We start from the raw sequence: 111,993 nt of genomic DNA, 5'->3' as shown, positions 1-111,993 counted from the left end.
GGCTGACCTTGTCGACCACCGCCTCGATCGCCGAATTCAGCAGCTCGGCCGACAGCACCAGCATCGGCGCCAGGATCAGCGCGAACTTCTCCAGCCCGCCGTGGCCCAGCCACAGGCCGAGCGGGATCAGCACCATCGCCAGGCAGGCTTCCAGCCGGAACGAGGCTTCGTGCCGCCAGCCGGCCCGCAGCCCCTTCATCGACCACAGAAACGCGTTCCAGAGCTGTTTCGGACCGCGGAAACCTTCGGCGGCCATCAGCGACGACGCCCGGTCGACCGCAAGCGCTGCGGCGACATCAATGCGATGGACATGGACGGCGAGACTCCCTGGAACAGGCCGGTTCGAACGGCCGATGATGCCACAAGCGCCGACCGTGGACGCCCGGCCCCGGTCCGGGTTCTTGCCGCAGTGCAGCTACACCGCGATGACGGATCGGTTACGCTTCGCCGGTTGTGGCCTGTCCATGGGCCGCATGGCACTGGCGCGTGTCCGCACGTCGCCACGGTTTGGATCCCGCACGGAAAATCTATGGCAACCCAGAACCCGCCCGTCTCCCAGACGCGCTCATTCAGCACCGTCTTCCTGATCGAAATGTGGGAGCGCTTCGGCTTCTACGGCATGCAGGTGCTGATGGTCACCTACATGGTGAAGAAGCTCGGCTTCGTCGACAGCAAGGCCAACCTGATCTGGGGCGCCGCGGCGGCGCTGATCTACGCCACGCCGGCGATCGGCGGCTGGGTCGGCGACAAGCTGATCGGCACCCGCCGCACCATGCTGCTCGGCGCGATGGTGCTGACGCTGGGCTACGTGATGTTGTGGATTCCGACCAACAACGCCTATTTCCTGTACATCGCGCTCGGCGTGATCATCGTCGGCAACGGCTTCTTCAAGCCGAACGCCGGCAACCTGGTGCGCAAGATCTACGAGGGCGACGACACCAAGATCGACAGCGCGTTCACCATCTACTACATGGCGGTGAACATCGGCTCGACCATCTCGATGCTGCTGACCCCGTGGATCCGCGACTACGTGGGCGCGAAGTACGGCGATGCCTGGGGCTGGCATACCGCGTTCGGCGTCTGCGCAGTCGGCCTGGTGTTCGGCCTGGTCAACTACACGCTGATGCATCGCACGCTGGCGCACATCGGCTCGCCGGCCGACGACAAGCCGGTGGACGTCAAGCGCCTCGGTACGGTGCTGCTGGCCGCGATCGGCATGGTGTTCGTCTCCGCCTTCATCCTGCAGGACCAGACCGTCGCCAAGTGGTGCGTGTACGCCGCCGGCGTGGTGATCCTGGGCATCTTCGTGCACCTGATCCGCAGCAGCGAGCAGCACGAGCGGGCCGGCCTGGTTGCCGCGCTGGTGCTGACCGTGCAGACGATCTTCTTCTTCATCTTCTACCAGCAGATGTCGACCTCGCTGAACCTGTTCGCACAGCGCAACGTGGCTCTCTCGTTCGACCTGTTCGGCCTGCACCTGTTCAACTGGATTCCCGAGCAGTTCCAGTCGCTCAATGCGCTCTGGATCGTGCTGCTGAGCCCGGTGCTGGTGTTCATCTACAACACCATGGGCAAGGTGGGCAAAAATCCGTCGGTGGCGGCCAAGTTCGCCTGGGGCTTCGCGGCGGTGGCGATCGGCTTCTTCATCTACGGCGTCGGCGCCCGCTTCGCGGTGAATGGCCAGGTGTCGTCGTGGATCATGCTGTGGGGCTACGGCCTGTACTCGCTGGGTGAGCTGCTGGTGTCGGGCCTGGGCCTGGCGATGATCGCGCGCTACGTGCCGGCGCGGATGGGCGGCTTCATGATGGGCGCCTACTACGTGGCCTCGGGCCTCTCGCAGTACCTCGGCAGCGTGGTGGCGAACTTCGCCAGCATTCCGACCGACATCACCGACCCGCTGGTGTCGCTGCCGGTGTATACTTCGCTGTTCAACAAGCTCGGCTTCGCCGGCGTCGCCTGCACCGTGATCGCGCTGGCGATGCTGCCGCTGATGAAGAAACTGTCGAGCAGCCATTCTGACTCGGTCGCCAACAACCCGCTGCCGCCCGTGCGCAGCGAGGAATTCACCACCCCGTCGTGATCCGCCGGACCTGTCGCGCGCCGCGCGGCGGGTCCGCCGTTTTCAGCAAGCCCGGAAGATCGCCATGCCGCACCGGTCCAACCAACGCATCGGCCCGTTCGCGCTGACGCGTACGCTGGCCTGGCTGCGGATCTGCGCCATCGCCGGCCAGAGTTCCGCCGTGCTGGTGGCCGCCTGGTGGATGCAGCTGGCCATCCCGCTGCTGCCGCTGCTGCTCGGCATCGGCCTGCTCGCGGTGTTCTCGGTGTTCGCCTCGTGGCGGCTGACCCAGCCGTGGCCGCTGCGCGAGTGGGAGGCGGTCGGCCACATCGCCTTCGACACGCTGGTGCTGGGCTACCTGCTGTACTTCACCGGCGGCGCCAGCAACCCGTTCGTCACCCTGCTGCTGGTGCCGATCGCGCTCAGCGCGGCGGCGCTGTCGGGCAGGGCAGTGCTGGTGGTGGCCGCGCTGGCCGGCGTGGCCTATGCGAGCCTGTTCTACAGGTACGTGCCGCTGCCGCTGCCGATGGCCATCGGCTCGCCCAGCCGCTTCACCCTGCACGTGCTCGGCATGGGCGTGAACTTCGTGATCATGGCGCTGCTGCTGAGCTTCTTCATCAGCCGGCTGGCGCATGTGCTGCGCCTGCAGCAGCTCGAAGTCCAACGCGTGCGCGAACGCGCGCTGCGCGACGAAGGCATCCTGGCCATCGCCACCCAGGCCGCCGGCGCCGCGCACGAGCTCAACACGCCACTGTCGACCATGCGCACCCTGCTGCCCGAGCTGCGCCGCGAGCATGCCGACGACGAAACGCTTACGGAGGATCTGGCGCTGCTGGAAGCCCAGGTCGACCGCTGCCGCACGATCCTTCGCGAGATGGTCGCGTTCGGCAAGGCGCAGCTGTCGCGGGAACCGGAACGGCTCACCGTGGCGGCGTTCATCCATGGCTGCGTGGAACGCTTCCAACTGCTGCGGCCGGAAGCCGAACTGACCCTGCCGCCGGACGAGGACGCCGCCCGCATCGTGCTGCGCACCCCACCGGGCTTGCGTCATGCGCTGCTCAACCTGCTCAACAACGCGGTCGATGCCTCAGCCATCAACCACTCGAACGCGGTGGCGCTGCGGGTCTCGCGCGACGGCGACTGGCTGCAGCTGTGCGTGCGCGACCACGGCCCCGGTTTCGATACCGACGGCGAGCTCACCCTGCTTGGCCGCTCGCACAAGCAGACCGGGCTGGGCATCGGCCTGGCGCTGGCCGAAGCTACGGCCGAGCGGCTCAACGGCGAGCTGGTCGCCAGCAATACCGCACACGGCGCCGAGGTCTGCCTGCGCCTGCCGCTGGCGGTGATCGCCGAAAAGTAAGCCGCCGGGCGTGCAAGTCTCGCCGCTTCCGGCAAGAATGCAGGCTCGATCCACACTCAGGAAACTGCCGATGACCGAGTTGCCCCACGCCGCCACGGCACGCCCGCTGCTGCTGGTCGACGACGACACCACCTTCCTGCGCGTGCTGGCGCGCGCGCTCGGTTCGCGCGGCTTCGAGGTCATCACCGCCAGCAATTTCGACGAGGCCCGCTCGCTGACTCGCCGGCACAACCCGCGCTACTGCGTGCTCGACCTCAAGCTGGGCGAGGAGAACGGCCTGCGCCTGATCCCCGAGCTGCACACCCTGGTGCCCGACCTACGCGTACTGCTGCTGACCGGCTACGCCTCGATCGCCACCGCGGTGGAGGCGATCAAGCGCGGCGCCCACGACTACCTGGCCAAGCCGGTCGATGCCGACGCGGTGGTGCGCGCCCTGCTCGACGGCGACAACGACGGCGACAACGACAGCGAGCTGCCGGACGCCCCCGAACAGCCGCTGGCACTGCGCCGGCTGGAATGGGAGCACATCCAGCGCGTGCTCACCGAGTGCGACGGCAACATCTCCGAGACCGCCCGCCGCCTCGGCATGCACCGCCGCACCCTGCAGCGCAAACTGAGCAAGCACCCGGTACGCGAACGCCCCGACCACGAAGAGTGAGCGGGTATCGCCTGTAGGAGCGCACCCCCGGATCGAGTCCGGGGGTGCGCTCCTACACGTATCCGAACCGGGCGCCTTTCGCGGTGCCCGCGCATCCCATCGCTGCAACAACGCGCCATCTGCTGTGCGCACGACCGCGGACTATCCTTGCAAGCCTAGACTTGCATCAAGGGTTTCACCTGGACACCTTAGCGCTCGGCCTTTGCGCAGTCGCACTCACCGTGGCCATCAGCCCGCTGCTGGCCGCCGATGAGCCCGCCCCACCACCACCCTTGCGCCAGTCCCGGTGCACGCCAGCGACACCCTGGTGATGGAGACGCCCAGCGTGCGGGTGCGCATCGCGCTGCGCACGGCGATCGAGGCGCGCCTGCGCAGCATGAAGATGGACGGCTATCCCACGCGCGCCTACGCCGAAGCCTCGCCCGAACGCATCAACTTCCTGCTCGCCCCGGACTGGGGCGGCGAGACGCCGCGCGTGCTGGTGATCCGCGCCGACAACAGCCGCCACGGGGTCAGCGGCGCGCTGCCCCGGCGCAGCAGCAGAAAATTCCATAAGGCGGACATCACACACCGCACAGCCCACCCTGCAGAGCTGCGCAAACTCCTGTAGGAGCCCGCTCGCGGGCGATGCTCTGCTCTGCGAATCCCGAATCCCGAATCCCGAATCCCGAATCCCGAATCCCGAATCCCGAATCCCGGCTTTCAAGGCATCGCCCGCGAGCGGGCTCCTACAAATAGCCGGGGCGCGTCAGGGCTGCGCGGCGCTGTCGGCTGGCGCGGGCAGCTCGGCGGTGCCGTCGTCCTCGTCGCCGTAGAGCGCCACGTGCGGCACGCCGTCGGCGGCGATCCAGCCGCGGTACATGCCGTCGGTGTTGAACGGGATCGAGATGTGCCCTTCCGCATCCAGCGCGATCGCGCCGCCGTTCCCGCCCATCGACGGGATCTCCTGGTTGACCACCTCGGCGGCAGCGCGCTTCAGCGGCACGCGCATCTGGGTCACCTTCATGCAGATCTGGTGCGCGACCACGCTGCGGATGTAGAACTCACCCCAGCCGGTACCCGACACCGCGCAGCCGGAATTGGCGTAGGTGCCGGCGCCGATGATCGGCGAATCGCCGACGCGGCCCCAGCGCTTGTCGGTCATGCCGCCGGTGGAGGTACCGGCGGCCAGGCGGCCTTGCGCATCCAGCGCCACCGCACCGACCGTGCCGAAGTGTTTGGCCGTCTCGACGTCCGCATGCGGCTGCTTCGCGGCATCCTCCTTCAGCGCCTGCTGCAGCTGCTGCCAACGCTGCTCGGTGCGGAAGTACGAGGGGTCGACCAGCGGCATGCCGATGCTCTTCGCGAATGCTTCGGCGCCCTGGCCCGAGAGCATCACGTAGGGCGTCTTCTCCATCACCGCGCGCGCCAGCAGGATCGGGTTCTTGATCCGCGTGACGCCCGCCACCGCGCCGGCACGGTGGGTGTCGCCGTCCATGATCGCCGCGTCCAGCTCGTTGATGCCCTCATGGGTGAACACCGCGCCCTTGCCGGCGTTGAAGTTCGGATCGTCCTCCAGCACGGTGATCGCCGCGGCCACCGCGTCCAGCGCGCTGCCGCCGGCCTTGAGCTTGGCGTAGCCGTCCTGCAGCGCCCGGGTCATCGCCGCGCGCACCGCCTGCTCCTTTGCCGGCGTCATGTCGCGCTTGACCACCCCGGCGCCGCCATGGATCACCAGTACGGGCGAAACGGCGGCATGGCTCACGGCAGCAACCCCAAAGGCGGCGAGGGCGAGGAACAGATGGTGCGGTCTCACGTGGGCGCTCTCCCGGACAACGGGGTGAGTATACCGGGGCCCGTTAGGTCACTTGGCCGCGAAGCGCACCCGCTGGTCGTCCAGCACCGGCTTCACGCCGGCAAGGTCGGCCACCCGCTGCATCGCCGCGCCCGCTGGCATTTCGTTGAACGACAACGCTCGTGGCGCCACGCAGCCGCAGGCGGTAACGCGCCTGCGCGAGAACGGCCTGCAACAAGCTGGCCATGCTGCCCAACAGCCACCGCAGCATGATTCACACAGGCCAGCCGGTCGCATTCGGGCCCGCGGCGTAAATGACCCCGTCAAGCCCGCTCCGACGGACGCACCGTCGGGTCTGCGACCTTGGTACAAGGCCGGACCCGGCCAATCCGTCGTATCCTTGGCAGCTGACTCTCCCCTGAGGAAGGCACAGCGATGGACAAGGTTTATCCGAGCGCGGCGCAAGCCCTTGACGGCCTGCTGGCCGATGGCATGACGATCGCCGCCGGCGGTTTCGGCCTGTGCGGCATCCCCGAGAACCTGATCGGCGCGCTGCTGCAGGCCGGCACCCGGGACCTGACCATCGTGGGCAACAACGCCGGCGTGGACGATTTCGGCATGGGCCCGCTCTTGAAGACCCACCAGGTCAAGCGCGTGTACGCTTCCTACGTGGGCGAGAACAAGGAGTTCGAGCGGCAGACCCTGGCCGGCGAGCTGGAGCTGCACCTGACTCCGCAGGGCACGCTGGCCGAGAAGCTGCGCGCCGGCGGCGCCGGCATCCCCGGTTTCTACACGCGCACCGCGTTCGGCACCAAGCTGGCCGAGGGCAAGGAAACCAAGGTCTTCAACGGCAAGGAATACGTGCTGGAGGAATCCATCACCGCCGACCTGTCGATCGTGAAGGCGTGGAAGGGCGACGCCCACGGCAACCTGGTGTTCCGCGAAACCGCGCGCAACTTCAACCCGATGATCGCCACCTGCGGCAAGATCTGCGTGGCCGAGGTGGAACAGCTGGTGCCGGTCGGCGAGCTGGACCCGAACAACGTCCACGTGCCGGGCATCTACGTCGACCGCATCGTGCAGGGCGCGAAGTACGAGAAGCGCATCGAGTTCCGCACCATTGCCGGCGTCGCCGCGGGCAAGGAAAGCCCGGTCCGCGTGGCGATGGCCAAGCGCGCCGCCAAGGAGCTGCGCGACGGTTTCTACGTGAACCTCGGCATCGGCATCCCGACCATGGTGGCGAACTACATCCCCGACGGGGTCAGCGTCACCCTGCAGTCGGAAAACGGCCTGCTCGGCATCGGCCCGTTCCCCACCGAGGACCAGCTCGACCCCGACCTGATCAACGCCGGCAAGCAGACCATCACCACCCTGCCCGGCTCCAGCTTCTTCTCCAGCGCCGACTCGTTCGCGATGATCCGCGGCGGCCACATCGACCTGTCGATCCTCGGCGGCCTGGAAGTGTCCGCGCACGGCGACCTGGCCAACTGGATGGTGCCGGGCAAGATGGTCAAGGGCCCGGGCGGTGCGATGGACCTGGTCAGCGGCGTCAAGCGCGTGGTGGTGCTGATGGAGCACACCGCGAAGGACGGTTCGCCGAAGATCAAGAACCAGTGCGACCTGCCGCTCACCGGCAAGCAGGTGGTGGACCTGATCATCACCGACCTGTGCGTGTTCGAGGTGGCCAAGGGCAAGGGCCTGACCCTGATCGAACTCAACGAGGGCGTCAGCCTGGACGACGTCAAGGCGAAGACCGGCTGCGCCTTCGCGGTGGCGCTGCCGGCCAGCTGAGAGGTCGTGATTTTTTCAACCTCTCAGGCCGGCCACGGCGAGGGCATGGCGAGGGCATGGATGCCCGAGTTGAGGCAACGCAGGAGCAGTTGCCCGATGCCCGAGTTGAGGCAACGCAGGAGCGGTTGCCCGCTGGCCGGACATGAAACAGTCACGCAAGTGACTGTTTCATGTGAGCGAGTCCGGGCGTGTACCGGACTCGCGACTGAAGAAAACCACAGGAAGTGGTTTTCTTCGCAAGCGCTGAGGCCTACGACTCCATGAAACTCTGCTCCGGCGCATGCGCCGGCAGCGGGTGCGGGAAACGGATGCGCGCGATGTTTTCCTGGCCCTGACCCGTCTGCAGTTCCAGCGGCCACGCAAAGCGGTCGCTGATCCGCTGGGCAATGGCCAGCTCGAAACCGTGCCGGTCGGCACCGCGGGCGCGTACCGGGGAGCCCTTGCCGGGCAGCTGCGAGGTGATCCGGTTGCGCACGCTGATTGCACCGGGCAGTACGCTGACCACCACGCTGCCCTGCTCGGTCTGCTGGCAGGCATTGCGGATCAACTGCCAGCACAGCACCGAGAGCGCCTGCGGCGAGCCCTGCAACGCGAAGCGGGCGGGCTCCTCCAGCAGCAGCTCGATCGGCCGGCCGGCCAACAGCTCGCGGGCGAAGTCCAGTTCCTTGCGCAGCGCATCGTTGACGACGAAATACTGGTCGTCGGCCGCGCTGTCCGTCTCGCGCGCCAGGATCAGCAGCGCATCCACCAGCACTTCCATCTCGCGGGTGGCGCGCTTGATCCGGAGCACCGAGCGCACGCCGAAGTCGCTGAGGCTGTCCTCCTCGGCCAGCATGTCAGCCGACATCTTGATCACGGTGAGCGGGCTGCGCAGCTCGTGGCTGGCATCGCGGGTGAAGTTGCGCTCGCGCTGGTTGTAGCTGGCCAGACGCGTGGCGAAGCCGTGCAGGCCCCGCGCCAGCGAGGCCACGTCGGCGTCGGCATGGGTGGACAACTGCTCCAGGCGCAGCGATGCCGGATCCAGCAGCTCGCCGTCCCAGCGATTCACCAGCCGCGCCAGCACGCGCACCGGCCGCCACTCGTGCCGCAAGGCGAGCCAGGCGAGCGCGGTGGTGAGCACGATCACCGTGATCACCACCGCGGTGTGCGCGACGTTGTAGATGCCCAGCATGCAGACCGCCACCACGATCACGAACTGCAGGGTGAACACCCACGCGACGTGCCGACGGAAGGCGCCCACACGGGACGTGACTGCGTTGACCCTGCTGTCCATTACCTGCGTGCGCCTACCTCTGATGCACGGTGATTGATGTCAGGCCGTCTGGGGCGAAGAAGCCACTTCCGATTCGAGATCCGCCAGGCGGTAGCCCGCGGAGTGGATGGTGTGTAGCAGCGGTCGCGCGAAAGGTTTGTCGATGACCCGGCGCAGGTTGTAAAGGTGCGAGCGCAGGGTATCGGAATCGGGCAGCGTATCACCCCAGATCTCGCGTTCGATGTCGCGCCGGCTGACCACCCGCGGCGACTCGCGCATGAGGATCGCCAGCAGCTTCAGGCCGATCGGCGATACGGTCAGTTCCTGGCCGTCGCGGGTCAGCCGCAGCGTGGCGGTGTCCAGGGTCATGTCGCCGACGCTGAGCACCTCGGTGGACACCTGGCGGCGGTCGCGGCGAATCAGCGCGCGCAGCCGCGCCTCCAGCTCGCGCACCTCGAACGGCTTCACCAGGTAATCGTCGGCGCCAGCCTCGAGCCCGGCCAGCTTGTCCTCCAGCGTGTCGCGGGCGGTCAGCATCAGCACCGGGGTGGCCTTCTTGGCTTCCCGGCGCAGCTTGCGGCAGACCTCCAATCCATCCAGGCCCGGCAGCATCAGGTCCAGCACCAGCACGTCATAGCTGTTGGACACTGCCAGGTGCAACCCGCTCACGCCGTCAGCGGCGTAGTCCACCGAATAGCCACGCCGCTCCAGGAATTCGCCGACCATCTCGGCAATCTGGCGGTTGTCCTCGACCAGCAGGATCAAGCCCGCCTGTTCGTCATGTACGGTCATCGTCCATACCTCCATGGCTTCACATATGTGAAGAGATAACCGGCGCGCAAGTGACGGCTGCGTGAAAGCGTGGCACGGTGGTTCAGACCCGGTTCGGTTTCAGTGCAGCAGCGGCCGCAGCGCCGTCCATACCGTCTGCAGCACCCGCGGCTCGGCGGCAGCCACCGGATGCAGGCCATCGGCCTGCATCAACGCGAGGTCGAGCGCGACGCCTTCGAGCAGGAACGGCACCAGCGCCACCTGCCGGCTGCGCGCCAGTTCCGCATAGACCGCGCGCAACCCGTCGCGGTAGCGCGGGCCGTAGTTCACCGGCAGCTCGATGCCGACCAGCAGCACGCGCACCTTCGCCTGCTGCGCGGTACGGATCATCGCGTCGAGGTTGTCGCGCAGCGCCGGCAGCGGCAGGCCGCGCAGGCCGTCGTTGGCGCCCAGTTCCAGCACCAGCACGGTCGGCCGATACTTCGCCAGCAGTGCGGGCAGGCGGTTGCGCCCACTCAGCGAGGTCTCGCCGCTGATGCTGGCATTGATCGCGCGCCACTTCGGCACCATCTGGCCCAGACGCGTATCCAGCAGTTGCACCCAGCCGGACTCGACCGGAATGTTGTGCGCGGCGGACAACGAATCACCCAGCACCAGCACGGTTTTCGGCGCCGCCGCCTGGGCGCTGCCGATGCCGCACAGAAAAACCAGCCACCACAGGCATCGGCGCATGAGCGATTCTTCCCGGCCTCTTCTTGAAGCTTGCGATGTTAGCAAGTCGGTCAACGGCCCCGAGGGGAGACTGGAGATCCTCAGCCAGGTCAGCCTGCAGGTGCAGCCGGGCGAGAGCTTCGCCATCGTCGGCGCCTCCGGTTCCGGCAAGACCACCCTGCTCGGCTTGCTGGCCGGGCTGGACACGCCCGACAGCGGCCACATCGCGCTGGACGGCCATGCGCTGCAGCAGCTGGACGAGGAGGCCCGCGCCGACCTGCGCCGGCGGCTGGTCGGCTTCGTGTTCCAGTCGTTCCACCTGCTGCCCGCGCTCACCGCCGAGGAGAACGTGATGCTGCCGCTGGAACTGGAAGGCAGCAGCGCGGCGCGATCGCGAGCGCGCGACGCGCTCGACGCGGTGGGGCTGGGCGCGCGGCGGCGGCATTACCCGGCCCAGCTGTCCGGCGGCGAGCAGCAGCGCGTGGCGATCGCCCGCGCGTTCGTGCACGGCCCGCGCGTGCTGTTCGCCGACGAGCCCACCGGCAACCTCGACCAGCGCACTGGTCACCACGTCAGCGACCTGCTGTTCGCGCTGAACCGCGAACACCGCACCACCCTGGTGCTGGTCACCCACGACGCGCCCCTGGCCGCGCGCTGCGACCGCCGGATCGAACTGGAAGAGGGCCGCGTGCTGGCCACGTCCGGGGATCCCGCATGAACACCCCCGCTCCACGCACCGCCCCTGCTCCTTCCCCTGCTTGCCCCAAAGGGACTTCCTTCGGTCGCAGGGGAGGGCTGGGGTGGGATGCTCTTGATCTGCCCGCCAGCCCGAGCTACCCCCTCCCGGCCTCCCCCTGCTGCGCAGGGGGAGGAGCAAAGCGATGAACCTGGTTCGCCTGTCCCTGCGCAGCCTGCGCCGCGAGTGGCACCTGCCGGAACTGCGCACGCTGGCCGCCTCGCTGGTGCTGGCGGTGCTGGCGTTGGGCGTGGTCGCCACGCTGGCGGCGCGGATCGAGCGCGGCATGCTGGCCAGCGCCGCCGAGCTGATCGGCGGCGACGTCGGCGTGTCCTCGCCGCAGCTCCTGCCTGACACGTTCGCCGACCGCGCCCGACGCGACGGCCTGCAACTCGCCCGCGCCGCCAGCTTTCCCAGCGTGGCGTTCGCCCATGAGCAGACCCAGCTGCTCGACGTGCAGGCCGTCGATGCGCACTATCCGCTGCGCGGCAAGCTGGAACTGCGCGATGCCACCGGCGGCCCGCGCAACGGCCGCCCCCCGGCCGCGGGCGAGGTCTACCTCGACCATCGTGCGCTGGTGGCGCTGGACCTGAAGGTCGGCCAGCCGCTGCAACTCGGCGGCCGCGAGCTGACCATCGCCGCCGAGCTGCTGCGCCAGCCCGACGGCGGCGAGCTGCTGGCGCTGGCGCCGCGTGCGCTGATGAGCCTGGCCGATGCCGAACAGGCCGGCCTGCTCGGCACCGGCAGCCGCGCCCGCCACCGCCTATTGCTGGCCGGTGCGCCGGCCGCGGTGCAGGCCTGGCACGACTGGGCGCAGGCGACCACGCTGCCGCAAGGCGCCGAGCTGATCACCCCGGAACAGACCCAGGAACGCATGCGCAGCTCGTTCGACCGCGCCGGTGCGTTCCTGCGCCTCACCGCCCTGCTGTCGGCCCTGCTGGCCGGCATCGCGATCGCGCTGTCCGCACAGCGCTACGCGCGACGCAAGACCACCGAAGTGGCGCTGCTGCGTGCGCTGGGCACGCCGCGCCGGCGCGTGCTCGGCCTGTTGCTGGGCACGCTGGGCGCGCTCGCCGTGCCGGCGACAGCACTCGGCGTACTGCTCGCGCTGGGCCTGTCGCAGCTGGCCTGGCTGCTGGCCAGCCAGCTGTTCGGCAACGTGCCGACGGTGCTGCCGCTGGCGCCGTCGTTCGCCGCTGCCGCGATGGGCATGGCGGTGCTGGTCGGCTTTGCGCTGCCGCCGCTGGCGCGGCTGGCCGAAGTGCCACCGGTGTCGGTGTTCCGCCAGAGTATGCAGCGACGGGTCCGTCGCTTCGATGCGCTGTACCTGGTCCCGGCGCTGGTGGCGCTGGGCCTGATCTGGAGCCAGAGCAGTTCACTCACCCTGGCCGGCATCCTCGCCGCCAGCCTGCTCGGCGTGGCGTTGATTGCGGCGCTGCTGGCCGGCGCACTGCTGTGGCTGGCCAGGCGCATCGCGCCGGGCGCCCACCCCGCGCTGCGGCTGGGCCTCGCCGCGCTGGCGCGGCGGCCGGCGCTGAGCGTGATCCAGGCCACCGCGCTCAGCCTGGGCCTGTGCGCGCTGATGTTGCTGGCGGCGGTGGCGCCGGCATTGCTGCAGGGCTGGCGCCAGGAACTGCCGGCGGACACGCCGAACTGGTTCGCGCTGAACCTGCAGGACGACCAGCGTGACGGCTTCACACAGGCGCTGGCGGCTGTCGGCGGCAACCAACTCAACATGCTGCCGCTGGCAGTGGGCAAGCTCACCGCGATCAACGGCCAGCCGATCGACCGGCTGCATTTCGACGACGAACGCGCGAAGGACTGGGCCGACCGCCAGCTTCGGCTGTCCTGGTCGGACGCGCTGCCGCAGGCGAACGAGGTGGTTGCCGGCCGCTGGCCCGGCGCGCGGCCGACCGCCGCCGAGGTGTCGATCGACACCATGTGGCGCGACACGTTCGCGCTGAAGGTCGGCGACACCATGCGCTTCGATGTCGGCGAAGGCAGCATCGAGGCAAAAGTCGGCAGCATCCGCAAGGTCGACTGGAGCTCGTTCCGGGTCAACTTCTTCCTGCTGCTCGACCCGGCCCACGCCAGCGGCCTGCCGCACACCTGGCTGGCCAGTTTCCACCTGCCGCGCGGTCACACCGCGGAGCTGGCGCAGCTGTCGCGCGACTACGCCAACCTCAGCCTGGTCGACGTCGATTCGCTGCTCGGCCGCGTGCGCGAAATCGTCGACCGCGTGGGCAATGCGGTGCGCTGGATCCTCGGCTTCAGCCTGCTCGCCGGCGCACTGGTGCTGGCCGCCGCACTCGCCGCCAGCGCGGCCGAGCGTCGCCACGAAGCCGCGCTGCTGCGCACGCTGGGCGCACGGCGCGCGCAACTGCGCGTGGCCGCCGCCTGCGAGTTCGCCCTGCTGGGCCTGGTCGCCGGTCTCACCGCCGCACTTGGCGCCGCCGGCGCCGGGCTGTGGCTGGGCCGGGCGGTATTCCACATCGAGCACTTCGTGCCGACGCTGTGGTCGCTGCTCGGTGGCGCCGTCGGCGCCGCACTGGTGGTGATGCTGCTGGGCCTGGCCGGTACCCGCAAGGTCAGCCGCACGCCGCCGATGCGGCTGTTGCGCGAAGGCTAAGCTGTTGCCGGAGATCCGGCTGATAAAGTGCGCGACACCCTCCTCCGGACGTCCCGATGACAGCGAACCGCCTGCGACAGCGCCTCAGGGAGGAATGGCTGCTGTGGCTGTTCGCGGCGTTGGCGCTCGCGCTGGCCCTGCTCGATCCGCAGCCGCTGGCAAACTACCGGCGCTGGCTGCAGTTGCCGACGCTGGCCGGCCTGGCGGGCCTGCTGATCACGATCCAGGGCATCCGCGACAGCGGGCTGGTGCAGCATGCGGCGGCGGCCGTGGCGGCGCGCGCACATTCGCTGCGCAGCCTGGGCTTGTTGCTGGTGGCCGCCACGGCGCTGCTGTCGATGGTGCTGACCAACGACGTGAGCCTGTTCCTGATCGTACCGCTGACCCTGGCGATCGGCGCCATCTCGAACCTGCCGGTGTTGCGCATGGTGGTGCTGGAAGCGCTGGCGGTGAACGCGGGCTCCACCCTGAGCCCGATCGGCAACCCGCAGAACCTGCTGCTGTGGCGGCACTCGCGCTTGCCTTTCCTGCATTTCGCCGCGGCGATGCTGCCGGCGGCCACAGTCATGCTGGTGCTGGTAGCGGCGTTCACGCTGCTGTGGCTGCCGCGCGAGCGGGTGGCCCTGGCGCCGGAGCGGATCGATGGCCGGATAGTGTCCGCACGGCTCGGCGCGTGGTCGATGGCGGCGCTGGTGGGCATGGTGCTGCTGATGGAATACGGTCATGCACCGCTGGGCGCCACGCTGCTGCTGGCATTGTTCGCCCTGTTGGCGCGACCAAGCCTGGCACGCATCGACTGGCTGCTGTTGCTCACCTTCGCCGCAATCTTCCTGGGCCTCGGCCACTTTGCCGAGCTACCGCTAGTGCAGCGGATGCTGGGCCGGCTCGATTTCAGCCAGCCGCTGACCCTGTACGCCGGCGGCATCGTCGCCTCGCAGCTGATCAGCAACGTGCCGGCGACGGTGCTGCTGCTGGAACGCACGCCCGACGCGACCGCGCTGGCGGTGGCGGTGAACGTGGGCGGCTTCGGCGTGGCGATCGGCTCGCTGGCGAACCTGATCGCGCTGCGCCTGGCGAAGCAGCCGCACAGCCTGCGGCGGCTGCACCTGGTGTCGGTCCCATTCCTGCTGGTGTGCGCGCCGCTGGTGTACCTGGCTTGGCGCTGGTGCGGGTAGCGGGGATTCGGGATACGCAAAAGCAGGAGTATCGCCCGCGAGCGGGCTCCTACCGATTCCCGATTCCCGATTCCCGATTCCCGATTCCCGGCCCTCAACCGCCGTCATGCGGCACGCTGACCTTGCCCTTCACGCCCGAGTGGTTGATGTCGCCACTGCCCTTGGCGCCGAGGCTGAGGTCGCCGCCGACGCCGTTCACGCTCAGGTCGCCGGAGCCCAGCGTGTCGGCATGCACGCTGCCGCCGACGTTGCGCAGCGTGACGTCGCCCGAGCCGATGCTGCCGATGCGGGCGTCGCCCTTGATGCCGTCGGCCTTGAAGTCGCCCGAGCCTACCGAACCCAGCTCCAGGCTGCCGACGTCGCTGGCGTCGACGTCGCCCGAGCCGACGCTGCTGGCGAACTTGCCAGCCACCTGGGCTACGTGCAGGTCGCCCGACCCCACGCTCGCCTGCAACTGCTGCACGCCGCTGACGTCGGCATCGCCGGAACCCACCCGCACGGTGACCGGCAGGTTCGCCGGCATCTGCACGGTGGCTTCCAGACTCGCGTAGGAGCTGCCGCCGAACAGGCTGAAGTTGAAGCCGCCGCTGTTGCCGATGTCGATCAGCAGCTGGTCGCCCTCGCGGTGCTGGGCGATCTGCAGCTTGTCCAGCGCCGTCTGTTCGGAGGCGCAGGCGCGGCCGCGAACGCTCAGACCCTTGGCGTCGGCGCTGCCGGTCAGGTGCAGGTCGTGGCTGTGCACGTCGACCTGCACGCTGCGCACGCCGGCCAGGTCGAGCTGCAGGTTGCGCGCCGCCTCGTACTTGCACGGGGTGGCAGCGAAAGCGGCCAGCGGGGACAGCAGCAGGGCGGCGGTGAGAAGACGGCGCATGGGTTTCTCCTTGGATGGACGACCCGACTGGGATGCAGCCGGCGGCAGAAAGGTTGCAAGCCTGGCCGGCCCGGTCAACGTGCCCGGGCCGGCCGCGTTTCCTGATCTACCTACCGAGGAGACACACCATGCACCACAAAACCCTGCTTGCTTCCGCGCTGGCCGTGCTGATCGCCGGATCGGCTTCATTCGTGATGGCCCAGAATGCGCCGCCTCCGCCGTCGGCGACTCCGTCCGCGATGGCCGGCAAGGACATGCGCGCGCATCACGGCGACCGTGACCACGGCATGCGCATGCACGCCTTCGACCACCAGCGCAGCGGCGTGATCGGCGACCTGCAAGAGCTGGAGCGTTTGTATATGCATGCCGGCCGCGGCAAGGAGATGGCGGCGGTCTACAACGACGTGCTGGCCAAGTCGCAGGACCCACACGTGCGCGACTATGCCTACCAGCAGCTAGCCCACCTGCAGGCGCAGCCGGCCAACATCGACCAGGCCATCGCCACGCTGCGCAAGGGGCTGGACGAGAACCTGGCCAACGAGGCGAAGATACGCGCCGAGCACGAGAAGATGCACGCCGCCTGGATGCAGCATGCCGACAAGGCGGCACCGGCGGCAAAGTAACTTCCGCAAACGACCGGCGCGACGGCCCGCTGCCGTCGCGTCGGTGCTAGGGCTGGCGCTCCTGCTGCTTGGCGCGTCGCCACAGCTGCTCCTGCTCGTCCAGCGTGCGCTCGGCGAACGCCGTGCCGTCGGCCGCGGCCAGTTGTTCCATCTGCCGGAAGCGCCGTTCGAACTTGGCATTGGCGTGGCGCAACGCCTGCGAGAAATCCACGCCGGCGTGGCGCGCCAGGTTCACCAGCACGAACAGCACGTCGCCGATCTCGTCCTGCAGGCGGGCCGGGTCGGCGCCGTTGGCGAACTCGGCGCGCACCTCGTCCACCTCTTCGGCCAGCTTGGCCAGCACCGGCGCGGGGCCGGGCCAGGCGAAACCCACGGCGGCCGCACGCTGCTGCAGTTTCTGCGCGCGCTTCCACTCCGGCAGGCCGCTGGAGATGCCGGCCAGCGCGCTAGCATCGACCGGCGCGCCCTTATTCGCGCGCTCGGCGGCCTTGATCGCTTCCCACGCCTGCATCTGCTCGTCGAGGTCGGCGTAGCGCGTGTCGCCGAACACGTGCGGGTGGCGCCGCAGCATCTTGGCGCTGATCGCGTGGGCGACGTCGGCGAAATCGAACAGGCCCTGCTCCGCCGCCATCTGCGCATGGAACGCCACCTGCAGCAGCAGGTCGCCCAGCTCGTCGCGCAGATCGTGCCAGTCGCGACGGTCGATCGCGTCGGCGACCTCGTAGGCTTCCTCGATGGTGTACGCCGCGATCGAGGCGAAATCCTGCTTCACGTCCCACGGGCAGCCGCGCTCGGGATCGCGCAGGCGCGCCATGATGGCGAGCAGGTCGTCGAGGCTGTGGCGGGGCGAGTCGCTCATGGCGTCTGCAAGCGGGTAGCCCAGTCGATCGTGAGGTCGCCGACGGCGATGAACTCGGGGTTCAGCAGCGACTCGCCGCGGTTGTAGCGGAACGGCCGGCCGGCCAGGTCGAGCACCGCCCCGCCGGCCTCCTCCAGGACGCATTGCGCCGCGGCGGTGTCCCACTCACTGGTGAGGCCCAGGCGCAGGTAGAGGTCCGCCGCGCCGCGTGCGATCAGACAGAACTTCAGCGACGAGCCCAGTGGTACCAGCTCATAGTCGCTGCCGATCAGCTGCTGCAGCATGCCGCCCTGCACGCCGCCATGCGACCGGCTGCCGGCCACCAGCGGCGGCTGCCCCAGCGGGCGCGTACGGATGCGTTGCCAGGGGCCGTCGGCCTGCGCCTGCAGCCAGGCGCCGTGGTCGCGGGCGGCCACGTACAGCTCGCCGCTGACTGGCGCCAGCACCACGCCGAGCACGCTGCGGTGGTCGTCGATCAGCGCGATGTTGACGGTGAACTCGCCGTTGCGCTTGATGAACTCGCGAGTACCGTCGAGCGGGTCGACCAGCCAGTAACGCGACCAGTGCCGGCGCTCGGACCACGGCAGCGCCTTGGCCTCTTCCGACAGCACCGGCAGCGGCGGCTCGAGCGCCGTCAGCCCGGCCATGATGACCTGCTGGGCGGCCAGGTCGGCGGCGGTCAAGGGCGAGGCATCGGCCTTGGTCTGCACCGCGAAATCGCCGTGGTAGACGTCGAGGATGGCCGCGCCGGCGGCGCGGGCGATCGCGCCAACCTGTCGGGCCAGCCCGGGCGGAATATTTCCTGACGGCGTGCTCATGTGCGCTGGAAGCGCCCGGCGAGATACTCGCGGGCCATGAACAGCGCGGCGATCGAGCGCCCCTCGGTGACGTCGTCGCGGCCCAGCAAGGCAGGCAGCTCGGCCATCTTCCACGGCACCACCTCGAGTTCCTCCGGTTCGTCGCCAACCAGCTTCTCGGGGTAGAGGTCCTGCGCCAGCACCACATGCGCCATGTGCGTCATGTACGACGGCGACAACGACAGGTTGTGCAGGATCTTCAGCTTGTGTGCGCCGTAGCCGACCTCCTCCTTCAGCTCGCGCTCGGCGCCCTGCTCGGCGGTTTCGTCCTGATCCAGCCGACCCTTCGGCAGGCCCAGCTCGTAGCGACCGAGCCCACCGGCGTATTCGCGCACCAGCAACACGGTGTCGTCGTCCAGCATCGGCACGATGATCACCGCGCCCAGGCCGCTGCCTTTCAATCGTTCGTAGGTGCGGCGCACGCCGTTGGAGAACTCCAGGTCGAGCTGCTCGACGTGCAGGAAGTGGCTGTCGGTGACGTCGCGCGTGGCGTGGATGGTCGGTAGTTTGCGCATCCGCCGATTCTAACCTGCCGCGCGGCGCCGCAGCCGTTGCAGGGCCTGCGCGTGGATGGCCGGCGCGCCGGCCAGCACGCTGGTCGTGCCCAGCGCGAGCGGCGCGCCGTCGAGGTCGGTGAATGCGCCACCGGCCTCGCGCACGATCACCGCCAGCGCGGCGACGTCGAGGATGTTCACGTCCGACTCGATCACCAGGTCCAGGCTGCCGCGCGAGAGCAGGTGGTAGTGGCAGAAATCGCCGTAGCCGCGAATCCGGTTGCTGTCGCGGATCAGCGCGCCCAGTGCTTCCCAGCGCACGTCGGCGGTGAGCGTTTTCACGTTGCCGATGGAGATCGAGGCCTGCGCCATCTGCGCCGTATCCGCCACCCGCACGCGCTCGCCGTCGAGCCACGCGCCGTTGCCGGCGCTGGCCCACATCGTCTCGCCGTAGACCGGCGCGCTGGATACGCCGAGCACCAGTTCATCGCCGTCCATCAGCGCGATCTGGGTGGAGAAGAACGGCGTGCGGCGCACGAAACTCTTGGTGCCGTCGAGCGGGTCGACCAGCCACAGCAGGCCACCGCGTTCGCCGTCCAGGCCGAACTCCTCACCATAGATCGACGCCTGCGGCAGCGCCGCCTGCAGCACCTTCCGGATCGCCTGCTCGGCCTCGCGGTCGGCGATCGTCACCGGCGTGGCATCGGGCTTCAGCTCCACCTCGACGCCACGCCGCCAGTAATACCTGATCACCTCGGCCGCGGCCGCGGCGGCCTCGCGTGCGGCCGCCAGGGCAGTTGCGGCGATATCCGGGTTCATGCTGTCTCGCGTCCTTCAGTTCGTGGGTTGGGCCGGCGCACTGCCACTGCCGGCCAGACCGCCGCGCCGCTCGATGCGCACGCTGCCGTCGGCCGCCGGCGGACCCAGCGTGGCCAGCCAGCGGCGCAGGGCCGGGTCAGTCTGTCGGGCGCGCAGCGTCGCGTCCAGTCGCCAGCCCAGCGGGCTCAGCTGGAGCTTGCCATCGGCGTGCAGCGGGCCGTGCCCATCGTCGTGCAGTTGGGCCTGGATCACTCCGCCCTGCGCGCTCGCCTGCGCCAGCAGCGTGCCCAGCGCCACGTCGCCGTCGCGCGTGCGCATGACCGCCTGCGGCCATCGTGCCTGCGCCGCCAGCTGCAGCGGCCAGCCGCCTTGCAGCAGGGCATGGTCGATGTCCAGTTGCAGTTCGCCGCGCGGCTGTCCCAGTGGCGACGCCGCGTAACGATCCAGTGCGGCCAGCTGCACGCGCACGTTCGCCTGGCGTGCTTCGACCCGGCCATCAGCCAAGCGCCGGACACTGCCTGAAAACACCAGTTGCGGCCCCTCGAATTGCAGCTGCAGCCGCCGCTGCCCGAGCAGCGCGCGCCGAGACAGCTGCCACCGCAGTCGTCCCAAGGCCTTTCCGTCGGCGGTCGTCACCGCGCCAGCCCGGCCATCCCACACGCTGCCCTGCACCTGCTGCAGCTGCAGTCCGTGCAGCCGCGGCGCCAGCCACGGCAGCGCCCAGCGCGCCGGCAGGAACCACAGCAGCGTGGCCGCGGCCAGCACTACGCCGAGGCCGATCAGGTATGTCCGCAGTGACTTCAAGCGTGGTTTCCGCAGTGACGCCGCGCGGACTTGAGTGTCCGCCGCCCAGCGCCGATCATAGCCGGATGAACAACCCCGCAAGCGGCAACGCCGCGCTCGCCGCACGCGACCTGCGACACGTCTGGCATCCCTGCACGCAGATGCACGACCACGAGACGATACCGATGCTGCCGATCGTGCGCGGCGAAGGCGCGTGGCTGGTCGATGCCGACGGCCGGCGCTACCTGGACGGCATCAGTTCGTGGTGGACCAACCTGTTCGGCCACGCCAACCCGCGCCTCGCCGCCGCTCTTGCCGACCAGGCACAGCGGCTGGAGCACGTGATCTTCGCCGGCTTCACCCACACGCCGGCGATCGAACTGGCCGAGGAGCTGGTGCGGATCACCCCAGCGGGACTGGACAAGGTGTTCTACGCCGACAACGGTTCAGCGGCGATCGAGGTGGCGCTGAAGATGAGCTTCCACTACTGGCTCAACCAGGGCCATGGCGAGAAGACCCGCTTCATCGCGCTGACCGGCAGCTACCACGGCGAGACGCTGGGTGCGCTGTCGGTGAGCGACGTGGCGTTGTACCGCAAGACCTATGCGCCGCTGCTGCTGACGCCGTTCCTGGCGCCATCGCCGGATGCGTACGAAGGCGAACCCGGCGAGTCCGCCGAACAGACGGCCAAACGCCGCCTCAACGAGTTGCGCGCGCTGCTGGAACGCCATGCCCACGAGACCTGCGCGGTGATCGTCGAGCCGCTGGTGCAATGCGCTGGCGGCATGCGCATGTACCACCCGACCTACCTCGCCGGCCTGCGCGCGCTGTGCGACGAGTTCGCGGTGCACTTCATCGCCGACGAGATTGCAGTGGGCTTCGGCCGCACCGGCACGCTGTTCGCCTGCGAGCAGGCGTCGGTGTCACCCGACTTCATGTGCCTGTCGAAGGGACTCACCGGCGGTACGCTGCCACTGTCGGCGGTGCTGACCAGCGAACGGATCTACCAGGCGTTCTACGCCGAGTACAACGCCGGCAAGGCGTTCCTGCACTCGCACAGCTACACCGGCAACCCGCTGGCCTGCCGGGTCGCGCTGGAGACGCTGGCGATCTTCCGCGACGAGCCGGTGCTGGCGCGCAACCGCGCACTGGCCGCGCACCTGGCGCGGCGGCTGGCACCGCTGCGCGATCATCCTCATGTGGCCGACGTGCGCCAGACCGGCATGATCGCCGCCGTCGAGCTGGTCGCCGACAAGGCCGACCGGCGGCCATATCCCGCGGCGGAGCGGCGCGGCCTGCGCGTCTACCTGCATGGCCTGCGGCACGGTGCGCTGCTGCGCCCGCTGGGCAACGTGGTGTACTTCATGCCGCCCTACGTGGTCAGTACGACCGACATCGACCTGCTGGTCGACACCGCCATCGCCGGCATCGAACACGCCGTGGCGGACTGAACCCGTTTTGCTCAGTGCCCGCGGACGGTGATGCGCGGGTCGAGTTTCTGCAGCGCCCGGCCCAGCTCGGGCTCGCCTGTGCGCTGCAGCTCCTGCAGGGTGTAGCTGCGCCCGTTCACCGGCAGGCAGCGCCCTTGCCTGGCCGGGATATGGCTGCCGGTTTCACGGATGCAGTTGTACTCGTCGGGCCGGGCGGCGGAGGGCGCCGACGGCTGACTGGACGAGCCGGCCGGCCGCGTCGCAGTGGCGGCATCCTGTGCCAGCAATGCGGCGCTTGTGCCGCAGCCGGCCAGCAACATGGCGGAAATCAGAACGAACCTGGACATGGCACCTCCGGCTCGCGGACAGGATGCGGCGAGCGCGCATGGGGAGTGCAGTCCATGCTGATACGACCCGACAGCAGGGGCAAGCGGCGGCGTCAGGCCGTCTCGCGTGCGTTCATCCGCGGGCGTGGCGGTGGTGCACCGCGCTATGCTGGGCGGCCCTTCCCGCCCAACCCGTTCCGATGCGCACGATCCGTATCCACCTCGACCAGCCGCTCGCCGTCGCCGCCGAACTGAACCTGCCGGCACAGGCCGCCGAACACGTCGCACGCGTGCTGCGCATGAACCCCGGCGACCCGCTCACCGTGTTCAACGGCGACGGCCACGACTACGCCGCGATCATCCTCGCCATGGGCAAGCGCGAGCTGAGTGTGCGGATCGAATCGAAGCAGCTCGTACGCAACGAATCGCCACTGCCGCTGACCCTGGCCCAGGGTGTGGCGCGCGGCGAGAAGATGGACCTGATCGTGCAGAAGGCAACCGAGCTGGGCGTGGCGCGCATCGTGCCGCTGCTGACCGAGCGCTCGGAAGTGAAGCTGGACGCCACCCGCGCGGAAAGGCGGCTGGCGCACTGGCGCGCGGTGGTGGCCAGTGCCTGCGAGCAGAGCGGCCGCGCGCGCCTGCCGGAGGTCGCCCCGGCACTGCCGCTGGCGGCCTGGCTGCACGACCTGGCCGACGACGGCGCGCTGCGTCTGGCGCTGCTGCCGGAAGCGGGCCGGGCGTCGCGCGAATTGCGCTTCACCGCGGCTGGCGGCCTGCTGGTGGTGGGGCCGGAAGGCGGTCTGGGCGAGCGCGATGTGGGGGCACTCGGTGCCGCCGGTTTCGAGGGCCTGCAGCTGGGGCCGCGCGTCCTGCGCACGGAAACCGCCGGCCTGGCCGCGCTGGCGGCACTGCAGGCGCTGCACGGCGACGGCTGAGTCCGCCGCCCACCGCAGCGGTTCAGTCGTGCGGGACCGACGACGCCACCGACTCCGCCGGCTCGGCGGCATCGAGCAGGTCCAGCAAGCTCGCCTCGATCCATTCCAGGTCGGGGATCATCGCCACGTCGTCACGCACCAGCACGTGCGCGCGCACGCCCGGCGGCAGCGGCTTGCCGTCGTGGGTGGGAATGATCAGCTCCGCATTCAGCGTGGTCAGGCGTGGGAAACCCCGGGTCAGCACGGCGATGAACGGCAGTTTCGGGTTGCCGCCGAGTGCCTTCAGTACGGCCACGCGCACGATCAGTTCGGCGTCGCCCTCCTCGGTGCCGGCCAGTTGGGTGAACGACACCAGCGGCACCCGCCAGCCGCGCCAGGCGATCCGGCCGAGCAGCCAGGCGGGCGCACCGGCCAGGGGCTCGGGCGTGCTGTGGGTGACCACCTCGGCGATGGTGGCGTTCGGCAGCAGCAGGCGCAGGTTGCCCACCGGCACCAGGACGCAACGGATTTCACGCGGCAGCGGATCACTCATGGAAACACCTCGATCAGGTGCGCCGCCAGTTCGGGCGGCGTACCGGAGAAACTGACCAGTCGTTCGGCAAGGATGCCGCTGACCATGTCGGCGAAATGCTCGCCGGACGACGACTCCACCCAGACCTGTCCACCGCGATCGTGGATGGCCTGCGCGCCGGCCACGGCATCGTTGCCGCGCCCGGCGAACACGATCGCCAGCGCATCGCGCCCGAACGCATTCGCCGCCATGCTCAGGCTGGCGTCGATCGACGGCTCCGGCGGCGCATCGGCGCCGTTCGCCTGCAGCTCGATGCTGCCGTCGCGGCGCAGGCGCACCTGCTGCCCGGCCGGCACCAGCAATACCTCGCCGGGCCTGGCGCGTCCGCCCTTGGCCAGCCGCACCGGCAACGCGCAGTTGGCGGAAAACTCCGCCACCAGCGACGCATCCGACTGCCGGCCCAAATGCTGGGTGAGCAGGAAGGTCTGCCCGGTCGACGCCGGCAACGCGGCCAGGAAGGCGCACACCGCGTCGATGCCGTCGATGGCGGCACCGAGCAGCACCAGTCGGCTCAGCGCACCGTCGAGATCGTCGAGCACCATCTCATGCTCATGCACGTACGCCTGCGGCGCGATGGCTTCCTCCATCGACACTAGCTCGAGGCTCATGCGCGGCTCGATGTCGGCGGCGACCATTTCGACATCAGGCGCGAGAAAGTCGGCAGCGCTCAGCTTCTGGATCCCGAACACCTGGGCATCCGGGCTTTCGGGGGCTTCCGGCGCGGCCTGCGGCGCCTCGTCGTCGACCAGCATCCAGCCCTCGGGGGCACGCACCGGCGATGCCGGCACGGTGGTGAGCGCGACGTCGGTCAGCGGCGACGATGGCAAGGAATCCAGTTGGAACGCCGAGGGCGTCAGATCGGACAGTACCGGCGCCTCTGCCATCGGCAGCGCCGCCGCCCCCCCCGCCGGCGCACCGAAGTTCCCGTCGTGCAGCGCCGGCGGCTCTTCGTCGTCGACGAAACGCAAGCCCGGACCGGCTGACATGTCGTCATCCGCCGGCAGTTCGCCGGAGGCCAGCAGAGCTTCGAGCTCCGCCGCCAGGCTTTCCGATTCCACCGATGCGATCTGACCATGCCGACCGTCGGCGCCATCGCGCGCCGGGACCCCGGCCACCGGTTCGGCGTCGACCGCCACGGCTGGCTCGGCTACCAGCTGCGCCGCTGGCGCGGCCATCTCCGGAGCGGCCATCGCGACGGCCTCGGCCGCAGGCGCTGGCGGCTGCGCCGCCGCGGCCACCTCGATGCCGGGCGCATCGCCCGGTCGCGGCGGGTCGATGTCGCCCCCGGCCAGCACCTTGACCGCCAGATGGCGCGCCCAGCGGGCGCGGTCCCAGCCGGCCAGCGCGCGGCTGGCCTGGGCGTCGTTGAACACCACCCGCGGACAGTCGTCGTCGATCACCTCGTAGAGGCGGTCGAGTGCGTCGTCGGCGCTGTCGTCCAGGTTGACCACCAGCACGTCGGCGCCGACCTGCTGCAGCAACTCGCGGCTGAAGCTGGCGACGCCGCCTTCGTGCACGATCCGGGCGCCGCGCTCATGCAGCGCCTCACGCAGTTGGCTACCCAGCTCGGTGTCGTCGAACAGCAAGGCGACCGCGGGAGCCGTATCAGTCATGAACCGGCTCCACCGCACGCTGCTCCAGCACTTCGCCGATCTGCACCAGCAACTCGGCTTCCTGGTACGGCTTGCCGAGGTAGCGGTCCACCCCGATGTCGAGCGCGCGCTGGCGGTGTTTGTCGCCGCTGCGCGAGGTGATCATGATGATCGGCACGTCGCGCAGCCGCGGGTCGGCCTTCATGTGGGTGGCCAGCTCGTAGCCGTCCATGCGCGGCATCTCGATGTCCAGCAGCATCAGGTCCGGCACGCGCTCGTGCAGTTTCTCCAGCGCGTCCACGCCATCCTTCGCGGTGCTGACCTCGTACTCGTGGCGCTCCAGCACGCGGCTGGTGACCTTGCGCATGGTGATCGAGTCGTCCACCACCATCACCAGCGGCTTGGTCTGCACTTCCTCGACCACCGGCGCCTGCACCGCGCTGAGGCCCTCGGCCAGGCGCTGTTCGCGCCGGATCATGCCGTGGCGGACCAGCGGTGCCAGGTCGAGAATGATCAGCACCGAACCATCGCCCATGATGGTCGCGCCGAGCAGGCCGGGAACCGAACTGATCTGCGGACCGACCGACTTGACCACGATCTCGCGCGAACCGAGCACCGCGTCGATGCGGATCGCCGCACGCAGGTCGCCAGCGCGGGTCAGCAGCAACGGCTGCTGCTCGTCCTCGGTCGGCAGGCCCGGCGGCAGACCCAGCAGTTCGGCCAGGTCGTGGATGCCGTAATCCTCGAGGCCATACTGGAACGAGGGTTCGGCCTCGGCCATCAGCGCGGTCAGCTCGTCCGGGTTGACCCGCGCCACGCCCTGCACCGAGGTTATCGGGATCGCGAACGTGGCCTCGCCGATGCGCACCAGGATGGCCTGGGTCACCGCCAGGGTGAACGGCAGGCGCAGGATGAAGGTGGTGCCCTTGCCTTCCTCGGACTCGATCGACAACGAGCCGCCGAGCTGCTTGATCTCGTTCGCCACCACGTCCATGCCGACGCCACGGCCGGCCAGCTGGGTGACCTGGCTGGCGGTGGAGAAGCCAGTCTGGGTGATCAGCGAGAGCAGCTGGTTGTCGGTCGGCCGGGTCTCGGGGCGCAGCAGCCCGCGCTCGATGCCGCGCTTGCGGATCGCTTCGCGGTTCAGGCCGCGACCGTCGTCGCTGACCCGGATCACCACTTCGGTGGCCTCGCGCGCGACCGTGATGCTCACCACGCCCTCGACCGGCTTGCCGGCCTTGCGGCGCTCGGCCGGAGTCTCGATGCCGTGCGCGATCGCGTTGCGCAGCATGTGCTCGAACGGCGCCTTGATGCGGTCGAGCAGGTTGCGGTCCATTTCGCCGTGGGCACCGTCCACGTGCAGCTGGGCGTGCTTGTCCTGCTCCTGAGCGGCCTGGCGCAGCGTGCGGCGCAGGTTCGGCACCATCGTGTCGAACGGCAGCATGCGCGTGCGCAGCAGGCCGTCCTGCAGCTCGGTGCTGACCCGCGACTGCTGGATCAGCAGCGTCTCGGCCTGGCGGGTCAGCTCGTCCAGCATGCTCTGGATCGACACCAGATCGGATACCGACTCGGCCAGCGCACGCGAGTACTGCTGCAGCTGCGAGTAGCGGTCGAGCTCGAGCGGATCGAACGCCGCCATGCCCGCCTCGCGATGCTCGCGCTGGAAGCGCGCGATGATCTGCGCCTCGGTCTCGATTTCCAGCATGCGCAACTGGCTGCGCAGACGCGCGACGGTCTGTTCCAGCTCGACCAGGTTGAAACGGTAGCCGGCAACCTGCTGCTCCAGCCGCGAGCGGTAGATCGCCACTTCGCCCGCATGGTTGACCAGGTTGTCGAGCAGGTCGGCGCGAACGCGGATCTGCTCCTGCGGGGAGCGCACTTCCTCCTCTGCTTCCGGCATCAGCTCGGGCAGCCCTGGCTCGCCCGCCGCGGAAACGGCCGGCGACGATGCGGTCGGAACCGACGCCGGCGCCGGCATCGCGGCGGTCGCGTCGTCGGCCAGCACGGTTTCGCCGGCCAGCTCCAGCAGGTGGTCGATCATCGCCCGCGGGTACTCGGTTGCCTGGCCCTGCGCCACCCGCTGCACCAGCGCGTGCAACTGGTCGAAGCTGGCCTCCAGCGCGGCGATCAGCGGCCCGGTCCTGGACACATCGCGGATCGGCTCCTCCAGCAGGGTCTCGATCGCATGGCTGAGGTCGCCCACCGCCGTCAGCCCGGCGATGCGTGCGCCACCCTTGAGCGTGTGCAGGTCGCGCTGCAGTTCCGGCACGTGCACCAGTTCGGCCGGTTCGGCATGCCACTGGGCCAGCACGTCGTCGGCGTGGTCGAGGATCTCGCGCGCCTCGTCGATGAAGACTTCCATCAGGTCGGCGTCGATCTGGCCGGACCCGGCCAGGGCATGCGCAGGCTCCGGCGTCACGGTGCCGGTCGCTTCTTCGCTGGTCCGGCCCGCTGCCGCCTGTTCGGCCGCCTGCTTCTCTGCGGCTGCCTGCGCTGCCGCAGCCTGCTCGATCGCCAGTTTCTCTGCTGCCGCCTGCGCCGCCGCGGCCTGCTCCGCCGCCAGTTTCTCCGCTTCCGCCTGCGCCGCCGCGGCCTGCTCGGCCGCCAGTTTCTCCGCTTCCACCTGCGCTGCCGCGGCCTGCTCCGCCGCCAGCTTCTCCGCTTCCGCCTGCGCTGTCGCAGCCTGTTCGGCTGCCAGTTTCTCTGCTTCCGCCTGCGCTGTCGCAGCCTGTTCGGCTGCCAGTTTCTCTGCTTCCGCCCGCGCCGCCGCGGCCTGCTCGGCCGCCAGCTTTTCGGCAGCCGCCCGCTCGGCATCGGCCCGCTCGGGCTCAAAGGCGCCCAGTGCCGCCACCAGCTCGGCGGTCAGCTCGGCGTGTTGCGCATCTTCCAGATGGACCTGCGGGATCTCGCCGGCATTGGCCGGGGCATCGGCGGGCGCCGTCCCGGCCCGTGCCGCCGCGGCGTCGGCCATGCCGGCCGCCAGCGAGTCGGCGATGATCGCCTGGTAGGCCTCGGCCTCGTCGGCCTCGTCGGCCTCGTCGGTCGCACCGGCGCTTTCCGCCGACTTGGCCTCGTCGGCCTCGTCGGCCTGCGGCTCGAACACGACGTGCGCCACCTTCGACTCGGGGTAGCGGTCGCGCAGGCTGGCGATCTGCGCGGTGAGCGCGTCGGCGTCCGGCAATTGCGGCTCGGCCGCGTCGAACTGGCTCATCACGCGATCGACCACGTCGACCGCCTGGCCCAGCAGGCGCAAGCCCTCGGACGACAGCGGCAGGTTGGCCGCACGCAGGCGCTTGAACAGGCCCTCCAGCGGCGACAGCAGCTGCGTCAGCAGCGGAATGTCGACCATCGCGATCGCCCCGTGCAGCGTGTGCACGGCGCGCAGCAGTTCCTCGCCGATCGGCAACTCGTCGTCGCTGCGCTGGATCGCGGCGCGGATGGTCTGCAGGTACTGCGCCACCTCGCTGCGCAGGATCTCCAGCAGCACCGGGTCCACCGGCGGCATCACCGGCATCTCCACGGCGTGCTCGGGTTCGATCGGCTCCGGGGCGGCGCCCACTCCGGCCAGGCCCGCTGTGGGTATGGATTCGGCCGCCGCGTCGAGACGCGGCACGCGCCGGCGCACGATGCGGCGCACCGTCTCCATCGCGCGTGGTGCGTGATCCTCCACCCACGCCGGGTTGCCGGCCGCGAGCTGTTCGGCGGTATGCATGATCGCGCCGAGCGGTGCGCGTGGCATGCCTTCGCCCTTGAGCGCGGCCAGTAGCTGCGGCAGCGCGTCGATCGCATGACGCACCAGCGCCTGCACGTTTTCGTCCGGCTGGATGGTGCCGTCCAGCACGCGGTTGAGCATGTCCTCCACTTTCCACGCAAACTCGCCCAGCACGCCGGCACCGACCAGCCGGCCCGAGCCCTTCAGCGTGTGGAACGAGCGGCGGATGCCGACCAGCGCCGCGCTCTGCGCGGGGTCGGCCAGCCAAAGCTGCTCGGCGCTGCGCAGGTTGTCGATTTCCTCCTGCATCTCCTCGAGGAAGATCTCGCGGATATCGTCGTCGATGCCTTCGGCATTGACGTTGAAGTTGGTGTTGTCCGCCAGTGCGTCGCGCACCGGCACCTGCTCGACCACCTCTTCCTCGATCTCGATCCAGTCCTCGCCAGCCTCGTCGGCCGCGGCGCGATCCGCGCCGGCCGGGGTGGCGGTTTCGGTCTGCGCCAGGCGCAGCCCGTCGAGATCGTGGACGGCGGCGGCAAGCGGCTGGCTGTCACCGACGAAGAGTTGCCTCAGGTCCTCACCCGGCAGCAGGCTGACCGACTCGGACAGTTCCAGATGTTCTCCGTCCACAGCCGCGGATGCGACCGGCGCCGCCTCGGACGCCAGCGGCGCGGCGGATGCCACGCGTGCCGACAGCAGCGGCCAGTAGCCGAGCAGGCTCAGGCTGTGCTCGGCCACGTCGAGTATGTGTTCCAGGCCGCCGCGATGCTCGCGCGCCGCCTCCAGGTAATACTCCAGCGCCGCCAATGCGTCGGCCAGCTGGTCCATCTGCGCCCCGCTCGGCACGCGGCGGTCGTCCAGCAGTTCGTTGCCGATGAAGCGGCCTACGCCCTGGGCCAGTTCGGCCGGGCGCGGCGACGACAGCATGTGCATGGCACCGGCGACTTCGTCCATCAGCTCCGGCGCACCGGCCAGACGGCCGTGTTCCCAGCCGGATTCGACGAACGCGACGATCGCGTCCTTGACCTTGCCGGTGTTGGCGATCGCCTCCTGCATCAGCGTGGTTACCACGCCCAGCGCTTCGCTGCGCGGCAGGCTGGGCATGACCTGGCTCGTGCCCGCTTCGTCCTCGGAGCCCAGGCTTTCGATGTGGTCGTCCAGCGACGCTTCGACGTACAGCAGTGCGCCGGCCACGTCGAGCAGGGTTTCCTCGTCGGCCTGGCGCATGCGGTTGGCGATCTCGTCGAGCACCCGGCGCTGCTCGGCGACCACCCGGCGCGGCACCGACAACGCCAGCATGCCGAGCGTGTCGCCCACGCGTTCGAGTACCTCGCCCTGCGCCGCCAACTGGGCCGGGTCGCCGTTCTGCTGGCGCAGGAACAGGTCCAGCGCCTCCTTGACGCGCAGCAGGTCGTCCTTCAGCGCGCGCGAGACGGAATCGAGCAGGGCGCGGTTGTGCCCGGCCATCGAGCCGCGCGCGTGCTCCAGTTCGCCGGCATCGGGCAGCAGCGTGTCCAGCGCATAGATGTCGCGCAACAGCTCCATCTGCGGACTGCGTTGCTTGGCTTGCGCCACGATGTAGAGCAGCTTGCGGGCCACGTCGTCCGCGTCGCCGCCGCGCAGGCTGGCTTCACCTTGTTCGATCAGCAGCCGGATGTTGCGGTCGACCTTGCCGATCAGCTGGCGGATTTCGCCGGCCTGCCCCTTCAGCACGCCCTGTTCCAGGCCTTCCAGCACCCCGGCGGCGATCCACCACAGGCGCCGACCATGCACCTGATGACAGCGCGCGGTGATCGCCAGCAGGGTCTTGCGCATATTGACCAGTTGCTGCGCGACGTTCTGTCCGCGGAACCAGCCCAGCAGCTGCTGCTGGAAGCGCAGGCGCAGCTCCACCAGCTCGCCTCGATGCGCCTCGGCGTAGGCTTCGCTCATCGCCGCGGGCGCCTGCTCCGGCAGGAACGCATCCAGGTTGGGGTGGAACATCGCCGATTCGGGCAGCGGTTCCAGTTCGCGGCTGGCACGCAGGTCGTTGAGCAGCGGCAGCAGCACCACCGGCACGTCGCGGTGGCCGCTGGACAGCCGCTCCAGGTAGTCGGGCAGCTGCATCAAACCGCGCATCAACGCGGCATAGGCTTCTTCGCGATAGGTGACCTTGTCCGCCAGCAGGGCCAGGGCAAGCGCCTCCATTTCCGCCGTGACCGTCGCCGCGCCATACAGCTCGACCATCTGCAGGGTGCCTTGCACCTGGTGCAGGTGATCCACGCAGGTGCGCATGTAGTCGCGCTTGCCCGGGTTGTCGACGTACGACTCCAGCGCCTCGCGGGCGATCGACAAGGTGTCGTCGAGTTCCGGCTTGACCCACTGCAGCGTGGTGAAATCGATGTGGTCTTGAAGTCTCATGCGCCTCTCTCAACGGTTGCACAACGCAAGCATCCTGCAACCAGTGAGACTGCCCCCTGTCTTGTGCTTTGCTCAATCGGGCCGGCAACCGGCCCGGCCGATGTCAACCCGGCAGCTTGAAGTGCGCCACCGAGCGCCGCAGGTCGCTCGCCAGTTGCGCCAGCGTACCGATCGAGTCGGCCGTCTGGCTCGCGCCCTGCGAGGTCTGCGAGGTGATCTCCTGGATTGCGTTCATCGACACCGAGATATCGGTCGCCGCCGCGGACTGCTCGCGCGCCGCGGTGGAGATGTTCTGAATCAGCGCGGACAGGTCGTGCGACACGCGCTCGATGTCGCCCAGCGCGCTGCCGGCGTCTTCCGCCAGACGTGCGCCGGCGACCACCTCGGCGGTGGTCTGCTCCATCGAGTTCACCGCTTCGTTGGTATCGGACTGAATGGTCTGCACCAGCGTCTCGATGCGCTTGGTCGCGCTGGTGGAGCGTTCGGCCAGTCGCTGCACTTCGTCCGCCACCACCGCGAAGCCGCGACCCGCCTCGCCGGCCGAGGCCGCCTGGATCGCTGCGTTCAAGGCCAGGATGTTGGTCTGCTCGGCGATGTCGTTGATCAGTTCCACGATCGAGCCGATCTCCTGCGAGGATTCGCCCAGTCGCTTGATGCGCTTGGAGGTCTCCTGGATCTGGTCGCGGATCGAGTCCATGCCGGAGATCGTCTCGCGCACCACTTCGGCGCCGTGCGAGGCGATCTTCACCGAGCGCTCGGCCACGTCGGCCGACTCGGCGGAGTTCTTCGACACGTCGTCCATCGAGCTGGCGATCTGGTTGATCGCCGAGGTCGCGGTGCTGATCTGCTGTGCCTGCTGCTCAGCCGCGTTGGCCAGGTGGCGGGCGGTGGTCTGGGTTTCCTGCGCCGAGGACGACACCTGTTCGGAGGTCTCGTTGATGGTGGTCACCAGCGATCGCAGCTCGTCGATGGCGTAGTTCACCGAGTCGGCGATGGCGCCGGTGATGTCCTCCGACACCGTGGTCTTCACGGTCAGGTCGCCTTCCGCGAGCGAGCCCATTTCGTCCAGCAGGCGCATGATCGCCTCCTGGTTGCGCTGGTTCAGCTCGGTACTCTGGGCGAACCGACGGCGCTGGTCGCGCACCAGGGTGATGACCAGCAGCAGGGCGAACGCCACCGCGGCGATCGCGCCCAGCAGGCCCCACCACACGTTCGGGAACAGCCGGCGCAGCGGCAGCTTGCCGATCTGCTCGGACAGGTCGTTCGCGCGCAGCAGCACGGTCTGCGAATCCAGCGAGGCCTGGTTGCCCGCCCGCTTCACGTCGGCGATGTTGCCGGCGGCGGCGACCAGCCTGGCCACCGGGTCGGCCAGCTGGGCCCAGCCGGCATCCATGTCGGTGAGGATCTTGCGCGCGTTGGCGTCGTTGATCGGGCGCACGCCGCTGTCCGGGTTGCCCTCGATCAGGCCCTTCAGCACGTTGCCGTACAACTGCGCGTCGCGCGACAGGCCGTCGGCCGCCGACTGGGCGCTGTCACCGCCCTGCAGCACTTCCTGCACGCGGCGGATGATGCGGTCGGCGGACAGCATCTGGCGCGAGGTGCCCAGCATCTGCTCGGAGCTGCCGTTGCGCTGCTGCAGAATGTTGACCACCTGTTCCATGCTCGAGTTGAGCAGCGGCATCTGCTGCGCCAGCGTGCGCGCGCGCTGGCCGGAGTCGAGCACGACGGCCTTGTTGGAGAGGATCTTGCCGATGTCGGCGTCGAGCTGTTTCCACGACGCATCCAGCGCGCTCACCGCGCGGCCGGCGGGCGTGGCGTTGTTGTCCGCGTACGGCTGCATGCCGCTCTTGGGGTCGCCCTTGCCCAGCCGCTGCACGGCGGAGTCGATCGCGTTGCGGGTGGATTCGAGCTCCTTGAAGGAGTCGGTGTTGCCGTCCGCCGATTCCAGCGCGAACTTCGCCGTCTGCTGCGACAGCACCTGGATCTGCGTGGTCAGCGCGATCGCCTGGCGATCCTCGCCGTTCTTCTGGTTGAGCAGGAAGAAGTCCAGCGCCGCGAAACCGATCGCAATCAGCAGCAGGACAATGAGTGCGGTATACCCGCGTTCCCTGCTGACGCCCCCTGTAGTGCTCATGTTCACCTCATCCGTCTAGCTGATTACGCTGCCAGCCCCGCACAGCGGGTACCGGCCAGGGAATGCTTGCCCCAAGTTTTCGGCCCGCGCCGGCGCCGAACCTTCTTGCCACTGCAGCCCTGCCCCGGGGTCAGGCCGCGGCCTGCCGGAAATCCGGTGCGCGTACCAGCCGGTTCATGCTGAAAACAGCCAACTGCTGCTCACCCACCCGGCTGTCGACGAAACGGGCCAGTCGCGGATCTTCCTCGCGCCCCGCCTCACGCCGCTGCTCCTCGTCCACCGTGCGCTGGCCGAACACCTCGTCCACCAGCAGCGCCACGTTGCCGCCGCCCTGGCGCACGACCAGCAGGCGGCTGCGGTCGGTGTGCTGGGTGCGGTCGCCGAACAGGAAACGGCCGAAGTCGATCACCGGCACCAGGTTGCCGCGCACGTTGGCCACGCCGAGCAGCCAGGGCTGGGTGCCCGGCACCGGGGTGAGCGGGGGAACCGCCAGCAGTTCGTTGATCTCGTCGATGCCGCTGACCAGCAGGCGCGAACCGACCCGGAAACCGATGCCGCGCCACAACCCGGGCGCTTTCAGCTTGTCCTGCGTATCCGATGCATGCGCCAGCGACAGTCGCTCGTAACGGGCCAGGATCTCGAACGGAGTGCGGTTGACGGACGGGTTCATTTCTCGCTCGGCAGCAATTCGTTGATGCACGCCAGCAGCTCCTTCTCGTTCACCGGCTTGGTGATGAACGCGCGGGCGCCCTGGCGCAAGCCCCACACGCGATCGGTCTCCATCGACTTGGTGGTGATCATCACGATCGGTACGCTCTGGGTCTTCGGATCGCGGGTGAGCGTACGCGTGGCCTGGAACCCGTTCATGCCGGGCATGATCACGTCCATGATGACCAGGTCGGGCATGTCGACGCGCACGCACTCGATGCCCTCCTCGGCCGTGCTGACGGCGACGACCTGATGCCCGGCCCGCTCAAGCAGCGTGGTGAACACGCGCACGTCGGTCGGCGAGTCGTCGATGATGAGAATGGTGGCCACTGGTCCCCCTCGGAAGCTGCAGTCAGTGGCTCGATACCGTGCTGACGTGGCGATGGATGGCACCAAGCAACTCGTCCCGGGTGAACGGCTTGGTCAGGTATTGCTCGGCGCCGACGATGCGGCCGCGCGCCTTGTCGAACAGGCCGTCCTTGGAGGACAGCATGATCACCGGCGTGGCGCGAAACTGCGGGTTGTTCTTGATCAGTGCGCAGGTCTGGTAGCCGTCCAGCCGCGGCATCATGATGTCGACGAAGATGATGGCGGGCTTCTGGTCGGAAATCTTGGCGAGCGCCTCGAAACCGTCGACCGCGGTCAGCACCTCGCAGCCCTCTTTTTTCAGCAGGGTTTCCGCCGTGCGGCGGATGGTCTTGGAGTCATCGATCACCATGACTTTCAGACCGTCCAACTCGTTAGCGCTCATGTTCAAATTCACTACTCCCCCTGCGGCCCGCCCCGAGCTCAGGATAGTCATCAAGACATGCAACGGCCATGCCGGATGGTGCGCATGCAAAAAATGTCGAAACAACCAACAACAACCGCGCTAAGGCGGTGAATCCAGTAGCTTTGCTGTTTACTGCCTGCCCGCCAAGACTGTCAAGCAATAATCAACGCACCGAGGACCACCATTGCCGGGTGCCCCATAGTGGCACCATCTGGCCACTGACGACAGCGCGGGTCTGCCGGCCTCGTCGCAATTCGGCGCCCCGGCCGGCGCCGCCTTAGTATATCGACCGGACATAACCGCCTTGAGACGCCTGCCGGCCCCACGGCGAGCCACCCTCGGAGAACCACCATGACCCTTTCGGTCGGCATGCTGATGGACCCCATCGGCGCGATCAAGACAGCCAAGGACACCAGCTTCGCGATGTTGCTGGAAGCGCACCGCCGCGGCCACTCGCTGCACTATTTCGAGCAGGGTGACCTGGCGCTGCGCGACGGCGAGCCATGGGCGCGGATCGCCCCGCTGGAGGTGCGCGAGGACCCGCAGCGCTGGTTCACGCTGGGCCCGGCGCAGTGGCGCGACCTGCGCGAGCTGGACGTGGTGCTGATGCGCAAGGACCCCCCGGTCGACGCCCAGTTCATCTACGATACGATGGTGCTGGAGGCGGCCCAGCGCGGCGGCGTGGCGGTGGTCAACGACCCGCGCGCGCTGCGTGACTGCAACGAGAAGCTGTTCGCGCTGGCCTTCCCGCAATGCATCGCGCCGACCCTGGTGTCGCGCGACGCGGGCGAACTGCGCCGGTTCACCGCCGAACACGGCGAAGTGGTGCTGAAACCGCTGGACGGCATGGGCGGGCGCGGCATCTTCCGGGCCCGGACCGGCGACGGCAACCTCAATTCCATGCTGGAAACCCTGCTGGGCGGCGGCCCGCACGGCGAAGGGCGGCAATTCACCATCGCGCAGAAGTTCATCCCGGCGATCAGCGCCGGCGACAAGCGCGTGCTGGTGGTCGATGGTGAGCCGGTGCCTTACGCGCTGGCACGGATCCCGCAAGGCGACGAGTTCCGCGGCAACCTGGCCGCCGGCGGGCGCGGCGTCGGCGTGCCGCTGTCCGAGCGCGACCGCTGGATCGTCAGCCAGGTGGCGCCCGAGCTGCGCCGGCGCGGCCTGCTGTTCGTCGGGCTGGACGTGATCGGTGACTACCTGACCGAGATCAACGTCACGTCCCCGACCTGCGTGCGCGAACTGGACGCGCAGTTCGGGCTTAACATTGCCGGCCAGCTGTTCGACGTCATCGAACGGCACGTCACCGGAAACCGCAACGCGTGAGCGCCACTGCAACCGCCCCTTCGCCGCCCGATCCGATCGGCGCCACCTTGCTGTTCTCGCTGCTGCTGCACGGCGTGCTGCTGCTGGGCATCACCTTCCATTTCGTGAAGCCCTCGCCCAGCCTGCCCACGCTGGACGTGACCCTGGTCAACGTGGCCAACCAGCAGGCGCCGGACAAGGCGGATTTCCTGGCCCAGGCCAACAACACCGGCGGCGGCCGCAGCGACCGCGCGGCGCGACCGTCGGACCTGTTCTCCGGCGCGATCCCCAGGCCCGACCCCGGCATCGCCGCGCAGCCGGTCGAAGCCGCCACCCCGCAGCCGCGCGAAGCCACCCCGATGCGCATGGTCACCACCCGCGGCGCCAGCGATTTCCGCGTGACCAGCGATACGGCGCAGAGCGCGGTCCACCCGCACGAACAGGCGCCCGCCGCCGCCGAGCTGGAGCGCCAGCAGGCGATCGCCCAGCTGGCCGCCGAGCTGCGCCAGAAAAAGGTGGCCTACGCCAAGCGGCCGAAAGTGAAGTACCTCACCGCCAGCACGCGCGAATACGCCTACGCCGCCTACATACGCGGCTGGTCCGACCGGGTCGAGCGGGTCGGCAACCTCAACTACCCGGAGGAGGCGCGCCGCCGCGGCCTGCACGGCGACGTGCTGCTCACCGTGGTGCTCAACCTCGACGGCAGCATCAAGAGCATCGAGGTGATCCAGAGCTCCGGCCAGAAGATCCTGGACGCCGCCGCCGAGCGCATCGTGCGCCTGGCCGCGCCGTTCCCGCCGGCGCCCAGGAGCGCCGAACGTGTCGACGAGATCAACATCACCCGCACCTGGCGCTTCCAGCCGAACAACGTGCTGCAGACGCGCTGAACGAAGGCAACCGATGCCTGCGCCGGGCACGCGCTGCGCTTACAATGTACGCATGACCGCCGTGCAGCCCTCGACCCTGACCGGACACTTCCTGATCGCCATGCCGAACCTGGCCGATCCGCCGTTCTCGCGCGGCGTGGCGCTGCTGTGCCAGCACGACGAGGCCGGCGCGGTGGGCCTGCTGGTGAACCAGCTGTCCGAGTACCGCTTCGGCGACGTGCTGGCGCAGATGAAACTGGAATGCCAGGACAGCGAGCTGGCCGACGCGCCGGTGCTGATCGGCGGCCCGGTACAGCAGGAGCGCGGCTTCGTGCTGCATCACGAACCGGGCGACTGGGATTCCAGCTACCGCATCAACGACCACTGGTCGGTCACCACCTCGCGCGACATCCTGGTGGCGATGGCCGCCGGCGAAGGTCCGCGTCAGGCGATCATGGTGCTCGGCTACGCCGGCTGGGACGCCGGCCAGCTGGAACAGGAACTGATGGCCAACGCCTGGCTCACCGCCGAGGCCTGCGGCCGGGTGGTGTTCGACACCCCGCTGGAGGAACGCTGGAGCGCCGCCGCCGGCCTGGTCGGGGTCGACCCGCGCCAGCTGTCCGGCTACGCGGGCCACGCATGAGCTGCGTGTTCGGCTTCGACGTCGGCAGCCGGATCACCGGCGTGGCGATCGGCAGCACCTACACCGCCAGCGCCCGCGCGCTGGCCACCCTCGCGGTCCGCGACGACAGTCCGGACTGGCCGCGCCTCGACTCGCTGCACCAGCAGTGGCAGCCCGGCACCCTGGTGGTCGGCCTGCCGCTGGCGCTGGACGGCACCGAGCAGCCCGCCAGCCGCCGCGCCCGCCGATTCGCCGCGCAGCTGCAGCAGCGCTACGGCCTGCCGGTGGTGCTGGTCGACGAGCGGCACAGCTCGCAGGAAGCAGCGCAACGTTTCGCCACCGCTCGCGCCGCCGGGCTCAGGCGGCGCCGCGACGCCGCCGACATCGACGCCGAAGCCGCCGCGGTCATCCTCGAACGCTGGCTCGCCGGCGCCGGTGTGCCAGCGGCCGACAACGCCGCCCCCTGAACGAACTTCCCTTTCACTCCAGACCCGCCGCCATGAGCCCTCGCCTGCGCCATCTGACCTCCCTGGAAAACCTGCCGCGCGAGACCATCGAGCGCCTGCTCGACCGCGCCGAGGCGCTGCGCGACGCCTGCGCGCACGGCACCCGCAAGCTCGACGTGCTGGCCGGGCGCACCGTGCTCAACCTGTTCTTCGAGCCGTCCACGCGCACCCGCACCTCGTTCGAGCTGGCCGCGCGGCGGCTGGGCGCCGACGTGGTCAACTTCGACATCGGGCTGTCCTCCACCAGCAAGGGCGAGGAACTGTTCGACACCCTGCACACGCTCGAGGCGATGCACCTGGACGCCATCGTGGTGCGCCACAAGCAGTCGGGCACGCCCGACATGCTGGTGCGCCATGCGATGAGCGGGGTCTCGGTGATCAACGCCGGCGACGGCAACCACGCGCACCCCACCCAGGGCCTGCTGGATGCGCTGACCATCCGCCAGCACCGGCCCGACTTCGGCAACCTGACCGTACTGATCTGCGGCGACATCAAGCATTCGCGGGTGGCCCGCTCGGACATCAACGCGTTCACCGCACTGGGGGTCAGGGAAATCCGCCTGTGCGGGCCGGCCGAGCTGATGCTGCCGGCGGACGAGGCGCCGCAGGTGCGCCGCTACGGCAACTTCGACGAGGCCATCGAGGGCGTCGACGCGGTGATCATGCTGCGCCTGCAGAAGGAGCGCATGGCCAGCATCGAACTGCCGGACGAGGCGGCGTATTTCGCCCACTACGGGCTGGACCGGCGCCGGCTGGGTCTGGCCGCGCCGGGCTGCCTGGTGATGCACCCGGGCCCGCTCAACCGCGGCATCGAGATCGCCTCGGAGGTGGCCGACGGCGCACAGTCGCGCATCCTCGAACAGGTCGGCAACGGCGTGTTCGTGCGCATGGCCGTGCTCGACGAAGTGCTGGCCCGCTGAACCGCCCCGCCGACCGGCGGTCGCCCGCTGCCGGCCACGGCAATGCCACGGGCAAGCGGGCATAATCACCGGCGCGGCATTCACCACATTGGGGATCAACATGCGATCGACGACGCGATACATCGCGCTGGTTTTCGCCGGCGTCATGCTGGCGGCCTGCAGGCACAAGGACAAGGACGCGCCGCTGGCTTTCGTGCCGGCGGACACGCCGTACGTGGTGGCCAACCTCGACATCATGGACGACGCCACCCGCGGCGCCCTGCTTGCCCAGGCCGACGCGCAGCTGCCGTCCCAGCTCGCCCAGCTCGACGCCAGCGCCGAGCGGTTGAGCAGGAAGGACCCCGATGGCGCGCGCCTGCTGCGCGCGCTGCGCGCCGAATTCAACGGCAAGACCATCGAGGGCTTCGCCCAGGGCGCCGGCCTGAACCTCAAGGGCTACTCCGCCTTCTACGGCCTGGGCCTGGCCCCGGTGCTGCGCTTCCAGCTGAGCGACCCGGGCGCGTTCGAGGGCTTCATCGGCAGGCTGGAAACCGCCTACGGCAAGAAGCTCGATGTCGCCAGCGTGGACAAGCAGGGCTACCGCAAGTACGCCTTCCCTGCTTCCGGCACCGAGCTGGTGCTGGCCACGGTGAACGAGCAGGCGGTGGCCGCGCTGCTGCCGGCGGATGTCTCGCCGGCGCTGCTGCGCCAGGCGCTGGGCCTGGATCGACCGCAGAAGAGCCTGCAGGACGATGGCCGGCTGAAGGCGCTGGCCAAGGCCAAGGGTTACCAGAAGTGGCTGCTCGGCGAACTGGATCTGACCCGCGCGCTGCCGCTGGCGATCGGCGGCAAGGATCCGCTGGTCGGCGCGATCCAGAAGGCCCATGCCGAAGCCATCGCGGCGAAGACCGGCGAGCCGGTCGCCACCCAGCTGCAGAGCTCGCCCAGCTGCGGCACCGACGCTGCGCGCATCGCCGCGCGCGTGCCGGCCATGAGCTTCGGCTACACCAGGCTGGACGCAAAGCACCAGGACGTGCGTTTCGACGTGGCGCTGGCCAGCGACATCAGTCAGGTCTTCGCCGGGCTCAAGGTGGCGCTGCCCGGCCTGGGCGGCACCGGCACCGCGCCGTTCGACCTGAGCCTGGCCCTGCCGGTCGCCGAGGCCCGCACGTTCTGGCTGGCCCAGGCCGAGGCGGTGGCCGCCAAGCCGTTCAGCTGCCCCTCGCTGACCGACCTCAACGACAGCTTCGCCAAGCTCGGCCCCGCCATGCAGAAGGCGGCGATCCCGCCGTTCGGCGACATGCTCGGCCTGCGCATCGCGCTGGACTCGCTGGCGGCGGGCAAGGAGGGCGCCGTGCCCACCTTCAGCGGGCGCGTGCTGATCGGCACCAACAACCCCGACGGCCTGTTCGCGATGGGCCAGATGATGGTGCCCGCGCTGGCCGCGCTGAAACCGGGCCATGACAGCAAGCCGCTGCCGCTGCCGAAGGACATGATCGGCATGCTGGGCCAGCCGGCCTGGCTGGCCATGGGCGAGAAGGCGCTCGCCTTCGGCATCGGCGCCGGCGAGGACGCCCGCCTGGGCGATACTCTCAAGGACCCGACCGGCGACGCCGGCCGGATGGGCCGCATGCACATCAGCGGCGCGATGTACCTGAGCTGGCTGCAACTGATGGAGCAGAAGATCGACAGCGTGGCCGCCGCCACCGCAGCGATCGGCAAGAGCGACGAGCCGTCGATCGACGACTCGGGCGACAGTGCGGCCGAGGCCGCCGCCGAGCTGGCCCGCACCAAGGCCCAGTTCGCCGCCATGAAATCGCAGGCCGAGCGCGTCGACAGCATCGATGCCCAGATGCACGTGGACCAGGGCGGCATGGTGATCACCAGCCAGACTGCGCTGAAGTAGACATCGGCACCGAGGAAAAGCCGGGGCGCGGCGACGCACCGGCTTTTTTAATGCGCGGCTCGCGACATCCAACGCGATGACAACATCGCCATGAGCTGCCTTTCGCCTCCGCAATCCCGCGCTGAACCGGCGCCTACTGAAGCCACGCGGCGTTCACGGCCCGGTTGTTGCCATGGCGACGACAGTATCCCGCCGGTCGCTGCGGCAGGCAGGCATCGTCAGCCCACCGGGGAGATCGCCATGCGCACTCCCACGATCCGCCACGGCTTGTATGCCACCACCCTCGTGCTCGCCTTCGCGGCCATCCCGTTCGGCCAGGTCGCAGCCCAGGACGCCGGCGCGCGCATGCAGCAGTCCTCCGAGAACCAGACCGTGCCGGACCAGGCGGCCGATGCCTGGATCACCACCAAGGTGAAATCCGAGTTCGGCACCACCAAGGGCATCCCGGCCACCGACATTTCGGTGTCGACCCACGATGGCGTGGTCACGCTCAGCGGCACGGTTGCCTCGCAGGCCCAGAAGGACCACGCCGAACGCGTCGCCCAGCTCATCAAGGGCGTGAAGAGCGTGGACGCCAGCGGCCTGACCGTCGGCGGCACGCCGCCCGCGGAGAAGTAACTCAACGAGGCACCAACGAAGCGAAAAAAGGCGCCTGCAGGCGCCTTTTTTCCGGCAGGGTGGCCGCCTCAGCGGTTGAGGAAATTGCTGCTGAAGTTCTGCGAGTCGCGGTTTTCCTCCAGCTCGACGCCTTCCAGGCCCTGTGACAGGGTATGCGCGTCGCCGCCCTGGGCCAGCTTGATGCGCAGGCGCACCTCGTTGGAACTGTCGGCGTAGCGCAGGGCATCCTCGTAGCTGATCTCGCCGGCGTGGTACAGCTCGACCAGGCTCTGGTCGAAGGTCTTCATGCCGAGCAGGGTGGACTCCTTCATCACTTCCTTCAGCTTGTGGATCTCGCCCTGGCGGATGTAGTCCTGCACCAGCGGCGTGCCCAGCAGAATCTCCACCGCGACCCGGCGGGCCTTGCCGTCGGGTGTGGGGATCAGCTGCTGCGCCACGATGCCTTTCAGGTTCAGCGACAGGTCCATCAGCAGCTGCTGGCGGCGATCCTCCGGGAAGAAGTGCAGGATGCGGTCCATCGCCTGGTTGGCATTGTTCGCGTGCAGCGTGCACAGCACCAGGTGGCCGGTTTCGGCGAAAGCGATCGCGTGGTCCATGCCCTCGCGGGTGCGGACTTCGCCGATCATGATCACGTCCGGCGCCTGGCGCAGGGTGTTCTTCAGCGCGTTGTCCCAGCTGTCGGTGTCGATGCCGACCTCGCGCTGGGTGATGATGCAGCCCTCGTGCTTGTGCACGTACTCGATCGGGTCCTCGATGGTGATGATGTGCCCGGTCGAGTTCTGGTTGCGGTAGCCGATCATCGCCGCCAGCGAGGTCGATTTGCCCGAGCCGGTGGCGCCGACGAAAACGATGATGCCGCGCTTGGTCATCGCCAGTTGCTTGATCACCGGCGGCAACGTCAGCTCCTCGATGGTGGGGATCTTCGACTCGATCCGGCGCAGCACCATGCCCACGCAGTTGCGCTGGTAGAAGCACGACACGCGGAAGCGGCCCACGCCCTGCGCGGAGATCGCGAACTGGCACTCGTGGGTCTTCTCGAACTCCTCGCGCTGGCCCGGCGTCATCACGTTGAGCACCATGTCGCGCGCCTGCTGCACGCTGAGCGGGCTCTGCGTGATCGGCACGATCCGGCCCTGCACCTTCATCGAAGGAGCGACGCCCGCGGTGATGAACAAATCGGAGGCCTTCTTGTGCACCATCAGTTTCAGGAACGAGGTGAAATCGAAGTCGCTCATGGCGTCTGTCCCCGGGATTCGAGATTCGGGATTCGGGATTCGTCAAAGCTGCCGACCCGCGCACTGCGCTCCTGGCCGGCAACCTGCCCTTCCGTGCAAGCGTGGGAATATCGAGCCGCGACGCGATCCCGGCTTTCGCCAATCCCGAATCCCGAATCCCGAATCCCGACGCTCATTTGAAATTGTCCTTGTTCTTGGCGTAGGCCTGCGCCTGCTGGCGCGTCACCAGGCCGCGCTTGACCAGATCCTGCAGGCACTGGTCCAGCGTCTGCATGCCGAACTGCTGGCCGGTCTGGATCGACGAGTACATCTGCGCCACCTTGTCCTCGCGGATCAGGTTGCGGATGGCCGGTATGCCAACCATGATCTCGTGCGCCGCGATGCGCCCGCCGCCGACCTTCTTCAGCAGCGACTGCGAGACCACCGCGCGCAGGCTTTCGGACAGCATCGAGCGCACCATCGGCTTCTCGCCGGCGGGGAACACGTCGATGATGCGGTCGATGGTCTTCGCCGCCGAGCTGGTATGCACGGTGGCGAACACCAGGTGGCCGGTCTCCGCCGCGGTCAGCGCCAGGCGGATGGTTTCCAGGTCACGCAACTCGCCGACCAGGATGTAGTCCGGGTCTTCGCGCAGCGCCGAACGCAACGCTTCATTGAAGCCCAGCGTGTCGCGGTGGATCTCGCGCTGGTTGACCAGGCACTTCTGCGAGGTGTGCACGAACTCGATCGGGTCTTCGATCGTGAGCATATGCCCGTATTCGTTCTTGTTGATGTGGTCGACCATCGCCGCCAGCGTGGTCGACTTGCCCGAGCCGGTCGGGCCGGTCACCAGGATCAGGCCCTGCGGCTGCTCGATCAGTTCCTTGAAGATAGGCGGCGAGCCGAGATCCTCCAGCGTCAGCACCTCGGACGGAATGGTGCGGAACACCGCGCCGGCGCCGCGGTTCTGGTTGAACGCGTTGACGCGGAAGCGCGCCAGCCCGGGAATCTCGAACGAGAAGTCGGTTTCGTAGAATTCTTCGTAGTCGCGCCGCTGCTTGTCCGACATGATGTCGTAGATCAGCGAGTGCACCTGCTTGTGCTCGAGCGCGGGGATGTTGATGCGGCGGACATCACCGTCGACGCGGATCATCGGCGGCAGCCCGGCGGACAAGTGCAGGTCCGAGGCCTTGTTCTTCACCGAGAAGGCAAGCAGTTCGGCAATGTCCATGAAGTCGTTTCCCCTCAACCGATCGTCTGGATGGCATGGATTCGTCTGCCACATCCGGGGCCGCATGACGTCCGCGGGCGTGGTGCGCCGCAGCGCATGGCAACCGGCATCACGACACCACCTGGACGAGCTTTCCGCACCCCTGTAGCCGCGTCGATACTACTCGGGCAAGTGGCTGTGCGGCCAGTCTTTCCGCCCTCCATGCGCAAACTGCCAACGCGGTTTGCGCACCCGGTCGAAAAAATCGCCAGCCGGCTCCGGCGACGCGCTGCCGCGCGACCTTCCGCCGGCAAAACCCGTCGCTCGCGCGCCGGCTCCGGTAAGGTATGTGGTCTGGACGGACGAGGAGCCCTGCATGACACGACTTGCCTTCATCGGCGGCGGCAACATGGCGCGCAGCCTGATCGGCGGCTTGCTGAAAACCGGCGTGGCACCGGCTACCCTCAGCGTGGCCGAGCCGCTGGCCGAAGCGCGTCAGGCGCTGGGCCGCGACTTCGGCATCGCCTGCTATGCCGAGAACCGGCTGGCCGTGGCGGACGCCGAGGTGATCCTGCTGGCGGTGAAACCGCAGGTGATGCCGTCGATCCACGCCGACCTGTGCGACCTCCTGCAGCGCCACCGGCCGTTGCTGATCTCGATCGCCGCCGGCGTGCGGCTGGACCAGCTGGAGCGCTGGTTCGGCAGCGGGCTGCCGATCGTGCGCTGCATGCCCAACACGCCGGCGCTGATCGGCGTCGGCGCCACCGGCCTGTGCGCCAACCACCGGGTCAGCCCGGCGCAGAAGGCGCGGGCGCAGCACATCCTCGACGCCGCCGGGATCACCCGCTGGATCAACGACGAGGCGCTGATGGATACCGTCACCGCGCTGTCCGGCTCCGGCCCGGCGTACTTCTTCGCCCTGGTCGAGGCGCTGGAAGCCGCCGCGGTGGCGCAGGGCCTGCCCCGCGACACTGCTCGCGCACTCGCCGCGCAAACCTGCCTGGGTGCCGGCCGCATGCTGGTGGAGGGCGGCGAAGACCCGGCCGTGCTGCGCCAGCGCGTCACCTCGCCGCATGGCACCACCCAGGCTGCGCTGGAAAGCTTCGCCGCCGACGGCCTGCCGCACGTCGTCGCCCGCGCCGTGGCCGCCGCCACGCAGCGCGGTGTGGAACTTGCCGCCGAACTGGACCAGCTGCCGTGAGCTACCTGCTGAATGCGCTGTCCCTGCTGCTCGACCTGGCGTTCGACGCGGTGGTCGCGCTGTTGCTGCTGCGCGTGGCTGCCGAAGCCTGCCGCGCCGATTTCCACAATCCGCTGAGCCAGTTCGTCTACCGCAGCACCAACCCGGTGCTGGCACCGATCCGCCGCGTGTTGCCGAACTGGCGCCGGATCAACCTGGCCGCCCTGCTGCTGGCCTGGCTGGCGATGCTGCTCAAGCGCCTGCTGCTGTTCGCCCTGCTCGGGGTGATGCCGCAACCGCTTGGCCTGATCGTGCTGTCGCTGGCCGAGCTGCTCGACTTCGTGCTGCTGTGCTACCTGGTACTGATCTTCGGCTGGTCGCTGCTGAGCATGTTCGCGGTGGACCGCCGCCACCCCATGCTGCAGCTGGCCGGCAGCATCGTCGCCCCGCTGCTGCGCCCGCTGCACGGCCGGCTGATCATCGGCCAGATCGATTTCGCGCCGATGGCGGTGATGATCGCGCTGCTGCTGGTGCGGCTGCTGGTCGCGGCGCCGTTGCTGGATCTGGGGGCGCGATTGGCACTGGGCGCCTGAGTTTTCTCTCGTGGCGGCTGAAGCAAGGGCCCAAGAGCTTTCGTGCGCCTGCGGCGCCCGAGTTACTTTCTCTCGCTTGCCCGAGAGAAAGTAACCAAAGAGAGGGGCACCCCGCTTACGCGCCTTGCGGGCATCCTGCCCGCAAGGTCCGCGGCCGGGTGGTGGGGTTTGTCGACAGCACATCGGGCAACCGCTCCTGCGTTGCCTCAACTCCGGCATCCATGCCGTTGCCTGTGCTGACGACAAACTGGCCGGCATTCATGCCGGCCACCCTGCGGGCTTTTCCACCACCCGTCCGCCGCTTCAGAGGGGACCCCGGTAGAGCAGCGCGCATCCTGCGCGCACTCTTCAGAGGAGCCAGATCAAAAGCACGAGCGAAGCCACAGCAAAGCGACGCTTTGCTGTGGCTGTGGCTTTTCAGCTTCATCACCGAGTGCGGGCCACGATGGCCCGCTGCTCTGCCCGGGGTCCCTTGCGCGGCGGTGAGCCGGGGTCGACAGGCCGCGCAGCGGGCGTTGCCAGGGATGGCAACGCCTTTTCGCGCGGGCAGGAGCCCGCTCGAAAAGCCCGGCCCCGGCTCACGGACTTGCCGGACAGGATGTCCGGCAAGCGCCAAGCGGGGTGGCCTTATCTCTTTGGTTACTTTCTCTTTGGCCACGCCAGTACTGTCCGGGGAAAGCGCACGCGGAGCTTGGTAAACGGTTGATCTGAGGGCAGTAACCGACGCTTTCCGGGTGTTAGCGATTTCAACCCGGTTTGCCTCAGGCTGGACGACGTCACCTCGGAGGACGTCGTCATGCATGAAGGGCGCTTTGTGTTTACGCAGCTCATGCAGCATCTGCCGATGCATACGTTTCGTCGCCTCGTTGCCAAGTTCGATGGCAATCGTTATGTGAAGCGATTCGCGTGCCTCGATCAGTTCCTGTGTATGGCCTTTGCTCAACTCACCGGACGCGAAAGCCTGCGCGATATCGAGATCTGTTTGCGCGCTCATCAGGCCAAGCTCTATCACTTGGGCATTCGTGGGCATGTAGCACGCAGCACACTGGCCGATGCCAATGAACAACGTGACTGGCGCATCTATGCCGAGTTCGCGCAAACCCTGATCGCCACGGCGCGCCGTCTCTACGTCAACGAACCGCTCGACGTCGAATTGGCACACACTGCCTATGCGCTCGACTCCACCACGATCGAGTTGTGCCTGTCGGTGTTCCCGTGGGCGCGGGCGATGCATCCCGGCCGCGGTGGATTGAAGGTACATACGCTGCTCGACATTCGCGGCGCAATCCCTACGGTCATCAGCTTTTCCGAGTCCCGCCAGCACGATGTCCACATGCTCGACGAGCTCGTGCCTGAACCTGGCGCGATCTATCTGATGGACCGCGCCTATCTCGATTTCGAGCGGCTCTATCGATTCCACTGCGAAGGTTCCTTCTTCCTGATGCGCACCAAGAAGAACCTCCGAGTGCGGCGACGCTACTCCCATCCGGTGTCTGATCGCACGCTCATCGGTTGCGATCAGACCGTCGTGTTGACACGGGACGTCGTCCGCAAGAAATACCCTGGCCCGCTACGCCGTGTACGCGTGCGTGACACCGACAGCGGTCAGTCCATCGTCTTGCTGACCAATCACTTTGTGCTTCCTGCGGCGACCATCAGTGCCCTGTATCGCCACCGTTGGCAGATCGAAATTTTCTTCAAATGGATCAAGCAGCACCTGCGCATCAAGGCGTTCTTCGGCACCTCGCCCAACGCAGTGAAGACGCAGGTCTGGATCGCCGTCGCCGTCTACGTGCTGATCGCCATCGTGCGCAAGCGTCTCCAGCTGACGACTTCACTCTATGAACTTCTACAGATTCTGAGTGTGACGTTGTTCGAGCAAACCCCGCTGGAATGCGCCTTGCGGCGGCAGGAACCACAGCTTTCTGCCGACGACGACGCTAACCAACTGATTCTATTTCCGGATTAACCGGACAGTACTGGGCCACGCAAAGAGAAAGTGACTCGGCTGCCGTAGGCAGACGAAAGCTTTTGCTTCTGACGCTCTTCGCTCCCCGCGCAAAGAGAAAGTAACTCGGGCGCCGGAGGCGCACGAAAGCTCTTGCCTCTGATCCTTTTTCGCTTTGAATGAAGCAAGAGCATCGCGCACAGGGTGCGCTTACCACAACCGGAAAGTGGAAGGCTCAGCGCAGCGCCCATGCGGTGATGATCCGATGGATCTCGTCCAACCCGTCGAACAGCGCCGCCGGCCCCGGCTGCAGGATGATCGGTGATTTGACCTCGTGCAGCTCGCCATCGAGCACCGCGGGGATCGTGCCCCACCCTGGCCGCTCCGCGACTTTGTCCGGGCGAAACCGCTTGCCGCACCAGGAGCCAAGGATGATGTCCGGTGCACGGCGCACCACCTCGTCGCCGTTCGGCAGGATACGCTGCTTCGCCAGCGGCTCGCGGGCCAGTTCGGGGAAGCAGTCGTCGCCGCCGGCGATGCCGATGATCTCGGCGACCCAGCGGATGCCGGTGATGATCGGCTCGTCCCATTCCTCGAAATACACCTTCGGCCGCCGCGGCAGCTGCGCGGCCGCGGCGCGGATTTCGGCGATATGTCGCTCGGCGCGCTGCGCATACGCCTCGGCCTTCTCCTGTGCGCCGACCATCGCGCCGAGCCGGCGGATGTAGGCCAGGATGCCGTCGACGCTGCGGTGGTTGCTGATCCACACCTCGACGCCGGCCTTGACCAGCTCGCGCGCGATGTCCGCCTGGATGTCGGAGAAACCGATCGCCAGGTCCGGTTCCAGTTTCAGGATCTCGCCGATCTTCGCGCTGGTGAAGGCGGAGACTTTCGGCTTCTCCCGGCGTGCGCGCGGCGGCCGCACGGTGAAGCCGGAGATGCCGACGATGCGCCGCTCCTCGCCGAGCGCGTACAGAACCTCGGTCGGCTCCTCGGTGAGGCAGACGATGCGTTGCGGGAAGTGGTCGGGCCAACCGGCAGCGGGGGCAGCGTGATCCATGCGTTCAGTTCCCCAGCACGGTGACCACCACCTTGCGCTGGTGCGGGTCGAGGCGGTGTTCCCACAGATAGATGCCCTGCCAGGCGCCAAGCATGAGCTTGCCGCTATGCACCGGCACGCCGAGGCTGACCCCGGTGAGGATCGAGCGCACATGCGCGGGCATGTCGTCCGGACCTTCCGCGTCGTGTCGGAAGATCGCATCGCCATCGGGCACCGCGCGCGCGAACCAGCGCTCCAGGTCATCGCGCACCGTGGGGTCGGCATTCTCGCTGATCAGCAGCGAGCAGCTGGTGTGCGCGGTGAACACCTGCGCGATGCCGGTCTGCACATGGCTGGCTGCCACGGCGTCGCCGACCTGTGCGGTGATCTCGCTGAAGCCGCGCCCGCGCGTGTGCACGGTGAAGCTGCCCTGCGCCACATGCTCGGCGGGCAGCGCGCGGGTCACGGGTAGAGCATCCGGCTGGTCCAGGTCTGGCCGTGGCGATCCCAGCGCACGCGCTCGTGCAGGCGGAACTCGGCGCCGTACCAGAACTCGAGCATGTCCGGCTCCACCACGAAGCCGCCCCAGTGCGGCGGCCGGGTCACCTCGCGACCGTCGAATTGCTGCTCGTAGCGCGCCACCCGCTGCTCGAACGTGTCGCGGTCAGGCAAGGTCTGCGACTGCAGCGAAGCCCACGCGCCGATCTGGCTGCCACGGGCGCGGCTGGCGAAGTAGGCGTCCGACTCTTCCGCCAGCAGCTTGCGCGCCACGCCTTCCACGCGCACCTGCACGCCCTCGCGCAACTGCTTCCAGTGGAAGCACAGCGCCACCTGCGGGTGCGCCTCGAGCTGGCCGCCCTTGTCGCTGTCGTAGTTGGTGTAGAAGCGGAAGCCGCGCTCGTCGGCGCCCTTGAGCAGCACGATGCGCGAGGCGACCCGGCCGGCGGCGTCCACGGTGGCCAGGTTCATCGCGGTCGGTTCGCGCTCGCCACTGGCCGTGGCTTCCTCCAGCAGGCGCTGGAAGGTATCTAGAATTTCGGATTTGAGCATGGTGTCTGAAAACTTTCCTTTTGCATCGTGGCCGACACGCGCCATCATGGTGCGGATGAATCCGACCGATAATAATGCAATGCACCGTCCCTCCAGTATCCGGCCGGCCTGGAAGGCAGCGCCATCTTCCGCCACGACATGTGAAGGACGCAGCGACATGCCCGCTGGCGCCATGCCCGGCAGGCGCGGCCTGCCGGTGGCGGAAATCCCTCCCGGAAGCACGGTGTGCCGCGGATGACGCCCCACGCCGACCTGCAGAACGAGGCCCTCGCCGGCCACCTGCTCGACCAGTACGCCGGGCGCATCGCCCGCTCGCGGCGCCCGTACATCCTCGGTCTGTCCGGCCTGCAGGGCAGCGGCAAGAGCACCCTGGCACGGGTAATGAAGGCCGCGGCCGAAGCCCGCGGCTGGCCCACCGAGGTGCTTTCGCTGGATGACTTCTACTACACCCGCAGCGACCGCGAGGCGCTGGCGCGCGACGTGCATCCGCTGCTGCGCAGCCGTGGCGTGCCGGGCACGCACGAGATCGAGCTGCTGATGTCGGTGCTGGCGGCGCTGCCGCAGGCCTCGGACAAGCTGCCGGTGTCGCATCCACGCTTCGACAAGGGCCGCGATACCCGCTTCCCGCCGTCGCGCTGGCCGCGCACCACGCGGCCGCCGAAGCTGGTCATCGTGGAAGGCTGGGCGCTGGGCATCCGGCCGCAGCCGCAGGTCGCGCTGGCCTGGCCGGTCAACGAACTGGAGCGCAACGAGGACCCCGACGGCAGCTGGCGGCACTGGGTCAACAAGCAGTTGCGCGGCTACCAGCCGCTGTGGCGCAAGTTCGATGCGCTGATCGTGCTGCAGGCGCCGAGCTGGGAGATCGTGCGCCGCTGGCGTGGCGAGCAGGAGCAGGAACTGCTGGCCCGGCACGCGCCGCTGGCGATGGATGCGGCGGCAATGGAACGGTTCCTGGCGCACTTCGAGCGGCTCAGCCGGCACGCGCTGGCCACCCTGCCGGCGCTGGCCGATACCTGCGTGGAGTACGACGACGACCGCCACGTGACCGGCCTCAGCCACGGCTGAACGGGCACCGGCGAAGCACGCGCCGCCGCGGCCTCGCCGGCGCGGGGCGATCAGTCGACGATGAAATTGACCTTCATGTTCACCCGCCACTCGGTGATGGTGCCGTCGTCCTTGGTCACCACCTTGATCTCGTTGACCCAGGCGCCCTTGATGTTCTTCACTGACTCGCCGGCCTTTTTCAGGCCGCTCTGCACGGCGTTTTCCATGCTCTTGCTGGACGAGGCGTTGATTTCGATGACCTTGGCTACCGACATGGCGTCAATCTCCGGTGGAATCGTGCAAGCGGCACGCGACGCTCCCCCCGCTCCGGAACCCGAGTCTGTCCCGCGCTCGCCCGCGGCAGCAAGCCGCACTGCAAAATCACCTCACGTTGACGCCTCCACCTGCACCGCCGTGCCGTAGGCCAGCACTTCGGTAACGCCCTGAGCGACGTCGTTGGCGTCGTAGCGCATCGCCACCACCCCGTTCGCGCCCATCGCGGCGGCATGCTGCAGCATCAGCTCGAACGCCTCCTCGCGCGCCTTCTCGCACAACTCGGTGTAGATCGAGATGTTGCCGCCGACGATGGTCTGCAGCGCGGCGCCGAGATTGCCGACCACGCTGCGCGAACGCACGGTGATGCCGCGCACGATGCCGAACGAACGCACGATGCGGCAACCGGGAATCTCGTTGGCGGTGCTGACCTGGTGATGCGGAACGGTGTTGGCCATGGCGGTTCTCCTTCGGTGGATGGTTCAGCCGTCGAGCAGCGCGGCGTAGCCTTCGCGCGCGTCCGACCATTGCGGCGCCCAGCCGCTGGCGCGCAGCTTCGCGTTGCTGAGCCGCTTGCTGCCGACGCCGACCGGTGGCGCGCCTTCCGCCGGCAAGGGGGCATCGATCAGTGTCGCAAGGAAGTCGTACAACTCGTCGAGCGGCATCGGGGTGTCGTCCACACCGAGATACAGCGGCTGCGGCGACTTCAGCCGCAGCAGGTGCACGATCGCGGCGGCCGCGTCGTCGATGTGGATCCGGTTGGCCCAGTGCGGCGCCTCGCGCGGTACGCGCAACTGCCCGCCACGCAGGCGCTCGACCAGCTGCAACCGCCCCGGCCCGTACAGGCCGGCCAGCCGCAACACGGTCGACGGCAGCGGCTGCTGCGCCAGCCACTGCTCGGCCTCGAGCAGCACCGCGCCGTTGAAGCCCGCCGGGTCGGCCGGTGTGGTCTCGTCGACCCAGTCGCCGTCATGCTCGCCGTACACGGCGCTGGAGGAAACCAGCAGTACGCGCTGCAACTGGCGGACATCGAGCGCGTCGAGCAGGTAGCGCAGGCCGTCCACGAAGATCGCGCGGTACGCCGCCTTGTCGCGCGCCGCCGGCGCCGGCAGATAGACCAGCCGGGTGACGCCCGCGGGCAACCCGCCCAGGCTGGCCGGATCGGTGAGGTCGCCGCGCAGCCAGTGGATACCGTGCTTGCCGCGCGCCGGCGGCTGGCGCCGCAGCGCCCAGACTTCGTCGCCGCGAGCGCGCAGGCGCTGCGCCACGCGCTCGCCCAGGTCGCCGCATCCGGCCAGCAGGACACGTTCGCTCACTTGCCGCCCTCCCGTCGCGCTGCCCGGGCCGATCCGCCCTGTTAGCATCTGCGCATGAACCCTTCACCCAACCTGTTCCTCATCGGCCCGACCGGCGCCGGCAAGAGCTCGATCGGGCGACGACTTGCGGCTCATTATGACCTGAGCTTCGTCGATCTCGACCAGGAGATCGAGCGCCACTGCGGCGCGGACGTGAACCGGGTGTTCGAGATCGAGGGCGAGGCGGGTTTCCGCCAGCGCGAGAGCGCGCTCTTGGACGAATGCAGCCGCCGCGACGGCGTGCTGCTGGCCACCGGTGCCGGGGCAGTGCTGGCCGAAGCCAACCGCCGGCGGCTGCGCGAGCGCGGCTACGTGGTGTGGCTGCAGGCCAGCATCGAACAGCAACTGGAGCGGCTGGAGCGCGACCACCACCGCCCGCTGCTGGCGGTGGCCAACCGCCGCGAGCGGCTGCAGGCGATGGCGCAGGTGCGCGAACCGCTCTACCGTGAGCTCGCCGACCTTGCAGTACCCGGCGAACCCGACAGCCTCGCCGCCAGCGGCGAACGCTGCATCGCGCTGATCGACCGTCATTGGCAGCGCCCCGGCGCAGCACCCAGGCAGACCGCATGAACGACCCGGCACGCCAGACCGTCACCGTCGCCCTCGGCCAGCGCAGCTACCCGGTGTGGATCGGCGCCGGCCTGCTGCACGACCACGCGCGCTGGCGCGCCATGCTGCGCGGGCGCCACGCGCTGGTGGTCAGCAACACCACCGTGGCGCCGCTGTACCTGCCGCGCATCGAGGCGGGGCTGGACGGCCTGCGCTGGGCCAGCTTCCTGCTCGACGACGGCGAAGCGCACAAGAGTTTCGCCAACGTCGGCCGCGTGCTGGAAGCGCTGGGCGAGCTCGGCGCCACCCGCGACGCCTGCGTGATTGCGCTGGGCGGCGGCGTGGTCGGCGACCTGGCCGGTTTCAGTGCGGCGTGCTGGATGCGCGGCATCGACTTCATCCAGATGCCCACCACCTTGCTGGCGATGGTCGATTCCTCGGTGGGCGGCAAGACCGGCGTGAACCTCCCGGTGGGCAAAAACCTCGCCGGCGCGTTCCACCAGCCGCGCGCGGTGGTCGCCGACATCGACACCCTGGCGACCCTGCCCGGGCGCGAATACCGCGCCGGCCTGGCCGAGGTGATCAAGGGCGCGGCGATCGGCGACGAGCCGTTCTTCGCCTGGCTGGAGCAGCACGCCGCCGCGCTCGCCGCGCGCGAGCCCGCCACGGTGCAGGAAGCGATCGCGCGCAAGGTGGCCTACAAGGCCGGCGTGGTCGCGCGCGACGAAACCGAACAGGGGGAGCGCGCCTTGCTCAACCTCGGCCATACCTTCGGCCACGCCCTGGAAACCGCCGGCCACTACACCGCCCTGCTGCACGGCGAGGGCGTGGCCATCGGCATGCTGCTGGCGGCACGCCTGTCCGAGCGGCTCGGCATGAGCGCACCGGCCGCCAGCACCCGCCTGCAGCGCCTGCTGGAAGCCGTCGGGCTGCCGATGGCGGTGCCGCCCGGGATGGATCCGCCACAGCTGCTGGCGCTGATGCGGCTGGACAAGAAGAACACCGCCGGCACCTTGCGGCTGATCCTGTGGCGCGGCATCGGCCGGGCGGAAATCGTCGCCGGCGTGGCCGAGGCCGACGTGCTGGCTGTGCTGACCGAAGCCACCTCAGCACCGTAGGGCGGGCACCGCCCGCCGCATTCGGCCGAGGCATGGCGACGCATCGAGAAGCCGGTGGACAGTGTCCGCCCCGCAAACACCATCCGCCGCGCATGTGACGACGTGCCCACCCGTGCAACGGGTGCCACCGCGCAAATCCTATAGACTGTGGCGTCCGGCCACGCGCCTGTTCGTGCTGCACTTCCGAAATCCATGCGCCTCTACCTGCAAACCGTGCCCGGCAGTACCGACGCCCCCCGCTACGTCCAGATCACGCTGGAACAGGATCTGCTCGGCGGCTGGACGCTGTACCGCGAATCCGGCACCCAGGGCGGCCGCGCCAGCATGAAGCGCGAGCAGTTCCTGGAGCGCGACGAGGCCGTGGCCGCGTTCGAGAAAGCCCGCGATACGCAGCTCAAGCGCGGCTTCCGCCTGATGTTTGCCCAGGGCCTGGAAGGCCCGTATGGACGTTGAAATGCCTGTTCAAGAACTGAAGAACGATCGCTTCCTGCGCGCCCTGCGCCGCGAACCCACCGACACCACGCCGATCTGGGTGATGCGCCAGGCCGGCCGCTATCTGCCGGAGTACCGCGCCACCCGCGAGCGCGCCGGCAGCTTCATGGGCCTGGCGCAGCACCCCGAGTTCGCCTGCGAGGTGACCCTGCAGCCGCTGCAGCGCTTCGAGCTGGACGCGGCGATCCTGTTCTCCGACATCCTCACCATCCCCGACGCGATGGGCCTGGGCCTGTCGTTCGCCCACGGCGAGGGCCCGCAGTTCGCGCGCCCGGTGCGCAGCGCCGCCGACGTCGCCAGACTCGCCGTGCCCGACATGGACGGCGAGCTGCGCTACGTGATGGACGCGGTGCGCCTGATCCGCCGCGAGCTGCACGGCCGCGTGCCGCTGATCGGTTTCTCCGGCAGCCCGTGGACGCTGGCCTGCTACATGGTCGAGGGCGCCGGCTCGCGCGACTTCGCCACGCTGAAGGCGATGTGCTGGAACGAGCCGAAGCTCGCCCACCAGCTGCTCGACACGCTGGCGCAGTCCGTCGCCGCCTACCTGGTCGCCCAGGCCGAAGCCGGCGCGCAGGCGCTGATGATCTTCGACACCTGGGGCGGCCTGCTCGGCCCGGCGCCGTTCCGCGAGTTCTCGCTGCGCTATATGGCGCAGATCGTGGCCGCTCTGAAGGCCGATGCCCATGCGCGCGAACTGCCGGTGATCCTGTTCTCCAAGGGCGCCGGCATGCACCTGGTCGAAATGGCCGATTCGGGCTGCGCCGCGCTCGGCGTCGACTGGACGGTGGACCTCGCCGACGCGCGCCGCGCCGTCGCCGGCAAGGTGGCGCTGCAGGGCAACCTCGACCCCGCCGTGATGCGCGCCAGCCCCGAAGTGATCCGCCACGAGGCCCGCGCCGTGCTCGACAGCTACGGCAACCACCCCGGCCACGTGTTCAACCTCGGCCACGGCGTCACGCCGGAAGTGGATCCGGAACACCTGAAGGTGCTGGTGGACGAAGTGCACGCGTACGGGCGCATCCTGCGCGGCAGTTGAGTAACGCGCGAAGGAGTGAACCGATGGGATGGCTCGTCACCAAGTACCTGGTCACCGCGGCCGTCGTCGTGCTCGTCTCCGAAGCCGCCAAGCGCAGTGATCGCCTCGGCGGCCTGATCGCCGCGTTGCCGCTGGTCACCGTGCTGGCCCTGATCTGGCTGTACGTCGAACGCCAGCCGCAGGAAAAAATCGCCAACCACGCCTGGTACACGTTCTGGTATGTGGTGCCGACGCTACCCATGTTCCTGGCCTTCCCCGTACTACTGCCGCGCCTCGGCTTCTGGCCGACCCTGCTCACCTGCGCGCTGATCACCGTAGCGTGCTTCTGGCTGTTTGCGCTGCTGGTGCGACGGTTCGGGATCGACTTGCTGTAACGCTCTTGTCCATTGCCCTGCCGGGGTGAACGGCGGCCGCTTGGGCCATCCGGCCTGCGCCCGTACAATGGCCGCTTTACACCATATGTGCGTGCCCTCTGCGGCGCGCCATCGCGAGTCCCCATGGACAAGAGTTTCGAACCCGCCCAGATCGAGTCGACGTGGTACGCGCGCTGGGAGGCCAGCGGTGCGTTCAGGCCGTCGGGCACGGGTGAACCGTACTGCATCCTGCTGCCGCCGCCGAACGTCACCGGCACGCTGCACATGGGGCATGCGTTCCAGCAGACGGTGATGGACATGCTGGTGCGCTATCACCGCATGCGCGGTTTCAACACGCTGTGGCAGGTCGGCACCGACCATGCCGGCATCGCCACCCAGAAGATCGTCGAGAACCAGCTGGCGGTCGAGGAGAAGACCCGACACGACCTGGGCCGCGATGCGTTCGTCGAACGCGTGTGGCAGTGGAAGGAGGAATCCGGCTCCACCATCACCCACCAGATGCGCCGCATCGGCGCCGCCGCCGACTGGTCGCGCGAGCGCTTCACCATGGACGAGGGACTTTCGGCTGCGGTGCGCAAGGTGTTCATCGACTGGTATCGTGCCGGGTTGATCTACCGCGGCAACCGGCTGGTGAACTGGGATCCGCTGCTGGGCACCGCCGTCTCCGATCTCGAAGTGAACAACGTCGAGCGCGACGGCCACATGTGGTCGATCCGCTACCCGGTGGTGGGCAGCGACGAGAGCGTGGTGGTCGCCACCACCCGCCCCGAGACCATGCTGGGCGACGTCGCCGTCGCCGTGCATCCGGAGGACGCGCGCTACGCGCACCTGGTCGGCAGGACGCTGAAGCTGCCGCTGACCGACCGCGAGATTCCGGTGATCGCCGACGATTACGTGGACCGCGAGTTCGGCACCGGCTGCGTGAAGATCACCCCGGCGCACGACTTCAACGACTACGCGATCGGCCAGCGCCACCAGTTGCCGCCGATCACCATCTTTACGCTGGACGCGAAGGTCAACGACAACGCACCGGAGAAATACCGCGGCCTCGACCGCTACGACGCGCGCAAGGCCGTGCTGGCGGACCTGGAAGCGCTCGGCCTGCTGGTCGAGACCAAGCCGCACAAGCTGCAGGTGCCGGTAAGCCAGCGCTCCGACGCGGTGATCGAGCCGATGCTCACCGACCAGTGGTTCGTCGATCTGACGTCGGACGTCCAGCAGGATGGACGCCCCGGCGGCCGCAAGGCAATCACCGAGCCGGCGCTGGACGCGGTGCGCAACGGCGACATCAAGTTCGTGCCGGAGAACTGGAGCACCACCTACACGCAGTGGCTGGACAACATCCAGGACTGGTGCATCAGCCGCCAGCTGTGGTGGGGCCACCGCATTCCGGCGTGGTACGACGAGGCCGGCAACATCTTCGTGGGCGAGGACGAGGCCGACGCGCGCGCGCATGCCGACACCGCGCCAGTCGGCGCGCTGCGCCAGGACGAGGACGTGCTGGACACCTGGTTCAGTTCCGCGCTGTGGCCGTTCTCCACCATGGGCTGGCCGGCCGACGGCACGGTGAAGAACGAGCGCGGCGAAGTCGTGGCGAACTGGGCAAACGACCAGATCTTCCTGCCCAGCGCGGTGCTGGTCACCGGCTTCGACATCATCTTCTTCTGGGTCGCACGGATGGTGATGGCGACCAGGTACTTCACCGGCCGCATCCCGTTCCGCGAGGTCTACATCAACGCCATCGTGCGCGATGCGGAAGGCCAGAAGATGTCCAAGTCCAAGGGCAACACGCTGGACCCGCTGGACCTGATCGACGGCATCGCGCTGGAGCCGTTGGTGGAGAAATCGACGAAGTCGCTGCTGATCCCGCAGGTGCGCACCAAGGTCGAGAAGCGCATCCGCAAGGATTACCCCGGCGGCATTCCCGCGATCGGCACCGACGCGCTGCGCTTCACCTTCGCCGCGCTGGCCAGCTACAGCCGCACGATCAACTTCGACATCAAGCGCGCCGAAGGCTACAAGGCGTTCTGCAACAAGTTGTGGAACGCGGCACGCTTCGTGCTGATGAACGTTTCCCCTCTCCCTGCGGGAGAGGGTGGCGCGGATGCGCCGGGAGAGGGTACGGGCGGAGCGCGGCCTTCCGGCATCACCGCACCCTCGCCCCAACCCCTCTCCCGAGGGGAGAGGGGCTCAGCGCCGGTTACCGAAGCGGAGCGGTGGATTCTGACGCGGCTGGCGCAGACGCTGACCGAGGCGGAAGAACATTTCCGCACGTACCGCTTCGACCACCTGGCGCAGGCGCTGTACGAGTTCGTGTGGAACGAGTATTGCGACTGGTTCCTGGAACTCTCCAAGCCTGCGCTGAACGGCGAAGACGCCGACGCGGCAGCATCCACGCGGCACACGCTGCTGGTGGTGCTGGAAGCGGTGCTGCGCGCGCTGCACCCGGTGATTCCCTTCCTCACCGAGGAAGTCTGGCAGGAAGTGGCGAAAGTATTCGTGCGCTCCTCCATGAGCGCAAAGAACAGCCCGGCATCCCTGCCGGACTCTTCAACAAAGAGCATTCTCCAGTCCACGTATCCGCGCGGCGCAGACTTCGCGCACGACGACGCAGCGACCGCCGAGATCGAATGGTTCAAGGCCGTGCTCTCGGGCATCCGCCGGATCCGCTCGGAGATGAACATCGCGCCGGGCAAGACCATCCCGCTGCTGCTTGCCGACGGCGACAGCGGCGATCACGCGCGCGTGGCGAAGTTCGCCGCGCAGATCGCCTTCCTCGCCCGCACCGAGGCACCGCAATGGATCGAAGCCGGCAGCGCCGAGCCCGCCGCGGCCGCGGCCGTGGTCGGCACGCTGCGCGTGCTGATTCCGCTGGCCGGCCTGATCGACCTTGATGCCGAAAAGGCGCGCTTGGCCAGGGAAATCGGCCGCATCGAGGTCGAGATCAAAAAGTGCGAGGGCAAGCTCGGCAACGCCAGCTTCGTCGCCAACGCACCGGCCGAAGTGGTGGCGCAGGAACGCCAGCGCATCGCCGACTGGAACGCCACGCTGGGCGCGCTGCGCGAGCAGGCGCAGAAGCTGGTCTGATGTTCGTGGCCCCGCCGCGCTGCGGCCGGGCCCTCAGGTGTCTTGGCCGACCTGCCCCGGCGAGAAGTCGCGCGTCTTGCGCACGGCCAGCTGGTTGCTGATGCCCAGCAACTCGTAATAGCCGTCCAGCGTGGCCAGCAGGCCGTCCACGCCGAGCTTGGGCGTCTCGGTCTTCACGCTTTCGATCTGCTTCTTCAGGCCCTCGGTCCGCCAGCGGCGACCGGTCCAGCGCAGCCACTTGCGCGTCAACCAGCCGGGACGCGGCACCGGGCCCAGCTTCGGCGGTACCCACAGGTAATCGTCGAAGATCATGATGCCGCCGACCTTCAGCAGCGGCCATGCCATGATGCCGTCGGCCAGCGCACCGAAGGCGGCATGCCAGCCGTCGACGTAAACGAGGTCGTAAGGCCCCTGGACTTGCCGCAGCGAATCGAAGCTCGGTCCGGGGAATTCGCTGATGCGCTCGCGCCAGGGCGCCGTGTTGGCGCGAAAACGCGCGTGGTAGTCGCCGTACACCGGGTCGGCCTGGAAGAAGTCTAGGCAGTCGATCGAACTGTCCGCGGCGGTCAGGATGTTCTCGCACAGCCAGGCGGTCGAGCGCCCCTCGAAACTGCCGATCTCCAGCGCGCGCAGGCCCGGTTTGCCGCGCAACGAAGCAAGCCACTGCTCCCAATGCGGAATGTTGTGGTGGAACCAGTCGGTCGAAAACTGCCCTTGCACTGAAGAGACTCCGGCATGGAATGCGGGCGGCATGCTAACACCCGCCACCATCGCGTTTGCATGGCGGGCCCGCTTGCAGCGCCTGCCGGGCGCAGCCGGCTAGGGAGTCCCGGGCTCCAGCACCATCACGATCGCGTCCTCGCGTCCGTGGCGTGCGGGGTAGTAGCGCGGCCGGCGGCCGATCTCGTGGAAACCCACCGATTCGTACAACGCCTTGGCCAGCGGATTCGACGGCCGCACCTCGAGGAAGACCCGCCCGGCACCATTCCAGCGCGCAATGTCCAGCAACCGGCCCAGCAGGTGCCGGCCCAGGCCGCGGCCGCGGTAATCCGGCCCGATGCACAGGTTCAGCACATGCGCTTCGCCCGCGCCTGTCGACAGAACGCCGTAGCCGGCGACCACGCCGTCCACGCACAGCACCCAGCACGGGTGTCCCGCCTTCAGGCAGTCGCCGAAGATGCCCGCCGACCACGGGAATTCGTAAGACAGGTTTTCCAGTACGCTGACCGCTTCCAGATCCTCGGCCCGCATGCCGCGCACCTGGATCACCGGCTTGACCACCGCGGCCATGACCTTCAGCCGCCGGCCGCGGCCAGTGCGCGGCGCACGCTGCGCAACGCGTTCCACAGGCGCCGCTTGGCGCCGGCACTGGTCAGCACCAGCGCCGGCTCGTCGGCCAGCACGATCTGCGCCTGGCGTAGCGCCGCAGCCGGCAGCGCGCGGCCCAGCGCGTGCGCCTGCGCCTCGCCGAACACCAGATAGGCGCGTGCCTCGGGCACGCCGGCGGCCAACTGGCCATCGCTGGCGGTAACCCGTGCAGCACGCGCCAGCGCGGCGCCGCAGGTAGCCAGCGCGCGACCGAGCAAGTCCAGTTCGCGCGCGCTGCAGCCCTGCGGCAACACCACCACGCAGGCCACGCCCGCCGCCGCGGCTGGCGCGTCCTGCCCAGCCCCCGCGACGGCAACCGCCGGCGCACTCCGCCGCTGCCACGGCGTCACACCCAGCGCACGCAGCACGCGGGCGCGATGCGCGGCGTCGGCGTGCTGGCGTGCGGCGGCGTTCATGTCGCGCCGCGCCGCACCCGGCGCCGATGCGTGGCCAGGCCCCAGATCGTCCACACCGGGCCGGACAACAGATAGACCGTGAAGCCGACGAACAACACGCGCGGCGTATCCAGGATCAGCAGCGCCAGCAGCAGCACCGCCGCCACCATCCACACGAACGGCACGCGCTGGCGGTCGCCCATCGGCAGCGACTTGAAGCTGAAATAGCGGAAGCGGCTGACCATCAGCAGGCCGACCACCACCGCCAGCACTGCCGTGACGAAACTGAAGTCGCTGCCGGCCAGGCCGAACTTGTCCACGCTCCACACGAACGACATGCACACCGCCGCCGCCGCCGGGCTGGCCAGCCCCTGGAAATAGCGTTTGTCGGCCACGCCCACCTGGGTGTTGAAGCGCGCCAGCCGCAGCGCGGCGCAGGCGGCGTAGATGAATGCGGCAGCCCAGCCCAGCTTGCCCCACAGCGGGCCGAAATCGCGCAGCGTCGACAGCGACCACGTGTACATCACCAGTGCCGGCGCCAAGCCGAAACTGACCAGGTCGGACAGCGAGTCGTACTGCACGCCGAACTCGGTCTGGGTGCCGGTCATGCGCGCCACGCGGCCATCCATGCCGTCCAGCAGCGCAGCGATGAACACCGCCACCGCGGCCTCGGTATAACGCCCGCCGATGCTGGCGATGATCGCGTAGAAACCGGCGAACATCGCCCCCGTGGTGAACAGGTTCGGCAACAGGTAAATACCCCGGTGACGGGGCGGGCGTACGGGCAGGGGCTCGCTCATGAATCAAGACCGTGACGGGATGCGCGCAGTGTAAACCATCGGCTGCTTGAGTCCGGCAGGCCGGAGTGATAACAAGGTGCACCGGCATTTCCCGCAAAATGGAGAACACCATGCATCGTTCGCTGCTTGCCGTGGCGCTGCTGCTGCTGGCCCCGCTGGCCGCCGCCCAGGTCTACAAGTGGACGGATGCGAGCGGCACCGTGCACTACTCCGAAGCGGCGCCGACGCAGGGCACGAAGTACGTGAAGATCACCACCACCGGCACGTCGGCACCGCTGGTCGCGCCGGCCCCCGCCGGGACGGCGCCCGACAACGAAACCCCGGCCCAGCCCGCCAAGCCGGTGGCCGACACGCCGGAAAACCGCGGCAGGCTGTGCGAGGCGCTGAAGACCAACCTCGCCGCATTGCAGGCTGGCGGCCCGGTGGTAATGCAGCAGAACGGCAAATCCGTAGCGCTGGAAGGCGACCAGCGCAAGCAGCAGACCGCCTCGACCCAGGCGCAGTACGACCAGTACTGCAGGGGCTGACCGCTGCGGCCACACCGTCCGGCGAGGGTATCGGCGGGCCGCTACAATAAGCGTCTTCACCACGCCGGAACCGCCCGCATGCGCCTCAGCCAATTCCACCTGGCCACCGTCAAGGAAGTCCCCGCCGACGCCGAAATCGCCAGCCACCAGCTGATGCTGCGCGCTGGCATGATCCGCAAGCTCGCCTCCGGCCTGTACACCTGGAGCCCGCTGGGCCTGCGCGTGCTGCGCAAGGTGGAAAACATCGTGCGCGAGGAAATGGATCGCGCCGGCGCGATCGAAATGCTGATGCCTTCGGTGCAGCCGAGGGAATTGTGGGAAGAAACCGGCCGCTGGGAGAAATTCGGCGGCCAGCTGCTGAAAATCAAGGATCGCAAGGGCCAGGAATTCTGCTACGGCCCGACCCATGAGGAAGTGGTTACCGATTTCGCCCGCAACGAGCTGAAAAGCTACAAGCAGCTGCCGGTCAATTTCTACCAGATCCAGACCAAGTTCCGCGATGAGATCCGCCCGCGTTTCGGCGTGATGCGTGCGCGCGAATTCCTGATGAAGGACGCTTATTCGTTCCACCTGAGCCAGGACTCGCTGGCCGAAACCTACGCCGCCATGTACCAGGCTTACGTGCGCATTTTCACCCGCCTGGGGTTGACCTTCCGCGCGGTGCAGGCCGATACCGGCGCGATCGGCGGCAATGCCAGCCACGAATTCCAGGTGCTGGCCGATTCCGGCGAGGATGCCATCGCGTTTTCCGACGGCTCCGATTACGCCGCGAATCTCGAAAAGGCCGAGGCACTGGCGCCGACCACCGCACGTCCCGCTCCCGCCGCCGCCCTGCAGCGGGTCGACACGCCCACCCAGAAAACCATCGGCGACGTCGCCGGTTTCCTCAAGGTCAGCCCGCAGCAATGCGTAAAGACCCTGCTGCTACGCGGCCGCGACGGCCTGGTCGCGCTGTGCCTGCGCGGCGACCACGAGGTCAACGAGGTCAAGGCCGGCAAGCTGGCCGAACTGCCGGGCGAGCCGGTGCTCGCCAGCGAGGAGGAAATCCTCGCCGCCACCGGCACGCGCCCCGGTTTCATCGGCCCGGTCGGCCTGCCGGCGTCGATCCCGCTGGTCGTCGACCGCGACGCTGCCGTGCTGACCGACTTCGTCTGCGGCGGCAATGCCGACCGTACGCACTTCACCGGCGCAAACTGGGAGCGCGATGCGCGCATCACCCGCGTCGCCGACCTGCGCAACGTGGTCGAGGGCGACCTGTCGCCCGACGGCCAGGGCGTGCTGCACCTCGCCCGCGGCATCGAGGTCGGCCACGTGTTCCAGCTGGGCACCAAGTACGCCGAGGCGCTCGGCGCCACCGTGGTGGACGAAACCGGCAAGCCGCAGGTGATGACCATGGGCTGCTACGGCATCGGCGTCAGCCGCATCGTCGCCGCCGCCATCGAGCAGCGCCACGACGACGCCGGCATCCTCTGGCCCGAAGCGATGGCGCCGTGGCGGGTGGCGGTGTGCGTGATCAACCCGAAGAACTCGCCGGCCGTCAGCGCAGCGGCCGAGGCGCTGTACCAGACGCTGGGCCAGCGCGGCATCGAGGCGGTGCTGGACGACCGCGGCGTGCGTGCCGGCAGCATGTTCGCCGACATAGAGCTGATCGGCATTCCGCACCGCGTGGTGGTCAGCGAGCGCGGGTTCGCCGCGGGCACGCTGGAATATCGCGCGCGCGGAGACGCCGAAAGCCGCTCGCTGAACGAGGAGCAATTGTTCGCCCTGCTCGGCTGAGCCAGCCGGATTCGCATTAGCCAAAGCGGCCGCCCAGTGCGGCCGTTTTTATATTGCCGCGATGAAACCACCGGACGGACTAACTCGCGACCATCCGCACATTAATCGCCCTTAATGTGAAGCTATCGTCCACGTGTGGTGTTGCGCTTTACAACAATTCTGCAAATCAGCGAGAATGCCCACTGCAACAATTTCCAGTGCGTCGGGCTTTGTTCCCGATAATGGCCAAACCATCGCCAGACCGCTTAATACCGATACTTACCGGGAGTCAATCATGGCCGTCGACATCAAGAACCTGAATCACAACCAGCTCACCGACCTGATCAGCAAGGCCCAGCTGCGCCAGAATGAATTGCGCAAGGAAAAAGTCGTCAAGCTGCGCGAGAAAGTGCATGCGCTGATCAAGGCCGAGGGTTATGCCTTCGAGGACATCTTCGGCGGCGCGCGCGGCAAGGCCAAACGCAGCACCGGAACGGTTCCGCCGAAATACCGCAACCCGGCCAACCCCGCGCAGACCTGGTCCGGCCGCGGCAAGCGCCCGCACTGGTTCAACGACGCGCTGAAGGCCGGCAAGAAGGAAAAGGATCTGGCGGTCTGATTGCCGTTCCACTGCAACAAAAACGCCGGCTTTGTGCCGGCGTTTTTTTTGACTTGAGGCAATGCCGCATCCGTTTGATGCAGCCGACACATACCGGTTCCTCCCCCTGCAAGGCAGGGGGAGGTCAGGAGGGGGTAGCTTTTGATCTTGTCTAAACCAAGAGCAACCCCTCCTCATTCCTCCCCTGCGTTGCAGGGGAGGAGGCAAGCGTGCCGAGCGGGTTCGTCGTCTTGATGGACAAGGCGGCCGGAGGAATACGTCTTCGGCTGCCTCTGTTTTACAGGGACCTGCGCGGCGATACCAGCAGATCGCCGAACATCAGCCCGGCAACCAGCGACACCAGCAGGGTCACCAGCAGCAGGCCGGTGTCCAGGCTCGGCGTGGTATCGCGTTCGAGCAGCAGCGATACGCTGCGGAAGCCCACGCTGCCCGGCACCAGCAGCAGGATGCCCGGCTCGCGGACGACCGCGCCTGGGCGATGCGCAAAGCGCGCGTACACGTTCGCCAGCGCGCCGAGCAGCAGCCCGCCCAGGAACACCCCCACCGGCGCGCCCGGCAGCGAGCCGGAGATCGCCCCGCCCCAGCGCGTGGCCAGGTAGCCGAGCACCACCGCCACGATCACCACCGGCCAGTCGCGCCGCGCCGCGCGGAACAGGATGGCGAACGCGACCGCCGCGACCAGCAGCGCCGGATAGTCGGTCCATGCCGGCAGCGCCGGCAGTGCGAAGTCGCGCGCGGTGATGCCCACGGCGGCGCACAGCTGGGTCGCCGCGATGGTGCCGAAGGTGAGCTTGAGCAAGGTCGACATGGCGCCGCCCATGCGCGCCGTGCCGGAAACCAGGTGCCCGCTGGAGATCTCGCGCACGGCGTTGGTCAGCGACATGCCCGGCACCAGGATGATCAGGCTGGCCAGCACTACCGACTTGATCGCCAGCGGCACCACGAACGCGCTCACCACGATCGCCACGGTGGTGGCTACCAGCGCGCAGATCGCATCGCTGGCCACCGCCAGTCGCGGCCGGCTGCCGGCGAGCAGGGTGATCCAGCCGATGCCGGCGCCGATCGCGCCGGCCACCACCAGGTCCACCCAGGCGCTGTGCAGGAACAACGCCGCGATGCTGGCCGCGGACAGCCCGTAGCTGGCGATCGAGCCGATCTTCTCGCGCCGCGTGTCGGGCCGGCCCAGCTCGCGCAAGCGGCGGAAACCCTCGCGCAGGCCCAGTTCGCCGGCGATCGCGCGGTCGGCGATGTCGTCGGCCTGGCACAACCGCTCCAGATTCACCTCGCCCGGCGCCAGCCGCATCACCTGGGTAGTCTGTGCCACGCCTTCCTCGCCCTGGGCGAGGTCGGCGAACGAGATGATGATCGCGGTGGGGCTGGACCACACGTCGGCCGACATCCCCAGCCGCTGCGCCGCACCGGCAATGGCCATTTCCAGCCGCGGCGCCGAGGTGCCGTACTGGTGCAGCCGCCGCGCCAGCTCCAGCACGAAAGCGATGCGCGTGGTCAGCGCCGTGGTGGCGAACTGCTCGCGGTCGATGGCCTCGCCGGCGCTCATGCGGCGGCGCGCACCTTGAGCGTGGTGCCGTCGACCGCGACCACCTCCACCGTGGTGCCGCGCGGCAGGTCCGGCCCGCTGACCAGCCACTGGCCGTCGCCCACGCGCGCCTTGCCGCGGCCATTGACGATCGGTTCGATCAGCTCGTAGCGCTGCCCGATCATCTGCTCGGCACGACGGTTCAGCCGCTCGTCACCGGCCGCGCGCCGCTCCAGCCGCGGCCGCAGCCAGCGCGCGTAGCCCACGCAGGAGGCGAACGCGAGCAGCCCGAACAGCACCGCCTGCGCCAGCGCGCCCAAGGCGGGGTCGAGCCACAGCACCACGCCCATCGCCGCCGCGGCCAGGCCGATCCACAGCAGGAAATAGCCCGGCAGCAACAGCTCGCCGGCGATCAGCAGCAGGGCCAGGATCCACCACAGGTAATGCGTCGAAAACTCCCCCATGGCGGCGCCCTCAGCGCAGCGGCGGCTGGACGGCCGCGGCCTTCTGCTGCTGGCCCAGCGATTCCTTCGCCAGCTCGCCAATGCCGGCCAGCGCGCCGATCACGCCGGTGGCCTCGATCGGCAGCAGCAGCATCTTCTGGTTCGGCGAGGCAGCCATCGCCTTCAGCGCCTCGACGTAGTTGTTGGCGACGAAGTAGTTCAGCGCGTTGACGTTGCCGTTGGCGATCGAGTCGGACACCATCGTGGTCGCCTTCGCCTCGGCCTCGGCCGAACGCTCGCGCGCCTCGGCAGCGCGGAACGCGGCTTCCTTCTCGCCCTCGGCGGCCAGGATCACCGACTGCTTCTCGCCCTCGGCCTTGAGGATCGCCGCCTGGCGGAAGCCCTCGGCGTCGAGGATATTGGCGCGCTTCTCGCGCTCGGCCTTCATCTGCCGCGCCATCGCATCGACCAGGTCGCGCGGCGGCGAGATGTCCTTGATCTCTATGCGGTTGACCTTGACGCCCCACGGGTGGGTCGCCTCGTCCACCACGCTGAGCAGCTTGGCGTTGATCGCGTCGCGCTGGCTCAAGGATTCATCCAGGTCCATCGAACCGAGCACGGTGCGAATGTTGGTCATGATCAGCGCCAGCGCAGCGCCTTCCAGGTTGGCCACCTCATAGGCCGCCTTGGCCGCGTCCAGCACCTGGTAGAACACCACGCCGTCGACGCGCACCACCGCGTTGTCCTTGGTGATCACGTCCTGGCTGGGCACGTCCAGCACCTGCTCTATCATGTTCATCTTGCGCCCCACCGCCTGATAGATCGGGACCAGGAAATGCAGCCCGGGGCTGAGCGTGCGGGTGTACTTGCCGAATGTCTCCACCGTCCACTCGAAGCCCTGCGGCACGATGCGCACCAGCTTGGCCACGCCGATGACGACGACGGCCACGATGACCAACGCGAGAAGCTGTCCCATTGCCTACCCCCATTCCTTGAAGAAGGTTCGAGTATAGGCGAGCCGACGGCTAGCGCGGCTGCGGCAGGCGCAGGCTTACCCGCAGGCCGCCGCCCTCGCGGTTGGCCAGCAGTACGCGGCCGCCGTGCGCCTCGGTGATCTCGCGCGCCAGCGCCAGGCCCAGGCCGGTGCCGGAACGCTTGGTCGAATAGAACGGCAACAGCGCCTGCGCCAGCACCGTCTCGCTCATGCCGGGGCCGCGGTCGGCCACCTCGATGCGCAGCTCGCTGCCGACCTCCACGATCGACAGCGTGACCTCGTCGGCCGGCCCGCCCGACTCGTGCGCGTTCTTGATCAGGTTGATCAGCACCTGCTCGATCTGCACCGCATCGAAATGCCCCGGCCGCAGCGGTACCGGCGTCGCCAGGCAGTACTGGCAATGCAGCGCCAGCCCGTCGAGGAACGGCTTCCACGCGACGTCCGCCGGCTGCGGCGTGGGCAGCTTGGCGAAGCTGGCGTAGCCGGCGATGAAGCGGTGCAGGTGCAGCGCGCGCTCGCCGATGGTGGCGAACACGCCGGGCAAGCGCTCCAGCTGGCCGCGGCGCGCCAGCTCGGCACCGGAATGCGCCAACGAGGTGATCGGCGCCAGCGAGTTGTTGAGCTCGTGGCTGATCACCCGGATCACCCGCTTCCAGGTCGCCACCTCCTGCCGCGATAGCTCGCGCGTCATGCGCCGGAACAGGTGCAGCCGGTGCGGTCGGCCCTGCAGCCGGAACGCCCGCTGCGACAGGTGGAAGGTTTCCTCGCTGCCATCCATCTCCACGCTGAGCAGGGCATCCTCGCCGCTTTCCACCGCTTTGCGCAACGCCTCGGGCGCTTCGGCCAGCAGCTCGGCGAAATCCAGCCCGACCAGGCTGCGGCCTTCGTTGAACAGGTGCCGCGAGGCGATGTTCGCGTAGGCCACCTTGCCGATCGCATCGGTCAGCACCAGCGCCACCGGGGTGTTCTGCACCACCGTGTCGAGCAGCAGCTCGCGCTGCACCAGGTGCTGGCGCTGCTCGCGCAGGGTCTGGCCCAGCGCGTTGTGCATGCGGATCAGCTCGCCCAGCTCGTCGCGCCGGTGGATCGCGATCGAGAAGCTGAAATCGCCGTCGCGGTAACTGGCCACCGCGCCCTCCAGCGCGCGCAGCAGCCGACTCACCGGCGCCATCACCCGGCCGGCCAGCCAGAACGCCAGCGGCAGCAGCACCACCACGCTGGCCAGCAGGCCGCCGTAGACGCCCAGCTGCATCGGCGCGCGGATCGACAGCGCCAGGTCCCTGCGCAGCCACACCAACAATTGCGGCAGCGGCCACTGGGTGACGCCGGCGTAGACCAGCGCGCCGGCCAGGCCGGCCACCGCCAGCAGCAGGGTCAGGCGCCCCTGCAGCGAATTCAGGCGACGCCACATCGGCTGTTCTCCTCGAGCGGGGAAGGCCGGCCCGGGGGCACCCCTCGTCCGCCGAAGGCATCGCGCGGCGCATAAGGTTTCTGTTGCAGGGTGCGGACGGCCATCTGTCTATGCCTCTGGCTCGGGGGCAGGCGTCACGGTGGGCGGCCGCTCACGCCGTGGTGGCCAGACCGTAGCGCTCCATCCGCCGGTACAGCGCCTGGCGTGACAGGCCCAGGTTCTGTGCCGCGCGGCTGACCACGCCATCGGCCTTGTGTAGCGCGCTCTCCACCGCCTCGCGGCTAGGCTCGTCCAGGTTGCGCGCCGCCGGCACGGTTGCCGCGTGCTGCGGCAGGTTCAGCAGCTCGGCGGTGATCGACTGGCCGCCGGCCAGCAGCGCGGCGCGCTCGATCGCGTTCTTCAGTTCGCGCACGTTGCCTGGCCACGGATAAGCCAGCAAGGCCTCGCGCGCGGCGTCGCCGAGCTCGGCGCGGCCGTCCAGGAAGAACTCGGCCAGTGGCAGGATGTCGTCGTTGCGCTCGCTCAGCGGCGGCAGGTTCACCTCGATCACGTTGAGCCGGTAGTACAGGTCCTCGCGGAAGGTGCCGGCCTGGATCATCGCCTTGAGGTCGGCATTCGTCGCGCTCAATACGCGCACCTTCGCCTGCCGCGTCTTGCCGGAACCGAGCCGTTCGAACTGGCCGGTCTCCAGCACGCGCAGCAGCTTCATCTGGCCGGGCAGCGGCAGGTTGCCGATCTCATCCAGGAACAGCGTGCCGCCGTCGGCCAGCTCGAAGCGGCCCTCGCGCGCCTTGTTCGCGCCGGTGTACGCGCCGGCCTCGGCGCCGAACAGCTCGGCCTCGATCAGCTCGCCCGGCAGCGCGCCGCAGTTCACCGCCACGAACGGGCCGCGTTTCACCGCCGAGTTCGCGTGCACGATCGCCGCGATACGCTCCTTGCCAGTGCCGTTGGGGCCGGTGATCAGCACCGGCACGTCGGAGCGGGCCACCTGGCAGGCCAGGTTGAGCGTGCGCCCCATCGCCTCGGAGGCGAACACCAGGCCGTCGAGATCGTACTTGCTGCGCAACTGCTCGCGCCGCTGGCGGCGCTCGCGCCGGCTGCGGCTCAGTTCGCGGGTGGACTCGGACAGCTCCAGCAGGTTCTCCACCGTGGCCAGCAGTTTGTGGTCGTCCCACGGCTTGGCCAGATAGTCGGCGGCGCCGGCCTTGACCAGCTCCACCGCGGTTTCCAGGTGCGTCCACGCGGTCAGCAGGATCACCGGCAGGTCCGGGTGGCGCTCGCGGATCGCCCGGAACAGCGCCACGCCCTCCTCGCCCGAGGTGGTGTCGGCGGTGAAGTTCATGTCCTGGATCACCAGGTCCACCGCCTCGCCCTGCAGCAGCGCCAGCCCCTCGTCGGGGGTCAGTGCGGTGAGCGGGCGGATCTCGTTCAGCGAAAGCGCCAGCGACAGCGCCTCGCCCACGGCCGGGTTGTCGTCGATGATCAGGACGGTACGGGTCATCTTCTTTCTGCACATGCGGCAATGGATGCCGCCCCGGCCGGAAAGGTTGCCATGACTATGGTCATGCGTATACCCGCGGAGCCGCCTTTCATATCGACCTCGTCGCCACCACCGGCGGCACCGCCGCGGCGCGCATTGCCGGGCCGAGCACCGCCAGCTGTCCCAGCCCCCACAGCAGCAGCGCACCGATCGGCAGGTAATACAGCGGCAATCGCGGCAACTCGTAGTGCTGCATCAGCACCAGGTTCAGTGCGAAGGCCAGCAGCATGCCCAGCACGATGCCGCCCGTGACGATCAGGAAGTTCTCGGTCTGGAAGTAGCGCAGGATGTCGCCGCGGGTGGCGCCCAGCGCGCGGCGCACGCCGATGGTGCGGCGGCGCTGCGCCACCCAGAAACTGGCCAGGCCCGCGATGCCCAGCGCGGTGACGATGAGCAGCGCCACGATCACGCCCACCAGGATGCCGGCCATCGCTCGGTCGTTGGCGAAGAACTTCCCGCGCAGCTCGTCGTAGGTGCGCTGCTGGGTCACCACCCGTTCCGGATCGGCCTTCTTCAGCGCGGCCACGGCGGCCTTGAGAACGACTTCGCGATCCTGCGGCCGGGTGCGGACGACATAGCTCTGGTTCCTGCCCACGCCCATGAACAGCGGCAGGACGACCGAGTAATGCGCGGTGGCGTCGTTGTAGGCGTTGGCACGCGCCAGGTCGGCCAGCACGCCGACCACCCGCACGCCCACCTGGTCGGTAAGGTAGATCGTCTTGCCCAGCGGGCTCTGCCCCGGCCAAAGGCGGTCGGCCAGCGCCTGGGTGATCACCGTGACCGCGGCAGGCAGGCCCTTGGTGTTGCCGCTGGCCAGCGCCTTGACCACCACATCCGCATTGACGATCTCGTCCGGCTGCAGGTTGCGCCCGGCCACCAGCCGCGCGCCCATGGTCTGCGGCAGGTCCTCGCCGAAGTAGGTGCCGGCGCTGAGCGTGGGCTCGCGCTGCGCCGGATCCAGCTTGAGGCTGGCGTTCGACGAGGAGCCCTCCATCGGCAACTGGTTGGTCAGCGCCGCCGCCTGCACGCCCGGCACCTGCCGCAACACGGCAAGGTCTTCCCTCGCCCGGACGAAGATGTCGGGCGTGGGTGCGATCTGGGCCAGCTGGATCTTTACCAGTGCATGCTCGTCGATGCCGCTGGACATGTGCATGTGTTGCAGCCGGTGGCCGATCATGAACACCGCGTTGCATACGATCGCGCAGGTCAGCGCGATCTCCAGGATCAGCAGCCACGAGGTGATCTTGTGCCGTCGCAGCGTGGAAAGTATCGGTCGCAGTTCCATGAGTCTTGTCCCATGCCCCTGATCGGAGCGGCTTTTCTTGAGCAGTGCGGCCATGGATGGCCGCTTCCACGCGCAGGGAAAGCGCACTAATTGCTTTTCAACTGGAGCGCGGGCGCCACCTGGCAGGCGCGCCAGGCCGGCAGCAGGCCGGCCAGCAGGCTCGCGCCCAGCGCCAGCAGGAAAGTGGTCAGCAGCATGGCGGGATCGAGGTGCGCCAGCGCGGCATAGTCGGAAGGCCGCTGGCGCACCACCCACAGGCCGAGCAGGGCCAGCAGCAGGCCGCCCATGCCGCCCGTCAGCCCCACCACGCCCGACTCGATCAGCAGCTGCGCGAACAGCGCGCGCCGCGAGGCGCCCAGCGCGCGCCGCACGCTGAGTTCGTTGGCGCGACGCAGGAACTTCGCCAGCATCAGGCCCACCGTGTTGACCAGGCACACCAGCAGGAAGCCGAACGCCATCCCGGCCTGCAGGCGTACGTCGTCGGGCACCACTTGTTGGTAGGCCAGCCACTGCATCAGATTGCGCAGGCGCACGTTCGGCGCCTTCATGAAACGTCCCAGCGCCTTCTGCTGCCCGGAGTAATGGACCAGGAACTCCCTGTAGTCGGCCGCCTTGGCCGGCGTGTCCAGTTGTACCCAGAACTGCATCCACACGCAGCTCGGCGCGGGATAGATGGTCCCCACGCCGCCGGTACCGTTGCCCCAGCAGTCGGTGGAACCGTTGTGATCCAGGTGCATGTCCAGCATCGTCTGCAGCGGGATGAACACCTGTTCGGCATAACCGTAGGAGCCGGTGTTGAGGTCGTAGAAGTGCGGGCTGGGCGTCCAGTCGTCGAGCACGCCCACGATGCGCAACAGGCTGCCGGCCACGAGCAAGGTGCGGCCCACACTGTTGGCGCCGCCGAACAGGCGCTCGTTCAACTCGCTGCTGATCACCACCTCGCGCGCCTTGGCCTCGTCGTCGGCCGCGCTCCAGCCGCGGCCATAGCGGAACGGCGCCCCGAACATCGCGAAGAAATCCGTCGTGGTGTAGCGCGCCTCCACGTAGAACGGATCGATCGCGGCGGAATCCGGCTGGATCGGCACCGCACCACCCGTCATCAAGGCCTGGCGATCCGCCCGCCTCGCATGCAGCAGGTTGAAGCCGTCGATCTCCGTGAGCTGCATAGGCGGCTCCTTGCCCGGCATGATGCCGCTGTTGTCTCGCGGATCGACCTGCGGGTAGTACAGCGTGCCGCTGCGCCCTGGCAGCGGATCGCCCGACAGCACGTGCAGCACGGTGAGCGTGGTCATCGACGCGCCGATGCCCAGCGCGATCGCCAGCACCATCAGCGCGGTGAGCGCCCTGTTGCGCTTCAGGCTGCGCAGGGCAAGGTCGAGGTAGTAACCGAACATTCCACATCTCCTTGGAGCATCTCCTCCCCCTGCTTGCAGGGGGAGGTCGGGAAGGGGTGCTCTTGCCTCAAAGATCAAAGGCACCCCTCCCCAACCCTCCCCTGCGTTGCAGGGGAGGGAGTAAAAGCGTCACGCCGCCCGCGTCGCTTCCACCGGCGGCACGTTGGACGCGCGCCGGGCCGGCACGAACACGGCGGCCTGGCCCATCGCCAGCATCGCCAGCACGCCGGTCAGCACGTACAGCACGGGGATGCGGCTTATCTCGTAATGGCTCATCAGCCACAGGTTCAGGCCCACCGCCAACAGCACGCCGATCACCACGCCGGCGCCGGCGATCAGCAGGTTCTCGATCTGGAAGTAGCGCAGGATGTCCACCTTGCGCGCGCCCAGCGCGCGCCGCACGCCGATCTGCCGGTGGCGCTGGCCGACCCAGAAGCTGGTGAGGCCGACGATGCCGGCGGCGGTGACGCACAGCAGGATCAGCGCGACCACGCCCATCAGGATCGCCATGCCGCGGTCGGCCCGGTAGGCCTTGGCGCGGATTTCGTCGAACGGGCGCACGCTGTCGTCGTCGAGCACACGCATCGGGTTCACCTTGTACAGCGTCGGCGCGACCACGCGCATCGCCGCGTCCAGCCGACCCGGCTTGGTGCGCACCGCGTAGCGCGAGAAGTTTGCGTCCAGCCGGGTCGGGATCAGCGTCGAGTGCCATGCGAAGTCGTTGCCCCAGCTGCCGGTGGCGGGGATCTGCATGCGTTCCACCACGCCGACCACGGTGGTGGGGGCGCTGCCGCCGTCGGTATACATTACCTTGCCGACCGCACTGCCCTGCGGGAACAGCTTGTCCGCCAGTTGCTGGGTGATGATGGCGATCGGCCGCTCGCGCTGGTCGCGGAAGCCCTGGTGCTGCACCTCGCTGGCGGTGAAGGCGCGGCCGGCCACCAGCCGCAGCCCCAGCGTGGAGAGCGCCTGATCGTCGGTGAAGTAGTACGCGGTGCGGGTATTGCCCTGGCCGCCCAGCTTGATGTCCGGCTTGAGCGATACCGTACCGGTCCAGGAAGAGTTGAGCAGCGGTATCGAGTTGATCGGCGCCACCGACACCACGTCCGGCAGCTGGCGCAGCGCGGCGAGGTCCTCGCGCTGCATCGCGTCCAGTTTCTCCACGCCCTCTGGCGTGTCGGCGCTGGGCGCGCCCACCCACTGCTGACTGACCAGGAACAGGTTGCCCTCGTCCAGCCCGGTGGGCCGGTTCACCCGCTCGATCCGCTGGCCGATGATGAACACGGCGTTGCACACGATCGCCAGGGTCAGCGCGATCTGCAGCGCGATCAGTACGGTGCCGGCCTTGTGCTTGCGCAGCGCGGCGAGGATGGGGTGCAGTTTCATGAGCCTTGTTCCTTGCGTAGATCTAACGATTGAGCCTGCTTTGTCTGGGGAGTGCGGCCACGGATGGCCGCTTTCACGCGCAGGGACAGCGCACTAATTGCTCTTCAGCTGCCAGGCAGGCTGCACGCGCGAGGCGCGGAAGGTGGGATACAGGCCGGCCAGCACCGTGGCGATCACGGCCACCAGCAGGGTGAGCAGCAGCAGCGACAGGTCCACCCGCGCCAGCGCGGCGATGTCCTTCGGCAACACCCAGCCCACGCTGGCCACGCCCACGCCGGTGAGCAGCAGGCCCAGCACGCCGCCGGCAAGGCCGACGATGCCGGCCTCGGTGATGAACTGCGTGTAGATCGCCGCACGCGGCGCACCCAGCGCGCGGCGCACGCCGATCTCGCTGCTGCGGCGCAGGAACTTCGCCAGCAGCAGGCCCACCGTGTTCACCAGGCACACCAGCAGCAGGCCCAGCGCCACCAGCAACGAGACCTTGGTGTCGCTGGGCACCACGTGCTGGTTGTCCAGCCACGCACGCAGGTCACGCAGGCGGCCGTTCGGCGCCCAGGCGAAGCGCCCGGCGCGCTGCTGGTCGCGTGCGTAACCGTCGAGGTAGTCGCGGTAGGCGGCCACCGCTCCGGTGTCCAGCTCGGCCATGAAGGCGATCCACACGCATTCGGAGCGCTGCAGGCCGACGAAGCCCGACTCCTTGGGCACCGCGTTGCAGTTGGTGTTGCCGTCGTTCGACATGCCCGTCTGGATCGCAGTGAGGAATGGCAGGAACACATCGTCGCCGTTGACCGAGAAGCCGCCGCTGTTGACCACGTCGTAGAAGCGCGGCTGCGGGTTCCAGTCGTCGAGCACGCCGACCACCCGGTAATCCCTGCCATCGATGTCGACCGACCGGCCCACGCTGGCTGCCCCGCCGAACAGCTTCTGGTTGAGCTTGCTGCTGATCACCGCCACCGGCGCGCGGCTCTCGTCGTCGCTCGCGCTCCAGCCGCTGCCGTACTTGAACGGTACGTCCAGCATCGGGAAGAACTCACCGTAGACGGCATGGCCACTGACGTTCAGCGGATGCTTGCCGGTCTCGGCCGGCACCACCGACGGCGAGATCTGGTACATCGCCGACTGCCGCTTGGCGCGATGGCCGCGCATCAGCGCCATCGCGTCGGCGTAGTCCATCGCGTTCGGCGGCTCGCCGTCGCTGCTGCGTCCGTTCGGTCCCCAGTTGTCGATCTGCGGCACGAACAGCTGCGCGGACTTCCACGGAATCGGATCGCCCGACACCGCGCGGAACACCGACCAGCTGGTCATCGACGCGGCCACGCCGAAGCCGATCGCCAGCACCATCAGGGCGGTGAGACCGGGGCTGCGTTTCAGGCTGCGCAAGGCCAGTTCGAGGTAGTAGCTGAACATTTCGTCTCTCCGTCGTTTGAGCCCCTCTCCCGTCGGCGACCCTGAGGGAGCCCCCTTGCGGGTGAGATGGGTTGGGGTGAGGGTCCGGCAACGCGCGGCGCCGCGCTCCGCCCGTACCCTCTCCCCCGCCCCTCTCCCAAAGGGAGAGGGGGGAAAAACCAGAATCACACGCTGCGCGTCGCCTCCACCGGCGAAACGCGGGAGGCGCGCAACGCCGGCGCGAGCACCGCGCCCTGACCGAGCAGCAGCAACGCGACCACGCCGGCCACCACATAGGCCAGCGACAGTCGCGCCATCTCGAACTGGGTCACCATCCACAGGTTGATGCCAATCGCCAGCACCGCCCCGACGAGCACCCCGCCGAGGCCGATCAGCAGGTTCTCGGTGAGGAAGTAATTGAGGATGTCGCCGCGGGTGGCGCCCAGCGCGCGACGCACGCCGATCTGCTTGCGCCGCTGGCCGACCCAGAAGCTGGTCAGGCCCACGATGCCGGCGGCCGTGATCGCCAGCAGCACCACGCTGATGATGCCCATCAGGATCGCCATGCCACGGTCGCTGTCGTAGATGCGCCGGCGCACCTCGGCGAAACTCAGCAACCCGTCCTTGGGATCGATGATGCGCATGCGGCTTTGCGCATACAGCGCCTTGGGCGCCTGGCGCATCGCGGCGGCAAGCTGGCCCGGCTTCGCACGCACGAGGTAGAACACCCCTTGTGGAAAATTCGGACGCTTCGGCCACAGCACGACCTGATAGGCGTAAGCCCTCGTCCAGGTGCCCACGTTTTGCCGTTGCAGGCGATCGACGATGCCGATGATGGTGCTGGGAGTGCTGCTCATCAGGTAGATCGGCTTGCCCAGTGCCGTGCCGTCGGGGAACATGCGATCGGCCAGCGCCTTGGTTACGATGACCTCGGGCGGATTGGTGAAATCGCGCGAACCCATCCGGCCGATTTCGTCGGCGCGGAAATTGCGTCCGGCGATCAGCTTCAGCCCCAGCGTATCGATCAGGTGTTCGTCGCTTGCGTATATCGCCGGGTCGGCAGTCCATTGGAGCTGATCCGGAGTGAGGCTGGCGGGAATGTCGTCGCCACCGCCGCTCAACGGGTAGGAACTGGCGGGCGCCGCATCGCGCACGCCGGGAAGTTGCCGCAGCGCGTAAAGGTCGGCCTGCACCTGCGCATCGATCTGCGACGGGGTTGTCGGCCCCGCCCATTCGCTGTAGATCACGAACAGGTTGGCTTCGTCCACACCGCTGGGCTGGGACAGATGCGCCAACCGCTGGTGGATGATGAACAGGGCGTTGCACACGATCGCCAGGGTCAGCGCGATCTGCAGCGCAAGCAGCACGGTGCCGGCCTTGTGGTGGCGCAGCGCGGCGAGGATGGGTTTGATCTGCATCGCCATCGCCTCAGTTGGATTTCAATTGCCAGGCCGGCTGCACCTGTGCCGCGCGCCAGGCCGGGTAGAACGCCGCCGCCACGGTGGCGAAGATCGCGACCGCCAGGGTCAGCGCCACCAGCGAAAAGTCCAGCTGCGCCAGCCGCGCGATCTGCGGGGGAAACAGCAGGCCCACGCCGGTAACCCCTGCCGCAGTGAGCAGCAGGCCCAGCACGCCACCGGCCAGCCCCACCGTGGCCGCTTCAAGCAGGTATTGCGCGTAGATTTCCCGGCGCGAGGCACCCAGCGCGCGGCGCACGCCGATCTCGCCGGCACGACGCAGGAACTTGGCCAGCAGCAGGCCAATGGTGTTGACCAGGCAGATCGCGAAGAAGCCCAGCGCGACGATCAGCGAAATGCGGCTTTCCGGCGGCACCACATGCTCGTGCGCGAGCCATTGCGTCACGTCGCGCAGGCGCACGTTCGGCGTCCACGCGAAACGCCCGGCCCGCTGCTGATCGGCGGCATAGCCCTCGAGGAATTGGCGGTAGTGTGCAACATCCGCTGCGCTGTCCAGTTCCACCCACGGCGTGACCCACACGCAATTGCTGTGCAGCCAGCCGTCCCAGCCGGTGAAGTTCAATTTTCCGCGGCAGCTGTTGCTGCCCGCACTGTTGATCTGCAGATCCAGCGCGCGGGTGAACGGCAGATAGAAATCCGTGGCATCCACGAAGCCGCTGCTGCTGAACAAATCGAAGAAGCGCGGCTTGGGGTTCCAGTGCCTGGTCACGCCGACGATGCGGTAGTCATGCCCATTCAGCGTGATCTCGCGCCCCACGCTGTCGGCGCCACCGAACAGCTTCTGGTTGAATTCCGCGCTGAGCACCACCGCGGCGCCACGGCTCTCGTCGTCGGCCGCGCTCCAACCGTTGCCGTACTGGAATGGCACCTCGAACATCGGGAAGAAATCGCCATATACCGCATAGCCCTCCGCCGCCACCGGCAGGCTGCGGCCGCCGCCCGGCGGCACCGTCAGCCGCAACGGGTAAAGCAGCGTCTGCCGCTTCGCCGCATGTGCCCGCATCAAGGCCATCGCATCGGTATAGCTCAATGCATCCGGCGGCTCGCCCTTGAGGTTCTGCTGCGGCCCCCAGCCGTCGATCTGTGAGATGAACAACTGCGCGGACTTGTCTGGAATCGGATCACCCGACACCGCGCGGAACACCGACCAGGTGATCATCGACGCGGCCACGCCGACGCCGATCGCCATCACCATCAGGGCGGTGAGGGCGGGGTTGCGCCGCAGGCTGCGCAGGCCGAGTTGGAGGTAATAAGCGAACATGCTCGAGTTCCGGAATCCGGTATGGGGGATTCGGGATTTGGAGAAGCGGCGGTCTCGCGAGCTTGTGCTCTCAACGAATCCCCCATCCCGAATACCTGCTACTCAGCCGTGCGCCTCGTCGGCGACGACCGCATGCACAGTGTGGAAACGCGGGTCTTCCGACAGGTCCACCACCTGGCCGTCGATGATGTGCACGTTGCGCTGGGCGCGTGCAGCCAGTTCCGGGTCGTGCGTGACCATCACGATGGTGGCGCCCTCGCGGTGGATGTCCTCCAGCAGCTCCAGCACGCCGCGCGCCATCTGGGTGTCCAGGTTGCCGGTCGGTTCGTCCGCCAGCAGCAGGCGCGGCGAACCGGCCAGCGCGCGGGCGATCGCCACGCGCTGCTGCTGGCCGCCGGAGAGTTCGGCCGGATAGTGCTTGGCGCGCGAGGCCAGGCCGACGCGCTCAAGCGAATCCATGATGCGCTGCTTGCGCTCGGCCGCCTTCATGCCGCGGTAGCGCAAAGGCACCTCGATGTTGTCGAACACGTTGAGGTCGGGGATCAGGTTGAACGCCTGGAAGATGAAACCGATCTTCTCGTTGCGGATCTTCGAGCGGGCGTTGTCGTTGAGGTTGCTCACCTCGATGCCGTCCAGGTGGTACTCGCCGCCCGAGAACGTTTCCAGCAGACCGGCGATGGTCAGGAAGGTGGTCTTGCCGGAACCGGACGGGCCGGTGACGGCGACGAACTCGCCTTCCTTCACGTCGATGTTGAAATCGCGCAGCGCATAGGTCTCCACCACTTCGGTGCGGTAGACCTTGGACAGGTGGGTCATCTTCAGCATGGTTGCGTCCTTTGGTGGTGGTGATCTTGGAGCCCCTCTCCCTTTGGCGACCGAAGGAAGTCCCCTTGTGGGAGAGAGGGGTTGGGGAGAGGGTGCGGGGCTTGCGGGAAATCCGCGCAAGCCCCGCACCCTCATCCGCCCTTCGGGCACCTTCTCCCGGAGGGAGAAGGGAGAATCGTCAGTTGCTGATCGCGACCGTGGTCGCGCCCTTGAAGCTGTCGGTGCCGGAGATCACGATGCGCTCGCCTTCCTTCAGGCCGTCGAGGATCTCCACCTTGTCGATGCTGGAGGCGCCGACGCGGATCGGGGTTTTCTTGGCGATGCCGTCGCGCACCAGGTAGGCATAGCTGCCGCCGGATTCGTCGACGAACGAGCCACGCTGCACGGTCAGCACGTCGTCGCGCCTGTCCAGCAGCACGCGCACCGACAGGCGCTGGTTCTGCCGCAGCTGCTTCGGCGTGTCGCCGTCGAAGCGCAGCCGCGCGGCGACCTGGCCGTTGACCACTTCCGGCGAGATCGCGCTGACCAGGCCCTTCCAGGTATGGCCGTTGCCGCTGATCTCGCCGGCCATGCCGATGCCCAGGTCGCGGGCGAAGCTTTCCGGCACCTGCATCTCCACCTGCAGCGCGGACAGGTCGATCACGCTGAGCAGCTGCGCGTCCTTGGCCACGGTGGCGCGCTCGGCGATGAACAGCTGGCCGACCTGGCCGTCCACCGGCGACTTCACGTCGAGGTCGTCGACCTGGCGTTGCAGGTCCTTGACCAGCAGCAGCTGGCGCTGGTGCGCGAGCTTCTTCGACTGGATGTCGAAGTTGAGGCTGTCGTTGTCCAGGCCAAGGTTGGCCTTGGCATGCGTGGTGGCGATTTTCGACTTGTCCAGCGCGTCCTTGGCCTTGTCCACGTCCATGTTGGATACCGCGCCCTTGGCATACGCCTTCTGGTAGCGATCGAGGTTGCGCTCGGCGGTGGTCTGGTCGATGGTGGCGTTGTCGTAGGTTTCCTGCAGCGCGGAACGCTGCTTGCGCGCGTCGATCTGCGCGCGCCGGTACCCCACTTCCATCGCGTCGGCGTTGCTTTGTTCCTGCGCCAGCTTGTTGGTCAGCTCCGGGCTGACGATGGTGGCCAGCACCTGGCCCACCTTCACCGTGTCGCCGGCATGCACCTTCAGCGCCACCGCGCCGCCGGAGGTGGCGTACAGGGTGGGGCTGACCGCCGCCACCACCTTGCCCTCGGCGGCGATGTCGCGCACGAACGGGCCGCGTTCGACGGTGGCGAAGGCCAGCCGCGAGCTGCTGACCGATGCGGACGCCGAGAACAGCCGGCCCACGCCCGGCGCCAGCCAGGCCAGCAGCGCCAGCACGAGCACGCCGGCGCCCAGCAGGATCAGCTGGCGCTTGCGGTTGGGTTTGACCTCGACCAGTCGGTCCTGTGCGGAAGTGTCGCGGATCATCAATGCCGTTCCCCACCGCGTACAGCGCGGTTGCACAGCGGTCGCTGCAATCCGCGTGCCACTCGGAGATGCCGCAATAATCAGACGCGTTTCAATGGCTTGGCGCGCACGCTCGGCAGCGGTGCGGTGTCCGCGGACACCGCACGGACAACCGGACGAACATGCTCCGGCCAGTCGCGGACGCCATCGCCGAAACGCGCAAGGCCCCGGCGCGAACCGGGGCCTTGCGTGGTCGTCCATGCCAGGCAGGAAGAACTACCCCGCCTAGAACTCCTGCTTGAAGCGGATGCCGAACGTGCGCGGCACACTGAAGCCGGTGTACACCTGCCCGTTCGGGTACTGCGCGACCACGTTGTGGGCGCCGCACACGGTCACGCCGCACTCGGTGAACTTGTACAATGCCGCCCGCTTGTCGAACACGTTGTCGACGTAGACGTCCAGCGACCAGTTGCCCTTCTGCATGCCTGCGGACAGATCGACCGAGTTGTATGCGGGCAGGTTGCCGAGCAGGCTGCGCTCGAGCAGCCGCAGGTCGGTGGTGCGCTTGCCCACGTGCACCAGCGCGCCCTGCACAAAGGCATCGTTGCCGCCCAGGCTGAACGTGTAGCGTGCGACCAGGTTGCCCTTGAAGCGGGGCGTGATCGGCAACCGCGTACCCTTCGGCGCCAGCGGCCCGTTCACCACGGCGCCGGTGGACTGGTTGATCGAACCGGGCGGACAGTAGGTGACCGCGCGGCCGCCAGCGTCAGTGAAGCCGCAGTAGTTCGCAGTCAGCTTGGCGTCGTACAGCGCGATGCCGGTGCTGATGTTCAGGTTGTAGGTCGCCTGCCAGACCAACTGCGACTCCAGGCCGTCGATACGCGCGGAGTTGGCGTTCTTGATCTGGGTGAGGCCGTTGGCGCCGAGGATGTTGAACTGGAAGTCGTTCCACCTCTCGCGGAACACCGCACCGTTGAACGACAGCCGGTTGTCGAACCAGGAGGTCTTCCAGCCCAGTTCCAGGTTGGTGAGGAAGTCCGCCTGGTACGGCGGCAGCTGGCCGGCGCGGTTGACGCCGCCGGGGCGGTAGCCCTCGGAGCGGGTGGCGTAGACCATCTTGGTGGGCGAGATGTTCCAGGTCAGGTTGAACTTGCCCAGCGAACCGCTCTGCCGCACGCGCTTGTTGAAGTCCAGACACGGCGCGCCGAGGAACGGCTGCGGCGAGATGCAGCCGGCCTCGCCGTAGCTGGAGCCCGGTGCGAAGCCCTTGCTGAAGCCGTAGAAACCGTACAGCTGGTTGGCGCTGCGGAAGTAGCGCCCGCCGACGGTGGCGGTGAGTGTTTCAGGAATGATGTCGTAGGACAGTTCGCCGAACACGGCCTTGTCGTAGTCGTAGCGCATCTGCCGGGTCAGCCAGATCGTGTTCGGCCAGCCCGCCACCGACAGCGAGGTGGCCAGGTTGTTGATCTGGTAGTCCTGCATGATGTCGTGCTTCTGCTTCTGCCAGAACGCGCCGGCGGTGAGGCGCAGGCGGTCCTCGCTGGGCGAGACGATGCGCAGCTCGTGGCTGCTGATGGTGTAGCTGTCGCGGTCGCTGATGTACTCGGACGGGTTGATCAGTGCGCCGCTGTTGTCGTGGAGATAGGCGCCGTAGGAAAGCAGGGTGTCGTACCAGAACGAGTAGTCGTTGTAGTCGGTCTGCTCCTCCTGGTTGCGCTTGAGATGCGCGTAGGCGTAGGTCAGGTCGAAGTTGCCGATCTTGCCCTGCACGGTCAGCGCACCCTGCCACCAGCGGTCGTTGACCCGCTCGGGGTAGAAGTGGGTGACCGCCAGATCGCCGATCGCCGGATCGCTGGCGAAGGTGCCGTGCGAGATCGTCTGCTGCCCCATCAGGGTCGGGCTGATCGACCAGTTGTCGTCGAGGTCGACTTTCAGCGCGGCGCGGGCACCGTTGGTGTTGGCGTCGTTGTAGTGCTTGCGGGCATGCCCGAAGCACTCCTGCATCGGGCCGGGCTTGCAGTTGTCGGCGTTGCTGACGGTGATGCCGGACACCGGGAAGGTGCGCGAACCGGGCTTGTTGTCGATGTAGCCGGCGTCGTGCTCGCGCCAGCCGACCAGGCGCACCGCCGCGCTGGGGCTGAGCGGGATGTTGAGCATGCCCTCGGCGGAGTAGCCGATGCCGCCGTGTGCCACCTTGTTGATGCCGACGGTGTAGTTCGCCGCGAAGCCGCGCGGGTCAGGCTTGTTGGTGATGATGCGCAGCGCGCCTGCCTCGGCGCTGGCGCCGTACAGCGAGCCCTGCGGCCCGGCCAGCACCTCGATGCGCGCGATGTCGTACATGTGGATGTCGAGCGGGCCCTGGATCGTGGTGACCGGCTGGTCGTCCAGGTACACGCCCACGCTCGGCTGCGAGCCGGAGTGGTTGGTGTTGCCGCCGCTGGCCACGCCGCGCATATAGATGGTGGCGAAGCCCGGGCCGGTGGCGATGCCGCCGCCGCCCTGCTGGAAGGTGACGCTGGGCAGGTACTTCACGTAGTCGTTGAAGTTCTGCACGTGCAGCGCCTCGAGCTGGTCGTTCTCCAGCACGCCGATGCTGATCGGCACCTTCTGCAGGTTTTCGGTGCGCTTCTGCGCAGTTACGTTGACCACGCTCAGCGTGGTGGTCTTCGGCTTCGCCGCCGGTGCATTTGACGCCTCGGCCTGCCCGGTATCCTGGGCGAAGGCCGGCGCGGCCATCGCCAGGCAGATCGCTGCCGCCAGCGGCAACCTGACCAGTCCGGATCGCGGCGTCCGCGCGGTCTTCTTGAATCTTGTCGTGTGCATAAACCCCTCCCCTCGAAAGTCCAGACAATCCATCGGATTAAAGCCATCACTCCTATACCGGTACGTCGGGGTAGCGCTGCAGCACCGGCCCCAGCGGCGATGCGAGCGGCCCCAACCATGCAGCGTAGTGGCGCCAGTGATCCACCCCCTCGCGGTAGATCGGCTGGCGCACCTGTTCCGAACTGGCCGTGCGCACCGGCCGCGGGTTCTGGAAGAACCGCAGGCACGATGCCTCGAACGGCAGGCCGCAATAGTCGAGCAGGCGGCGCACCTCGCCCTCGGTGTCCTCGACCATGCGTTCGTACACCACACGGTGGATGCGCCCGGGCAGCACGGCGTCGAAATGCGCCATCAGCGCCACGTAATCGCGGTAGTAGCGCCCGATGTCCGCCAGCTCGTAGCTGAAGCCCTGCCCGCGCGCGAAGTGCTGCTTGAAGGCTGAGAAGCCGCAGGCCAGCGGGTGCCGGCGCGCGTCGATGATCTTCGCCTTGGGCAGCATCAGCTGGATCAGGCCGATGTGCATGAAGTTGTTCGGCATCTTGTCGATGAACAACGGTGCCGCGGTCTTGCGCTGGATGCGTGTGTGCTCGAGATAGCGCTCGCCAAGCGCACGCAGCGCGTCGGCATCGAGCGCCGCCAGCGCGCCGTGGTAGGGCATCGCCTCATCGGCATCGCCCTGCATACGCAGCAGGCGCGCGATCGAGGTGACCTCGGGCAGCTCCATCGTGCCCTCGACCTGGCTGTGGCTGGACAGGATCTGCTCGATCAGGGTGGAGCCGGCCCGCGGCAGCCCGACCACGAAGATCGGGTCCGGCGCCGGGCTGCCGGCACCGGCACGCGCGGCGAAGAATTCGCGCGTGTAGTGCGCGCAGATGTAGCGCACGCGCGCGCTGGTGTCGTCGGCGCTGTAGTGCACCTGCCCGCGACGGATCGCGTTGCCCTGCGCGTAATGCCGGAACGACGACTCGTACTCACCGGCATCCTCCAGCGCCTTGCCGATGGCGAACTCCAGGTGCAGGCGGTCGTCCTCGGCCAGGTCCGTGCGTGCCAGTTGCGCGCGCATCGCGGCCAGCTCGTCGGCGCCGAAGCGGAAGGTCTTCAGGTTGGCCAGGCTCCACCAGACCTCGCCGAACGACGGTTCCAGCTCCAGGCTGCGGCGATACGCGGCGATGGCGCGCTCGGTATGCCCGGCGGTCTTCAGCGCGTGACCCTGGCTCACCCACAGTTTCGGCTGGTCCGGATGCCGCTCCAGCAGCGCGGCGTAGATGCCGATCGCCTGCTCGTAATCGCCGGTGCGGCACAGTACGGCCGCCTTGAGGTTGCGGCTGCCGGCATCCTCCGGATCGGCCGCCAGCAGGCGCGCGAGCTCGGCCAGCGCCTGTTCCGGCCGGTTGGCGCGATGCAGCAGCAGCGCGTAATTGCGGCGTGCCTCGTGGAAGCCCGGGGCCAGCTCCAGGCAGCGCTCGAGCAGGTGCAGGGCGTCTTCGTTGCGGCCCAGCCGGGCGGCGACCTCGGCGAACATGCGGATCGCCGCCACGTCGGTCGGCGCCTGCTTCAGGTGCTCGCGCAGCCGCGTCTCGGCCTCGGGGATGCGGTTCTCGACCAGGGCGACGGCAGCGGCCAGCAGGCGCGGGTCGCGGGTGGAGTAGCGCACGTGGCTGGCGTACGCCGCATCCGCCGCCGCCTGCTCGCCGGCCGCCATCAGGTGGTCGCCGAGCGCACGCCAGGCCTGCGGCAGGTCGGGCTTCAGCGCCACCGCGCGGCGCAGTGCGGCGATCGCCTCCTGCCCGCGCCCGCAACGGCCCAGGGCCAGCCCGAGGTCGGCATGGACCATGGCCCACGCCGGCTGCGCCTGCGCCAGCGGAACCAGGATGTCGAGCGCGCCCTGCAGGTCTCCCTGCAGCGAGCGCGCGGCAGCGAGCAGCTGCAGGGCCACCGGGTGGCCCGCAGCCGCCTGCAGTATCTCATCGAGCTGTCCGATGGCCAGCGCGGGATCCCGCTCCAGCAGGCGTGCGGCATGGGCCAGCGCCTGTTCCAGCGTGCCGATGGCTGGCGCGCTCGTCACGGCCGCCTCCGCCGCGACGACGCACCACGCCGGCGGGGGTCGAGTCTCGGGCGGCGGCACAGCCGAGGTACGGCGCGTGGCATGGACGACTGCAGCTCCTGTGGGAATCGTCGCAATCTACAACCGATTCCGGGCGGTAGATAGTAGGCGTCGGCAAATCACGCCGCTTGCCCGCACCGGTTGCCCCCGCTTCGTCGGAGGCGCTAGGCTGGATCGACGAACGCCATTGCGGGCGCGGGACGGCAGGCGGGACACGGAAGCTCCGGAACACGGCTGTGTCGCGTCCACCCACCCGGGGACTGAATCCACCCATGCCTGACGACACCGTGGTCGAGGAACTCCAGCGCGCGCACGCCCTGCCCGCCCGCTACTACGCCGGCGACGCGATGCTGGCCATGGAACAGCGCGCGGTGTTCGCGCGCAGCTGGCAGCTGGTGGCGCAGCAGGGGCAGTTGGCCGGGCCGGGCGACCATGCGGTCAGCCAGATTGCCGGCGTGCCGATCCTGCTGGTGCGCGGCGCCGACGGCGTGCTGCGCGCCTTCCCCAACGTGTGCCGCCACCGCGCCGGGCCGCTGGCGCTGTGCGACGGCAAGGGCGCGCGCGCCCTGCACTGCAAGTACCACGGCTGGACCTACACGCTGGAAGGCCAGCTGCGCAGCGCGCCGGAGATGCAGGACGCCTGCGATTTCAGGGTCGAGGACATCCGCCTGCCGCCGCTGCGCGTGCACGAATGGCAGGGCCTGGTGTTCGTGGCGCTCGATCCGGGGGTACCGGCGTTCGAGGAGGTCTACGGCGGCATCGCCGAGCGTATCGCGCCGATCGACCTGTCGGCGATGCGCTACCTGCGCCGCGACAACTACGACATCGACTGCAACTGGAAGGTCTACGTCGACAATTACCTCGAGGGCTACCACCTGCCGCACGTGCATCCCGGCCTGTCACGGGTGCTCGACTACCGCGCCTACGACACCGAGCTGTTCGCGTGGCATTCGCTGCAATCCTCGCCGCTGCGCAACAGCGCCGACATCTACGGCGACGGCCAGGCGTTCTACTACTTCATCTACCCCAACGTGATGCTCAACATCATGCCCGGCCGGCTGCAGACCAACCGCATCCTGCCGCTGGGGCCGAACCGTTGCCGCATCGTGTTCGACTACTACTACGCGCAGGACGAGAGCGCGCAGGCGCGCATCGCCGCCGACCAGGCCTTCAGCGACGAGGTGCAGCACGAGGACATCGCGATCTGCGAGGCGGTGCAGCAGGGCCTGGCCTCCGGCCATTACATTCCCGGCCGGCTGTGTCCGAAGCGCGAGGGCGGCGTCTGGCATTTCCAGAACCTGCTGCGCGCGGCCTACGCCAGTCCCGCCGGCGAATCCGCATGAGCCCGCGCCGCCCGCTCCGGCCACAGTCCTGAACCGAAACCTGGCGGAAGCCGACATGCGCAACGGCAACACGATCGGCTTCTGGACCTGCACCGCGCTGGTGGTGGGCAACGTCATCGGCATGGGCATCTTCGTGCTGCCGGCGTCGCTGGCGCCGTTCGGCTTCAACGCGCTGATCGGCTGGATCATCGTGCTGGCCGGCTGCCTGGTGCTGGCCCGCGTGTTCTCGCACCTGGCTCGCGCCATGCCCGATGCCGAAGGCCCCTACGGCTACATCCGCCGCACCCTGGGCGAGCTGCCGGCGTACCTGGCGCTGTGGGCGTACTGGGTATCGCTGTGGCTCACCAATGCCGCGCTCGCCACCGGCGTGGTCGGCTACATGGCGGTGGTGTTTCCACCGCTGGGCGCGCTTCAGCCGGCGCTGTTCGCGCTCGGCCTGCTGTGGGCGGTGGTGGCGATCAACCTGTTCGGTGTGCGCACCGGCGGCGGCGTGCAGATCGTCACCACCGCGCTGAAGCTGCTGCCGATGCTGGCGATCGCCCTGCTCGGCGGCTGGCTGCTGCTGACCTCGCCGGCAAGCTACACCGCGCACCTGCCCACCACGCCGATCACCCTGGGCGGGGTGACCGCGGCCGCCACCATCGCGCTGTTCGCGATGCTCGGCATCGAGTCGGCCAGCGTGCCGGCGGCAAGGGTGGACGACCCGGCACGCACCATTCCGCGCTCGACCATGACCGGCACCGTGCTGGCCGCGGTGATCTACATCATCGTCTCCACCGTGCCGCTGTTGCTGATCCACCAAACGGAGCTGGCCGAGGCGAGCGCACCGTTCGCCCTGCTGATGGACCGCTTTGCCGCCGCCGGCTCCGGGCGCTGGCTGGCGCTGTTCGTGGTGATCAGCGGGCTGGGCGCGCTCAACGGCTGGACCCTGCTGGGGGGCGAGTTGACCTGCACCATGGCCCACAACGGCGTGCTGCCGGCAATGCTTGCACGCAACAACCGCCACGGCGCACCGGCGGTGGCGCTGCTGCTGACCGGTGCGCTCGCCTCGGTGATGATCGCCATGAGCTACAGCAAATCGCTGGTGGCGGCGTTCACCTTCCTCACCCGGGTGGTGACCGCCGCCAACCTGCCGCTCTACCTGTGCTGCGCGCTCGCGCTGATCGTGCTGTGGCGGCGGCGCAGCGCCACCTGCGCCACCTGGCGGGCGCTGCTTGCCGGGGTCACCTGCGTGCTGTTCGTGGTGTTCGCCTTCATCGGCATCGGCCACGAGCCGTTCCTGTACGCGCTGGGGCTGATCGCGGCGGGCCTGCCGCTGTATGCATTGATGCGCCTGCGCCGCCGCGCCGCGCCGTCCACCGAGGTCATTCCGGAATGAGAGATCCACGCTACGACATCCTGTTCGAACCCGTGAGGATCGGTCCGGTCACCGCGAAGAACCGCTTCTTCCAGGTGCCGCACTGCAACGGCATGGGCCACGCGATGCCGCTGGCGCACGCGGCGATGCGCGAGATGAAGGCCGCGGGCGGCTGGGCGGTGGTCTCCACCGAGGAATGCGAGATCCACCCCAGCGGCGACCTCACGCCCTACGTCGAGGCGCGGCTGTGGGACGACCGCGACATCCCCGCGCTGGCGCTGATGTGCGACCAGGTGCACACGCACGGCGCGCTGGCCGCGCTGGAGCTGAGCCACAACGGCCCCACCGCATCGAACCTGTATTCGCGCGAGGTGCTGATCGCGCCCTCGCACCAGCCGACCAAGTACGGCTATCCGCATCAGGCGCGCGCGATGACCCTGCACGACATCCGCGAGTACCGGCGTTGGCACCGCGAGGCGGCGATCCGCGGCAAGCGCGCCGGCATGGACATCATCTATGTCTACGCCGCGCACGACCTGTCGCTGGCGATGCACTTCCTGCAACGCCGGCGCAACCAGCGCAGCGACGAATACGGCGGCTCGCTGGAGAACCGCGTGCGCCTGCTGCGCGAGGTGCTGCAAGACACGAAGGAAGCCGTGGGCGACCGCTGCGCGGTGGCGCTGCGCTTCGCCGTCGAGGAAGGGTTGGGCTCCGGCGGCGTGGAACTGGCCGAGGCGCAGGACATCGTGGGCATGCTGGCCGAGCTGCCCGACTTGTGGGATGTGAACCTGGCCGCCTGGTACAACGACTCGGTGCCCTCGCGCTTCGCCGCCGAGGGCGCGCAGGAACCGTTCATCGCGTTCGTGAAGAAGGCCACCAGCAAGCCGGTGGTAGGCGTGGGCCGCTTCACCTCGCCGGATACCATGGTGTCGCAGCTCAAGCGCGGTGTGCTGGACATGATCGGCTGTGCGCGGCCGTCGATCGCCGACCCGTTCCTGCCGAAGAAGATCGAGGAAGGACGCGCCGACGACATTCGCGAGTGCATCGGCTGCAACGTCTGCGTCTCCGGCGACATGACCATCTCGCCGATCCGCTGCACGCAAAACCCGACCATGGGCGAGGAATGGCGCAAGGGCTGGCACCCGGAACGCATCGCGCCGAAGCGCTCGGCGGCACGCGTGTTGGTGGTGGGCGCCGGCCCGGCCGGGCTAGAGGCCGCGCGCGCGCTGGGCCAGCGCGGCTACGAAGTGAGCCTGGCCGAGGCGCGCAGGGAACTGGGCGGTCGCGTCAGCCGCGAGTCGCGCCTGCCCGGCCTCGCCGAATGGGCACGCGTGCGCGACTGGCGCATTGGCCAGATCAACAAGCTGTCCAATATAGCCGTCTATCTCGACTCGGCCCTGACCGCGCAGGACGTGCTCGACTTCGGCGCTGAACACGTGGTGCTGGCCACCGGCTGCCACTGGCGCCGCGACGGCTGTGGTCGCAGCCATGGCTTCGCCATCCCCGGCTTCGCGGAGAACCCGCGCGTGTTCACCGTGGACGACCTGATGGACGGCCGCCTGCCGGAGGGCAAGGTAGTGGTGTACGACGACGACGGCTACTACCACGCCAGCGTTGCCGCCGAACTGCTGCGCCTTCGTGGCTGCGAGGTAATCCACCTCACACCCGAGGACAGCCTCGCGCCGTGGACGTTGAACACCCTGGATTACCGCCATGTGCGCAAGCGCATGGCCGAACTCGGCATCGAGGCGCTGGTCTCGCACGAGGTCACGGGCTACGCCGGCAGCGCGCTCACCGTCGAGGACGTGTGGACCCATCGCCAGCGCGAACTGGCGTGCGACGCGGTGGTCACCGTCACCGCCCGCCTGCCCGACGACGCGCTGTACCAGGAACTCTGCCGCCGCGAAGCCGAGTGGATGGATGCCGGCGTCAGCAGCCTGCGCTGCATCGGCGACGCCGAGGCGCCAGGACTGATCGCCCACGCGGTCTACGCCGGCCACCGCTACGCACGCGAACTGGAGGAGCCGGCCGATGGCGAGGTCGCGTTCAGGCGGCATTTCCACAGCGCGGATGCCGACGACCTGCGTCGCCCGCACGGACAACCGCCCGGCCGCCGTTCCCAAGAGACGCTCTGATCAAGTCTTTGCCCGTCATTCCAGCTAAAGCTGGAATCCAGTGCCTTTAACCGTTGCCGAGGCACTGGATCCCGGCTTGACCAGCCTGCGGCTGTTGAAAAGCGCCTCGCCGGGATGACGGCTTGTTCAGGCCTTTCCTAGCGGAACTGTCGGTCGCCCTGCCCGGCGTGCGCGCGAGCGATCCGTGCGGCCAATTGCCGGCTCAGCGGCGACAGCCGGGTGACCGCCTCGCCGCACAGCAGGTCGAAGCCGGCCAGCCGGCGCCGGCGAAAGCGCAGCAGGCAGGCGTCGAGCACCCGCACATGTGGCGCCGGCGCCGGCGCCGTCGCGGGCAGCGGCTCGCCGCTCGCCAGCAGGCGGTCCCAGCCCAGGTAGTCGGTATCCGGCAGCAGGTGCAGGCGCACGCAAGGGCGGCCGTCGCGGTCGATGCCGTCGATCCATTCGCGCGGCCCGTCCGGCGCGACCTCGCAGACCGCCGACAGCCAGTGCACGCGCAGCAGCGGCGCCAGCCTGGGCGTCTCCACCAGCACGCCGTCCGGCTGCTGCGGCAAGCCCGCGCCGCTCTCGGCCAACGGCATGTACAGCACGCTGCCGAGCGCCGGCAGCGAGACGGCCAGGGCGGCGGGCGTCATGCGCAGCCGGCGCCGGCAGACGTCCGCGTCGGTTGCCCGCGGGCATCCCTCCAGCAGTTGCCGCCACCACGGACTGAACATCGCCTGCCTCCAGCGACACGAAGAGGGCCACCGGCCCGACGAAGGCGCGCGGGCCATCGCCCGCCACGCCAGAAGAACCAGCGTCGCCGCTACTTGGTCAGGATCAGCTTGTCGTTGCGGGTCAGCCGCAGGTGGTACTCGCTGCCCTGATGCTCGATTACCAGCTCGCGCTTACCTTCCAGCAACGCCTGGCTGGAAATGCGCCGGGCCACTGCCGAAGACGGGGTTGATGGTACCGGCCGCAGAATCGGGCGCGACGACGGCGGTTGGCACAAGGACAGGACGGGCATCGGGAGATCCGGCAGCGGCGGAGACGTTTTCGATGATAATGATTCTCATTTGTCTGTCAACCACCTTCCCTCAGGCTGTCTCGACGGCCTGCCGGATCCGCTGCGCCACCGCCGCGTCCAGTCGCGGCAGCAGTTCCAGCGCGTCCAGGTTCTGCTCCAGCTGCTCGCGCTTGCTGGCGCCCAGCATCACCGTGGAGACGTGCGGATTGAGCAGGCACCAGGCAATCGCCAGCTGCGCCAGGCTGCTGCCCAGCTCGGCTGCGATCGGCTGCAAGGCGCGCACCTTGCCCAGGCGCTCGTCGCCATGGCCCAGCACGCTCTCGCGCAGCCACTCGTAGCCGGGCTGGGCCAGCCGCGAATCAGCCGGCACGCCGCCGTTGTACTTGCCGCTGAGCAGGCCGGAGGCCAGCGGCGACCAGATCGTGGTGCCCATGCCGTAGGCCTCGTACAGCGGCGCGTACTCCACTTCGACCCGCTCGCGGTGCAGCAGGTTGTACTGCGGCTGCTCCGTCACCGGCGCGTAGAGATGGTTCTCGCGGGCCACCTTGTGTGCCTCATGGATCGCCTCGGCCGGCCATTCGCTGGTGCCCCAGTACAGCACCTTGCCCTGGCGGATCAGCGTGTCCATCGCTGCCACGGTCTCGGCGATCGGCGTGTCCGGATCGGGGCGATGGCAGAAATACAGGTCGAGGTAATCCACGCGCAGGCGCTGCAGCGCCTGGTGGCAGGCTTCCATCACGTGCTTGCGCGACAGCCCGCGCTGGGTCGGCAGCGGCTTGTCGACCGCACCGAAGAACACCTTGCTGGAGACGCACCAGCTGTCGCGCGGGAAGCGCAGGTCGGCCAGCACGTCGCCCATCACCTGCTCGGCCACGCCGTTGTTGTAGGTCTCGGCGTTGTCGAAAAAATTCACCCCGCGCTCGTGCGCCAGCGCCAGCAGGTCGCGTGCCTGCGCGCGCCCCACCTGTCTGCCGAAGGTGACCCAGGCGCCGAACGACAGCGCGGAAAGTTGCAGGCCGGAGGTACCGAGGCGGCGGTAAAGCATGGGGATGCTCCTGTGACGGGAAAGATCTCCAGCATGTCCAATCCACGCGCGCCGCACAACGGCGTAACCTTGGAGCTTTCTCTCATCGAAGGAGTCCGCCATGTCCTCGATCACGGGCTGGGCCGCCAGCGCGGCCGGCCAGCCGCTGAAACTGGCCACGTTCGACGTGGGCGAGCTGGGCGCCGAGGAAGTCGAGGTGGCCGTCGACTACTGCGGCATCTGCCACTCCGACCTGTCGATGATCAACAACGAGTGGGGCAATGCGCGCTACCCGTTCATTCCCGGGCACGAAGTGGTCGGCCGCGTCACCGCGCTGGGCGCGCAGGCGAAAGGTTTGTCGGTCGGTCAGCGCGTGGGCATCGGCTGGACTGCGGAAAGCTGCATGCATTGCCGCCAGTGCCTGTCCGGCGACCAGAACCTGTGCGCGCAGGCGGTGGCGACCATCGGCGGCCACCACGGCGGCTTCGCCGACAAGCTGCGCGCGCACTGGGCGTGGACGATCCCGCTGCCCGAAGGCATTGACCTGGCCAGCGCCGGCCCGCTGCTGTGCGGCGGCATCACCGTGCTGAAGCCGTTCCTGGCCTACGACATCAAGCCGACCGCGCGGGTCGGCGTGGTCGGTATCGGCGGCCTCGGCCACCTGGCGGTGAAGTTCGCCGCCGCGTGGGGCTGCGAGGTCACCGCGTTCACCTCCACCCTGGCCAAGGCCGACGAGGCGCGCAGCTTCGGCGCGCACCACGTGGTCGCCAGCCGCGACAGCGCCGCGATCAAGGCGATCGCCGGCTCGCTCGACCTGCTGCTGGTCACCGTCAACGTGCCGATGGACTGGAACGCGCTGCTCGGCACGCTCGCCCCGAAGGGCCGCATGCACGTGGTCGGCGCGGTGCTGGAACCGATCCCGGTGCCGGCGTTCAGCCTGATCGGCAAGCAGCGCGAGGTCTCTGGCTCGCCCACCGGCTCGCCGGTCGACATCGCCCGCATGCTGGACTTCGCCGCCCGCCACGACATCCGCCCGCAGATCGAGATGTTCCCGATGAGCAAGGTCAACGAAGCGCTGCAGCATCTTGCCGACGGCAAGGCGCGCTACCGCATCGTGCTGGAAGCGTAGTCGACCGCATCCCTTGCCACGGCGAACTATGTCCGCGGCTCGCCGATAGCCACGCGCTCGTGCAGGAAAAGCGCAACCATCGCGGATTATCCTTCGTGACCACGGCATTCGTGCCGGGTCACTTTCAGGGGCACGCAATGAGCACTGCACGCAAGGCTCTGGTACTGGGCGCCACCGGCGGTGCCGGCGGGGAGATTGCGGCGGCACTGCTGCGCCGCGGCTGGCAGGTGCGCGGCCTGGTCCGCGACGCTTCCAGGCCGGGGCTTTCGGCGCCAATCGAATGGCACGCCGGCGATGCCATGAACGCTGCCGATGTGGCGCAGGCGGCGCATGGCGTCAAGGTGATCGTCCACGCGGTCAACCCGCCGGGCTACCGCAATTGGCAGAAGCTTTCCTTGCCGATGCTCGAGCACACGCTCGCCGCCGCACGCGCCACCGGCGCACGCATCATGCTGCCCGGCAACGTCTACAACTACGGTCCGGACGCATTGCCGCTGCTGCACGAGGATTCGCCGCAGCACCCGCTAACCCGCAAGGGCGCGATCCGGGTGGCGATGGAGCAGCGCCTGCAACAGGCGGCAGCCGAGGGCGTGCGCACGCTGATCCTGCGCTGCGGCGATTTCTTCGGCCCCCGCGCCAGCAGCAACTGGTTCGCGGCGATGGTGAAACCGGGACGGCCAGTACGCGCGGTGAATTATCCGGGCGAACCCGGGCTGCGTCACGCCTGGGCCTACCTGCCCGATGTCGGCGAGACCGCGGCGGCTCTACTGGAACGGGAGCACGAACTGGCTGCGTTCGAGTGCTTCCATTTCGGCGGCCACTGGGTCGACGGCCAAGCCATGGCCGCCGCGATCCGGCGCGCCACCGGCCACGCGAAGCTGCCGTTGCGCCCCTTCCCGTGGTGGCTGGTCACGCTGGCCGCACCGCTGGTCGCACTGTTCCGCGAGCTGCGTGAGATGCGCTATCTGTGGCAACTGCCGCTGCAACTGGACAATCGCAAACTGGTGGCGTTGCTCGGCACGGAACCCCATACGGAGCTGGACCAGGCGGTCGAGGCGACGCTGCGTGGACTGGGTTGCCTGAACGGCGCCACTGCCAAGCCGACAGGCTCCAAGCTCTGACACCACCGTCAGCGTTGCGGGTACAGCGCCAGGGCCAGCACGATCGCGGCGAACACGCCGGCGACCACGTCGTCGATCATCACGCCCATGCCGCCCTTCACGCGCCGGTCCAGCCAGCGGATCGGCCATGGCTTCCACACGTCGAACAGGCGGAACAACACGAAGCCGGCCAGCAACATCCACCACGCGAATCCGCCGGCCGGCAGCAGTGCGGGAAGCAGCAGCGGCAGCAGCGCAATCCACTGGCCGATGAATTCGTCCCACACCAGGCTGCGGTGGTCGTCGACGCCAAGCGCACGGCCGGCCACGTTGCAGGCCCACACGCCCACGCCAAAACCGGCCAGCAGCACGATTAGATAGATCGGCAACGGCAGCTCGCGCAGCAGCAGCCACGGCAGCAGCGCGGCCAGCGAGCCGAACGTGCCCTGCGCCACCGGCGCCAGGCCCGAGCCGAAGCCGCACGCCAGCCAGCCGGCCGGCGTGGCCAGCAGGGCGCGCCGCTGCCCTGCGCTGAGGGTCTTCTTCGCGCTCACGCGAAGTGCTCCCAGCCCGGCCGGTCCGTGGCCAGCCACGAGCCGTCGGCGGCACGCACGCGCACGCCTTCGCCCTCCAGGATGCGGCCGATCTTCGTGGCGCCGCAACCGAGCCGGGCCAGGCCGGCCTGAAGTTCGGCGACACGGGCGGCCGGCGCGGTGAAGCACAGTTCGTAGTCGTCGCCGCCGCTCAGGGCGAAGTGCAGCGCGGTGGTTTCGTCGTACAGCTCCAGCAGCGCCAACGAGCGCGGCAGCCAGGCGGCCTCGATTTCCGCGCCGACGCCACTGGCCGTGCAGATGTGGCCGAGGTCGGCGAGCAGTCCGTCGGAGATGTCGATGCACGCCGTGGCCTGTCCGCGCAGCGCGGCGCCAGCCGCCAGCCGCGGCGTCGGGCGGTTCAGCCGCTCGCCCAGGAACGCGCGCAGCCCGGCACGGTTGTCGTCGTCGCGCGGCGGATGCTGCACGCCATGCAGGCCGGCGGCCGCGTCGCCCAGCGTGCCGGTGACCAGCACCACGTCGCCGGCACGCGCGCCGGCGCGGGTGAGCGCCTGGCCCGGCGGCACGAAGCCGTGCACGGCCACGCTGATCGTCAACGGCCCGCGGGTGGTGTCGCCGCCGACCAGGGCCAGGCGGTGCGGTTGCGCCAACCTGGCGAAACCCTCGGCAAGACCCTCGACGAAGGCCGTGTCCGCGCTGGGCATGGTCAGCGCGAGCAGCGCCCAGGCCGGGCTGGCGCCCATCGCGGCGAGGTCGGACAGATTCACCGCCAGCGCCTTCCAGCCGATGTCCATCGGCGCGGTGCCCCGCGGAAAATGCACGCCCTCGACCAGGGTGTCGATCGCCACCGCCAGTTCCTTCCCCGCTGGCACCGCCAGCACGGCGGCGTCGTCGCCGATGCCGAGGCGTACGTCGTCGCGCGCTTGCGCGGTATGTTGGCGGATCAGTTCGATCAGGTCGAATTCCATCGGGGAGTCCCCACGCAAGGTCAACGGCTGAACACGAGGGTGGGACTGTCGTGATAGGTCGACGGTTGCCACAGACGGAAACCGGCTTTTTCCGCGACCCGGATCGACGCCTGGTTCTCCGGCGCGATGATGCACACCACGCGCCGGTCGGGAAACTGCAGGTCGGCCCAGGGCGCGATCGCCGCCACCGCCTCGCTCGCATAGCCCTTGCCGTGCACCTGCGGCGCCAGCACCCAGCCGCACTCCAGCATGCCGCGCAACGAGGGCTGCAGTTCGCGCGCCAAGTCGGCGAAACCGACGTCGCCGACGTAGCGACCGCTGGCTTTCTCCTCGACGGCCCAATAGCCGTAGCCGAGCAGGCTCCACAGCCCGCGATACTGCAGCAGGCGCTTCCACACTTCCTCGGCGGTGAACGGGCGCCCACCGATGTGGCGGGTGACCGCGGGATCCGACCAGATCGCCGTGCAGCTGGCGTGATCGCCGGCCTGGTGCGCGCGCAGGCGCAACCGCGCGGTCTCGATTTCCGGCACCTGCCCGTCCGGCGCCCCCGTAGCGCCCGGCATCAGCCGCGCTTCTCGACCGCGCGCAGGTCGCCGGCCAGCTTGTCCAGCACGCCGTTGACATAGCTGTGGCCGTGGTCGGCGCCGAAGCGCTTGGTCACCTCGATCGCCTCGTTGATCACCACGCGATACGGCACGTCGGGGCGAAACTTCAGCTCGTAGGCGGCCAGCCGCAGCGCGGCGCGTTCGATCGGGTCGACCTGCGCTACCTCGCGATCGAGGTGCGGACGCAAGCTGGCGTCCAGTACGTCGACGTTTTTCTCCACGCCGTGCAGCAGATCTTCGAAATAGTCGAGGTCGGCCACTTCCATGTCCTGTTCGTGGCGGAACTGCTCGATCACCGCGTTCATGTGGCTGCCGGAGAGCTGCCACGCATACAGCGCCTGCAAGGCGCGGCGGCGGGCACGCGAGCGCGCGGCCAGGTCGATGCCTTGCGGGGCGTGGTGCATCACAGCTTCCCGTACAGGTTGACCATTTCCAGTGCGGCCATCGCAGCGTCGGCGCCCTTGTTGCCGGCCTTGGTGCCGGCGCGCTCGATCGCCTGCTCGATGCTGTCGGTGGTCAGCACGCCGAACGCCACCGGCACGCCGGAATCCAGCGCAGCCTTGGCCAGGCCCTTGGCACATTCGCCGGCGACGAAATCGAAGTGCGGGGTGGCGCCGCGGATCACCGCGCCCAGCGCGATCACCGCCGCGTACTTGCCCGAATTCGCCAGCTTGTGCGCGGCCAGCGCGATTTCCCACGCGCCTGGCACGCGCACCAGTTCGATCGCGTCGTCCTTCACGCCGTGGCGCAGCAGCGCATCGCGCGCACCGGCCACTAGCGGCTCGACGACGAAGCCGTTGAAGCGACCGGCGACGATGGCGAAACGGCCTTTCGGGGTGGCGAAATCGCCTTCGATGGTCTTCATTGCGGTTTCCTTGAGTGGGCGTGCGGCCCATATGGAGCGGGCATTTTACGGGTTTGGCCCTCCGCCTGCTCGCGCAGGCTCCCTCCCCTGCTCGCAGGGGAGGGTTGGGATGGGGTTCGCTCTTGATCTTCAAGAAGAGCTTTACCCCCTCCAACCTCCCCCTGCACGCAGGGGGAGGAGCCGCGCTCAAACGCCGGGCGGCAAATGCGGATAGCCGCTGAAGGATAGCCGCGCCTCGCCGCCCGCGACGCGCAGCCGCGCCGGCGCGCCGAACGGCAGGGTGCACTTGTCCGGCTCGTGGCCGATCGGCAGGCCGCCGAGCACCGGCACGCCGCTGACCCGGCGGATCTGCGCGAAGCTGTCGGCCAGGTCGTAGCCGTTGTCGTAGCTGCTGGGCCGGCACTGGCTGAAATGGCCCAGCAGCAGTGCGCGCTGGCGCCCCAGTACGCCCGACAGCTGCAACTGGTACAGCATCCGCTCGATCCGGAACGGCGGCTCGCCGACGTCCTCGACGAACAGGATGCCGCCGTCGATGCCGCGGCCGTCGACGCCCGGGAAATACGGCGTGCCGAGCAGGCTGCACAGCACGGCCAGGTTGCCGCCCCACAGCGGCCCCTGGACGTCGAGCTCGGCGTCGGGCGCGGTGGCCCATTCGACTTGCGCCGAGGGCGCACGCACGGTGCCCCAGAAGTGCTGCCAGGTGAATGCACTGAGCGTTTCGGCGCCGAAGTCGGCGCCCAGCATCGGGCCGCTGAACGTGCACAGGCCGCTCTTCGCATGCAGCGCCAGCTGCAGCGCGGTGAAGTCGCTGTGGCCGACCAGCACGGTGCTGCTGCCGCTGAGGCATTCGCGCAGGGCGTCGTAATGCAGCTGCGCCAGCAGACGCGTGGCGCCGTAGCCGCCGCGGATCGCCAGCGCGATGTCCGGCAACTCGTCCGCGGTAGCCAGCGCGTTGAGGTCGGCAGCCCGCTGCGCGTCGCTGCCGGCATAGCGCAGCTCGCTGCGCTCGAGCACCTCCAGGCCGTCCACACGGCAGCCCGCCGCCTGCAAACGCTCGACGCCACGCGCCATCGCCAGGCGATCGTGCGGGTAGCCGGAAGGGGCGATCAGGCGGATGCGGGTTTCAGGCATGGGCTGGGCCGCTGAAAGAAAGCTCGATTATGCGGTGACGACGCGGTTACGGCATGGCAGGACGATAGCCTCGGAATGACGAACCTGCTGTCGTAGATACCGTCTCGTTCCGCGTTATGCAAGCGAGCATCCAGGTGATGCGTGCGCAGAGGCAACGAGGCGGTGTCTGGGGTAGTCAGGATCAAACAGCGAGTTGGTATGGATGACGCCCCAGACTAGGTGCAGGAGCTTCCGCATGGCGGCACACACGGTCACGATGGGGAGCTTCCCGCGTGCGAGCAACCGTTCGCAGAAGGCACGAACCACGGGGTTGTGGTTCTTGGCGCAGATGGCGGGAAAGTAGAGTTTGGCGCGCAAGCCGGGGGCACCGGTTTTGGAGATCCGGACCTGTCCCTTGAGCGTGCCCGACTCGCGCCGTGCCGGGTTGAGGCCGGCGAAGGCGACCAGCTTGCCCGGCGCGTCGAAGCGTCGCAGGTCGCCCAGTGCGGCGAGCAGGGAGGCCGACGTGGTCTTGGCGATGCCGGGGATGGACGTCATCAACGCCGCGTCGTAGCGCAGCTGGGGATCCTTGTCGATGTGATTGTTGATGCGCTGCTCCAGCGCCTTGATCTGCTTGCGCAGTTCCTTGAGCGACGCTTCCACCGAGTCGCGTACGGCGTCATTGGCGACGTCGAGTCGGTTCGCTTCCATCCGCTCCATGCCCTTGAGATCGTCCAGCCGTTCGACCAGCGCGCGCAAGGTGCGCTGGGCCGCTGTCGGCGGCATCCACGGCGCCATCGGATGGGTGCCGGCCTGCTGACTGGTGGCGAACTGCGCAATGAGCTTGGCGTCTGTGCGGTCGGTCTTGGTTCGCGTCAGCTGGCTCTTGCCGAAGTACTTTACTTGCGCCGGATTGGCCACGTAGACCGTCTTGCCTTGCTGTACCAGGAAGATGGCCAGTGCCTCGTGATAGATCCCCGTCGCTTCCATGCACACCGCCGCTTCCGGCGCGTGCTTGTCCAACCAGGTCATCAACTCCTGGAAGCCTTCTTCACGATTGGCCACCTTGGCGCGTGTCTGGAATTTGCCCGGCTTGGCCAGACCAACGGCCACATCAAACGTGGCCTTGGCCACATCCACTCCCACAACGTTTGTCATCGCCTTACCTCGCATGGTTTGTTCCGATCACCATGCTCATCCGGCTGATCCTTAGGTGTGCAGGCTCACGCCAGTGGCGGGCCGAGGGTACCGTTCAAACTTCTGGATGAGCGAAATCGGAACCGGGGTGTGCATCTACGTCACGGGCTCGAAGCCAAAGGAGCGCATCGGCATCACCCGGTTCCCCCGATGATCAGTCGGGAATGCTCGACCCTGACAGGTCGGACATCAAGACCTAAGGAGCCCACTGGCGGGCGATGCTTTGGCTTTTGCGAATCCCGAATCCCGAATCCCGGCCCAAAAGCATCGCCCGCCAGTGGGCTCCTTACATGGAAGAGAACGGATTAGACGTATTCGACCACTTCGAGCCCGAAACCGCCCAGCCCCACCAGCTTGCGCGGCGTGCCCAGCACGCGCAGGCGGTGCACGCCGAGGTCGGCCAGGATCTGCGCGCCGAGGCCGAGCTGGCGCCATTCCTGCTGCTGCGCTTCCTCCGGCGCCTGCTTGCCCGGCTGGCGGCTGAGCCGGGCCAGCAGCGCTTCGGGCGTGTCCTCACCGGACAGCACCAGCAGCACGCCGCGGTCCTCGTCGGCGATCCGGCGCAATGCCGCAGTGACCGTGAGGCCGAGGTCGTCGCGCTTCAGGTGCAGCACGTCGGACAAGGTGTTGCGCACGTGCACGCGAGTCAGTGCCGGCGCGCCATCGTCGACCTTGCCGCGCACCAGCGCGTAGTGCAGGCCGCGACGGATCGCATCGCGGTAGGCCACCAGCCGGAACGGACCGAACTCGGTCTCCACCGCTTCCTCGTGCACGCGCTGCACGGTCTTCTCGGTTTCGAGGCGATAGCGGATCAGCTCGGCGATGGAACCGATCTTCAGGCCGTGCTTGCGCGCGAAGATCTCCAGCTCCGGCCGGCGCGCCATCGAACCGTCCTCGTGCAGGATCTCGATCAGCACCGCCGAGGGTTCCAGCCCAGCCAGTGCGGCCAGGTCGCAACCGGCTTCGGTATGTCCGGCGCGGGTCAGCACGCCGCCCGGCTGTGCGGTGAGCGGGAAGATGTGGCCGGGCTGCGACAGGTCCTGCGGCTTCGCGTCCGACTTCACCGCGACCTGGATCGTGCGTGCACGGTCGTGCGCCGAGATGCCGGTGGTAACACCCTCGGCCGCCTCGATCGAGACGGTGAAGTTGGTGTGGTAGGCCGAGGTGTTGTCGCTGACCATCGGGCGCAGGCCGAGCTGGCGCGTGCGCTGCTCGGTCAGCGTGAGGCACAGCAGGCCGCGCGCCTCGCGCACCATGAAGTTCACGTCCTCGGGCCGCACCATCTGCGCGGCCATGATCAGGTCGCCTTCGTTCTCGCGGTCCTCGTCGTCGAGGATCACCACCATGCGGCCGGCGCGGATGTCTTCGAGGATTTCGGGAATGGTATTGAAAGCCATGGCGTGTATCCGTGTGATGGTTCCCTTCTCCCATTGGGAGAAGGTGCCCCGAAGGGGCGGATGAGGGTACGGGCGGAGCGAGGTATCGTGGCTTCGCACGGACCCTCACCCCAACCCCTCTCCCGGCGGGAGAGGGGCTTCAAATCAGGCGAAGCCGTGCTGCTTGAGGAAGGCCTCGTCCAGCTTCGGCGTCTCGCCCCGCGACAGCAGCCGCTCGATGTAGCGCGCCACCACGTCCACCTCGATGTTCACCGCGTCGCCCACGCGGCGGGCGTGGAACGCGGTGTGTTCGACGGTGTGCGGGATCAGGTTGACGCCGAAGCGGTCGCCGGCCACCTCGTTGACGGTGAGGCTGGTGCCGTCGATGCAGACCGAACCTTTTGCCGCGATGTAGCGCGCCAGCGCCGCCGGCACCTCGAAGGTCCAGCGCTGCGAGCGCCCGTCCGGCGCGATCGAGACCACCTTGCCGAGGCCGTCGACGTGGCCGGAGACCAGGTGCCCGCCAAGGCGGTCGGCCAGGCGCAACGCCTTTTCCAGGTTCACCGGGTCACCGGCCTTCAGCTGGCCCAGCGAAGTGAGCGACAAGGTCTCGTTGGAGACATCGGCGCTGAAGCCATGCGGCTCCAGCGCGATCGCGGTGAGGCACACGCCGGAGACGGCGATCGAGTCGCCCAGCTGCGCGTCGCCAAGGTCGAGGTCGGCGGTATCGACGTGCAGCCGCACGTCGCCGCCGCGCGGTTCGAGCCGCGCGACGCGGCCCACGGACTGGATGATGCCGGTGAACATCAGCGCTCCCCCGGCCGGAGGATGGCGAACCGCATGGATGCACTGCATTTCATGAAACGTATCCCGCAGCATGTTGAGCGAGTACGCCCCAAGGCATGAGGCACGGCGCGCGCCGTGCAGCGCCCGCCTGCCGTCTTCTCTTTATCCGGACTGTGAGGAAGCGATCGCCCGCTTCCAACCGTCGGCTCCGGCATTCGACCGGATCTGCTGACCTCACGGCGGTTGCCGTGAGCGCTCGCGGGCTCGCCCCCAAACCGTAAAAACCGGGGCCTACCGCCGGTGGGGAATTTCGCCCCGCCCTGAAGACGCTATGTAATGTCTGCCGGCATCGCCGGCTGGCGAAGTCTAGCACCGTCGCCACGCCGGCTCGCGTGCCGCCATGGCGAATGCAGCGTTCGCCATGGCGCACACCCGGGCGGGTCACGCCGGGCGCAGCTGCAGCCGCCAGTCGGCACCTAGCATGCGCTGGTCGACCACCCGTAGTTGCCAGCGCCGCGCCATCTCGTCAAGTGTGGGCAGCTGCAGCAACGGGCGCGCGCCGTCGCCCAGCAACAGCGGGGCGACGTAGAGCAGCAGCTCGTCGACCAGGCCGGCGGTGAACAGCGCGCCGCACAGGGTCGGGCCGGCCTCCACCTGAACCTCGTTGCAGCCGCGCCCGGCCAGCAGGACCAGCGCTTCGCGCAGGTCGAGCGCGTCGTCTGGCGTGGCCAGCGCCACCCGCTCGACCCGCGCGAAGCGGTCGTCCTTGTAGGAAGCCGCCTCCCCGTGCAGCAGCAGGGTTGGCGCGGAACCGTCCAGCACATGGCTGCCGGCCGGCGTACGCAACCGGCGGTCCAGCACGACGCGCAGCGGCGGCATGAACTCCGCGTCGTCGGGCAAGCGCACGGTGAGCCGCGGATCGTCGCCCAGCACGGTGCCGCTGCCGGTGAGGATTGCCGAGCTGCGCGCGCGCCAGCGCTGCACGTCGGCGCGCGCGGCCGCACCGGTGATCCACTTCGATTCGCCATTGGCCAGCGCGGTGCGCCCGTCCAGGCTCATCGCCAGCTTCACCCGCACGAACGGACGGCCACGCTCGATCCGGCTGAAGAAGCCGCAGTTCAGCGCAAGCGCCGCTTCGCGCATCAGGCCGGGTTCGACGGTGATGCCGGCGGCGCGCAGCTTGCCGATGCCGCGGCCGTCGACCTGCGGGAACGGGTCTTCGGCCGCAATCACCACCCGCCCGACGCCGGCGGCCACCAGCGCATCGGCGCATGGTGGCGTGCGCCCGTGGTGCGCGCACGGCTCCAGCGTCACGTAGGCGGTGGCGCCACGCGCCCGTTCACCCGCCTCGCGCAGCGCGAACACCTCGGCATGCGGCTCGCCAGCGCGTCGATGAAAGCCAGTGCCGACCACCTCGTCGCCATGCGCGATCACGCAACCCACCCGCGGGTTCGGCTGGGTGGTGTACAGGCCGTGCTCGGCCAGGCGCAGGGCATGCGCCATGTGGGTGTGATCAGTGCCGGAAAATGTCATACGTCCATTGTAGGAGCCCGCTGGCGGGCGATGCTCTTGGGGCCGGGATTCGGGATTCGGGATTCGGGATTCGTAACGGTAAGAGCATCGCCCGCCAGCGGGCTCCTACGGTTTGCGCTTGCCGCCGCCTAGCAGGGGCAACTGCAATTCGGACAAACCCGGCAGGTCGCGCTCGAGTTTCTCGATCTCCTCGCGGAACGCATGCACGTCCTCGAACTTGCGGTAGACCGAGGCGAAGCGCACGTAGGCGACCTGGTCGAGGTTTTTCAGCTCGCGCATCACCAGCTCGCCGACCTGACGCGACGGCACCTCGCGCTCGCCGCTGCGGCGCAGGTCGTTGACAATGGCGCGTACCGCCGCGTCCACCGCGTCGCTGGTCACCGGCCGTTTCTGCAGCGCGCGCTCGAAACTTACCCGCAGCTTGCGCTCGTCGAACGTCTCGCGCCGCTCGCCGCTCTTCACGACCGTCGGCAGCTTCAGCTCGGCCGTCTCGAACGTGTTGAAACGCTCGCCGCACTGCGGACACTCGCGCCGACGGCGCACGGTGCTGCCGTCCTCGGTGAGCCGCGAGTCGATCACGCGGGTGTCTTCGTGCTGGCAGAAGGGGCAATGCATTCAGCGGCGGGATTCGGGATTGGGGATTCGGGATTCGGAAAAGCGGGAAGCCCGCGAGACCGGGACTCTTCCGAATCCCGAATCCCGTCTCCCGAATCCCGGCCTCTCAGCCATACACCGGATACTTCTTGCACTGCGCCGTCACTGCCTCGCGCACGCGGGTGATCACCGCCGCGTCGGTCGGCGCATCCAGCACGTCGCAGATCCAGCCGGCCAGTTCCACACAGTCCGCTTCCTTGTAGCCGCGGGTGGTGGCGGCGGGGGTGCCCACGCGCAGGCCGGAGGTGACGAACGGCTTTTGCGGGTCGTTCGGCACGGCGTTCTTGTTGACCGTGATGTGCGCCTTGCCCAGCGCGGCCTCGGCGTCCTTGCCGGTGATCGGCTTGCCGATCATGTCGACCAGCATCAGATGGTTCTCGGTGCCGCCGGAGACGATCTTGTAACCGCGTTCGATGAACGTCTTCGCCATCGCCTTGGCGTTCTTCACCACCTGCGTCTGGTATTCCTTGAACGCCGGCTCCAGCGCTTCCTTGAACGCCACCGCCTTGGCCGCGATCACGTGCATCAGCGGGCCGCCCTGGATGCCGGGGAATACGATCGACTGCAGCTTCTTCTCGATCTCCTCGCCGGCGCCCTTGGCCACGATGAAACCGCCGCGTGGGCCACGCATGGTCTTGTGCGTGGTCGAGGTGACCACGTGCGCATGCGGCAGCGGGCTCGGATACACGCCGGCGGCGACCAGGCCGGCGACGTGGGCCATGTCGACGAAGAACAGCGCGCCGACCGAATCGGCGATCCGGCGCATGCGCGCCCAGTCGATGACCTGCGAGTAGGCGCTGAAGCCGCCGACCAGCATCTTCGGCTGGTGTTCGGTGGCCAGGCGCTGCAGCTCGTCATAGTCGATCAGGCCGTTCTCATCGACGCCGTACTGCACCGCGTGGAACAGCTTGCCGCTGATGTTGACCTTGGCGCCGTGGGTGAGATGACCGCCGTGGGCGAGCGACATGCCCAGGATGGTGTCGCCCGGCTGTAGCAGCGCCAGATACACCGCCTGGTTCGCCTGCGAGCCGGAGTGCGGCTGCACGTTGGCGTAGTCGCAGTCGAACAGCTGCTTCAGCCGCTCGATCGCCAGCCGCTCAGCCACGTCCACGTACTCGCAGCCGCCGTAGTAGCGCTTGCCCGGGTAGCCCTCGGCGTACTTGTTGGTGAGCTTGGAACCCTGCGCTTCCATCACCCGCGGGCTGGCGTAGTTCTCCGAGGCGATCAGCTCGACGTGATCTTCCTGGCGCTGGCCCTCGTCCGCGATGGCCTTGGCCAGTTCGTCGTCATAACCGGCGATCGTGCAGTTCTTCGGAAACATTCTGGCCTCGGCAGGTGGGGAGCGGGTTCAACCGGAAAGTGTAGCGCTGCCGCACGGTTGCGACCACCGCCCGGCCGAGCCACCAGTTGGCCGCGGTAGCGGGCCGCAAACCGCTATAATGCGCGGTTTGACGAATTCCCTTTACCGTGGCCGCCTTGCCGGCGGCGCGGTGCCCGCTTTCGGAGGTTGCATGAGCTCGCAGTACATCTACACCATGAACGGGGTCAGCAAGATCGTCCCTCCGAAACGGCAGATCATCAAGGACATCTCGCTCAGCTTCTTCCCCGGCGCCAAGATCGGCCTGCTCGGCGTCAACGGCGCGGGCAAGTCCACCGTGCTGAAGATCATGGCCGGCGTGGATACCGACTTCCAGGGGGAGGCGCGCGCACAGCCGGGCACCAAGATCGGCTACCTGGCGCAGGAGCCGGACCTGAATCCGGAGAAGACCGTGCGCGAGGTGGTGGAAGAAGGCGTGTCCGTGGTCCTCGATGCGCAGAAGCGGCTGGAGGAGGTCTACGCCGCCTACGCCGAGGATGGCGCGGATTTCGACAAGCTGGCCAAGGAACAGGAACAGCTGGAAAACCTGCTGGCCGCGAACGACGCGCACGCGCTGGAGCGCCAGCTGGAAGTGGCCGCCGACGCGCTGCGCCTGCCGCCGTGGGAAGCCAAGGTCGGCCCGTTGTCCGGCGGCGAGAAGCGCCGCGTGGCGCTGTGCCGCCTGCTGCTGTCCAAGCCGGACATGCTGCTGCTGGACGAACCGACCAACCACCTGGACGCCGAATCGGTGGACTGGCTGGAGCAGTTCCTGCACGACTACCCCGGCACCGTGGTGGCGGTCACCCATGACCGCTACTTCCTCGACAACGCCGCCGAGTGGATCCTCGAACTCGACCGCGGCCGCGGCATTCCGTGGAAGGGCAACTACACCGAGTGGCTGGAGCAGAAGGACGCCCGCCTGAAGCAGGAAGCGAACCAGGAGAAGTCGCGCCAGAAGGCGATCGCGAAGGAGCTGGAGTGGGTGCGTTCGGCCGCCAAGGGCCGCCAGTCCAAGGGCAAGGCCCGCCTGGCCCGCTTCGAGGAACTGAACTCGGTCGACTACCAGCGCCGCAACGAGACCAACGAGATCTTCATCCCGCCGGGCGAGCGCCTGGGCCAGGAGGTGATCGAGTTCAAGAACGTCACCAAGTCGTTCGGCGACCGCGTGCTGATCGAGGACCTGTCGTTCAAGGTGCCGCCGGGCGCCATCATCGGCGTGATCGGCCCGAACGGCGCCGGCAAGTCCACCCTGATGAAGATGATCATGGGCAAGGAGACGCCGGACTCGGGCGAGGTGAAGCTGGGCCACACCACCAAGCTGGCCTATGTCGACCAGTCGCGCGAGGCGCTCGACCCGAAGAACAACGTGTGGCAGGAAGTGTCCGGCGGCTCGGACATCCTCACCATCGGCAACTTCGAGATCCAGTCGCGCGCGTACATCGGTCGCTTCAACTTCAAGGGCACCGACCAGCAGAAGATCGTCGGCAGCCTGTCCGGCGGCGAGCGCGGCCGCCTGCACATGGCCAAGACCCTGCTGCAGGGCGGCAACGTGCTGCTGCTCGACGAACCGTCCAACGACCTCGACGTGGAAACCCTGCGCGCGCTGGAAGACGCCCTGCTGGAATTCCCCGGCTGCGCGATGGTGATCTCGCATGACCGCTGGTTCCTCGACCGCATCGCCACCCACATCATCGCGTTCGAGGGCGACTCGCACGTGGAGTTCTTCCCCGGCAACTACAACGAGTACGAGGCCGACAAGAAGCGCCGCCTGGGCGACGAAGGTGCGCGGCCGCACCGGGTGAAGTACAAGAAGCTGGCCTGACGTTGGCCCCCTCTCCCTCCGGGAGAGGGTTGGGGTGAGGGTTCGGGGCTTGCGCCGGGTGTGGACGCAGCGCCCCGCCCGCACCCTCATCCGCCCCTTCGGGGCACCTTCTCACCCACAAGGGGACTCCCAAGGTCGCCAAAGGGAGAAGGGGAACCTGGAACGGAGCCACCGATGCACTTCATGTCTTCCCTCCAAGCCGCCTGGCAGCGCAACCACTCGTTGGTCTGCGTCGGCCTCGATCCGGAACCGGCAAAATTCCCCGCGCACCTGCGCGGCGCGCCCGATGCGGTGTTCGCCTTCTGCGCCGCCATCGTCGACGCCACGGCGGACCTCGTCTGCGCGTTCAAGCCGCAGATCGCGCACTTCGCCGCGCTGCGCGCCGAGGACGCACTGGAGCGACTGATTGCGCACGTCCACGCGAAGCATCCCGGCGTGCCGGTGATCCTCGACGCCAAGCGCGGCGACATCGGCTCCACCGCGCAGCACTACGCCAGCGAGGCGTTCGAGCGCTACCGCGCCGACGCGGTGACGCTGAACCCGTACCTCGGCCGCGATTCGATCCAGCCATTCCTCGATCGCACCGACAAGGGCGTGATTCTGCTCTGCCGCACGTCCAACCCCGGCGGCGCGGATTTCCAGGCGCTGGACTGCGGCGGCATGCCGCTCTATCTGCGCGTGGCCGAGACGGTTGCCCGCGAGTGGAACAGCCATGGCAACTGCGCGCTGGTCACCGGCGCCACCTGGCCGGAAGAACTGGGCAAAGTGCGCGCGCTGGTCGGCAACATGCCGCTGTTGGTACCCGGCATCGGCGCGCAGGGCGGCGACGTGGCGGCCGTGCTGGCACACGGCGCCAACGCAGACGGTACCGGCCTGATGATCAGCTCTTCGCGTGCGATCCTCTACGCCGGCCACGACGAGAACTTCGCCGAAACCGCGCGCACCGCCACGCTGAAGCTGCGCGCTCAGATCAACGCCCATCGTTAATCTTGAGTCCAACGTCAGTAGTCGAGACTGCCGCCAAGTTTTCCGCATAGCTTGGCAAGATGGGCCAACGCATTCTTGTAGTCTTTATGCGCTTCCATCACAAACGGGCCGACCTTCACAGGTTGAACGAAGTGTGCTCCAGTCGGATGCAAACCCTTCGACGAGTACAAGTATCGTCTACTGCTCGTACTGAACGGATCAAGCTCATTCATTTTTATCGCGTACCCACCGGCAAGCAAGGCATTGCCGACTTGTCTGTACAAATCGGGTACCGAAACAGCAGAAATTCTGTTGCCGTCAAACACGACTTCGATGCCGCGTTCACGAGGACTCCTGAGCCTGTGAGACTCCGATGGGTCTTCGCCCCCCCTGCCCTTTTCTGCGGCGCCGTGATCGTCCTTTTTCTTCCATGCTTCCAAAAGCTGCTCAATTACCTCGGGCACTGTTGTTACGAATGCTCCACCCGCGAGCGCCTGCAGCTCCTCGTGAAGGGCCTTTGAGAGTGCGATGGTTGGCATGACTTTCTCCGGAGTACGACATAACGCCGCAAAACCAATTTATAAAATGGTTTTGCGGTTGTCAACTTTGCACTCCGCGGCGGCCGCACTCAACACCCCCGGAGTCCTGCTCTACTTCGCTTCGTAGTGGGTGAGTACCGTGCTAGCCAAGCCGGCAACAAAGATGATTTTGCAGCTGCGGCGCACACCGCCGATGCCACGTTGTCCGAAACACTCAACTGGCTTCGCTGATTCCTTCCTGCTGCCAAGCGACTGATGGGTATTCAGCCGCCAGCGCGCCAGGCAGCAGCCGACCGCACAGCCAGCACAAGGGCAGCGCCAGCAGATAACCGTCATGCAGCAGGTGCCACAGCAACACGCTGTCCAGCAGGGCCGCCACCTCGGGGGATGTTCTCTCGGGCGTGCTGCATCATCCGCGAGTGCTGCGCCCGCGGCAGCCGAGGTCGTCAGCCCACCACTTCGACACCATGCCAGAACGCCACGCGCCCCTTGATCTGCGCGGCGGCATCTTTCGGTTGCAGGTAGTACCAGGCCGCTTGCGGATTGATCGCATCGCCGACAACCAGGTCGTAGTAACTCGCCGTGCCCTTCCATGGACAGATACTGTGATGATCGCTGTCGCGGAAATACTCGCGCCGGAGCGAGTCGGCGGGGAAATAGTGGTTGCCCTCGACCACCACCGTATCGTTGCTCTCTGCGAGAACGGTGTCATTCCACATCGCGCGCATCAGCCGTCTCCATGTTCTGGCCCGGAAACGGCACCTCGGTATAGCCGAACTTGCCGAAGTCGGTGATGCGTGAGGGGTACAGCCAACCGATCAGGTGGTCACACTCGTGCTGCACCACGCGGGCGTGGAAGCCTTCGGCGGTGCGTTCGATGCGCGCTCCCTTCGAGTCGCGCGCCGGCACAGCGGTCAGCCCGTCGCCGTCTTCGCCGCCTGCAGCGTCTTCGTTTTCAGATCCAGCGTATCGGCCGCATCCAGCAGCGCCCGCGCGAAGCTGCGCACCTCGGCGGGACGCAAGGCATACCAGTTGCCGCTCTTGCCGGCTTCGTCCACCTTGCGCCCCGCACGGGACATGCAATGCGGCCGGAAGATCACCATGCCGGTCAGCGATTCCGAGCTGATGTCCGCCGAAACGATCTGCATGTGCGTTTCATCTTCTTTCTTCACCGAACTTCTCCCGGGCAGAGATTCGCCCTCAAGCAGCTTACGCCACCGCAAGTTCAGGCGGTGTTCCCGCGCGCACCAGCACTCGTGCGGCCGCGGTAAGCTGTGAGAGCTGCGCGCGTCCGCGGCATGCCGCGTCGCGACTGCCCGGCCCAGCATTCCCAACCCGGAAAAGGAAGACAACGCATGTCCGAACAGACCGACGTCCGCGTGGAAGACTGGAATCGCTTGCAACGGGAAGTAGCGCGTTTGCGCATGCTGGTGATCATCGCCCTGCTGGCGGTGATCGCACTGGCTGCCGTGCCATTGCTGCGCAAGCCAGACACACCGACCAGACCGGACCCGATTCTCCGGGCACAGGGCCTGGTGATCACCGATGCGCAGGGACACGACCGCATCCTGATCGGCGCACCGGTACCGGCCAGCAAGGACCGCGTGCGCAAGGACGATGCCTCCGACGGCATCATCTTCCTCGGCGCGACCGGCGCGGACCGCCTCGCGCTTGGACAAATGCCCGCACCCTTCATTGGCGGCGAGAGCTACAAGCGCATCGGCGATGGCGACAACTACGGCTTGACGCTGTACGACCCGAAGGGCAATGAGCGCGGCGGCATGGGCTACATGGGCATGGGGCGTGCCGTGTTCGGATTGGACCGGGCCACTCCGCCCTATGATGCGATCGGCATGATGGTCGACGACAAGGAAGGCTTCGCCGGGATGATCATCAACTACGGCGATCCCAAGGCGAAGGACACTGGCATTGAATTGGGCACCGATACCAACAGCGCCCACATCAAGCTCAACGGCAAGGACGGCCTCCCGCGCGCGCAGCTGAACCTCGACGGGACGAACAAGCCGGCGTGGCGGTTCGACGACGCGGAATCGGCAGCCAAGGCCGTGCAGGATCAAAAGCACTGACGACAACAATGCCCTTGTGCAGCCGCTGGCTGCGCAAGGGCATCAGTCGGCCGCGATGCGTACCGGCATGCTGGACCCGACGGCACCGAGGTAGTCAGCTCACCACCTCAACACCATGCCAGAACGCCACGCGACCCTTGATCTGCGCGGCGGCATCCTTCGGTTGCGGGTAGTACCAGGCCGCTTGCGGATTGACCGCATCGCCGACCACCAGGTCGTAGTAACTGGCCGTGCCCTTCCACGGACAGACACTGTGATGATCGCTGTCGCGGAAATACTCGCGTCGGAGCGAATCGGCAGGAAAATAGTGATTGCCCTCGACCACCACCGTATCGTTGCTCTCTGCGAGCACGGTGTCATTCCACATTGCGCGCATCGGCCGTCTCCATGTTCTGCCCCGGAAACAGCACGTCGGTGTAGCCGAACTTGCTGAAGTCGGTGATGCGCGAGGGGTACAGCCGGCCGATCAGGTGGTCGCATTCGTGCTGCACCACGCGCGCGTGGAAGCCCTCGGCGGTGCGTTCGATGCGCGCGCCCTTCGGGTCGATGCCTTCGTAGCGGATCAGCGTCCAGCGGTTCACCGCGCCGCGCAGGCCGGGCACCGACAGGCAGCCTTCCCAGCCCTCCTCCATGTCCT

At 68.3% G+C, this 111,993-nt stretch carries 107 protein-coding genes, 1 pseudogene and 1 riboswitch (2 of these 109 running past the window's edge); of the genes and pseudogenes, 39 read left to right on the top strand and 69 right to left on the bottom strand.

Annotated elements, in window-relative coordinates; genetic code table 11:
* Nucleotides 1–256, bottom strand: partial view of a diacylglycerol kinase gene (locus tag LRK53_RS05880; RefSeq protein ID WP_027493039.1) — the 5' portion only. The gene continues 119 nt to the left of window position 1, outside the view; 256 of the gene's 375 nt are visible here — the first part of the coding sequence; its start codon is at nt 254–256; its stop codon lies off the left edge, out of view.
* A 273-nt stretch (nt 257–529) separates the two neighbouring features.
* On the opposite strand from LRK53_RS05880, the gene LRK53_RS05875 reads away from it, so the two are divergent.
* The 4 genes from LRK53_RS05875 to LRK53_RS05860 all read left to right on the top strand — a co-directional run bounded on the left by LRK53_RS05875 (nt 530) and on the right by LRK53_RS05860 (nt 4,687).
* Nucleotides 530–2,080, top strand: a complete 1,551-nt coding sequence (locus LRK53_RS05875) for a peptide MFS transporter (RefSeq protein WP_235642560.1) — start codon at nt 530–532, stop codon at nt 2,078–2,080.
* Between the two features lie 64 nt (nt 2,081–2,144).
* Nucleotides 2,145–3,419, top strand: a complete 1,275-nt coding sequence (locus LRK53_RS05870) for an ATP-binding protein (protein ID WP_027493040.1) — start codon at nt 2,145–2,147, stop codon at nt 3,417–3,419.
* Between the two features lie 70 nt (nt 3,420–3,489).
* Nucleotides 3,490–4,077: a response regulator transcription factor gene (locus tag LRK53_RS05865; RefSeq protein WP_027493041.1), complete on the top strand. Its 588-nt coding sequence runs from the start codon at nt 3,490–3,492 to the stop codon at nt 4,075–4,077.
* A 286-nt stretch (nt 4,078–4,363) separates the two neighbouring features.
* On the top strand, nt 4,364–4,687 hold the full coding sequence (locus LRK53_RS05860) for a hypothetical protein (protein ID WP_185754657.1): 324 nt from the start codon (nt 4,364–4,366) through the stop codon (nt 4,685–4,687).
* Between the two features lie 138 nt (nt 4,688–4,825).
* Here the strand turns inward: LRK53_RS05860 and LRK53_RS05855 are convergent, their stop codons facing one another.
* The gene (locus tag LRK53_RS05855) at nt 4,826–5,872 is read right to left on the bottom strand and encodes an isoaspartyl peptidase/L-asparaginase family protein (protein ID WP_027493042.1); all 1,047 of its coding nucleotides are present in this window, start codon (nt 5,870–5,872) and stop codon (nt 4,826–4,828) included.
* Between the two features lie 414 nt (nt 5,873–6,286).
* Between LRK53_RS05855 and LRK53_RS19210 the strand changes: the two genes are divergently transcribed.
* The gene (locus tag LRK53_RS19210) at nt 6,287–7,642 is read left to right on the top strand and encodes a 3-oxoacid CoA-transferase (RefSeq protein ID WP_275113424.1); all 1,356 of its coding nucleotides are present in this window, start codon (nt 6,287–6,289) and stop codon (nt 7,640–7,642) included.
* Between the two features lie 250 nt (nt 7,643–7,892).
* Here LRK53_RS19210 and LRK53_RS05840 read toward each other — a convergent pair whose 3' ends face one another.
* The 3 genes from LRK53_RS05840 to LRK53_RS05830 form a co-directional block, all read right to left on the bottom strand.
* Nucleotides 7,893–8,915, bottom strand: coding sequence for a sensor histidine kinase (locus LRK53_RS05840; RefSeq protein ID WP_027493044.1), 1,023 nt, complete (start codon nt 8,913–8,915; stop codon nt 7,893–7,895).
* Between the two features lie 39 nt (nt 8,916–8,954).
* Nucleotides 8,955–9,686: a response regulator transcription factor gene (locus LRK53_RS05835; RefSeq protein ID WP_027493045.1), complete on the bottom strand. Its 732-nt coding sequence runs from the start codon at nt 9,684–9,686 to the stop codon at nt 8,955–8,957.
* A gap of 99 nt (nt 9,687–9,785) precedes the next feature.
* Complete coding sequence (locus tag LRK53_RS05830; protein ID WP_027493046.1) at nt 9,786–10,397, bottom strand: arylesterase; 612 nt, start codon at nt 10,395–10,397, stop codon at nt 9,786–9,788.
* On the opposite strand from LRK53_RS05830, the gene LRK53_RS05825 reads away from it, so the two are divergent.
* From LRK53_RS05825 to LRK53_RS05815, 3 genes are all read left to right on the top strand, one after another.
* Nucleotides 10,396–11,094 (top strand): ABC transporter ATP-binding protein, encoded by a 699-nt coding sequence (locus tag LRK53_RS05825; protein ID WP_027493047.1) that lies wholly within the window; start codon nt 10,396–10,398, stop codon nt 11,092–11,094. The genes LRK53_RS05830 and LRK53_RS05825 overlap by 2 nt on opposite strands.
* Before the next feature lie 163 nt (nt 11,095–11,257).
* Nucleotides 11,258–13,741, top strand: coding sequence for an ABC transporter permease (locus tag LRK53_RS05820; RefSeq protein WP_235642559.1), 2,484 nt, complete (start codon nt 11,258–11,260; stop codon nt 13,739–13,741).
* Between the two features lie 56 nt (nt 13,742–13,797).
* Complete coding sequence (locus LRK53_RS05815) at nt 13,798–14,916, top strand: SLC13 family permease (protein WP_027493048.1); 1,119 nt, start codon at nt 13,798–13,800, stop codon at nt 14,914–14,916.
* Nucleotides 14,917–15,010: 94 nt separating this feature from the next.
* On the opposite strand, the gene LRK53_RS05810 is transcribed toward LRK53_RS05815, so the two are convergent.
* The gene (locus LRK53_RS05810; protein WP_027493049.1) at nt 15,011–15,787 is read right to left on the bottom strand and encodes a DUF4097 family beta strand repeat-containing protein; all 777 of its coding nucleotides are present in this window, start codon (nt 15,785–15,787) and stop codon (nt 15,011–15,013) included.
* A 128-nt stretch (nt 15,788–15,915) separates the two neighbouring features.
* On the opposite strand from LRK53_RS05810, the gene LRK53_RS05805 reads away from it, so the two are divergent.
* Nucleotides 15,916–16,410, top strand: a complete 495-nt coding sequence (locus LRK53_RS05805) for a hypothetical protein (RefSeq protein WP_027493050.1) — start codon at nt 15,916–15,918, stop codon at nt 16,408–16,410.
* A gap of 46 nt (nt 16,411–16,456) precedes the next feature.
* Here LRK53_RS05805 and mazG read toward each other — a convergent pair whose 3' ends face one another.
* Genes mazG through LRK53_RS05780 form a run of 5 tightly spaced genes read right to left on the bottom strand, consistent with a single transcriptional unit; the run spans nt 16,457 to nt 20,243 of the window.
* On the bottom strand, nt 16,457–17,269 hold the full coding sequence (mazG, locus tag LRK53_RS05800; protein ID WP_027493051.1) for a nucleoside triphosphate pyrophosphohydrolase: 813 nt from the start codon (nt 17,267–17,269) through the stop codon (nt 16,457–16,459).
* Nucleotides 17,266–18,087 (bottom strand): 3'(2'),5'-bisphosphate nucleotidase CysQ, encoded by an 822-nt coding sequence (cysQ, locus tag LRK53_RS05795; protein WP_027493052.1) that lies wholly within the window; start codon nt 18,085–18,087, stop codon nt 17,266–17,268. Before cysQ ends, mazG begins: the two co-directional genes overlap by 4 nt.
* On the bottom strand, nt 18,084–18,641 hold the full coding sequence (gene nudE, locus LRK53_RS05790) for an ADP compounds hydrolase NudE (protein WP_027493053.1): 558 nt from the start codon (nt 18,639–18,641) through the stop codon (nt 18,084–18,086). The genes cysQ and nudE overlap by 4 nt, the downstream gene beginning before the upstream one ends.
* 9 nt (nt 18,642–18,650) lie before the next feature.
* The gene (locus tag LRK53_RS05785) at nt 18,651–19,439 is read right to left on the bottom strand and encodes an inositol monophosphatase family protein (protein ID WP_027493054.1); all 789 of its coding nucleotides are present in this window, start codon (nt 19,437–19,439) and stop codon (nt 18,651–18,653) included.
* 15 nt (nt 19,440–19,454) lie between these two features.
* Complete coding sequence (locus LRK53_RS05780; RefSeq protein WP_027493055.1) at nt 19,455–20,243, bottom strand: type II secretion system protein N; 789 nt, start codon at nt 20,241–20,243, stop codon at nt 19,455–19,457.
* Between the two features lie 65 nt (nt 20,244–20,308).
* Between LRK53_RS05780 and LRK53_RS05775 the strand changes: the two genes are divergently transcribed.
* Nucleotides 20,309–21,673: an adenosylmethionine--8-amino-7-oxononanoate transaminase gene (locus tag LRK53_RS05775; protein ID WP_027493056.1), complete on the top strand. Its 1,365-nt coding sequence runs from the start codon at nt 20,309–20,311 to the stop codon at nt 21,671–21,673.
* Between the two features lie 11 nt (nt 21,674–21,684).
* Here the strand turns inward: LRK53_RS05775 and LRK53_RS05770 are convergent, their stop codons facing one another.
* Complete coding sequence (locus LRK53_RS05770) at nt 21,685–21,999, bottom strand: hypothetical protein (RefSeq protein ID WP_051257591.1); 315 nt, start codon at nt 21,997–21,999, stop codon at nt 21,685–21,687.
* Nucleotides 22,000–22,178: 179 nt separating this feature from the next.
* Here LRK53_RS05770 and LRK53_RS05765 point away from each other — a divergent pair, with 179 nt between their 5' ends.
* Nucleotides 22,179–22,913 (top strand): 16S rRNA (uracil(1498)-N(3))-methyltransferase, encoded by a 735-nt coding sequence (locus tag LRK53_RS05765; protein ID WP_235642558.1) that lies wholly within the window; start codon nt 22,179–22,181, stop codon nt 22,911–22,913.
* A 22-nt stretch (nt 22,914–22,935) separates the two neighbouring features.
* Here LRK53_RS05765 and LRK53_RS05760 read toward each other — a convergent pair whose 3' ends face one another.
* The 7 genes from LRK53_RS05760 to LRK53_RS05730 all read right to left on the bottom strand — a co-directional run bounded on the left by LRK53_RS05760 (nt 22,936) and on the right by LRK53_RS05730 (nt 34,823).
* Entirely contained in the window at nt 22,936–23,445 is a 510-nt protein-coding gene (locus LRK53_RS05760; protein ID WP_027493058.1) for a chemotaxis protein CheW, read from the bottom strand.
* The gene (locus tag LRK53_RS05755; RefSeq protein ID WP_027493059.1) at nt 23,442–25,097 is read right to left on the bottom strand and encodes a chemotaxis protein CheB; all 1,656 of its coding nucleotides are present in this window, start codon (nt 25,095–25,097) and stop codon (nt 23,442–23,444) included. Before LRK53_RS05755 ends, LRK53_RS05760 begins: the two co-directional genes overlap by 4 nt.
* Nucleotides 25,090–31,188, bottom strand: coding sequence for a FimL-related protein (locus LRK53_RS05750; RefSeq protein WP_027493060.1), 6,099 nt, complete (start codon nt 31,186–31,188; stop codon nt 25,090–25,092). The genes LRK53_RS05755 and LRK53_RS05750 overlap by 8 nt, the downstream gene beginning before the upstream one ends.
* Before the next feature lie 103 nt (nt 31,189–31,291).
* On the bottom strand, nt 31,292–33,322 hold the full coding sequence (locus LRK53_RS05745) for a methyl-accepting chemotaxis protein (RefSeq protein WP_027493061.1): 2,031 nt from the start codon (nt 33,320–33,322) through the stop codon (nt 31,292–31,294).
* A gap of 130 nt (nt 33,323–33,452) precedes the next feature.
* Entirely contained in the window at nt 33,453–33,992 is a 540-nt protein-coding gene (locus tag LRK53_RS05740) for a chemotaxis protein CheW (protein WP_027493062.1), read from the bottom strand.
* Nucleotides 33,989–34,360: a response regulator gene (locus LRK53_RS05735; RefSeq protein ID WP_027493063.1), complete on the bottom strand. Its 372-nt coding sequence runs from the start codon at nt 34,358–34,360 to the stop codon at nt 33,989–33,991. The genes LRK53_RS05740 and LRK53_RS05735 overlap by 4 nt, the downstream gene beginning before the upstream one ends.
* 22 nt (nt 34,361–34,382) lie before the next feature.
* Entirely contained in the window at nt 34,383–34,823 is a 441-nt protein-coding gene (locus LRK53_RS05730; protein ID WP_425476890.1) for a response regulator, read from the bottom strand.
* Between the two features lie 330 nt (nt 34,824–35,153).
* Here LRK53_RS05730 and gshB point away from each other — a divergent pair, with 330 nt between their 5' ends.
* The 7 genes from gshB to LRK53_RS05695 all read left to right on the top strand — a co-directional run bounded on the left by gshB (nt 35,154) and on the right by LRK53_RS05695 (nt 41,527).
* A complete protein-coding gene (gene gshB / locus LRK53_RS05725; protein WP_027493064.1) occupies nt 35,154–36,131 on the top strand; it encodes a glutathione synthase in 978 nt (325 codons plus the stop codon).
* Nucleotides 36,128–36,997, top strand: coding sequence for an energy transducer TonB (locus LRK53_RS05720; protein ID WP_027493065.1), 870 nt, complete (start codon nt 36,128–36,130; stop codon nt 36,995–36,997). The genes gshB and LRK53_RS05720 overlap by 4 nt, the downstream gene beginning before the upstream one ends.
* 52 nt (nt 36,998–37,049) lie before the next feature.
* Nucleotides 37,050–37,619 carry a YqgE/AlgH family protein gene (locus LRK53_RS05715; protein WP_008435790.1) on the top strand — a complete coding sequence of 190 codons (570 nt, stop codon included), beginning with the start codon at nt 37,050–37,052 and terminating at the stop codon, nt 37,617–37,619.
* On the top strand, nt 37,616–38,065 hold the full coding sequence (gene ruvX / locus LRK53_RS05710) for a Holliday junction resolvase RuvX (RefSeq protein ID WP_027493066.1): 450 nt from the start codon (nt 37,616–37,618) through the stop codon (nt 38,063–38,065). The genes LRK53_RS05715 and ruvX overlap by 4 nt, the downstream gene beginning before the upstream one ends.
* 32 nt (nt 38,066–38,097) lie before the next feature.
* The gene (locus LRK53_RS05705) at nt 38,098–39,024 is read left to right on the top strand and encodes an aspartate carbamoyltransferase catalytic subunit (protein ID WP_027493067.1); all 927 of its coding nucleotides are present in this window, start codon (nt 38,098–38,100) and stop codon (nt 39,022–39,024) included.
* A gap of 100 nt (nt 39,025–39,124) precedes the next feature.
* A complete protein-coding gene (locus tag LRK53_RS05700) occupies nt 39,125–40,909 on the top strand; it encodes a hypothetical protein (protein WP_027493068.1) in 1,785 nt (594 codons plus the stop codon).
* A gap of 240 nt (nt 40,910–41,149) precedes the next feature.
* Nucleotides 41,150–41,527, top strand: coding sequence for a BON domain-containing protein (locus LRK53_RS05695; protein WP_235642557.1), 378 nt, complete (start codon nt 41,150–41,152; stop codon nt 41,525–41,527).
* Nucleotides 41,528–41,595: 68 nt separating this feature from the next.
* On the opposite strand, the gene LRK53_RS05690 is transcribed toward LRK53_RS05695, so the two are convergent.
* On the bottom strand, nt 41,596–42,762 hold the full coding sequence (locus tag LRK53_RS05690; RefSeq protein ID WP_027493070.1) for a PilT/PilU family type 4a pilus ATPase: 1,167 nt from the start codon (nt 42,760–42,762) through the stop codon (nt 41,596–41,598).
* A 172-nt stretch (nt 42,763–42,934) separates the two neighbouring features.
* Nucleotides 42,935–43,972 carry a type IV pilus twitching motility protein PilT gene (locus tag LRK53_RS05685; protein ID WP_027493071.1) on the bottom strand — a complete coding sequence of 346 codons (1,038 nt, stop codon included), beginning with the start codon at nt 43,970–43,972 and terminating at the stop codon, nt 42,935–42,937.
* A 355-nt stretch (nt 43,973–44,327) separates the two neighbouring features.
* On the opposite strand from LRK53_RS05685, the gene proC reads away from it, so the two are divergent.
* Both proC and LRK53_RS05675 read left to right on the top strand, forming a co-directional pair.
* Nucleotides 44,328–45,152 carry a pyrroline-5-carboxylate reductase gene (proC, locus tag LRK53_RS05680; protein ID WP_235642556.1) on the top strand — a complete coding sequence of 275 codons (825 nt, stop codon included), beginning with the start codon at nt 44,328–44,330 and terminating at the stop codon, nt 45,150–45,152.
* Nucleotides 45,149–45,724: a YggT family protein gene (locus LRK53_RS05675; RefSeq protein ID WP_027493072.1), complete on the top strand. Its 576-nt coding sequence runs from the start codon at nt 45,149–45,151 to the stop codon at nt 45,722–45,724. Before proC ends, LRK53_RS05675 begins: the two co-directional genes overlap by 4 nt.
* A 115-nt stretch (nt 45,725–45,839) precedes the next feature.
* Here the strand turns inward: LRK53_RS05675 and LRK53_RS05670 are convergent, their stop codons facing one another.
* On the bottom strand, nt 45,840–45,986 hold the full coding sequence (locus tag LRK53_RS05670) for a hypothetical protein (protein WP_235642555.1): 147 nt from the start codon (nt 45,984–45,986) through the stop codon (nt 45,840–45,842).
* Nucleotides 45,987–46,520: 534 nt separating this feature from the next.
* Here LRK53_RS05670 and LRK53_RS05665 point away from each other — a divergent pair.
* A complete protein-coding gene (locus LRK53_RS05665; protein ID WP_027491452.1) occupies nt 46,521–47,693 on the top strand; it encodes an IS4 family transposase in 1,173 nt (390 codons plus the stop codon).
* Nucleotides 47,694–47,907: 214 nt separating this feature from the next.
* Here LRK53_RS05665 and LRK53_RS05660 read toward each other — a convergent pair whose 3' ends face one another.
* Genes LRK53_RS05660 through pdxH form a run of 3 tightly spaced genes read right to left on the bottom strand, consistent with a single transcriptional unit; the run spans nt 47,908 to nt 49,761 of the window.
* A complete protein-coding gene (locus tag LRK53_RS05660) occupies nt 47,908–48,732 on the bottom strand; it encodes a cobalamin-binding protein (protein WP_235642554.1) in 825 nt (274 codons plus the stop codon).
* Between the two features lie 4 nt (nt 48,733–48,736).
* Nucleotides 48,737–49,177 (bottom strand): secondary thiamine-phosphate synthase enzyme YjbQ, encoded by a 441-nt coding sequence (locus LRK53_RS05655; protein WP_027493748.1) that lies wholly within the window; start codon nt 49,175–49,177, stop codon nt 48,737–48,739.
* A complete protein-coding gene (gene pdxH / locus LRK53_RS05650) occupies nt 49,174–49,761 on the bottom strand; it encodes a pyridoxamine 5'-phosphate oxidase (protein ID WP_027493749.1) in 588 nt (195 codons plus the stop codon). Before pdxH ends, LRK53_RS05655 begins: the two co-directional genes overlap by 4 nt.
* A gap of 234 nt (nt 49,762–49,995) precedes the next feature.
* On the opposite strand from pdxH, the gene LRK53_RS05645 reads away from it, so the two are divergent.
* Complete coding sequence (locus LRK53_RS05645) at nt 49,996–50,826, top strand: kinase (protein WP_027493750.1); 831 nt, start codon at nt 49,996–49,998, stop codon at nt 50,824–50,826.
* Between the two features lie 50 nt (nt 50,827–50,876).
* On the opposite strand, the gene LRK53_RS05640 is transcribed toward LRK53_RS05645, so the two are convergent.
* The 3 genes from LRK53_RS05640 to LRK53_RS05630 form a co-directional block, all read right to left on the bottom strand.
* A complete protein-coding gene (locus LRK53_RS05640) occupies nt 50,877–51,080 on the bottom strand; it encodes a dodecin family protein (protein ID WP_027493751.1) in 204 nt (67 codons plus the stop codon).
* Nucleotides 51,081–51,191: 111 nt separating this feature from the next.
* Nucleotides 51,192–51,536 carry a YbjQ family protein gene (locus tag LRK53_RS05635; RefSeq protein WP_027493752.1) on the bottom strand — a complete coding sequence of 115 codons (345 nt, stop codon included), beginning with the start codon at nt 51,534–51,536 and terminating at the stop codon, nt 51,192–51,194.
* Between the two features lie 24 nt (nt 51,537–51,560).
* Nucleotides 51,561–52,394 (bottom strand): SDR family oxidoreductase, encoded by an 834-nt coding sequence (locus LRK53_RS05630; protein ID WP_027493753.1) that lies wholly within the window; start codon nt 52,392–52,394, stop codon nt 51,561–51,563.
* A 54-nt stretch (nt 52,395–52,448) separates the two neighbouring features.
* Here LRK53_RS05630 and LRK53_RS05625 point away from each other — a divergent pair, with 54 nt between their 5' ends.
* The 6 genes from LRK53_RS05625 (at nt 52,449) to LRK53_RS05600 (ending at nt 59,089) form a co-directional block, all read left to right on the top strand.
* A complete protein-coding gene (locus LRK53_RS05625) occupies nt 52,449–53,003 on the top strand; it encodes a shikimate kinase (protein ID WP_235642553.1) in 555 nt (184 codons plus the stop codon).
* The gene (gene aroB / locus LRK53_RS05620; RefSeq protein ID WP_235642552.1) at nt 53,000–54,100 is read left to right on the top strand and encodes a 3-dehydroquinate synthase; all 1,101 of its coding nucleotides are present in this window, start codon (nt 53,000–53,002) and stop codon (nt 54,098–54,100) included. The genes LRK53_RS05625 and aroB overlap by 4 nt, the downstream gene beginning before the upstream one ends.
* Nucleotides 54,101–54,292: 192 nt before the next feature.
* Nucleotides 54,293–54,553 carry a WGR domain-containing protein gene (locus LRK53_RS05615; protein ID WP_027493755.1) on the top strand — a complete coding sequence of 87 codons (261 nt, stop codon included), beginning with the start codon at nt 54,293–54,295 and terminating at the stop codon, nt 54,551–54,553.
* A 1-nt stretch (nt 54,554) separates the two neighbouring features.
* A complete protein-coding gene (gene hemE, locus LRK53_RS05610; RefSeq protein WP_027493756.1) occupies nt 54,555–55,628 on the top strand; it encodes a uroporphyrinogen decarboxylase in 1,074 nt (357 codons plus the stop codon).
* Between the two features lie 23 nt (nt 55,629–55,651).
* Entirely contained in the window at nt 55,652–56,002 is a 351-nt protein-coding gene (locus LRK53_RS05605) for a DUF3147 family protein (RefSeq protein WP_027493757.1), read from the top strand.
* A 123-nt stretch (nt 56,003–56,125) separates the two neighbouring features.
* Complete coding sequence (locus LRK53_RS05600) at nt 56,126–59,089, top strand: valine--tRNA ligase (RefSeq protein ID WP_235642551.1); 2,964 nt, start codon at nt 56,126–56,128, stop codon at nt 59,087–59,089.
* Nucleotides 59,090–59,122: 33 nt separating this feature from the next.
* Here the strand turns inward: LRK53_RS05600 and LRK53_RS05595 are convergent, their stop codons facing one another.
* The 4 genes from LRK53_RS05595 to LRK53_RS05580 form a co-directional block, all read right to left on the bottom strand.
* On the bottom strand, nt 59,123–59,809 hold the full coding sequence (locus LRK53_RS05595; protein WP_027493759.1) for a class I SAM-dependent methyltransferase: 687 nt from the start codon (nt 59,807–59,809) through the stop codon (nt 59,123–59,125).
* A 99-nt stretch (nt 59,810–59,908) separates the two neighbouring features.
* A complete protein-coding gene (rimI, locus tag LRK53_RS05590) occupies nt 59,909–60,379 on the bottom strand; it encodes a ribosomal protein S18-alanine N-acetyltransferase (protein ID WP_027493760.1) in 471 nt (156 codons plus the stop codon).
* Nucleotides 60,380–60,384: 5 nt separating this feature from the next.
* Nucleotides 60,385–60,873: a hypothetical protein gene (locus LRK53_RS05585; protein ID WP_027493761.1), complete on the bottom strand. Its 489-nt coding sequence runs from the start codon at nt 60,871–60,873 to the stop codon at nt 60,385–60,387.
* On the bottom strand, nt 60,870–61,652 hold the full coding sequence (locus LRK53_RS05580) for a CDP-alcohol phosphatidyltransferase family protein (RefSeq protein ID WP_235642550.1): 783 nt from the start codon (nt 61,650–61,652) through the stop codon (nt 60,870–60,872). Before LRK53_RS05580 ends, LRK53_RS05585 begins: the two co-directional genes overlap by 4 nt.
* A gap of 110 nt (nt 61,653–61,762) precedes the next feature.
* On the opposite strand from LRK53_RS05580, the gene LRK53_RS05575 reads away from it, so the two are divergent.
* The 3 genes from LRK53_RS05575 to LRK53_RS05565 all read left to right on the top strand — a co-directional run bounded on the left by LRK53_RS05575 (nt 61,763) and on the right by LRK53_RS05565 (nt 64,553).
* Entirely contained in the window at nt 61,763–62,179 is a 417-nt protein-coding gene (locus LRK53_RS05575) for a DUF4124 domain-containing protein (RefSeq protein ID WP_037090386.1), read from the top strand.
* A 78-nt stretch (nt 62,180–62,257) separates the two neighbouring features.
* Entirely contained in the window at nt 62,258–63,955 is a 1,698-nt protein-coding gene (locus LRK53_RS05570; RefSeq protein WP_027493764.1) for a proline--tRNA ligase, read from the top strand.
* A gap of 274 nt (nt 63,956–64,229) precedes the next feature.
* Nucleotides 64,230–64,553 carry an H-NS histone family protein gene (locus LRK53_RS05565; RefSeq protein WP_027493765.1) on the top strand — a complete coding sequence of 108 codons (324 nt, stop codon included), beginning with the start codon at nt 64,230–64,232 and terminating at the stop codon, nt 64,551–64,553.
* Nucleotides 64,554–64,830: 277 nt separating this feature from the next.
* Here LRK53_RS05565 and LRK53_RS05560 read toward each other — a convergent pair whose 3' ends face one another.
* From LRK53_RS05560 to LRK53_RS05490, 15 genes are all read right to left on the bottom strand, one after another.
* The gene (locus tag LRK53_RS05560; protein WP_235642549.1) at nt 64,831–66,111 is read right to left on the bottom strand and encodes a threonine/serine exporter family protein; all 1,281 of its coding nucleotides are present in this window, start codon (nt 66,109–66,111) and stop codon (nt 64,831–64,833) included.
* Nucleotides 66,108–66,554 carry an NfeD family protein gene (locus LRK53_RS05555; RefSeq protein WP_027493766.1) on the bottom strand — a complete coding sequence of 149 codons (447 nt, stop codon included), beginning with the start codon at nt 66,552–66,554 and terminating at the stop codon, nt 66,108–66,110. Before LRK53_RS05555 ends, LRK53_RS05560 begins: the two co-directional genes overlap by 4 nt.
* Nucleotides 66,555–66,564: 10 nt before the next feature.
* On the bottom strand, nt 66,565–67,509 hold the full coding sequence (locus tag LRK53_RS05550) for an SPFH domain-containing protein (RefSeq protein WP_027493767.1): 945 nt from the start codon (nt 67,507–67,509) through the stop codon (nt 66,565–66,567).
* 49 nt (nt 67,510–67,558) lie between these two features.
* Complete coding sequence (locus tag LRK53_RS05545; protein WP_027493768.1) at nt 67,559–68,938, bottom strand: sensor histidine kinase; 1,380 nt, start codon at nt 68,936–68,938, stop codon at nt 67,559–67,561.
* 151 nt (nt 68,939–69,089) lie between these two features.
* Nucleotides 69,090–70,439, bottom strand: coding sequence for a sigma-54-dependent transcriptional regulator (locus LRK53_RS05540; RefSeq protein WP_027493769.1), 1,350 nt, complete (start codon nt 70,437–70,439; stop codon nt 69,090–69,092).
* Nucleotides 70,440–70,527: 88 nt separating this feature from the next.
* Nucleotides 70,528–71,763, bottom strand: a complete 1,236-nt coding sequence (locus LRK53_RS05535) for an ABC transporter permease (RefSeq protein WP_027493770.1) — start codon at nt 71,761–71,763, stop codon at nt 70,528–70,530.
* Between the two features lie 86 nt (nt 71,764–71,849).
* On the bottom strand, nt 71,850–73,157 hold the full coding sequence (locus tag LRK53_RS05530; protein WP_235642548.1) for an ABC transporter permease: 1,308 nt from the start codon (nt 73,155–73,157) through the stop codon (nt 71,850–71,852).
* A 129-nt stretch (nt 73,158–73,286) separates the two neighbouring features.
* Complete coding sequence (locus tag LRK53_RS05525) at nt 73,287–74,543, bottom strand: ABC transporter permease (RefSeq protein ID WP_027493772.1); 1,257 nt, start codon at nt 74,541–74,543, stop codon at nt 73,287–73,289.
* Between the two features lie 93 nt (nt 74,544–74,636).
* Complete coding sequence (locus LRK53_RS05520) at nt 74,637–75,950, bottom strand: ABC transporter permease (protein ID WP_027493773.1); 1,314 nt, start codon at nt 75,948–75,950, stop codon at nt 74,637–74,639.
* 164 nt (nt 75,951–76,114) lie between these two features.
* Nucleotides 76,115–77,353: an ABC transporter permease gene (locus LRK53_RS05515; RefSeq protein WP_027493774.1), complete on the bottom strand. Its 1,239-nt coding sequence runs from the start codon at nt 77,351–77,353 to the stop codon at nt 76,115–76,117.
* Between the two features lie 4 nt (nt 77,354–77,357).
* Nucleotides 77,358–78,668 (bottom strand): ABC transporter permease, encoded by a 1,311-nt coding sequence (locus LRK53_RS05510; RefSeq protein ID WP_027493775.1) that lies wholly within the window; start codon nt 78,666–78,668, stop codon nt 77,358–77,360.
* A 102-nt stretch (nt 78,669–78,770) separates the two neighbouring features.
* Nucleotides 78,771–79,493 (bottom strand): ABC transporter ATP-binding protein, encoded by a 723-nt coding sequence (locus LRK53_RS05505; protein WP_027493776.1) that lies wholly within the window; start codon nt 79,491–79,493, stop codon nt 78,771–78,773.
* Nucleotides 79,494–79,671: 178 nt separating this feature from the next.
* Complete coding sequence (locus LRK53_RS05500) at nt 79,672–80,943, bottom strand: efflux RND transporter periplasmic adaptor subunit (protein WP_027493777.1); 1,272 nt, start codon at nt 80,941–80,943, stop codon at nt 79,672–79,674.
* A 264-nt stretch (nt 80,944–81,207) separates the two neighbouring features.
* The gene (locus LRK53_RS05495; RefSeq protein ID WP_027493778.1) at nt 81,208–83,745 is read right to left on the bottom strand and encodes a TonB-dependent receptor; all 2,538 of its coding nucleotides are present in this window, start codon (nt 83,743–83,745) and stop codon (nt 81,208–81,210) included.
* A 52-nt stretch (nt 83,746–83,797) separates the two neighbouring features.
* Entirely contained in the window at nt 83,798–85,810 is a 2,013-nt protein-coding gene (locus LRK53_RS05490; protein WP_027493779.1) for a tetratricopeptide repeat-containing sulfotransferase family protein, read from the bottom strand.
* A gap of 311 nt (nt 85,811–86,121) precedes the next feature.
* On the opposite strand from LRK53_RS05490, the gene LRK53_RS05485 reads away from it, so the two are divergent.
* Genes LRK53_RS05485 through LRK53_RS05475 form a run of 3 tightly spaced genes read left to right on the top strand, consistent with a single transcriptional unit; the run spans nt 86,122 to nt 90,684 of the window.
* Nucleotides 86,122–87,192 (top strand): aromatic ring-hydroxylating oxygenase subunit alpha, encoded by a 1,071-nt coding sequence (locus LRK53_RS05485; RefSeq protein WP_027493780.1) that lies wholly within the window; start codon nt 86,122–86,124, stop codon nt 87,190–87,192.
* Nucleotides 87,193–87,247: 55 nt separating this feature from the next.
* Nucleotides 87,248–88,570, top strand: coding sequence for an APC family permease (locus LRK53_RS05480; protein WP_235642547.1), 1,323 nt, complete (start codon nt 87,248–87,250; stop codon nt 88,568–88,570).
* The gene (locus LRK53_RS05475) at nt 88,567–90,684 is read left to right on the top strand and encodes an oxidoreductase (protein ID WP_027493781.1); all 2,118 of its coding nucleotides are present in this window, start codon (nt 88,567–88,569) and stop codon (nt 90,682–90,684) included. Before LRK53_RS05480 ends, LRK53_RS05475 begins: the two co-directional genes overlap by 4 nt.
* 137 nt (nt 90,685–90,821) lie before the next feature.
* Here LRK53_RS05475 and LRK53_RS05470 read toward each other — a convergent pair whose 3' ends face one another.
* The 3 genes from LRK53_RS05470 to LRK53_RS05460 form a co-directional block, all read right to left on the bottom strand.
* Nucleotides 90,822–91,397 carry a hypothetical protein gene (locus LRK53_RS05470; RefSeq protein WP_008435911.1) on the bottom strand — a complete coding sequence of 192 codons (576 nt, stop codon included), beginning with the start codon at nt 91,395–91,397 and terminating at the stop codon, nt 90,822–90,824.
* Nucleotides 91,398–91,486: 89 nt separating this feature from the next.
* The gene (gene hemP, locus LRK53_RS05465; protein WP_027493782.1) at nt 91,487–91,687 is read right to left on the bottom strand and encodes a hemin uptake protein HemP; all 201 of its coding nucleotides are present in this window, start codon (nt 91,685–91,687) and stop codon (nt 91,487–91,489) included.
* A gap of 70 nt (nt 91,688–91,757) precedes the next feature.
* Nucleotides 91,758–92,732, bottom strand: a complete 975-nt coding sequence (locus tag LRK53_RS05460; RefSeq protein ID WP_008435913.1) for a potassium channel beta subunit family protein — start codon at nt 92,730–92,732, stop codon at nt 91,758–91,760.
* A 100-nt stretch (nt 92,733–92,832) separates the two neighbouring features.
* On the opposite strand from LRK53_RS05460, the gene ahr reads away from it, so the two are divergent.
* Both ahr and LRK53_RS05450 read left to right on the top strand, forming a co-directional pair.
* Nucleotides 92,833–93,840: an NADPH-dependent aldehyde reductase Ahr gene (gene ahr / locus LRK53_RS05455; protein ID WP_235642546.1), complete on the top strand. Its 1,008-nt coding sequence runs from the start codon at nt 92,833–92,835 to the stop codon at nt 93,838–93,840.
* A gap of 137 nt (nt 93,841–93,977) precedes the next feature.
* A complete protein-coding gene (locus tag LRK53_RS05450) occupies nt 93,978–94,961 on the top strand; it encodes an NAD-dependent epimerase/dehydratase family protein (RefSeq protein WP_037090382.1) in 984 nt (327 codons plus the stop codon).
* 8 nt (nt 94,962–94,969) lie between these two features.
* Here LRK53_RS05450 and LRK53_RS05445 read toward each other — a convergent pair whose 3' ends face one another.
* From LRK53_RS05445 to glyA, 12 genes are all read right to left on the bottom strand, one after another.
* A complete protein-coding gene (locus tag LRK53_RS05445) occupies nt 94,970–95,494 on the bottom strand; it encodes a phosphatidylglycerophosphatase A family protein (RefSeq protein WP_027493783.1) in 525 nt (174 codons plus the stop codon).
* Nucleotides 95,491–96,459: a thiamine-phosphate kinase gene (gene thiL, locus LRK53_RS05440; RefSeq protein WP_027493784.1), complete on the bottom strand. Its 969-nt coding sequence runs from the start codon at nt 96,457–96,459 to the stop codon at nt 95,491–95,493. Before thiL ends, LRK53_RS05445 begins: the two co-directional genes overlap by 4 nt.
* A 20-nt stretch (nt 96,460–96,479) precedes the next feature.
* On the bottom strand, nt 96,480–97,022 hold the full coding sequence (locus LRK53_RS05435) for a GNAT family N-acetyltransferase (RefSeq protein ID WP_027493785.1): 543 nt from the start codon (nt 97,020–97,022) through the stop codon (nt 96,480–96,482).
* Nucleotides 97,022–97,468, bottom strand: coding sequence for a transcription antitermination factor NusB (gene nusB, locus LRK53_RS05430; protein WP_027493786.1), 447 nt, complete (start codon nt 97,466–97,468; stop codon nt 97,022–97,024). Before nusB ends, LRK53_RS05435 begins: the two co-directional genes overlap by 1 nt.
* Nucleotides 97,468–97,929 (bottom strand): 6,7-dimethyl-8-ribityllumazine synthase, encoded by a 462-nt coding sequence (gene ribH / locus LRK53_RS05425; RefSeq protein WP_027493787.1) that lies wholly within the window; start codon nt 97,927–97,929, stop codon nt 97,468–97,470. The genes nusB and ribH overlap by 1 nt, the downstream gene beginning before the upstream one ends.
* A 186-nt stretch (nt 97,930–98,115) precedes the next feature.
* Nucleotides 98,116–99,060, bottom strand: a complete 945-nt coding sequence (gene ldcA / locus LRK53_RS05420) for a muramoyltetrapeptide carboxypeptidase (protein WP_027493788.1) — start codon at nt 99,058–99,060, stop codon at nt 98,116–98,118.
* Between the two features lie 114 nt (nt 99,061–99,174).
* Nucleotides 99,175–100,197 carry an IS110 family RNA-guided transposase gene (locus LRK53_RS05415; RefSeq protein ID WP_081666535.1) on the bottom strand — a complete coding sequence of 341 codons (1,023 nt, stop codon included), beginning with the start codon at nt 100,195–100,197 and terminating at the stop codon, nt 99,175–99,177.
* A 344-nt stretch (nt 100,198–100,541) separates the two neighbouring features.
* Nucleotides 100,542–101,633, bottom strand: a complete 1,092-nt coding sequence (gene ribB, locus LRK53_RS05410; RefSeq protein WP_027493079.1) for a 3,4-dihydroxy-2-butanone-4-phosphate synthase — start codon at nt 101,631–101,633, stop codon at nt 100,542–100,544.
* Between the two features lie 144 nt (nt 101,634–101,777).
* Nucleotides 101,778–102,419 (bottom strand): riboflavin synthase, encoded by a 642-nt coding sequence (locus tag LRK53_RS05405; protein ID WP_027493080.1) that lies wholly within the window; start codon nt 102,417–102,419, stop codon nt 101,778–101,780.
* Between the two features lie 128 nt (nt 102,420–102,547).
* Nucleotides 102,548–102,730: riboswitch (FMN riboswitch) on the bottom strand.
* A gap of 109 nt (nt 102,731–102,839) precedes the next feature.
* A complete protein-coding gene (ribD, locus tag LRK53_RS05400) occupies nt 102,840–103,901 on the bottom strand; it encodes a bifunctional diaminohydroxyphosphoribosylaminopyrimidine deaminase/5-amino-6-(5-phosphoribosylamino)uracil reductase RibD (protein WP_051257592.1) in 1,062 nt (353 codons plus the stop codon).
* Between the two features lie 135 nt (nt 103,902–104,036).
* Complete coding sequence (nrdR, locus tag LRK53_RS05395) at nt 104,037–104,546, bottom strand: transcriptional regulator NrdR (RefSeq protein WP_027493082.1); 510 nt, start codon at nt 104,544–104,546, stop codon at nt 104,037–104,039.
* Between the two features lie 106 nt (nt 104,547–104,652).
* Nucleotides 104,653–105,906: a serine hydroxymethyltransferase gene (gene glyA / locus LRK53_RS05390; RefSeq protein ID WP_027493083.1), complete on the bottom strand. Its 1,254-nt coding sequence runs from the start codon at nt 105,904–105,906 to the stop codon at nt 104,653–104,655.
* Between the two features lie 190 nt (nt 105,907–106,096).
* On the opposite strand from glyA, the gene ettA reads away from it, so the two are divergent.
* Nucleotides 106,097–107,764, top strand: a complete 1,668-nt coding sequence (gene ettA, locus LRK53_RS05385; protein ID WP_008435933.1) for an energy-dependent translational throttle protein EttA — start codon at nt 106,097–106,099, stop codon at nt 107,762–107,764.
* Between the two features lie 174 nt (nt 107,765–107,938).
* Entirely contained in the window at nt 107,939–108,751 is an 813-nt protein-coding gene (gene pyrF / locus LRK53_RS05380) for an orotidine-5'-phosphate decarboxylase (protein ID WP_027493084.1), read from the top strand.
* A 14-nt stretch (nt 108,752–108,765) separates the two neighbouring features.
* On the opposite strand, the gene LRK53_RS05375 is transcribed toward pyrF, so the two are convergent.
* The 5 genes and pseudogenes from LRK53_RS05375 to LRK53_RS05355 form a co-directional block, all read right to left on the bottom strand.
* Nucleotides 108,766–109,269, bottom strand: a complete 504-nt coding sequence (locus LRK53_RS05375; protein ID WP_235642545.1) for a hypothetical protein — start codon at nt 109,267–109,269, stop codon at nt 108,766–108,768.
* A gap of 214 nt (nt 109,270–109,483) precedes the next feature.
* A complete protein-coding gene (locus tag LRK53_RS05370) occupies nt 109,484–109,648 on the bottom strand; it encodes a hypothetical protein (protein ID WP_185754659.1) in 165 nt (54 codons plus the stop codon).
* A gap of 67 nt (nt 109,649–109,715) precedes the next feature.
* Complete coding sequence (locus LRK53_RS05365) at nt 109,716–109,997, bottom strand: DUF427 domain-containing protein (protein ID WP_027493085.1); 282 nt, start codon at nt 109,995–109,997, stop codon at nt 109,716–109,718.
* Nucleotides 109,978–110,166: pseudogene (locus LRK53_RS05360) on the bottom strand (peptide deformylase); the annotation flags it as partial. The gene LRK53_RS05365 and the pseudogene LRK53_RS05360, both read right to left, overlap by 20 nt.
* A 17-nt stretch (nt 110,167–110,183) precedes the next feature.
* Complete coding sequence (locus tag LRK53_RS05355; protein ID WP_037089933.1) at nt 110,184–110,417, bottom strand: hypothetical protein; 234 nt, start codon at nt 110,415–110,417, stop codon at nt 110,184–110,186.
* 207 nt (nt 110,418–110,624) lie between these two features.
* Between LRK53_RS05355 and LRK53_RS05350 the strand changes: the two genes are divergently transcribed.
* Complete coding sequence (locus tag LRK53_RS05350) at nt 110,625–111,356, top strand: hypothetical protein (RefSeq protein WP_027493088.1); 732 nt, start codon at nt 110,625–110,627, stop codon at nt 111,354–111,356.
* A gap of 94 nt (nt 111,357–111,450) precedes the next feature.
* Here LRK53_RS05350 and LRK53_RS05345 read toward each other — a convergent pair whose 3' ends face one another.
* A complete protein-coding gene (locus LRK53_RS05345) occupies nt 111,451–111,732 on the bottom strand; it encodes a DUF427 domain-containing protein (protein ID WP_027493089.1) in 282 nt (93 codons plus the stop codon).
* On the bottom strand, nt 111,713–111,993 hold the 3' portion of the coding sequence (def, locus tag LRK53_RS05340) for a peptide deformylase (protein ID WP_027493090.1). The gene runs 274 nt beyond the window's last position; the window shows 281 of its 555 coding nt (coding positions 275–555); its start codon lies off the right edge, out of view; it ends in the stop codon at nt 111,713–111,715. The genes LRK53_RS05345 and def overlap by 20 nt, the downstream gene beginning before the upstream one ends.

The organism is Rhodanobacter thiooxydans (assembly GCF_021545845.1).
Classification (GTDB): Bacteria; Pseudomonadota; Gammaproteobacteria; order Xanthomonadales; family Rhodanobacteraceae; genus Rhodanobacter.
This window is presented reverse-complemented; position numbering and strand designations above follow the sequence as displayed.

Coding starts and splice junctions, on each gene's coding strand:
- LRK53_RS05875 (WP_235642560.1), top strand. CDS start 530: ATGGCAACCCAGAACCCGCCCGTCTCCCAGACGCGCTCATTCAGCACC.
- LRK53_RS05870 (WP_027493040.1), top strand. CDS start 2,145: ATGCCGCACCGGTCCAACCAACGCATCGGCCCGTTCGCGCTGACGCGT.
- LRK53_RS05865 (WP_027493041.1), top strand. CDS start 3,490: ATGACCGAGTTGCCCCACGCCGCCACGGCACGCCCGCTGCTGCTGGTC.
- LRK53_RS19210 (WP_275113424.1), top strand. CDS start 6,287: ATGGACAAGGTTTATCCGAGCGCGGCGCAAGCCCTTGACGGCCTGCTG.
- LRK53_RS05840 (WP_027493044.1), bottom strand. CDS start 8,915: ATGGACAGCAGGGTCAACGCAGTCACGTCCCGTGTGGGCGCCTTCCGT.
- LRK53_RS05835 (WP_027493045.1), bottom strand. CDS start 9,686: ATGACCGTACATGACGAACAGGCGGGCTTGATCCTGCTGGTCGAGGAC.
- LRK53_RS05825 (WP_027493047.1), top strand. CDS start 10,396: ATGAGCGATTCTTCCCGGCCTCTTCTTGAAGCTTGCGATGTTAGCAAG.
- LRK53_RS05830 (WP_027493046.1), bottom strand. CDS start 10,397: ATGCGCCGATGCCTGTGGTGGCTGGTTTTTCTGTGCGGCATCGGCAGC.
- LRK53_RS05820 (WP_235642559.1), top strand. CDS start 11,258: ATGAACCTGGTTCGCCTGTCCCTGCGCAGCCTGCGCCGCGAGTGGCAC.
- LRK53_RS05815 (WP_027493048.1), top strand. CDS start 13,798: ATGACAGCGAACCGCCTGCGACAGCGCCTCAGGGAGGAATGGCTGCTG.
- LRK53_RS05810 (WP_027493049.1), bottom strand. CDS start 15,787: ATGCGCCGTCTTCTCACCGCCGCCCTGCTGCTGTCCCCGCTGGCCGCT.
- LRK53_RS05805 (WP_027493050.1), top strand. CDS start 15,916: ATGCACCACAAAACCCTGCTTGCTTCCGCGCTGGCCGTGCTGATCGCC.
- mazG (WP_027493051.1), bottom strand. CDS start 17,269: ATGAGCGACTCGCCCCGCCACAGCCTCGACGACCTGCTCGCCATCATG.
- cysQ (WP_027493052.1), bottom strand. CDS start 18,087: ATGAGCACGCCGTCAGGAAATATTCCGCCCGGGCTGGCCCGACAGGTT.
- nudE (WP_027493053.1), bottom strand. CDS start 18,641: ATGCGCAAACTACCGACCATCCACGCCACGCGCGACGTCACCGACAGC.
- LRK53_RS05785 (WP_027493054.1), bottom strand. CDS start 19,439: ATGAACCCGGATATCGCCGCAACTGCCCTGGCGGCCGCACGCGAGGCC.
- LRK53_RS05775 (WP_027493056.1), top strand. CDS start 20,309: ATGAACAACCCCGCAAGCGGCAACGCCGCGCTCGCCGCACGCGACCTG.
- LRK53_RS05770 (WP_051257591.1), bottom strand. CDS start 21,999: ATGTCCAGGTTCGTTCTGATTTCCGCCATGTTGCTGGCCGGCTGCGGC.
- LRK53_RS05765 (WP_235642558.1), top strand. CDS start 22,179: ATGCGCACGATCCGTATCCACCTCGACCAGCCGCTCGCCGTCGCCGCC.
- LRK53_RS05760 (WP_027493058.1), bottom strand. CDS start 23,445: ATGAGTGATCCGCTGCCGCGTGAAATCCGTTGCGTCCTGGTGCCGGTG.
- LRK53_RS05755 (WP_027493059.1), bottom strand. CDS start 25,097: ATGACTGATACGGCTCCCGCGGTCGCCTTGCTGTTCGACGACACCGAG.
- LRK53_RS05750 (WP_027493060.1), bottom strand. CDS start 31,188: ATGAGACTTCAAGACCACATCGATTTCACCACGCTGCAGTGGGTCAAG.
- LRK53_RS05745 (WP_027493061.1), bottom strand. CDS start 33,322: ATGAGCACTACAGGGGGCGTCAGCAGGGAACGCGGGTATACCGCACTC.
- LRK53_RS05740 (WP_027493062.1), bottom strand. CDS start 33,992: ATGAACCCGTCCGTCAACCGCACTCCGTTCGAGATCCTGGCCCGTTAC.
- gshB (WP_027493064.1), top strand. CDS start 35,154: ATGACCCTTTCGGTCGGCATGCTGATGGACCCCATCGGCGCGATCAAG.
- LRK53_RS05715 (WP_008435790.1), top strand. CDS start 37,050: ATGACCGCCGTGCAGCCCTCGACCCTGACCGGACACTTCCTGATCGCC.
- ruvX (WP_027493066.1), top strand. CDS start 37,616: ATGAGCTGCGTGTTCGGCTTCGACGTCGGCAGCCGGATCACCGGCGTG.
- LRK53_RS05705 (WP_027493067.1), top strand. CDS start 38,098: ATGAGCCCTCGCCTGCGCCATCTGACCTCCCTGGAAAACCTGCCGCGC.
- LRK53_RS05700 (WP_027493068.1), top strand. CDS start 39,125: ATGCGATCGACGACGCGATACATCGCGCTGGTTTTCGCCGGCGTCATG.
- LRK53_RS05695 (WP_235642557.1), top strand. CDS start 41,150: ATGCGCACTCCCACGATCCGCCACGGCTTGTATGCCACCACCCTCGTG.
- LRK53_RS05690 (WP_027493070.1), bottom strand. CDS start 42,762: ATGAGCGACTTCGATTTCACCTCGTTCCTGAAACTGATGGTGCACAAG.
- LRK53_RS05685 (WP_027493071.1), bottom strand. CDS start 43,972: ATGGACATTGCCGAACTGCTTGCCTTCTCGGTGAAGAACAAGGCCTCG.
- proC (WP_235642556.1), top strand. CDS start 44,328: ATGACACGACTTGCCTTCATCGGCGGCGGCAACATGGCGCGCAGCCTG.
- LRK53_RS05670 (WP_235642555.1), bottom strand. CDS start 45,986: ATGAATGCCGGCCAGTTTGTCGTCAGCACAGGCAACGGCATGGATGCC.
- LRK53_RS05665 (WP_027491452.1), top strand. CDS start 46,521: ATGCATGAAGGGCGCTTTGTGTTTACGCAGCTCATGCAGCATCTGCCG.
- LRK53_RS05660 (WP_235642554.1), bottom strand. CDS start 48,732: ATGGATCACGCTGCCCCCGCTGCCGGTTGGCCCGACCACTTCCCGCAA.
- pdxH (WP_027493749.1), bottom strand. CDS start 49,761: ATGCTCAAATCCGAAATTCTAGATACCTTCCAGCGCCTGCTGGAGGAA.
- LRK53_RS05645 (WP_027493750.1), top strand. CDS start 49,996: ATGACGCCCCACGCCGACCTGCAGAACGAGGCCCTCGCCGGCCACCTG.
- LRK53_RS05640 (WP_027493751.1), bottom strand. CDS start 51,080: ATGTCGGTAGCCAAGGTCATCGAAATCAACGCCTCGTCCAGCAAGAGC.
- LRK53_RS05635 (WP_027493752.1), bottom strand. CDS start 51,536: ATGGCCAACACCGTTCCGCATCACCAGGTCAGCACCGCCAACGAGATT.
- LRK53_RS05625 (WP_235642553.1), top strand. CDS start 52,449: ATGAACCCTTCACCCAACCTGTTCCTCATCGGCCCGACCGGCGCCGGC.
- aroB (WP_235642552.1), top strand. CDS start 53,000: ATGAACGACCCGGCACGCCAGACCGTCACCGTCGCCCTCGGCCAGCGC.
- LRK53_RS05615 (WP_027493755.1), top strand. CDS start 54,293: ATGCGCCTCTACCTGCAAACCGTGCCCGGCAGTACCGACGCCCCCCGC.
- hemE (WP_027493756.1), top strand. CDS start 54,555: ATGCCTGTTCAAGAACTGAAGAACGATCGCTTCCTGCGCGCCCTGCGC.
- LRK53_RS05605 (WP_027493757.1), top strand. CDS start 55,652: ATGGGATGGCTCGTCACCAAGTACCTGGTCACCGCGGCCGTCGTCGTG.
- LRK53_RS05600 (WP_235642551.1), top strand. CDS start 56,126: ATGGACAAGAGTTTCGAACCCGCCCAGATCGAGTCGACGTGGTACGCG.
- rimI (WP_027493760.1), bottom strand. CDS start 60,379: ATGGCCGCGGTGGTCAAGCCGGTGATCCAGGTGCGCGGCATGCGGGCC.
- LRK53_RS05585 (WP_027493761.1), bottom strand. CDS start 60,873: ATGAACGCCGCCGCACGCCAGCACGCCGACGCCGCGCATCGCGCCCGC.
- LRK53_RS05580 (WP_235642550.1), bottom strand. CDS start 61,652: ATGAGCGAGCCCCTGCCCGTACGCCCGCCCCGTCACCGGGGTATTTAC.
- LRK53_RS05575 (WP_037090386.1), top strand. CDS start 61,763: ATGCATCGTTCGCTGCTTGCCGTGGCGCTGCTGCTGCTGGCCCCGCTG.
- LRK53_RS05570 (WP_027493764.1), top strand. CDS start 62,258: ATGCGCCTCAGCCAATTCCACCTGGCCACCGTCAAGGAAGTCCCCGCC.
- LRK53_RS05565 (WP_027493765.1), top strand. CDS start 64,230: ATGGCCGTCGACATCAAGAACCTGAATCACAACCAGCTCACCGACCTG.
- LRK53_RS05560 (WP_235642549.1), bottom strand. CDS start 66,111: ATGAGCGCCGGCGAGGCCATCGACCGCGAGCAGTTCGCCACCACGGCG.
- LRK53_RS05555 (WP_027493766.1), bottom strand. CDS start 66,554: ATGGGGGAGTTTTCGACGCATTACCTGTGGTGGATCCTGGCCCTGCTG.
- LRK53_RS05550 (WP_027493767.1), bottom strand. CDS start 67,509: ATGGGACAGCTTCTCGCGTTGGTCATCGTGGCCGTCGTCGTCATCGGC.
- LRK53_RS05545 (WP_027493768.1), bottom strand. CDS start 68,938: ATGTGGCGTCGCCTGAATTCGCTGCAGGGGCGCCTGACCCTGCTGCTG.
- LRK53_RS05540 (WP_027493769.1), bottom strand. CDS start 70,439: ATGACCCGTACCGTCCTGATCATCGACGACAACCCGGCCGTGGGCGAG.
- LRK53_RS05535 (WP_027493770.1), bottom strand. CDS start 71,763: ATGGAACTGCGACCGATACTTTCCACGCTGCGACGGCACAAGATCACC.
- LRK53_RS05530 (WP_235642548.1), bottom strand. CDS start 73,157: ATGTTCGGTTACTACCTCGACCTTGCCCTGCGCAGCCTGAAGCGCAAC.
- LRK53_RS05525 (WP_027493772.1), bottom strand. CDS start 74,543: ATGAAACTGCACCCCATCCTCGCCGCGCTGCGCAAGCACAAGGCCGGC.
- LRK53_RS05520 (WP_027493773.1), bottom strand. CDS start 75,950: ATGTTCAGCTACTACCTCGAACTGGCCTTGCGCAGCCTGAAACGCAGC.
- LRK53_RS05515 (WP_027493774.1), bottom strand. CDS start 77,353: ATGGCGATGCAGATCAAACCCATCCTCGCCGCGCTGCGCCACCACAAG.
- LRK53_RS05510 (WP_027493775.1), bottom strand. CDS start 78,668: ATGTTCGCTTATTACCTCCAACTCGGCCTGCGCAGCCTGCGGCGCAAC.
- LRK53_RS05505 (WP_027493776.1), bottom strand. CDS start 79,493: ATGCTGAAGATGACCCACCTGTCCAAGGTCTACCGCACCGAAGTGGTG.
- LRK53_RS05500 (WP_027493777.1), bottom strand. CDS start 80,943: ATGATCCGCGACACTTCCGCACAGGACCGACTGGTCGAGGTCAAACCC.
- LRK53_RS05495 (WP_027493778.1), bottom strand. CDS start 83,745: ATGCACACGACAAGATTCAAGAAGACCGCGCGGACGCCGCGATCCGGA.
- LRK53_RS05485 (WP_027493780.1), top strand. CDS start 86,122: ATGCCTGACGACACCGTGGTCGAGGAACTCCAGCGCGCGCACGCCCTG.
- LRK53_RS05480 (WP_235642547.1), top strand. CDS start 87,248: ATGCGCAACGGCAACACGATCGGCTTCTGGACCTGCACCGCGCTGGTG.
- LRK53_RS05475 (WP_027493781.1), top strand. CDS start 88,567: ATGAGAGATCCACGCTACGACATCCTGTTCGAACCCGTGAGGATCGGT.
- LRK53_RS05470 (WP_008435911.1), bottom strand. CDS start 91,397: ATGTTCAGTCCGTGGTGGCGGCAACTGCTGGAGGGATGCCCGCGGGCA.
- hemP (WP_027493782.1), bottom strand. CDS start 91,687: ATGCCCGTCCTGTCCTTGTGCCAACCGCCGTCGTCGCGCCCGATTCTG.
- LRK53_RS05460 (WP_008435913.1), bottom strand. CDS start 92,732: ATGCTTTACCGCCGCCTCGGTACCTCCGGCCTGCAACTTTCCGCGCTG.
- ahr (WP_235642546.1), top strand. CDS start 92,833: ATGTCCTCGATCACGGGCTGGGCCGCCAGCGCGGCCGGCCAGCCGCTG.
- LRK53_RS05450 (WP_037090382.1), top strand. CDS start 93,978: ATGAGCACTGCACGCAAGGCTCTGGTACTGGGCGCCACCGGCGGTGCC.
- thiL (WP_027493784.1), bottom strand. CDS start 96,459: ATGGAATTCGACCTGATCGAACTGATCCGCCAACATACCGCGCAAGCG.
- LRK53_RS05435 (WP_027493785.1), bottom strand. CDS start 97,022: ATGCCGGGCGCTACGGGGGCGCCGGACGGGCAGGTGCCGGAAATCGAG.
- nusB (WP_027493786.1), bottom strand. CDS start 97,468: ATGCACCACGCCCCGCAAGGCATCGACCTGGCCGCGCGCTCGCGTGCC.
- ribH (WP_027493787.1), bottom strand. CDS start 97,929: ATGAAGACCATCGAAGGCGATTTCGCCACCCCGAAAGGCCGTTTCGCC.
- ldcA (WP_027493788.1), bottom strand. CDS start 99,060: ATGCCTGAAACCCGCATCCGCCTGATCGCCCCTTCCGGCTACCCGCAC.
- LRK53_RS05415 (WP_081666535.1), bottom strand. CDS start 100,197: ATGACAAACGTTGTGGGAGTGGATGTGGCCAAGGCCACGTTTGATGTG.
- ribB (WP_027493079.1), bottom strand. CDS start 101,633: ATGGCTTTCAATACCATTCCCGAAATCCTCGAAGACATCCGCGCCGGC.
- LRK53_RS05405 (WP_027493080.1), bottom strand. CDS start 102,419: ATGTTCACCGGCATCATCCAGTCCGTGGGCCGCGTCGCGCGGCTCGAA.
- ribD (WP_051257592.1), bottom strand. CDS start 103,901: ATGGCGCATGCCCTGCGCCTGGCCGAGCACGGCCTGTACACCACCCAG.
- nrdR (WP_027493082.1), bottom strand. CDS start 104,546: ATGCATTGCCCCTTCTGCCAGCACGAAGACACCCGCGTGATCGACTCG.
- glyA (WP_027493083.1), bottom strand. CDS start 105,906: ATGTTTCCGAAGAACTGCACGATCGCCGGTTATGACGACGAACTGGCC.
- ettA (WP_008435933.1), top strand. CDS start 106,097: ATGAGCTCGCAGTACATCTACACCATGAACGGGGTCAGCAAGATCGTC.
- pyrF (WP_027493084.1), top strand. CDS start 107,939: ATGCACTTCATGTCTTCCCTCCAAGCCGCCTGGCAGCGCAACCACTCG.
- LRK53_RS05375 (WP_235642545.1), bottom strand. CDS start 109,269: ATGCCAACCATCGCACTCTCAAAGGCCCTTCACGAGGAGCTGCAGGCG.
- LRK53_RS05365 (WP_027493085.1), bottom strand. CDS start 109,997: ATGCGCGCGATGTGGAATGACACCGTTCTCGCAGAGAGCAACGATACG.
- LRK53_RS05355 (WP_037089933.1), bottom strand. CDS start 110,417: ATGCAGATCGTTTCGGCGGACATCAGCTCGGAATCGCTGACCGGCATG.
- LRK53_RS05350 (WP_027493088.1), top strand. CDS start 110,625: ATGTCCGAACAGACCGACGTCCGCGTGGAAGACTGGAATCGCTTGCAA.
- LRK53_RS05345 (WP_027493089.1), bottom strand. CDS start 111,732: ATGCGCGCAATGTGGAATGACACCGTGCTCGCAGAGAGCAACGATACG.